This is a genomic window from Paenibacillus sp. XP01 (assembly GCF_057364885.1).
Genome location: NZ_CP139481.1, coordinates 740172 through 855514 on the forward strand (window position 1 = coordinate 740172; position 115343 = coordinate 855514).

At 52.6% G+C, this 115343-nt stretch carries 98 protein-coding genes, 3 rRNA genes and 3 riboswitches (2 of these 104 cut by a window edge); of the genes, 76 read left to right on the plus strand and 25 right to left on the minus strand.

The annotated features are described in order from the left end of the window. The 5 genes from SNR34_RS03480 to SNR34_RS03500 all read left to right on the plus strand — a co-directional run. Window positions 1-473, plus strand: the 3' portion of a protein-coding gene (locus SNR34_RS03480; RefSeq protein WP_486181153.1) for an ABC transporter ATP-binding protein. 256 nt of this gene lie to the left of the window's left edge; 473 of the gene's 729 nt are visible here — the last part of the coding sequence; its start codon lies beyond the left edge, outside the window; the stop codon is at window positions 471-473. Between the two features lie 18 nt (window positions 474-491). Beyond that, window positions 492-1739, plus strand: coding sequence for an ABC transporter permease (locus SNR34_RS03485; RefSeq protein ID WP_339275978.1), 1248 nt, complete (start codon window positions 492-494; stop codon window positions 1737-1739). Between the two features lie 101 nt (window positions 1740-1840). Continuing rightward, window positions 1841-2041, plus strand: a complete 201-nt coding sequence (locus SNR34_RS03490) for a ribbon-helix-helix domain-containing protein (protein WP_339275980.1) — start codon at window positions 1841-1843, stop codon at window positions 2039-2041. A 17-nt stretch (window positions 2042-2058) separates the two neighbouring features. Further along, window positions 2059-2859 (plus strand): alpha/beta fold hydrolase, encoded by an 801-nt coding sequence (locus SNR34_RS03495; RefSeq protein ID WP_486181154.1) that lies wholly within the window; start codon window positions 2059-2061, stop codon window positions 2857-2859. Between the two features lie 39 nt (window positions 2860-2898). Continuing rightward, a complete protein-coding gene (locus SNR34_RS03500; protein WP_339275983.1) occupies window positions 2899-3285 on the plus strand; it encodes a hypothetical protein in 387 nt (128 codons plus the stop codon). A 120-nt stretch (window positions 3286-3405) separates the two neighbouring features. Here SNR34_RS03500 and SNR34_RS03505 read toward each other — a convergent pair whose 3' ends face one another. After that, a complete protein-coding gene (locus tag SNR34_RS03505) occupies window positions 3406-4677 on the minus strand; it encodes a BaiN/RdsA family NAD(P)/FAD-dependent oxidoreductase (protein WP_343262415.1) in 1272 nt (423 codons plus the stop codon). A gap of 250 nt (window positions 4678-4927) precedes the next feature. On the opposite strand from SNR34_RS03505, the gene SNR34_RS03510 reads away from it, so the two are divergent. The 5 genes from SNR34_RS03510 to mutY all read left to right on the plus strand — a co-directional run bounded on the left by SNR34_RS03510 (window position 4928) and on the right by mutY (window position 10293). After that, complete coding sequence (locus SNR34_RS03510; RefSeq protein ID WP_486181155.1) at window positions 4928-6649, plus strand: two-component system sensor histidine kinase NtrB; 1722 nt, start codon at window positions 4928-4930, stop codon at window positions 6647-6649. A 181-nt stretch (window positions 6650-6830) separates the two neighbouring features. Continuing rightward, window positions 6831-7265: a BrxA/BrxB family bacilliredoxin gene (locus SNR34_RS03515; protein ID WP_236420776.1), complete on the plus strand. Its 435-nt coding sequence runs from the start codon at window positions 6831-6833 to the stop codon at window positions 7263-7265. A 135-nt stretch (window positions 7266-7400) separates the two neighbouring features. Continuing rightward, window positions 7401-8210 (plus strand): ammonia-dependent NAD(+) synthetase, encoded by an 810-nt coding sequence (nadE, locus tag SNR34_RS03520; RefSeq protein WP_236420777.1) that lies wholly within the window; start codon window positions 7401-7403, stop codon window positions 8208-8210. 347 nt (window positions 8211-8557) lie between these two features. After that, a complete protein-coding gene (gene acpS / locus SNR34_RS03525) occupies window positions 8558-8980 on the plus strand; it encodes a holo-ACP synthase (protein WP_486181156.1) in 423 nt (140 codons plus the stop codon). Window positions 8981-9033: 53 nt separating this feature from the next. Next, window positions 9034-10293, plus strand: coding sequence for an A/G-specific adenine glycosylase (mutY, locus tag SNR34_RS03530; protein ID WP_486181157.1), 1260 nt, complete (start codon window positions 9034-9036; stop codon window positions 10291-10293). A 100-nt stretch (window positions 10294-10393) separates the two neighbouring features. Here mutY and SNR34_RS03535 read toward each other — a convergent pair whose 3' ends face one another. Beyond that, window positions 10394-11005, minus strand: a complete 612-nt coding sequence (locus tag SNR34_RS03535) for a superoxide dismutase (RefSeq protein WP_236420780.1) — start codon at window positions 11003-11005, stop codon at window positions 10394-10396. Window positions 11006-11417: 412 nt separating this feature from the next. On the opposite strand from SNR34_RS03535, the gene SNR34_RS03540 reads away from it, so the two are divergent. From SNR34_RS03540 to SNR34_RS03575, 8 genes are all read left to right on the plus strand, one after another. Further along, window positions 11418-11843, plus strand: coding sequence for a GNAT family N-acetyltransferase (locus SNR34_RS03540; protein ID WP_236420781.1), 426 nt, complete (start codon window positions 11418-11420; stop codon window positions 11841-11843). Between the two features lie 884 nt (window positions 11844-12727). Beyond that, a complete protein-coding gene (lepB, locus tag SNR34_RS03545) occupies window positions 12728-13321 on the plus strand; it encodes a signal peptidase I (RefSeq protein ID WP_236420782.1) in 594 nt (197 codons plus the stop codon). A 166-nt stretch (window positions 13322-13487) separates the two neighbouring features. Beyond that, the gene (gene queG / locus SNR34_RS03550) at window positions 13488-15332 is read left to right on the plus strand and encodes a tRNA epoxyqueuosine(34) reductase QueG (RefSeq protein WP_486181158.1); all 1845 of its coding nucleotides are present in this window, start codon (window positions 13488-13490) and stop codon (window positions 15330-15332) included. A gap of 15 nt (window positions 15333-15347) precedes the next feature. Continuing rightward, window positions 15348-16379, plus strand: coding sequence for an HD-GYP domain-containing protein (locus SNR34_RS03555; RefSeq protein WP_343262411.1), 1032 nt, complete (start codon window positions 15348-15350; stop codon window positions 16377-16379). 189 nt (window positions 16380-16568) lie between these two features. Further along, complete coding sequence (locus SNR34_RS03560) at window positions 16569-16832, plus strand: YneF family protein (RefSeq protein ID WP_236420785.1); 264 nt, start codon at window positions 16569-16571, stop codon at window positions 16830-16832. A gap of 53 nt (window positions 16833-16885) precedes the next feature. Continuing rightward, window positions 16886-17479: a GTP cyclohydrolase I FolE gene (gene folE / locus SNR34_RS03565; protein ID WP_236420786.1), complete on the plus strand. Its 594-nt coding sequence runs from the start codon at window positions 16886-16888 to the stop codon at window positions 17477-17479. Window positions 17480-17824: 345 nt separating this feature from the next. Then, entirely contained in the window at window positions 17825-18673 is an 849-nt protein-coding gene (locus SNR34_RS03570) for a lipoate--protein ligase family protein (protein WP_236420787.1), read from the plus strand. A gap of 69 nt (window positions 18674-18742) precedes the next feature. Beyond that, window positions 18743-18967 carry a hypothetical protein gene (locus tag SNR34_RS03575; protein WP_236420788.1) on the plus strand — a complete coding sequence of 75 codons (225 nt, stop codon included), beginning with the start codon at window positions 18743-18745 and terminating at the stop codon, window positions 18965-18967. 111 nt (window positions 18968-19078) lie between these two features. Here the strand turns inward: SNR34_RS03575 and SNR34_RS03580 are convergent, their stop codons facing one another. From SNR34_RS03580 to SNR34_RS03590, 3 genes are all read right to left on the minus strand, one after another. Next, complete coding sequence (locus SNR34_RS03580; RefSeq protein ID WP_486181159.1) at window positions 19079-19699, minus strand: hypothetical protein; 621 nt, start codon at window positions 19697-19699, stop codon at window positions 19079-19081. 126 nt (window positions 19700-19825) lie between these two features. Beyond that, window positions 19826-21127 carry a Fe-Mn family superoxide dismutase gene (locus tag SNR34_RS03585; RefSeq protein WP_486181160.1) on the minus strand — a complete coding sequence of 434 codons (1302 nt, stop codon included), beginning with the start codon at window positions 21125-21127 and terminating at the stop codon, window positions 19826-19828. Between the two features lie 165 nt (window positions 21128-21292). Then, window positions 21293-22318 (minus strand): alpha/beta hydrolase, encoded by a 1026-nt coding sequence (locus tag SNR34_RS03590; protein ID WP_236420791.1) that lies wholly within the window; start codon window positions 22316-22318, stop codon window positions 21293-21295. A 532-nt stretch (window positions 22319-22850) separates the two neighbouring features. Between SNR34_RS03590 and SNR34_RS03595 the strand changes: the two genes are divergently transcribed. Together SNR34_RS03595 and thiC are read left to right on the plus strand one after the other, a co-directional pair. Next, on the plus strand, window positions 22851-23594 hold the full coding sequence (locus SNR34_RS03595) for an IclR family transcriptional regulator (RefSeq protein WP_486181161.1): 744 nt from the start codon (window positions 22851-22853) through the stop codon (window positions 23592-23594). 127 nt (window positions 23595-23721) lie between these two features. Continuing rightward, a riboswitch (TPP riboswitch) is annotated at window positions 23722-23835 on the plus strand. Window positions 23836-24218: 383 nt separating this feature from the next. After that, window positions 24219-25955: a phosphomethylpyrimidine synthase ThiC gene (thiC, locus tag SNR34_RS03600; protein ID WP_486182391.1), complete on the plus strand. Its 1737-nt coding sequence runs from the start codon at window positions 24219-24221 to the stop codon at window positions 25953-25955. A gap of 149 nt (window positions 25956-26104) precedes the next feature. Here thiC and SNR34_RS03605 read toward each other — a convergent pair whose 3' ends face one another. The 4 genes from SNR34_RS03605 to SNR34_RS03620 form a co-directional block, all read right to left on the minus strand. Further along, a complete protein-coding gene (locus tag SNR34_RS03605; protein ID WP_486181162.1) occupies window positions 26105-26797 on the minus strand; it encodes a hypothetical protein in 693 nt (230 codons plus the stop codon). Between the two features lie 94 nt (window positions 26798-26891). Then, window positions 26892-27059: a hypothetical protein gene (locus tag SNR34_RS03610; RefSeq protein ID WP_236420795.1), complete on the minus strand. Its 168-nt coding sequence runs from the start codon at window positions 27057-27059 to the stop codon at window positions 26892-26894. A 524-nt stretch (window positions 27060-27583) separates the two neighbouring features. Beyond that, window positions 27584-28372, minus strand: a complete 789-nt coding sequence (locus SNR34_RS03615; RefSeq protein ID WP_486181163.1) for a zinc ribbon domain-containing protein — start codon at window positions 28370-28372, stop codon at window positions 27584-27586. Window positions 28373-28447: 75 nt separating this feature from the next. Continuing rightward, the gene (locus SNR34_RS03620) at window positions 28448-29398 is read right to left on the minus strand and encodes a helix-turn-helix transcriptional regulator (RefSeq protein ID WP_236420797.1); all 951 of its coding nucleotides are present in this window, start codon (window positions 29396-29398) and stop codon (window positions 28448-28450) included. An 83-nt stretch (window positions 29399-29481) separates the two neighbouring features. On the opposite strand from SNR34_RS03620, the gene SNR34_RS03625 reads away from it, so the two are divergent. The 6 genes from SNR34_RS03625 to SNR34_RS03650 all read left to right on the plus strand — a co-directional run bounded on the left by SNR34_RS03625 (window position 29482) and on the right by SNR34_RS03650 (window position 34268). Next, complete coding sequence (locus SNR34_RS03625; protein WP_236420798.1) at window positions 29482-30177, plus strand: response regulator transcription factor; 696 nt, start codon at window positions 29482-29484, stop codon at window positions 30175-30177. After that, window positions 30170-31267 (plus strand): sensor histidine kinase, encoded by a 1098-nt coding sequence (locus SNR34_RS03630; protein WP_236420799.1) that lies wholly within the window; start codon window positions 30170-30172, stop codon window positions 31265-31267. Before SNR34_RS03625 ends, SNR34_RS03630 begins: the two co-directional genes overlap by 8 nt. A 94-nt stretch (window positions 31268-31361) precedes the next feature. Continuing rightward, complete coding sequence (locus tag SNR34_RS03635; RefSeq protein ID WP_486181164.1) at window positions 31362-32243, plus strand: M15 family metallopeptidase; 882 nt, start codon at window positions 31362-31364, stop codon at window positions 32241-32243. 35 nt (window positions 32244-32278) lie between these two features. Then, on the plus strand, window positions 32279-32824 hold the full coding sequence (locus tag SNR34_RS03640; protein WP_236420801.1) for a VanZ family protein: 546 nt from the start codon (window positions 32279-32281) through the stop codon (window positions 32822-32824). 678 nt (window positions 32825-33502) lie between these two features. Then, window positions 33503-33922: a hypothetical protein gene (locus tag SNR34_RS03645; RefSeq protein WP_343262401.1), complete on the plus strand. Its 420-nt coding sequence runs from the start codon at window positions 33503-33505 to the stop codon at window positions 33920-33922. A gap of 31 nt (window positions 33923-33953) precedes the next feature. Beyond that, a complete protein-coding gene (locus SNR34_RS03650) occupies window positions 33954-34268 on the plus strand; it encodes a hypothetical protein (protein WP_343262400.1) in 315 nt (104 codons plus the stop codon). A 96-nt stretch (window positions 34269-34364) separates the two neighbouring features. Here SNR34_RS03650 and acnA read toward each other — a convergent pair whose 3' ends face one another. Then, window positions 34365-37079, minus strand: a complete 2715-nt coding sequence (gene acnA / locus SNR34_RS03655; protein WP_236420804.1) for an aconitate hydratase AcnA — start codon at window positions 37077-37079, stop codon at window positions 34365-34367. Window positions 37080-37441: 362 nt separating this feature from the next. Between acnA and SNR34_RS03660 the strand changes: the two genes are divergently transcribed. The 14 genes from SNR34_RS03660 to SNR34_RS03725 all read left to right on the plus strand — a co-directional run bounded on the left by SNR34_RS03660 (window position 37442) and on the right by SNR34_RS03725 (window position 52604). Then, window positions 37442-38443: an amidase domain-containing protein gene (locus SNR34_RS03660; RefSeq protein ID WP_486181165.1), complete on the plus strand. Its 1002-nt coding sequence runs from the start codon at window positions 37442-37444 to the stop codon at window positions 38441-38443. Window positions 38444-38569: 126 nt separating this feature from the next. Further along, entirely contained in the window at window positions 38570-39670 is a 1101-nt protein-coding gene (locus SNR34_RS03665) for a D-alanine--D-alanine ligase (RefSeq protein WP_236420806.1), read from the plus strand. Window positions 39671-39696: 26 nt separating this feature from the next. Continuing rightward, a complete protein-coding gene (locus SNR34_RS03670) occupies window positions 39697-40020 on the plus strand; it encodes a hypothetical protein (RefSeq protein ID WP_236420807.1) in 324 nt (107 codons plus the stop codon). 148 nt (window positions 40021-40168) lie between these two features. Then, entirely contained in the window at window positions 40169-41170 is a 1002-nt protein-coding gene (gene uvsE / locus SNR34_RS03675) for a UV DNA damage repair endonuclease UvsE (RefSeq protein WP_486181166.1), read from the plus strand. 107 nt (window positions 41171-41277) lie between these two features. Then, window positions 41278-42141, plus strand: a complete 864-nt coding sequence (locus SNR34_RS03680) for an inositol monophosphatase family protein (protein ID WP_438286895.1) — start codon at window positions 41278-41280, stop codon at window positions 42139-42141. Between the two features lie 32 nt (window positions 42142-42173). After that, the gene (locus SNR34_RS03685; protein WP_343262399.1) at window positions 42174-42458 is read left to right on the plus strand and encodes a hypothetical protein; all 285 of its coding nucleotides are present in this window, start codon (window positions 42174-42176) and stop codon (window positions 42456-42458) included. A gap of 182 nt (window positions 42459-42640) precedes the next feature. Next, window positions 42641-43954 carry an SGNH/GDSL hydrolase family protein gene (locus tag SNR34_RS03690; protein WP_486181167.1) on the plus strand — a complete coding sequence of 438 codons (1314 nt, stop codon included), beginning with the start codon at window positions 42641-42643 and terminating at the stop codon, window positions 43952-43954. Between the two features lie 233 nt (window positions 43955-44187). Then, window positions 44188-45972, plus strand: coding sequence for a sensor histidine kinase (locus SNR34_RS03695; protein ID WP_486181168.1), 1785 nt, complete (start codon window positions 44188-44190; stop codon window positions 45970-45972). Further along, window positions 45947-47500: a response regulator gene (locus SNR34_RS03700; protein WP_486181169.1), complete on the plus strand. Its 1554-nt coding sequence runs from the start codon at window positions 45947-45949 to the stop codon at window positions 47498-47500. Before SNR34_RS03695 ends, SNR34_RS03700 begins: the two co-directional genes overlap by 26 nt. Before the next feature lie 222 nt (window positions 47501-47722). Next, entirely contained in the window at window positions 47723-49015 is a 1293-nt protein-coding gene (locus SNR34_RS03705) for an ABC transporter substrate-binding protein (protein WP_236420814.1), read from the plus strand. Window positions 49016-49161: 146 nt separating this feature from the next. After that, a complete protein-coding gene (locus SNR34_RS03710; protein WP_236420815.1) occupies window positions 49162-50067 on the plus strand; it encodes a carbohydrate ABC transporter permease in 906 nt (301 codons plus the stop codon). Between the two features lie 2 nt (window positions 50068-50069). After that, a complete protein-coding gene (locus tag SNR34_RS03715; RefSeq protein ID WP_236420816.1) occupies window positions 50070-50909 on the plus strand; it encodes a carbohydrate ABC transporter permease in 840 nt (279 codons plus the stop codon). Between the two features lie 75 nt (window positions 50910-50984). Next, window positions 50985-52166, plus strand: coding sequence for a rhamnogalacturonan acetylesterase (locus tag SNR34_RS03720; protein ID WP_343262441.1), 1182 nt, complete (start codon window positions 50985-50987; stop codon window positions 52164-52166). A 42-nt stretch (window positions 52167-52208) separates the two neighbouring features. Further along, entirely contained in the window at window positions 52209-52604 is a 396-nt protein-coding gene (locus tag SNR34_RS03725) for a sensory rhodopsin transducer (RefSeq protein ID WP_343262396.1), read from the plus strand. A 68-nt stretch (window positions 52605-52672) separates the two neighbouring features. On the opposite strand, the gene SNR34_RS03730 is transcribed toward SNR34_RS03725, so the two are convergent. From SNR34_RS03730 to SNR34_RS03745, 4 genes are all read right to left on the minus strand, one after another. Further along, complete coding sequence (locus tag SNR34_RS03730) at window positions 52673-53875, minus strand: Ger(x)C family spore germination protein (protein WP_236420818.1); 1203 nt, start codon at window positions 53873-53875, stop codon at window positions 52673-52675. Continuing rightward, window positions 53872-55353, minus strand: a complete 1482-nt coding sequence (locus SNR34_RS03735) for a spore germination protein (RefSeq protein WP_236420819.1) — start codon at window positions 55351-55353, stop codon at window positions 53872-53874. Before SNR34_RS03735 ends, SNR34_RS03730 begins: the two co-directional genes overlap by 4 nt. Beyond that, window positions 55322-56440, minus strand: coding sequence for a GerAB/ArcD/ProY family transporter (locus SNR34_RS03740; RefSeq protein ID WP_236420820.1), 1119 nt, complete (start codon window positions 56438-56440; stop codon window positions 55322-55324). The genes SNR34_RS03735 and SNR34_RS03740 overlap by 32 nt, the downstream gene beginning before the upstream one ends. A 378-nt stretch (window positions 56441-56818) precedes the next feature. Further along, window positions 56819-57790 (minus strand): DMT family transporter, encoded by a 972-nt coding sequence (locus SNR34_RS03745; RefSeq protein WP_236420821.1) that lies wholly within the window; start codon window positions 57788-57790, stop codon window positions 56819-56821. A 175-nt stretch (window positions 57791-57965) separates the two neighbouring features. On the opposite strand from SNR34_RS03745, the gene SNR34_RS03750 reads away from it, so the two are divergent. Then, window positions 57966-59360, plus strand: coding sequence for an aminotransferase-like domain-containing protein (locus SNR34_RS03750; protein WP_486181170.1), 1395 nt, complete (start codon window positions 57966-57968; stop codon window positions 59358-59360). A 117-nt stretch (window positions 59361-59477) separates the two neighbouring features. Here SNR34_RS03750 and SNR34_RS03755 read toward each other — a convergent pair whose 3' ends face one another. Beyond that, a complete protein-coding gene (locus SNR34_RS03755) occupies window positions 59478-60797 on the minus strand; it encodes a glutamate-1-semialdehyde 2,1-aminomutase (protein ID WP_486181171.1) in 1320 nt (439 codons plus the stop codon). A gap of 300 nt (window positions 60798-61097) precedes the next feature. Then, window positions 61098-62141, minus strand: a complete 1044-nt coding sequence (locus SNR34_RS03760) for an LCP family protein (RefSeq protein ID WP_236420824.1) — start codon at window positions 62139-62141, stop codon at window positions 61098-61100. A gap of 210 nt (window positions 62142-62351) precedes the next feature. On the opposite strand from SNR34_RS03760, the gene SNR34_RS03765 reads away from it, so the two are divergent. From SNR34_RS03765 to bcp, 4 genes are read left to right on the plus strand one after another with little or no spacing between them, the layout of a single operon-like run. After that, window positions 62352-63398, plus strand: coding sequence for an ABC transporter ATP-binding protein (locus tag SNR34_RS03765; protein ID WP_343262388.1), 1047 nt, complete (start codon window positions 62352-62354; stop codon window positions 63396-63398). A gap of 1 nt (window position 63399) precedes the next feature. Beyond that, complete coding sequence (locus SNR34_RS03770; RefSeq protein WP_236420826.1) at window positions 63400-64194, plus strand: ABC transporter permease; 795 nt, start codon at window positions 63400-63402, stop codon at window positions 64192-64194. Between the two features lie 4 nt (window positions 64195-64198). Continuing rightward, window positions 64199-64984, plus strand: coding sequence for an ABC transporter permease (locus SNR34_RS03775; protein ID WP_486181172.1), 786 nt, complete (start codon window positions 64199-64201; stop codon window positions 64982-64984). Between the two features lie 42 nt (window positions 64985-65026). Further along, a complete protein-coding gene (gene bcp, locus SNR34_RS03780; protein ID WP_486181173.1) occupies window positions 65027-65491 on the plus strand; it encodes a thioredoxin-dependent thiol peroxidase in 465 nt (154 codons plus the stop codon). A 106-nt stretch (window positions 65492-65597) separates the two neighbouring features. Here the strand turns inward: bcp and SNR34_RS03785 are convergent, their stop codons facing one another. From SNR34_RS03785 to SNR34_RS03805, 5 genes are read right to left on the minus strand one after another with little or no spacing between them, the layout of a single operon-like run. Continuing rightward, complete coding sequence (locus tag SNR34_RS03785; RefSeq protein ID WP_486181174.1) at window positions 65598-66725, minus strand: GerAB/ArcD/ProY family transporter; 1128 nt, start codon at window positions 66723-66725, stop codon at window positions 65598-65600. A 43-nt stretch (window positions 66726-66768) separates the two neighbouring features. Further along, the gene (locus tag SNR34_RS03790) at window positions 66769-67863 is read right to left on the minus strand and encodes a GerAB/ArcD/ProY family transporter (RefSeq protein ID WP_339276027.1); all 1095 of its coding nucleotides are present in this window, start codon (window positions 67861-67863) and stop codon (window positions 66769-66771) included. A gap of 17 nt (window positions 67864-67880) precedes the next feature. Then, on the minus strand, window positions 67881-68117 hold the full coding sequence (locus tag SNR34_RS03795) for a hypothetical protein (RefSeq protein WP_236420831.1): 237 nt from the start codon (window positions 68115-68117) through the stop codon (window positions 67881-67883). Between the two features lie 5 nt (window positions 68118-68122). After that, window positions 68123-69328 carry a Ger(x)C family spore germination protein gene (locus tag SNR34_RS03800; protein WP_486181175.1) on the minus strand — a complete coding sequence of 402 codons (1206 nt, stop codon included), beginning with the start codon at window positions 69326-69328 and terminating at the stop codon, window positions 68123-68125. Between the two features lie 20 nt (window positions 69329-69348). Continuing rightward, a complete protein-coding gene (locus SNR34_RS03805; protein ID WP_486181176.1) occupies window positions 69349-70866 on the minus strand; it encodes a spore germination protein in 1518 nt (505 codons plus the stop codon). Between the two features lie 218 nt (window positions 70867-71084). Between SNR34_RS03805 and SNR34_RS03810 the strand changes: the two genes are divergently transcribed. Next, entirely contained in the window at window positions 71085-72290 is a 1206-nt protein-coding gene (locus SNR34_RS03810; protein WP_486182392.1) for an MFS transporter, read from the plus strand. A gap of 64 nt (window positions 72291-72354) precedes the next feature. On the opposite strand, the gene SNR34_RS03815 is transcribed toward SNR34_RS03810, so the two are convergent. Next, window positions 72355-73011 (minus strand): DedA family protein, encoded by a 657-nt coding sequence (locus tag SNR34_RS03815; RefSeq protein ID WP_236420835.1) that lies wholly within the window; start codon window positions 73009-73011, stop codon window positions 72355-72357. Window positions 73012-73365: 354 nt separating this feature from the next. Here SNR34_RS03815 and SNR34_RS03820 point away from each other — a divergent pair, with 354 nt between their 5' ends. From SNR34_RS03820 to SNR34_RS03845, 6 genes are all read left to right on the plus strand, one after another. After that, window positions 73366-74556 carry a polysaccharide deacetylase family protein gene (locus SNR34_RS03820; RefSeq protein ID WP_486181177.1) on the plus strand — a complete coding sequence of 397 codons (1191 nt, stop codon included), beginning with the start codon at window positions 73366-73368 and terminating at the stop codon, window positions 74554-74556. A 93-nt stretch (window positions 74557-74649) separates the two neighbouring features. Next, complete coding sequence (locus SNR34_RS03825) at window positions 74650-75642, plus strand: AAA family ATPase (RefSeq protein ID WP_339276034.1); 993 nt, start codon at window positions 74650-74652, stop codon at window positions 75640-75642. Next, window positions 75639-76955: a DUF58 domain-containing protein gene (locus SNR34_RS03830; RefSeq protein WP_343262381.1), complete on the plus strand. Its 1317-nt coding sequence runs from the start codon at window positions 75639-75641 to the stop codon at window positions 76953-76955. Before SNR34_RS03825 ends, SNR34_RS03830 begins: the two co-directional genes overlap by 4 nt. Beyond that, window positions 76948-79269, plus strand: a complete 2322-nt coding sequence (locus SNR34_RS03835; protein ID WP_486181178.1) for a DUF4129 domain-containing transglutaminase family protein — start codon at window positions 76948-76950, stop codon at window positions 79267-79269. The genes SNR34_RS03830 and SNR34_RS03835 overlap by 8 nt, the downstream gene beginning before the upstream one ends. 433 nt (window positions 79270-79702) lie before the next feature. Beyond that, complete coding sequence (guaA, locus tag SNR34_RS03840; RefSeq protein ID WP_236420840.1) at window positions 79703-81241, plus strand: glutamine-hydrolyzing GMP synthase; 1539 nt, start codon at window positions 79703-79705, stop codon at window positions 81239-81241. A 243-nt stretch (window positions 81242-81484) separates the two neighbouring features. Then, window positions 81485-82153, plus strand: coding sequence for a hypothetical protein (locus SNR34_RS03845; RefSeq protein WP_486181179.1), 669 nt, complete (start codon window positions 81485-81487; stop codon window positions 82151-82153). A 186-nt stretch (window positions 82154-82339) separates the two neighbouring features. Here SNR34_RS03845 and SNR34_RS03850 read toward each other — a convergent pair whose 3' ends face one another. Then, the gene (locus SNR34_RS03850; RefSeq protein ID WP_236420842.1) at window positions 82340-83263 is read right to left on the minus strand and encodes an ArsR/SmtB family transcription factor; all 924 of its coding nucleotides are present in this window, start codon (window positions 83261-83263) and stop codon (window positions 82340-82342) included. Between the two features lie 327 nt (window positions 83264-83590). Between SNR34_RS03850 and SNR34_RS03855 the strand changes: the two genes are divergently transcribed. The 10 genes from SNR34_RS03855 (at window position 83591) to SNR34_RS03900 (ending at window position 97329) form a co-directional block, all read left to right on the plus strand. Then, window positions 83591-84574 (plus strand): glycoside hydrolase family 43 protein, encoded by a 984-nt coding sequence (locus SNR34_RS03855; RefSeq protein ID WP_486181180.1) that lies wholly within the window; start codon window positions 83591-83593, stop codon window positions 84572-84574. Window positions 84575-84891: 317 nt separating this feature from the next. Beyond that, window positions 84892-86106: an extracellular solute-binding protein gene (locus tag SNR34_RS03860; protein ID WP_438286899.1), complete on the plus strand. Its 1215-nt coding sequence runs from the start codon at window positions 84892-84894 to the stop codon at window positions 86104-86106. Between the two features lie 112 nt (window positions 86107-86218). After that, window positions 86219-87094, plus strand: coding sequence for a carbohydrate ABC transporter permease (locus tag SNR34_RS03865; RefSeq protein WP_236420845.1), 876 nt, complete (start codon window positions 86219-86221; stop codon window positions 87092-87094). Between the two features lie 45 nt (window positions 87095-87139). Further along, window positions 87140-87985 (plus strand): carbohydrate ABC transporter permease, encoded by an 846-nt coding sequence (locus SNR34_RS03870; protein ID WP_236420846.1) that lies wholly within the window; start codon window positions 87140-87142, stop codon window positions 87983-87985. 167 nt (window positions 87986-88152) lie between these two features. After that, a riboswitch (purine riboswitch) is annotated at window positions 88153-88252 on the plus strand. A 177-nt stretch (window positions 88253-88429) separates the two neighbouring features. Next, the gene (locus SNR34_RS03875; RefSeq protein WP_236420847.1) at window positions 88430-89806 is read left to right on the plus strand and encodes an NCS2 family permease; all 1377 of its coding nucleotides are present in this window, start codon (window positions 88430-88432) and stop codon (window positions 89804-89806) included. A gap of 192 nt (window positions 89807-89998) precedes the next feature. Continuing rightward, the gene (locus SNR34_RS03880) at window positions 89999-90355 is read left to right on the plus strand and encodes a hypothetical protein (RefSeq protein ID WP_486181181.1); all 357 of its coding nucleotides are present in this window, start codon (window positions 89999-90001) and stop codon (window positions 90353-90355) included. Between the two features lie 565 nt (window positions 90356-90920). Next, window positions 90921-92472, plus strand: a 16S ribosomal RNA gene (locus SNR34_RS03885). A 320-nt stretch (window positions 92473-92792) separates the two neighbouring features. Further along, window positions 92793-95718: ribosomal RNA gene (locus SNR34_RS03890) — 23S ribosomal RNA — on the plus strand. Window positions 95719-95859: 141 nt separating this feature from the next. After that, window positions 95860-95976, plus strand: a 5S ribosomal RNA gene (gene rrf / locus SNR34_RS03895). Together the 16S, 23S and 5S rRNA genes form the textbook arrangement of a ribosomal RNA operon. A 348-nt stretch (window positions 95977-96324) precedes the next feature. Continuing rightward, window positions 96325-97329, plus strand: coding sequence for a beta-ketoacyl-ACP synthase 3 (locus SNR34_RS03900; RefSeq protein WP_486181182.1), 1005 nt, complete (start codon window positions 96325-96327; stop codon window positions 97327-97329). A gap of 134 nt (window positions 97330-97463) precedes the next feature. Here the strand turns inward: SNR34_RS03900 and SNR34_RS03905 are convergent, their stop codons facing one another. Beyond that, window positions 97464-99401, minus strand: a complete 1938-nt coding sequence (locus SNR34_RS03905; protein WP_486181183.1) for an amidase family protein — start codon at window positions 99399-99401, stop codon at window positions 97464-97466. A 368-nt stretch (window positions 99402-99769) separates the two neighbouring features. Between SNR34_RS03905 and SNR34_RS03910 the strand changes: the two genes are divergently transcribed. Continuing rightward, window positions 99770-101899, plus strand: coding sequence for a DNA topoisomerase III (locus SNR34_RS03910; protein WP_486182393.1), 2130 nt, complete (start codon window positions 99770-99772; stop codon window positions 101897-101899). A 70-nt stretch (window positions 101900-101969) separates the two neighbouring features. On the opposite strand, the gene SNR34_RS03915 is transcribed toward SNR34_RS03910, so the two are convergent. Beyond that, window positions 101970-103154: an AraC family transcriptional regulator gene (locus SNR34_RS03915; RefSeq protein WP_236420595.1), complete on the minus strand. Its 1185-nt coding sequence runs from the start codon at window positions 103152-103154 to the stop codon at window positions 101970-101972. A gap of 228 nt (window positions 103155-103382) precedes the next feature. Here SNR34_RS03915 and SNR34_RS03920 point away from each other — a divergent pair, with 228 nt between their 5' ends. The 13 genes from SNR34_RS03920 to SNR34_RS03980 all read left to right on the plus strand — a co-directional run. Continuing rightward, window positions 103383-104300: an ROK family protein gene (locus SNR34_RS03920; RefSeq protein ID WP_486181184.1), complete on the plus strand. Its 918-nt coding sequence runs from the start codon at window positions 103383-103385 to the stop codon at window positions 104298-104300. A 113-nt stretch (window positions 104301-104413) separates the two neighbouring features. Then, window positions 104414-104551, plus strand: a complete 138-nt coding sequence (locus SNR34_RS03925) for a hypothetical protein (RefSeq protein ID WP_236420597.1) — start codon at window positions 104414-104416, stop codon at window positions 104549-104551. A 125-nt stretch (window positions 104552-104676) separates the two neighbouring features. After that, window positions 104677-104940, plus strand: a complete 264-nt coding sequence (locus SNR34_RS03930; RefSeq protein ID WP_236420716.1) for a DUF1294 domain-containing protein — start codon at window positions 104677-104679, stop codon at window positions 104938-104940. Between the two features lie 100 nt (window positions 104941-105040). Then, on the plus strand, window positions 105041-105475 hold the full coding sequence (locus SNR34_RS03935) for a universal stress protein (RefSeq protein ID WP_236420717.1): 435 nt from the start codon (window positions 105041-105043) through the stop codon (window positions 105473-105475). A 260-nt stretch (window positions 105476-105735) separates the two neighbouring features. Next, a riboswitch (purine riboswitch) is annotated at window positions 105736-105837 on the plus strand. Between the two features lie 163 nt (window positions 105838-106000). Further along, the gene (gene purE / locus SNR34_RS03940) at window positions 106001-106486 is read left to right on the plus strand and encodes a 5-(carboxyamino)imidazole ribonucleotide mutase (protein WP_339276050.1); all 486 of its coding nucleotides are present in this window, start codon (window positions 106001-106003) and stop codon (window positions 106484-106486) included. Next, window positions 106483-107679, plus strand: a complete 1197-nt coding sequence (gene purK / locus SNR34_RS03945) for a 5-(carboxyamino)imidazole ribonucleotide synthase (RefSeq protein WP_486181185.1) — start codon at window positions 106483-106485, stop codon at window positions 107677-107679. Before purE ends, purK begins: the two co-directional genes overlap by 4 nt. Further along, a complete protein-coding gene (purB, locus tag SNR34_RS03950) occupies window positions 107676-108974 on the plus strand; it encodes an adenylosuccinate lyase (protein WP_339276052.1) in 1299 nt (432 codons plus the stop codon). The genes purK and purB overlap by 4 nt, the downstream gene beginning before the upstream one ends. Before the next feature lie 224 nt (window positions 108975-109198). Next, window positions 109199-110074, plus strand: a complete 876-nt coding sequence (locus tag SNR34_RS03955) for a phosphoribosylaminoimidazolesuccinocarboxamide synthase (RefSeq protein ID WP_236420601.1) — start codon at window positions 109199-109201, stop codon at window positions 110072-110074. Window positions 110075-110509: 435 nt separating this feature from the next. Then, window positions 110510-110755, plus strand: coding sequence for a phosphoribosylformylglycinamidine synthase subunit PurS (purS, locus tag SNR34_RS03960; protein WP_236420602.1), 246 nt, complete (start codon window positions 110510-110512; stop codon window positions 110753-110755). A 4-nt stretch (window positions 110756-110759) separates the two neighbouring features. Further along, window positions 110760-111449 carry a phosphoribosylformylglycinamidine synthase subunit PurQ gene (gene purQ / locus SNR34_RS03965; RefSeq protein ID WP_339276056.1) on the plus strand — a complete coding sequence of 230 codons (690 nt, stop codon included), beginning with the start codon at window positions 110760-110762 and terminating at the stop codon, window positions 111447-111449. Beyond that, on the plus strand, window positions 111427-113670 hold the full coding sequence (gene purL / locus SNR34_RS03970) for a phosphoribosylformylglycinamidine synthase subunit PurL (protein WP_236420604.1): 2244 nt from the start codon (window positions 111427-111429) through the stop codon (window positions 113668-113670). The genes purQ and purL overlap by 23 nt, the downstream gene beginning before the upstream one ends. Next, a complete protein-coding gene (gene purF / locus SNR34_RS03975; RefSeq protein WP_236420605.1) occupies window positions 113655-115133 on the plus strand; it encodes an amidophosphoribosyltransferase in 1479 nt (492 codons plus the stop codon). Before purL ends, purF begins: the two co-directional genes overlap by 16 nt. Then, on the plus strand, window positions 115121-115343 hold the 5' end (the start) of the coding sequence (locus tag SNR34_RS03980) for an immunity 26/phosphotriesterase HocA family protein (protein WP_486181186.1). 227 nt of this gene lie beyond the right edge of the window; 223 of the gene's 450 nt are visible here — the first part of the coding sequence; it begins with the start codon at window positions 115121-115123; the stop codon falls past the right edge of the window. Before purF ends, SNR34_RS03980 begins: the two co-directional genes overlap by 13 nt.

A 115343-nucleotide genomic window follows, 5' to 3' on the forward strand; every position in this document is an offset into this window, starting at 1 on the left:
CCGTTTTTTATGAATACATGACGTTATGGGAACACCTCGATTTGGCTGCCGCAGCTTACGAGATGGAGGAGGAAGTGTTTACCGCCCGGGCGCAGGATTTGCTTGTTCGGTTTGGCATGGAAAAGGTCAGGGATGATCTTCCCGGCAGCTTCTCCAAGGGCATGCGCCAAAAAATGATGCTGATGCTCGGTTTTCTTGCTTCGCCGGATGTCTATATTGTGGACGAGCCATTCATCGGATTGGACCCTCGGGCAACGAAGGATTTCCTGAAACTGCTGGATGACGAACGAAACCGCGGAGCGGGCGTGTTGATGTCCACTCACGTGCTCGATACGGCCGAACGCATCTGTGACCGAATCGTGCTCATTCATGACGGAAAATGCGCGGCGCAGGGCACATTGAGCGAGATACGGGCTGCGGCCGGATTGCCAGATGCCTCGTTATTGGATTGCTTCGATGTGCTGACGTCTTGACCGGAGAGGAGAAGGTTTATGGAAGGTATCGATAGATATACGCCCCTTCGTTTGTATAAACGCCGGCGCTCGGAGCATGTCAAGGAACAATGGAACAACTTGAAGCTGGTCGTGGATTGGACGGTGTGGCTGTACCTGCTGGTGCCAGGCTTGCTCTATTTCGGCGGCTGGTATTGGAGCATGTGGACGAAGCCGCTTCCCTCGTGGGCCGAATCGCTGCCATTACCTTTAATGGCGATGGGGCTGGAAGTGGTCATGCTGACGGGCGGCGTGCTGCTTTTTATGGAGGAAGCCGACATGCTGTTCCTGAAATCCCGGAGAACGTGGATGAAAACGTTAATTCGTCGAGGGTTATGCCGTTCGGGTGTGCTTCACATGATCAAAATAGCTGTGCTATTTCTTATGACGGCGCCTCTATGGTCGCGAGCCTATGTGATGCCCATGGGCCATATCATACTGCTTGCCTTGTGGACCGGCATTGCGGCCTTCGTTCAGGCGCTTTCCTTACATCTGATCCTGGTAAAATACGAGTCTTGGCGTCGATGGATTAGAGTACTGCCCTTAGGTGCGGCGATGGGATTCGTCTATGTGACGGCCACGCTGCGGATGCATGATCGGATGTGGGCGATCCTCCTGGGAATCCTTGGCGCAATGGCCGTACTCACGATGTTATGCCGAATCAGGCTTGAGCTGAAAAACACGTTTGAAGGAGATGTACGCGAGGACCTGAGGCGGCGGATGAAGCTGGCGGGAGTGCTGCTTAGCCAGGCTGTGACTGCGCCGAAGGCAACGCGAACCAAAACGTTCATTTTTCGCAAACCCCGCAAACTGCTGCGCAGCCGCAGCCTGTCCAGCAGAACCGCGGAAACGGCGTTTAAGGCGTATTTTCGAAACACGGCAAACACGAGGCTGTACGTGCAGCTCGCGAGTTTATCCGTCGCTGCGGTGGCCATTCCGCCTTTTCCCGCCAACGTCATCGTTTGCGGACTGTTGATCATGATGCTGACGGTGCTGTTCCACCGATCCTGGAATATGTTTGAAACATCGGACTATATTCAGTTGTTATCCTATGACCCCTACGTGTTGAACAGAGCGGGGGACATCATGGTACGCATGTTGTTTATTCCGGTAGGCTTACTGGTCGGATATGCTTTGGGGGCCGCCTGGCTGGGATGGTGGCAAGGTTTGCTGACGGCTGCTGCTGCCATCGGGTTCGGTTTTCTTACCCTGGAGGTGGGAGGATGGGTGCGCCGTACGAGAAGTTGATTCAGGCAGCACGTTATTTGAAAAAGGTAGCAATAATTGAACCGCAATCGTGTTCATGAAATAATTCGGAATATACCGTTTCTGATGGGAGGAGGTCCGATATGGATGCAGAGAAGGCGAGGGGAGGAGCAAGAGCAGGGGCAGGGCGAAAACGAATCGGTGAAACGCGAAAAATCTCGTTAACCTTGCCTGAGGAATGCTGGGATGAGATTGATCGTTGTTGCGGACGCGGAGACTATACCATATCCGAGGTTTTACGGTCCATCATTGAAGACCATCTCCAGCAGGCGGATTTACTTTGAGGGGAGAGGCAGGCCCTATGCGTGAAGAGCGATTCATTCAAGTGAATGATGGGCGTTTGTTTTCCAGCATGTCGGGTAAAGGCGAACCTCTAATTTTTCTCCATGGCAATTTCAATACACATGATATTTGGAGCGGCCAAGCCGAATTTTTCTCGGCAAAATATCGGGTGATTCGCTATGACCTCAGGGGTTATGGCCGCTCAAGCACCCCTGCTTCAAGGTTCTCCAATGTGGACGATCTGGACACGGTGATGAACTCTATGAACGTAACCCGGGCGGTTCTGATCGGATCGTCGTCCGGAGGAGGCATTGCCCTGGATTTTGCCTTGAAACATCCGGAACGTGTAAAGGCCCTTGTCTTGTCGGCACCCTTTATCAGTGGTCAACGAATGCCTGTCGGGATGATGTGGCATGGAATGAAAAACTACTTTGCCGTTCGTTTAAAAGGGAGGCATGCAGCCATTGAATCATTCATCAAGAGCGATTTTTGGCAGTACTTTATCCCGTCAGAGTCCAACAAAGCTGCCAGAGAGGCCGTATTATTTCAGCTGAGGAACTCTGATGTCTTTTGTCGCTTCGAACCCCGGTTGGCGATGCCCGTCCATCCGCCTGCAATAAGAAGATTACATTCGATCCAAGCGCCGACCTGTATGATTATCGGGGATCAAGACCATCCTTATAATATAAAATCAACTGATAGGTTTCACGCCGTATTGGACAACTCTTCGAAAGTGAGGATGGAGGGCTGCGGACACCTTCCCTTCATCGAACAACCGGAACTCTTCAATGAGAAGGTTTCCGAATTTCTGGAGGGCTGACGATGGGCGTGGGACCATCAGGCCAGGAGGATATCAGGAATGGTTGATCGCGAGCTTCAAGCGCATTTTGCGGATCGTTCTTCCATGGAACAGGCACATGCCATATTAAAGGAGTTGGGTTACGAACCGTACCAGTCGAAGACGGGACCGTTTCAGTTATGCGTCCCGACGGACCGGCAGGATGAACAGTCTGCCGTAGAGATCGTACAAGCCTATGGAGGCAGCGCGGCTTTTGCCGACACGACGGAAGGGCCGAGCATGTTTCAGGAAATTTCGATTCCCGCCCATCTCGTGAATGAGGACTGGGAAGAGGCATATGCTACAGGCCAGAATAATCACTACACTGGAGATGCACTGCAGAACAGGGACGAAGATCCGCCGTTCGATGATGCGGTCGACGGTTTCTCGGGGAGCGTCAAAGCGTAGTGGAGCGGCTTATGGTGGAATAAAGGGCATTCATTCGGCCCACATACGAAAAAAACCTCGAAGTTCACGAGCGTGAACATTCGAGGTTTTTTTGGCGTGTCCGGTTTGCCGAAGTCAATGTCAGTGAGTGCCGGCATGACGATAAGCGGCGGCATTCATACCTGCCGTATAACCGGTCGAGAAGGCAGCCGTGATGTTGTAGCCGCCTGTATAACCGTGAATATCCAAAATTTCGCCGCAAAAAAACAAGCCAGGCAGCAGTTTGGATTCCATCGTTTTCGGCTGGATTTCCTTGAGATTGACACCCCCGCCGGTAACGAAGGCTTCCTTGAGGGAGCGCGTCCCGTCCACACGAAACGTGAAGTTTTTCATGAGCCCGCATAATGCGGACAACATGCCTTTTGGAAAATGATGAACCGTGAGTTCGTCATCGATATTGGCTCGTTTCATCATGAGCGGAATCATGCGTTCGGGAATCCATGTCTTCAAAATATTTTTCACGGATTTACGCGCCTCCTGCTCCAACACCTGCTGCACCTGCGCCTCCAAGGCTCCAGCAGACAAGTCGGGGAAGAAGTCGATGCTCATCTCGACTTGTGGCTTGCCCGATTTCAGCTGCACCTTGCGGATGAACTGGCTGCAGCGCAGCGCGATCGGTCCGGATACGCCGAAATGGGTAAAAATCATGTCCCCCCGATGGGAGATGACCGTTTTGCCTTTGGCGTCCAGAACGGACAGCGCGACATCCCGCAACGATAAGCCTTGCAGCTCTTTGGATTGGATCCAGCTCTCCCCGGAAACGATAGGAACCTCCGTGGGGTAGAGCTCGGTGATCGTATGTCCTGCAGCCTCAGCCCAAGGATAACCGTCTCCGGTGGAGCCGGTTTGAGGGACGGATTTGCCGCCGGTAGCCACAATGACCGTGCGCGACGATATCTTTTTGCCGGATGCCAGCTTTACGCCCGACAATCTCCCGCCATCCAAAATCAGTTCCTTTACCGGTTCCCGGGTCCGGATTTCGACGCCGAGAGAGACGATTTTTCCGACCAGGGCATCCACGACCGTTTTGGCTTTATCGGATACAGGGAACATCCGGCCATTGTCTTCTTCTTTCAGGGCGATGCCCAGGCCTTCGAAGAAACGCATGATCCCCTGGTTGTCCAGGTTCTGGAAGGAACTATACAAAAATCGGCCGTTGCCGGGAATATGCCGAATCAATTCGTCGGTTTCCTTGGCGTTGGTTACATTGCAGCGTCCTCCGCCGGAAATGCCGAGTTTGCGGCCAAGCTGGTCGCCTTTGTCCAGCAGAAGCACCGAGGCTCCATGCTCGGCAGCAGACACGCAGGCCATAAGTCCGGCCGAACCGCCGCCGATCACAATGACATCATACATGTTCGATTCTCCTCTTTTTCGAAAAATAATGGTTTTAGTAAGAAAGGACGCGGGATTGCTCGCTTCCAACATAACGTAAACGAGATATCCGGAAGGAAATCCACGTTGATCTGATCATTCGCATGCATATTGCAAAATGCTGTCCTCTCCTGGCTTTTTATGCAACAATATTATTGTTTCTGCAGTTCTAACAAGCTAATAGAAGGGATATATTGTAATATACTGTCGCCTATGCTTTAATCAGAAATACATGGGGGAACGTGCAGGCGAGGAGGGAGATGGCATTGTGTTTGTATTGAAGGACATTCTTTTACAGGTGCTGCTGGCCGGGGCGGCCGTATTCCTGATTCCCTTATTCCATCTTGTGCTCGCCAGGCAAGCCGGTGCGAAGATGGGACGGACAAGTGCGAGTCTTGCCGCTGCGACGGCCGTTAGCATGCTGCTCTGCATGCTGTTTGCCCATGACGCAAGCCAGGCAGCCATTCCGATTTCGCTCGGCGTAGTTCCTTTCACGCTCGCCATGCTGTATGGCGGGCCAAGAACGGGTCTGATCTTGTCCTTTCTCCATATGCTCTTCTATTTCCTATTCGCTTATCCCTATCATTTGAACGAGTTTCTCCTTCAAACGGGTATTCTTTTCTATCCTATTGTATGGTTGTCCGCCAAACGATTCAAGAATTATGCGTTTTTCCGCAAATTGCTGCTGGTGCTGACACTCGCCGCGGCGGAGATTGCGCTCGCCAGCATGCTAAGTATCCCGCTGATCGGCTCCAATGGCGATGGCATGACAGCAGAGTGGGTGTGGATCGCATTGGCTTACACGGGCGGGGCGGCAATCGCGGGCGGCCTTGGTTTACTCTGGCTTGAACATATTCAGCGCCATGATGGTCTGGAACAGCGCTTGTCCGAAGTGCATCAGAAGTACATATCGGAGACGGAAAGACTTCATCAGATGTTGAACGCTGTTCCGCTCTCCATCGCTACGGTCGACAGGAATGGAACAGTCCAGTTCGTCAACGACATGATGAAACAAACGGCGAGGGAACAGCTTCCTTGTTCAACATCGAACGATCTGATCGGCAACCCGGTCAGCCAATTCGTCGAACAGACTCATGCTGAAAAAATGGAGCATAACATCCGCGAAGCGGTTACCCATGGTGAAGCGAACGGGTTGACCGTGCGCTACGGCTCACATGTCTTTCGGTCGCAGACGGTTCCGCTCTATGGATACGCGGCCGGGGCGCCAGGCGAGACTACCGGGGCGATGTTGGTCATCCAGGACATTACCGAATTGGAAATGCTGCGCAGCGAACTTGATAATGTGGACCGTTTAAGCCTGGTAGGGCAGATGGCGGCAAGCATTACGCACGAGGTCCGGAATCCGATGGCTGTCGTGCGCGGTTTTCTCCAATTAATGCAGGAAAAGAGTCCGGAGAGCTTGCATTATTATTATCGCATCGTCATGGAAGAATTGGATCGCGCCAACAGCATTATTAATGACTTTCTGTCGCTTGCACAGAACCGGATCGCGGAAAAAGAAGAAGCACAGCTGCACGATATCATTCACGAACTCATCCCATTGCTTTGGGCAGATGCCAACTTGCGCGGACAAAGCATCGAGCTTATGCTTGCTCATAATGTACCTAATCTCTATCTGAATACCAAGGAAATCAAACAAGTTGTTCTTAACCTGGCGCGCAACGGAATGGAAGCGATGGAGGAAAAGGGTGTGCTCACCTTGGAAACGACGTACGATGAAAAGCAGGTAGAACTTTTTGTGAGGGATACGGGACCTGGCATACCTCGCAGCAGCCGGGATAAGCTGTTTGAACCTTTTTATACGACCAAGCCGAAAGGGACCGGACTGGGGTTATCCATGTGCCACAGCATCGTGGAACGCCATCACGGCACTATTACGGTCGAATCGGAAGAGGGGAAAGGCACGGTGTTTAAAGTTACCTTTAAGCGATAGATTTGGGGCATAATGCGGCAGCGAACAAGCCATATTATCGAAGAGATGCCTTTTCGCGGGCGCTGTGCAATCTTGCTTTCATTGCTTGGGGATGTATAATAAGGATAACATCATTGTATCCATTTAACGAACAATGACGATGGACAATGGAGCTTATGATGACTATTAAGGAGTGAAACCAATGTCGATGTCATTCGATCAATACATGAAAGATATGGTTCAGCCGATGCGGGATGAGCTGACTCGTTTGGGAATTCAAGAACTGCGCACCCCGGAAGAAGTGGAAGCGAGCCTTCCGGATGCCAAAGGTACTACCCTTGTCGTTATTAATTCCGTTTGCGGTTGTGCCGCAGGACAATGCCGCCCGGGCGTAGCCGAGGCATTGCAGCATGACATTACGCCGGATCATCTGTATACGGTGTTCGCCGGACAGGACAAGGAAGCCACAGCCAAGGCGCGTGAGTACTTTGCGCCGTATCCTCCATCTTCGCCCTCCATCGCTCTGATGAAGGACGGGGAGCTCGTGCACTTCATCGAGCGCCATCAGGTGGAAGATCGATCTGCAGGGGAAATCGCGGCTGAGCTCACCAGTGCGTTCGATCGTTATTGCCGTTAAAACGCTCCAGCAACGCCCCGCTCTTCGGAATACCGATGCCGGGGCGTTTCGTTTTGGGTAAATGGAGTTATTGAACCATGTGATTCTTATGAAGGAATCCGATTTGACTATTCTGGAAACGGGGTGTAGTGCACGATGAGTTTGCAACAACAGATCATCGCTGAATTGAAGGTTAAACCAAGCATTAATGTGGAGGAGGAAGTCCGCAAACGGGTGGATTTCCTGAAAACCTACGTCAAAAATTCGGGCACGAAAGGGCTGCTGATCGCCATCAGCGGCGGGATCGATAGCGCCGTGGCAGCAGGACTGTGCAAACTAGCTACCGATGAACTTACCGCGGAAAGCAACCAGGAGTACAAAACGCTGGGCGTATTTCAGCCTTACGGCGATCAACAGGATATTCAGGACAGTTATTCTGTCGCGAAGGCTTTTGATTTGAAGCATGTGGTCGAAACGAACATTGAAGATGCGGTGAACGAGATTGCGCTGGAAGTGGAGCAGGGCTTCAAGTCCATGGGCAGCCCGCGCCACATGACGCATCAAGGCAAAGGAAACGTAAAAGCAAGAACGCGCATGGTTATGCAGTATGCCCTTGCTTTTGAAGAGAACCTGTTGGTCGTCGGTACAGACCATGCGTCTGAGGCCATCACGGGCTTTTATACCAAATGGGGCGATGGCGCCGTGGATATCACGCCGCTGAGCAGCCTGAACAAACGCCAGGTTCGCCAGCTTGCGGCCCATCTGGGCGTGCCTCAGCCGATTTTGGACAAGGCCCCGTCCGCAGGATTGTGGGAAGGCCAAACGGATGAGAAGGAACTGGGCATTTCCTATGAGGCAAACAGCGACTATCTGGAAGGCAAACAGATCGATCCTGCTGCGCAGGAACGCCTGGAAGCATTCTATAAGCGCACGCACCATAAACGGAATGCCATTCCCGGCATTTAAGTTTTTTCCGTTCGACTTGGGCAAACCGGCTTGATCATCGTACTTACATGAACGACCAATGAACTCCAGACACGTTACTGCCGCTGTGGACGAAGATTTTCCGTTTCCGACAGCCAAGCAGCGTTGCTGGAGTTTGTTGTTTTTATGATCGACGGCTGAACGGATGCTGTGAATCTTGCCCGAACAGCCCCCCCAAGATGGAAGTTTTCGCCGATGGCCCCGGGTACTCGCATCTGGGCCTGCCACCTGCTACAATGGAATACGTGTTCGGATATCGAACGTAGGGACTAGCGAGAACATGTTGGTTATTGCACCACAGTATAAATGATTAAGCAGGTGAAGCACGGATGATACACGGAATCGGGAACGATGTGCTGGAGATCGGACGCATGCAAAGGCTGCTGGAAGGCACGCGGGGCGAAGCTTTCCTGAACCGCATTCTGACGCCGGCGGAGCGGAGGATGGCCGCAGAACGGGGCAAACGCCGCACGGAGTTCGTTTCCGGAAGGTTTGCGGCCAAGGAAGCGGTATCCAAAGCATTTGGCTGCGGCATCGGGCGAGTTATGGCTTTTACGGACATCGAAGTGCTGCCGGGTGCGCTAGGAAAGCCGGAAGTGACGTTATCTGCCGAAGCCTGGGAACGGCTGCAATTGCCGAAAGACCGACTTTATGCCATTCACCTGAGCATTACGCACCAGACGGAGTTGGCTGCGGCGTTTGCAGTCGTGGAGCAGCTGCACGGACAAGAGCAGAGACCGAAGGATATTTAGGTGATCATGAAGGGCATGTTTATGGACAGGCGTGCAAATGAAAGGAAGGACTTATGGGTTTAATGGAACAGAAAAGACATTTCAGCATCAATCTGCTGGATTGGTATATGGCGAACAAGCGGGATCTGCCATGGCGGCGTCACAACAATCCGTATTTTACTTGGGTATCCGAAATCATGCTGCAACAAACCCGGGTGGATACGGTCATTCCGTATTTCAATCGTTTTATTTCGAATTTTCCGACCGTGCGGGCGCTTGCCGAAGCGCCCGAAGAAGACGTGCTGAAAAACTGGGAAGGTCTAGGGTACTATTCGAGGGCGCGCAACTTGCAAAAAGCGGCGCAGCAGGTCATGGAGCTGCACGGCGGGGAGATGCCGAGCGACAAAGCTTCGGTGTTCGCGCTCAAGGGCGTAGGGCCGTATACGGCCGGCGCGATTCTCAGCATCGCCTTCAACCAGCCCCAGCCTGCGGTGGATGGCAACGTCATGCGGGTGCTGTCCCGCTATTTCCTCATTGAAGAGGACATCATGAAAACGGGTACCCGGGTGTTGATGGAAGAGCTGGCGACCGAGCTCATCCCGGAAGGGCGAGCTCGGGATTTCAACCAGGCGCTGATGGAACTGGGCGCGCTGGTGTGCACTCCCAAGGCCCCGCACTGCCTGACCTGTCCGGTCATGGAGCAGTGCTCGGGCCGCATTGCCGGCAGGGAGCTGACCCTGCCGGTCAAAACGAAGGCGAAGCCGCCGCGCCCCGAGCAGCGGCTCGTCGCCTTGGTGGAAGGCCGCGGTGCCCATCGCGGCAAAGTGCTCGTGCGGCAGCGCCCGGATACGGGCCTTCTGGCCCGCATGTGGGAGCTGCCGCATGTGCTGGCGGCGCCCGCCGCTGCCGGCAAGGCGGCCAAGCCGCTCGCCGATGAGCCGGCCATGGCATTGCTGGCCGGCAGCCTGTGGGCGGAGGGCATTGCCGCCCGCCCCGAAGGCTTGGCTACACACGCGGAGCATGTGTTCAGCCATATCGTTTGGAGCCTGCAGGTGTACAAATGTACGCAGCAGGACCCGGGCAGCGAGCTTCCGCTGATTGCCGCGGAAGCCGTGGCCGCCTATGGCGAGCAGGCAGCGGCTGCTCAGGCGGCAAGCGGACAAGATGCTGGCGGCCATGCCCGCGAAGAATCGCTGCTGGCGTTCGTCGGTAAAGGAGACGGCCAGACGTACCGCTGGATCGGTCCGGAAGATATGGACAAGCTGGCTTTTCCGAACGTGTTCCTCAAGCTGCTCGGTAATTATTTCGCGGGTGCCTACGCCGTGCTCGAATAGGAAAGAGGCGTGCGTGCGTAAAGTGTCCGCTCGGATGGTTATAAAAAAAGAGCCTGACCGGCCATGCGACCGGATCAGGCTCTTTGTGCAATCACAGTGCTTATTTTGCAGCTGCGTAGCGTTTGTTAACTTCATCCCAGTTGATTACGTTCCAGAACGCGGAGATGTAATCAGGGCGTTTGTTTTGGTATTTCAGGTAGTAAGCATGCTCCCATACGTCCAAGCCCAGAATCGGAGTCAGACCTTCGAAGATCGGGCTGTCTTGGTTAGGCGTGCTAGTGATGGACAGTTTGCCGTCTTTGCCGACAACCAGCCATGCCCAGCCGGAACCGAAACGCGTTGTAGCTGCTTTCGCGAAATCTTCTTTGAATTTGTCGAAACCGCCCAGCTCGCTGTCAATTGCAGCAGCGATGTCGCCAGTTGGAGCGCCGCCGCCGTTTGGTCCGATGATTTCCCAGAACAGGCTGTGGTTGTGGTGACCGCCACCGTTGTTGCGAACCGCCGTGCGGATGCTTTCAGGTACGCTGTCCAGGTTGGCGAGCAGGTCCTCGAGGGATTTTCCTTGCAGTTCAGGAGCGTTTTCCAGAGCTGCATTCAGGTTGGTTACGTAAGTGTTGTGATGGCGATCGTGGTGGATTTCCATCGTTTGTGCATCGATATGTGGTTCCAGTGCATCGTTAGCGTAAGGAAGAGCCGGTAATTGAAAAGCCATAGTGAAATACCTCCTGAGTTTTAAGTTTTAAGGTGCATATGTAACAATACCCTTGCCATTATTATTAAACCGCATCCGAGCCAATTAATCAACATTTTTGTTTATTAAGTCCCTCGGGAAGTTGATCAAATGCATAATCCGCGATAACAAACATATTTTTCCCTATATGCAGAATTTTATGTGATATTGATTAAAATGAAATAGAAATAGAAACGAATTTTGATGTAAACGGTTACAATTAAGCGCTTTCAAAAGAAAATGCGTGTTTTATGGCGAAAAGTATGCTTTAATTGACGAAGAAGCGTTTTTTTCTCGTTTTTTGTCATAATACAAACATCGGGTTTTTGGTAAAAGGGGAACCCCTTTTTGTAAAACCTCATCAATCAAGCTAACGAAAAGGGAGATTTAAGACATGCACGTTCGTTCCTTTCAGTTGAGTGATGCAAGTCGTATGACGGAGCTGCTCAAGATTGCGCTTTCGGAAGATTGTTATGAGAACACGATGGGCCCGTTTGCCCGTCAATTGTCATGGGATTCCGAACTGATTATGGTTGCCGAGGAAGAAGGGGAACTCGTTGGGGCGCTGATCGGCACAATCGATCATAACCAAGGATGTCTCTATCGGATCGCGGTTCATCCGGACTATCGTCGCCAAGGAGTTGGCAAAAAACTAGTCGCGTCCATGGAACAACGGTTCCAGCAGCGTAAAGTCAGCCAGATTTGGGTTGCGGGAGACGAGCATAACAAAGCGGCGATGCCTCTTTACGAAGCGATGGGCTATGGAGCCAATCAGATTTTGAGTGCATTCCAGAAGCTCAGCATCTTGTCCAAGGCGTAGTTTGAATGATTATTACAGATAACATAGCAGATTCACTTAAATATCGGGCATATCCTTTGGGCGCATTGGCGTAAAGGGTATGTCTTTCTATTTTTTCATCTCCTTATTGGTTCTCATCACCAATTGTCTCGTGCAAGCAAATGAAGTAGACTGAAATAGAGTATGCAATTGCAAATAAACCTATCAAATTGGATAAACTAATAGAACAATTCCTGTGCGTTTGCGTTTGTCCGTTGTTGGAACCGATGTTCCCGGATTGATGCGCATATCAACATGGATGGAATGTCTGATTTTTGAAGTCTGGCTCAATGGTGAAGTGCTCGGTGTTACCCGGTGAGCCGACGTTCTGAATTAAGGGTACTTGTATTGTAAGGATCGTGGGATGCATGGTGGGCGGACGGAGTAACCGAAAAAAATGTGGTGATCGTACGATCTCGTCATGGTTGCTCGGAGTAGAGGGTCACTTCCAAATCCAACGAACCTGACGCGTCTTATTTGCAGTGAAATTGGACTCTTCGAGTGCTAACGAACTTTAGACACTTTATTTCCCCGAGGATGGGGCAAATATCGTGTTCTTGACGCCAATAGCGTGTTTGAGGTTCGTTACATTTTCTGTGAGGGGGGAAGCCCCTCAATAAGGTGTGTGAGATTCGTTAGCGCCTGATATGCCGCCGCCAAAGTGACTCGTTGTACAAACGTAACGACAACATTTCAAATATGCGATACATTAACGTTCCTTGTAATTAAGGTTTATCATCCCAAAATACCGATGTGCCAATATAACTGCTATAAGCTGCCAGTACCTGATCCGATCACCGCCTATTTGCGAACCGACAGAGCGCTTGTTATTTCAACACAAAAATTCATGAATGAGGTGACCTTTTGTGAATTCCAACCATCCATCTCCCCCGGAGCATCCTGCCGGGGCCGCCAAGCCGGGGAAAACCTCCGTATCATGGTTGGCCGAGCTATGGGATTGGACCAAAACCATCGTTGTCTCCTTTGCGATCATGATGGTGCTGAACCTGTTCGTTTTCAACCTGTCGATGGTTCAAGGGCAGTCCATGCAGCCTACGCTGGTGGAGCGGGATCGACTGTTCGTCAACAAAATCGTCTATGATTTCGGCGCGCCTTCGCGTTTTGACGTTGTTGTATTGCGCGATCCGAGCGACGGCATCGGCAAGAAGGACTTTTTGGTCAAGCGGATCGTCGGCATCCCTGGCGACACGATCGAGGTGAAGGACCATTATTTGTACGTGAACGGAGAACGGCAGTCGGAGAGCTACACCGATACCGAGGTGCAAGATCCGGATTTTGGACCGTTGACGTTGGAGAAGGACCACTACTTTGTCATGGGCGACAACCGCCATGAAGGGAAGAGCAAAGACAGCCGCATTTTCGGCAGCATTACGTCGGATGAAATCGTAGGCAAGGCGGAGTTCATTTTCTGGCCGTTTTCGGAAATCAAAAAGCTGTAAACAATTGGAAGGGAACTATTCATCATTTTTTGCGTTAAACCATATAACCGGGTTCATCCGAGCTTTTAGGCATATCCATGAACAAGAAGCGCCTGTCTCCCATCACGAGGCGGGCGTTTACCGTTTGCGCCAATGGAGTGGATCGGGAAGAAAAGAGGGAAGGTTTATGACAAATGTACAGACCGGGATGCCGCAGACAGCCTCCTATTGGGAGCAGTTGAAACAGGAGATCAAGGCGGCCGGACCCGGGCTGGGCATTGACGATATCGGTTTTGCATCGGCGGAGCCGTTTGTGTCGCTGAAGGCGATTCTGGAGCAGCACCGGGCCAAGGGTTATGAGTCGGGGTTCGAGGAGAAGGATATTGAAAAAAGAGTACGTCCCGCGCTCGAGGGCAGCGAGCCGGCCTCGCTCATCGCGATTGCGGTCGCTTATCCGTCAAAGATGGTCAATCCGCCCAAGTCGGAACCGGGCGCATATCGCGGCATTCTGGCCCGCTCCGCATGGGGCAGGGATTACCATCACGTATTGCGCGAGGCGATGGACAAGCTGGTAAATTTCATCCGCGAGCGGGTACCGGAAGCGATCATCGAGAGTATGGTGGATACGGGCGTGCTTGTTGATCGCGCGGTATCCCAGCGGGCCGGCATCGGCTTCAGCGGCAAAAACTGCTCGATCATCTCGCCGAAATACGGCTCCTGGATCTACTTGGGCGAGCTGGTGACGAACATTCCGTTTCAGCCCGATACACCGGTTACCGAAGATTGCGGAGAATGCACGAAATGCATCGACGCCTGCCCGACAGGCGCGTTGGTCGGCCCTGGCCAACTGAATGCGCAGCGCTGCATTTCTTTTGTGACGCAGACCAAAGGTTTCGTGGATGAAGAGTTCATGCTAAAAATAGGCAACCGTCTGTACGGATGCGATACATGCCAGATCGTCTGTCCGAAGAATCGGGGAAAAAACTGGGATCACCATCCCGACCTGCAGCCCGATCCGGAGATTGTGAAACCTTTGCTGCTGCCGCTGCTGGATATGGGCAACCGCGAATTCAAAGAGCGATTCGGGCATACTTCCGCCGCCTGGCGGGGGAGAAAGCCGATTCAGCGCAATGCGGTCATTGCACTGGGGAATTTCAAGGACCAAAGCGCTGTACCCAAACTCACCGAGGTGTTGAAGCGCGATCCGCGTCCGGAGCTGCGGGGAACCGCTGCCTGGGCGCTGGGAAGAATAGGAGGAGAAGAAGCCATGAGAGCGATTGGGGAAGCTGCTGCTTACGAACAAGATGGGAACGTGCTGGACATGCTGCAGAAGGCCAAGGAACGATTGACGTCGTCCGCGTCCTTACCCGAGAAGCCACATGCCAAGCAAGTGAGCGACCATAAACAAGAGGAAGGTGTGACAGGTCCGACCGCGGATAGTAATTCTGCAAATGGAAATGTCGCGCCGAAGGCCAAAACTGAAGCAGCAGCGTGGAAGCCTTCCGCAGTAACCGGTTTGCACGGCAAACCTATTTATTACGACGAGGTCGTTACCCCGATAGGCACGTTGACGTTGTGTGCTACCGAGAAGGGGCTGTGCCATGTCGATTTTGGAGCCTTTCATGTGAGAGAGGCGCATCTTCAACAATGGGCGCGCACCTGGATCGGTGAGTACCGTTACGAGAAGAACGATGACAAGCTGCGGGAGGCTGTAAGGCAGGTTGGCGAATATTTTGCGGGCGAACGACAAACGTTCGATCTGCCGCTCGATTTGCTCGGAACCCCGTTCCAGCTACAAGTATGGCAAGTCCTGTCCGATATATCTTATAGAGAAGCCTTATCACACGAACAGGTTGCTGAAGCGATCGGCAGGCCGAAGGCTGTTCGCGCCGTACTGGACGCGATCAGCAAAAATCCGGTGCCGATCATCATTCCATGTCACCGCATTAGCGGCAAGGACGGCACCCTGCTCGGTTATGTAGGCGGTCTGCAAACCAAGGAGCAATTGCTCGCATTGGAGACGCAATCGTAAGAGCGGGGGACATGCATGAAATATGTAAACGTGGAGAGCGTGGAAGCGGGCGAGATTTTGGGCAAAACGGTGTATTCGGGCAACGGCATGGTGCTGTTGTCGGCCGGTGTCCAGCTCACCGTATTCATGGTCAGTACGCTCAAGCGTATCGGCGTGACCATGCTGTACATCCAGGATGAAGCATACCAAGATGTGGATACGGAAGACATACTGGATGAAGCCACGAAACGGGCCATCATTCAAGAGATGAGCGTAACGCTTGAAGCGGTGCGTTCGGGAAAGGAATGGAGCCCGAAAAAGATCGCCGTCAGCATCGACAAGCTGCTGAACGACGTGTTGAGCGGCCGCGAGCTGTTGGTACAGCTGACCGACATTCGCTCCAAGGACAATGCACAGTACATTCATGCAATGAACGTGTGTTTGCTGTCCTCGGTCATTGGGCTGAATATGGGGCTCAACTATAACCAGCTCAAGGACCTTGCCGTGGGCGCGTTGCTGCACGACATCGGCAAGGTAGCCGACGACCCGGGCGGCAGGCCTGCCGCCAACTCCTCTTTGCATCATACATGGCGGGGATTCGAATTGATCAAAGCCAAGCGTGAGTTCAGCCTTCACACAGCCCATGTGGCATTGCAGCATCATGAGTGCGTTGACGGTTCGGGAATGCCCAGGGGCATCAAGGGCAAGGACATCCACACTTTCGCGAAAATCGTCGCGGTGGCGGACGTGTACGACAACGCCATCAACGGTTCGTCCGGACGGATGCTGCTGCCGCACGAGGCTTGCGAAGAAATGATGGCCATGTCGGGGCGCAGCTTGGACCGGGACGTGCTGATCGAGTTTAACCGGAATGTGTCCATCTATCCGAACGGAACGGCGGTGCGCCTGTCCACCAAGGAAACAGGCGTGATCGTCAAGCAGCATCGCGGGCTGCCGGGCAGGCCGGTCGTCCGCATTGCGCGCGGAAGCTCGCGATACGATCTGGATGTGGTCGAGGTGGACCTCGCCGTGCACACGACCGTGTTCATCGAAGCGGTGCTGGCCTAAGGCGGACGCGAATTCGCACACTGAAATGCAGCTGGAAAATCCGTTTGCTCCATGCGTGCGGAAATGCTATGATACTTTCAGGAAAATCCGGACCGTGCATGCAGCAGGAATGGCTTGAAATGGCTTGAAACATCATGGTGCCGCACGGATCACGGGGCTTTCAGATTGCACATACAGAGGTGTCTAAGGATGGAAATTGTTATACCGATTATTACTCTGATTGTCGGTCTGGTCGGCGGATTTTTCATCGGGGTGTTTTATTTGCGCAAACAGCTCGAGAAAATGCAAAGCGATCCGGACATGCTTCAGAAGATGGCCAAGCAGATGGGCTACAATCTGAACGGCAAACAGATGCAGCGTGCCCAGCAAATGATGAAAAACCAAAAGCCTGGCATGAAACAGCCGCAGGCTCCGCAGCATCCTGCGCGTAAAACGTCAGGTCGCCGCAAATAATAGCAAGAAAAAGGGCTGCCCACCCGATGTCGTTTGAAAGGAGGCGTTTGGCAGTGGCTGGCGTTAAAGATTATGTGAATTCCAAAGTTATCGATAACCGGGAGAAGATCGAGTATCATATACAGCAGATTCTGAGCTTGATCGGTGAGGATACAACGCGTGAAGGGCTGCTTGAAACGCCTGCGCGCGTAACCCGGATGTATGAAGAAATTTTTGCGGGCTATGACGTTGATCCGCGCGAAGTGCTGGGCGTAACGTTTGACGAGAATCACGAGGAACTCGTCATCGTGAAGGATATCGTTTATTACAGCCAGTGCGAGCATCATATGGCTCCATTCTTCGGTAAGGTCCATATCGGATATGTGCCGAGCGGCAAAATCGTTGGCTTGAGCAAGCTCGCCCGCCTTGTGGAGGCGGTTACGCGCCGCCTGCAGGTTCAAGAGCGCATCACGTCCCAGATTGCCGACATCCTGAACGAAGTCGTGGAACCGCACGGCGTGATGGTCGTCGTGGAAGGCGAGCATCTGTGCATGTGTTCCCGCGGTGTCAAGAAACCTGGCAGCAAGACGGTGACATCGGCGGTACGGGGTTCGTTCCGCAGCAATCAGGCCCAGCGTGCCGAGTTTCTTTCTTTGGTGAAAGAATAAGCCGTGCCGGACAAGCTGTCCTTGTACAGAGGGTATATCGTGCACAAGACCGCATTCCTTTCATGGAATGCGGTCTTGTTTTTGCATACAGGACCCGTTCTGTTCTTTTCGCCTCCCGATTGCCGGGTCCGGTAGACAACGATGGGCTGACCGCTCATCCCTGCTGGATTAATCACAGAAAGTGAAATACAATAAACAGGTCGTCAGGAATCGTTTGATCGGACGTGTTTACATGAAATATCCGGAAAGTCGCTGCACGGGCTCCGTTACAAATGAATCCAATATGGCATCGATATCCTTGGTTGAGGGAGGTCCTCCTTCATCCACCGTTGGGGGAATGTAGATATGGAAATTTCGCAGCTTTCGAATCTTGCGACCAAGCCGGACGTTCAGTCCAAGCGGGATTACGCTTCTCGTTTGCGCATTTGGGAAACGCCGCTGCTGCGTGCCGGGAGCGACGTGCTCGAAGCGTTTGCCTGGGAGGAGCTGATGTGCCGACGCGTGGGTGAAGGACACGCTCCACTTGCCCATATATGGCGTCATCCCGATGCGTTCGTAGCAGGCTTGCGCGACCGCCGGCTGCCGCTGGCCGTGGAAGCGATGGAGCGCATCAGGAGCGGGGGAACCTCGGTGTGCGTTCGGCCATCCGGAGGAGCTGCGGTTCCATTGAATCCGGGGGTTGTGAATATTTCGCTTATGCTGCCCAATCCGGGGCGCGATATTAACATTCACGACGACTTCCGGGAGATGGCCTCCATCATTGCCGAGTCGCTGCATCCGTGGACACGAAATGCCCGTACGGGTGAGATTGAAGGGGCATTTTGTCCTGGTGAATACGACGTGAGCGTAGAAGGCATGAAGTTCTGCGGCATTGCCCAGCGCAGGCAGGCCAAGGCTTACATTATTACGGCTTTCATTATCGTCGAAGGGCAGGGTGATGCTTTGGTGCAACAAGTAAGCCGGTTTTACCGGGAGGCCTCGGGAGGTGCCAAGGAGGGTTACCCTGAGGTTCGGCCAGGTACGATGGCGAGCCTGCAGGAACTGGCCGGAGTCCCTTCGGCCGCCATGTACACGGCTGCATTGGTAAGGACGTTGCGGAGCCGTTATGCCGCAGCGGAATCCTTTCCTGTTCCAAGCGTGGATCGCATGGACGTGAAGCGGATGGCAGAGCAGATGAAAAAGCGTTACGATTAGTATCCTTCGTTTGCCTTGGAATCGAGGCTAGGAGATGATATGATGTGTTTTCGAGAGGAGAGTGCCAATATGGAAACATTGAGATATACGTACGAATACGAAGTCGTGTCGACCGGTGAGAAATCCGAGTTCAGTCAGATGGCGACCAGCAAGGAAGAAGCGGCATCGTTGATCGTGGCGCGCATTGCCGATTTGGAATTCACGAGCGAAGACGATATCAAGCTGGGCGACCTGATTGCGATCAGCAAACAAGTCGGCGATAACTATGTGGCGTGCGAGGGCTGTGCTTCCTAAGAAAGCAAGGCCATCCATCGATGATCTAAAGGCAAGCGTTTCGTCAGGAAACGGCTTGCCTTTTTTGCATATCGACCAAATCATGAGCTTCCTTCGTTAAGGGAGCATGCATTAATCGATATTAGCGATTTTCCATTGATCTTCTTTGTTTTTCACAAAGAAATAGGTTAATCCGCTGTTCTCCACATTCCCCTCTGAGTCTTGGAGGGCAAACCGGACGCCAACCTGAATTTGTACTCTGCCGTCCATAGTGACTTTCTTGATGGTATCCAAATCATAAAACATATATTGAACGTTTTGTTTATCAAAGAATACCGAATGACGGCTGTAGCTTTCATGCAAGTGTTCAGCGAACTTCTCTTGATCTTGCGCGACAACCGCTTCAAGATTACTTTTCAGCTTGGAAATGATATCGTCATTGAAAAAGCTCTTTTTGAACGAATCAAAATCGATAAGTACCCCGGCCTCGAAGTCAGCCTCAGTCACATCATTGATCGTTCTTGTAGCAGCGTCGATCAACGTCTCGGTAGCTTCTGCAGGATGGTCCGCTTCTTTGGCTTGGCCCGTAAAAGTCTTGTTCGCAGAAGCTGCCTGGCTTGTTGGGTTGGCAGCTTCTTCTGCATTGGAGAGGGCCTCGGTATTTTCATCATTTGCACATGCGGATACAAGCAAGGCACCTGCGATCAATGCAAACGACATGCTTCGCGAAAGAAATTTCAACAAATCGATCATCCTCCCTTAGGGATATAAACGTGAAGAACGAAATGAAAGTTACGCATATAGAACAAAAGGGAGAATGAAAAAGAGAGGTATCTCACGGGCAGGCACATGCCCGAGATACCTCTCTTTGCCTTTGGCTTAATATGGTGGCCATAACAGCTTGCGTGCTGCCTCATAACGTTCGGCAGCGGCAGGCCAATACACGACGTTCCACCAGTCTTCGATATATTTTTTGCGCTCGTTCTGATGTTTCAAGTAATAAGCGTGTTCCCATACGTCGAGAGGGAGCAGCGGAACGATATCCATCTGCGAAAGGTTCTGGTGTTTCTCGGCTTGCAGTATTTCGAGTCTGTGGGCCCTCGGGCTCCAGACAAGCATAGCCCATCCGCCGCCTTCAACTTTGTTTGCGGCTTCCGTAAACTGGTTCTTGAATGCATCGTAGCTGCCGAAATCGCGTTTGATCTGCTCTGCGAGCATGCCGGACGGTTTGCCGCCGCCATGAGGATTCATAATCGTCCAGAAGATGGTGTGCAGGTAATGTCCGGCTCCGTTAAACGCCAGCTCGCGCTCCCAGTGCTTGATTAATTCGAAATTGTTCTTTTTCCGCGATTCGGCCAGCTTTTTCTCGGCGGTATTCAGGCCGTCCACATAGGATTGGTGATGTTTGTCATGATGGATGCGCATCGTCGTTTCGTCGATGTATGGCTCGAGCGCATTATACGCATAAGGAAGCGGCGGCAAGGTATGGCCTCCAATGGGGACCGGTCTGGCTTGCACGGGCGTATGCGCAGTAACGTCGGATGCGGAGCCCGGGGAAGTCGAATCCGCGTCCATGCCGGGCGGGATGGATGGCGTAGAGCCTGCCGGCTGACCGGGCGGGGGAGAGGAGCTGCCTTTGGCCCCGGCAATGCCCGAATTTTCACTGCTGCGTAATTTCCCCGCTGCGCCTCCTGCATTTTCGATTTCCGCCTGGATCAGCGAGGAAAGCGACTCTCCTTCGGCATCGCGCATGATGCCGGACTTGCCGAGCGTATCCAGAACGCCGAGAAAGTATTCCGATTCGCGAATAAAGTGCAGAATGGCGGTTTTGGCAGGCGGAGCGGCCAGTATAGCGGCGCTTTGCTCGAGCAGGGCATACAGTTGCCGAATAAACTCCCGGGATTGCGTGCTGGCCGTGTTTACCAAATCCTCGACGGCTCGCAGGATATAAGGATCTGGCGGGTGCGTCCCCGGCAACAGCTGTTTCAAAAGCCGGTTGGCGGCAGCCCCCGTGCTGGCAAAAGCGGCCTGCCATTCCCCAAGCAGCTTGACATAGGCGGGCTCAAGATCGGGAACAAGCGCCAGAATGATGATTGTATGCTCCTTCTCTTGTTCTTTCCAGAAACGAATTTCCTCCAGGATCCGCAGTGGAAGCAGCTTTCCATATTCATACCAGTTCATAACGGATTAAACCTCCTAATCACCGAATTTCGTCCCAAAAATATATTCGGATAACAGGCTGTCTTATGTATACGAAAAAAAAGAGCCCTCAAGAGGAACCCAAGAGGACTCGAATTTTCATGCAATTCCATGTTTCTGATGCATAGGCTTCAGTTGCGCTGATCGTCAATGGCTGCCGCCGGTATTCTGCACATCATCGTCGTCGGTGTTTGTGACATGGCTGAGGAATGTGGAGACGCGTCGCAAATATTCTTTTGGATGCTCGCGGAAAATCAGCTCATGGTGCGCTCCGTCAACGATCCATTCCTCCGAATTGGCATTCGACTGGTTGGCGGCGAGCAGCTCCGCGATCGGGTAAGGCGCCTTCTCGTCTTCCGTTCCATGAACGAAGAAGATCGGGAAGGGATAATCCTTCTTTTTGACTTCTTGGTACGGAATTTGCTGCAAGCCTGTGCCATTCAGGACAGGGAACAGCAGGTTCAAAATTTCCAGCGTCGGCTGGCGCGGCAGGTCAATTTGATTATGGATATTATGGTATAGCGTATCCGGTTCCAGCAGAAACGTGCTGTCCAATATCATGGCGTCGACGTCCTGGGTCAACAGCCCTGCCTGCAATGCCGTACCCGCTCCCATCGAAAATCCCCATACGACGATTTCCTGGGCGCCGCGCTGTTTGGCGAATTGGATCGCTCCGAGCAATTGCTTGGATTCCGCCTTGCCGCCCGTAGCGACGGCTTTGTTGACCTGGGAGGCAAAACCATAATCGAACATCACCACGTTGAACCCAAGCTGATGGGCATAATGCGCCAAATCGTACATGGGCACCCAGGTTTCCTCCCGGTTGGCTCCGTATCCATGGCTGAAGATGATCGTTTTGTTCACGTCGGCGTCGGCAGGAATGTACCAGCCTTGCATGATGCGGCTTCCGTCGACGGCCGGGAACGTGATGTCTTCGTATTTCATGTTTTTGGCCTGCATCGGATTGGAAAAGACGGGGGCTACCGTAGGGTTGGACAGCACCCAAGCGATGTAGCCGTGAAGCGCGATGAAGCAAAATAACAGAAAAAATACAACGGAGAGCAGCAACGCCACGATAATATGTTTAAGCCGGATCAGCCTCGGAGACAGCGAAGAGGGCAGATCGGAAACTTTCGTTTGCAGCGGGGCCTCGCTCTGGGATGTCGGAAACATACATGCCCCTCCTTTGTTGAATCGGCTAATTCTCACTGACGATCATTTTCTCCAAACCTGCCCGCCGCCGGATTACTGGGGCGCAGAGGAGGAAAGAGTCAGATTATGTCGACATGACAAGTTCGGTTCCGTGAAAAAAACAGAGTTGGACGGTTATACTTATACCATTCAGGCATAAGCGAAAATATGAATTCGCTTTCGGAAAGTTATTCCAATAGGAACGAGAAAATGTGGAAACGCTCGTTCTTTTCCTCTTTGTGATGGCGAATAGACTTTTTATTATCGTATGTTCCACCATAGCCAATGTCAATTCTTCAGGCGTATTTGTTACCTAATTGTTATATAGTTCTTTAGATGCATGGTTATTATTTCCTTTGAGTGCAAAATACAGGGGATGAAGTCTGATAACCTAGACCCCACGATACTTCTTCCGGTTCGAATTTAACGGGCATCGGTTTACAGATGGAATCGTTTCTCATATAATTTATGTAACCGAGTTTCATGTGATGAAACATGAGGAGGGCATTCTGCCATGGAGGACCGAAAGTTAACCGTCCGGGCTGTAGAACGGGCGCTGGATATATTATTGTGTTTTACGACCCGCAGCGATCTGGGATTGACCGAAATCGCCAGCCAGATCGGATTGCATAAGAGCACCGTGCATCGCCTCATGGCTACCCTGGAAGACCGGGGATTTGTGATCCGCGATGCGGCGACCGAGAAATACAGACTCGGCATTCGCATTTGGGAACTATCGGCGCATATGTCCCGGAGCGACGATCCCGCCATTTTGCTGCTGCCGGCGATGGAACGGCTGAGAGATCGGCTCGGGGAGACGGTAAGCTTGTATCTGCGCGACGGTGCCGAACGGATTCGGATACAGGCCGTACAGAGCGATCAGGCGATCCGCCGGGTGGCTCCCGTTGGCGCAAGACTGCCGTTGTCCGTAGGGGCTTCCAGCAAGGTGCTGATGGCTTTTGCAAGCGAGGAAGACCGGGAAGAACTGATGAACGGCCCGGAATGGCCCGTATTCATCGATCCGCAGGCGTATTTGGCGCAGATGGCGGATATTCGGACCGCCGGCTACGCCACAAGTTACGAAGAGCGCGAACCGGGGGCCGCGGCGGTGTCCGTGCCCATTATGGGCCGGGATGGCCGGATCGCAGCCGCGTTGTCCGTATCGGGGCCTGTCAGCCGCCTTTCCCAGGAGACGCTCCATGAGTATGCTCCGGTCCTGAAAGAAGCCGCCGCGCAGATGGGACTTATGCTGGCCTGATCCGAAACGGCATTTTGGAAAATAAGGTTGTTTTTCCGCCATGTTTAGGCTAATCTGTAATGGACAGCCCAAGACATGGGCTGACTGAACTGAATAGGACGCAGCGGCAAAGTTGCCGCTAGCCGTCAAACGTTACTGGGGGAGTCCGAATTGTCCGGACTGAGACGGAATCGCATGAGATTCCGGACCCTTAGCACCTGATCTGGATCATGCCAGCGTAGGGAAGTAATCGGCGAAACAACGACGAGCATCGTCAATATGCCTTGAGTGAAGCTCCCCTGTGGGTAGACTTGCCGTGGCACGTTTGGCGATGAAGGATAAAGCCGGTTCCCTGGGGGAACCGGCTTTTTTAATGCAGTATCCGAGAAATCATCGCATCTCCGTGGCGTTCCGACAAGGTGGAGATGTGTGATGCGGCGGCCATGGTTGCCATGTTCCCGCCCGCCCTGGAGCTGTATCCGTGCTTTTGAATTCGCCCGTGCTGTACTTCCTTCATGCTTGGCCTGATGAACAGGTGCGCAGAATGAGCAATGCCGGACCATACCATGAGGAGGAGAATGAGCGATGAGCACAGGACACGAAACAGCGGGACAGGAAAACCATCGGGATACGGAAAAAGAAAGCATGGGGCGGCTGCGGCCTTTTCCGGGCAGCCGCAAGGTATACATTCAGGGCTCGCGACCGGACCTGTTGGTCCCCGAACGCGAAATTGCCCTTCATGACACAAGCACTCCCCAAGGGGTGGAGCATAACGAACCGCTCCGCGTGTACGATACGAGCGGTCCGATGACCGATCCGGATTATGAGGTGGACATCCGGACGGGCCTGCCCGCGCTGCGCAGACAGTGGATTACGGAGCGCGAGGACGTAGAATCGTACGAAGGCCGGACGATTAAGCCGGAGGACAACGGCTTGAAGCCGGGCAGCACAAGAGCTGGAGCCGAGACGTATCCCGGCGTCACCGGGAAACCGCTGCGGGCACGGGAAGGGCGATGCGTGACGCAGATGCACTATGCACGGAGAGGCATCATTACGCCCGAGATGGAATTCGCGGCCATCCGCGAAGGCGTGGAGCCTGAATTCGTACGGCAGGAGCTGGCCAGCGGCCGAGCCATTTTGCCTTCCAATATCAATCATCCGGAGAGCGAACCGATGATGATCGGACGCCATTTCCACGTCAAAATCAATGCCAATATCGGCAATTCGGCCGTATCGTCTTCCATTGAGGAAGAGGTCGAGAAGATGACCTGGGCCGTCCGTTGGGGAGCGGATACGGTGATGGATCTGTCCACGGGCAAAGACATTCACACCACCCGCGAATGGATCATTCGCAATTCGCCGGTACCGATCGGCACGGTGCCGCTCTATCAGGCATTGGAAAAGGTCGGAGGGGAGGCGGAGGCGCTGACGTGGGAGCTGTACCGCGACACGCTGATCGAGCAGGCCGAGCAGGGCGTGGACTACTTTACGATTCATGCGGGCGTGCTGCTCCGCTATATTCCGATGACTGCCAAACGGATGACGGGCATCGTGTCACGGGGCGGATCGATCATGGCGGCCTGGTGTCTGGCGCATCATCAGGAAAATTTCCTGTACACCCATTTCGAAGAAATCTGCGAGATCATGAAGCGGTATGACGTCGCCTTTTCGCTGGGAGACGGCCTTCGCCCGGGCAGCATTTATGATGCCAATGACGAAGCGCAGATGGCGGAACTCGCGACGCTGGGGGAATTGACCCAGATCGCCTGGAAGCATGACGTGCAGGTGATGATTGAGGGTCCCGGACACGTGCCGATGCACAAAATCAAGGAAAACGTGGACTTGCAAATGGAGATTTGCCAGGAAGCGCCGTTCTACACGCTCGGCCCGCTGACCACGGACATTGCGCCGGGGTACGACCATATTACGTCGGCCATCGGGGCGGCCATGATCGGCTGGTTCGGCACATCCATGCTCTGTTACGTTACGCCGAAGGAACATCTCGGCTTGCCGAACAAGGACGATGTGCGCGAAGGCGTCATCGCCTACAAAATCGCGGCCCATGCCGCCGATCTGGCCAAAGGCCATCCGCGTGCGCAGCGCCGGGACGACGCGCTGTCCAAAGCCCGCTTCGAATTCCGCTGGCGCGACCAGTTCAACCTGTCGCTCGACCCTGAACGGGCCATGTCCTACCACGACGAAACACTGCCTGCCGAAGGAGCGAAGCAGGCGCATTTCTGTTCGATGTGCGGACCGAAGTTCTGCAGCATGCGCATTACGCAGGATATCCGTGCATTTGCCGCGGAGAAGGGATTGTCGGAACAAGAGGCGGTTGCCGCAGGCATGCAGGAAAAAGCCGAAGAATACCGGATGCGCTCATAATGCCGGCCTTCTTGGGCGGTTGTCCGCGAATCCGTTAAATTGGCGTTATTGTCTGTCCGCAACAAAACGGACAGGAGGAGAAGCCAAACAGCAAAAAGCAGTTCATCTCCCTATCTTGGGGAATGAACTGCTTTTTTGCATGTCATGCATCACAAGCCGGACTTTAGCTGCATATTCAATTCCCGTTGCAAATACGGTGCCAGAACGGAAAGGGGACTGTGCACGGTTATGCCGCTAGCCATCGTTACCCGTGCTGCCGCCGGAGCCATGGACAACTGGGCGGCAATCGGCGTCCAACCCGAATATCGTTCGGCATGCCGCATCAATCCCGCCTGAACGGCTGCCGCATAACCTTCGCGGTCACCGCGCATAATCAGCTCGAACGTGCCTGGCAGCAATACGCTCTTGGCTTGAAGGGCATGATTTGACGCGTGATGTTCCTCCTCCGGCTGTAAATGGCGCAAAAAGCGGTCCATCGTTCCTTGGACGGTGGCTGGGTTGGTGAAGGCGAGCAAATAGGGCTTCGGCTGGCGCTGCATCATCGATAACAAGGGATCGTCGATGCCGATCACGGGAATGGAAGCGGGCAGGGGCTCCTGTTCCAGAACGGCCGTGAAGAGCGTGCAGGTGACGAGAATGGCATCGGCATGGCATCGGGCGATCCATTCCATCGTGCTGGCTACTTTGTCGCGGACGGTGTTTTCGGTGAAGTCTGCGTCGCTTTTGATCCGGTCTAGTCCCGGATCGACGTAGTGCACCAGTTCGACGTCATAGGCAGCCAGTGCCTCTTCGATGAGTGCAATGTTGGAATAATGGGCATGAAAGCAAGCGATGGTCATCATGAGGCATTCCCCTTTAGGATTGTTGCGGGAACCGTGTGAAGGAGCCGCGAACGTTTTAGCCCATTATAGAAACAGGGAGGGGGAATGTACAGCATTATCGCATGGATGGGGAGGCATTCTTTTTGGCCATTTTTTGCTGCAAAATGTCGTGGAAGGTCAACTCTTGGGTATCCCGGTTTTCTTTTTTCGGAGCGTTGACCGCTGCATTTCGCGGATACTGGTGATGGTATGGGATCATTTGCTGAATAGGCATGCGGATCATTCGGGTTCCTCCTTTTTGAGAACAGGTTATATGTAATATAAATATGATGATTTCAGAGCATGTTGATTGTTGTTTGCAAAATAGGCATATATGACTTGTTAGATGAAACAAGGGTGTGTAATGAACCTTTCCAAATCGGAATGTAGTGATTTTAACCCGATTTTCGAAATTGTAAACATTTTTAGCGATATTCAGGAGTAAAGGACCGTATATTAGGGGCGGTATATGGGAGCATGGGGCGGGGGGGTGTGCGGATAGTCCCGATCAAGCAAGACCAAAATGGGTCGAAAATAAGTCGTTTTGTCTGGTTGCATAGAAGGGGATAAGCGAACGAAATTGGTTCAATGGTCTGTAGGTACGGATAACAGAAGAACGGAAGAAGTGGGCGGCAGGGAATAGGGGAAATGAAAACCGAATCGCATCATCGATGTGCAGGAAGGCGCACGCAAGGTGGGCGGGCAAACATAAAAAAAGCTGCCGGGACCCTTCCCGACAGCAAGCATGTTCACTATATTGCAGCCAAGTTATAAGCGTGGCCGGACGGCGATGTACAGTTCCGCCTGCATGTTCAGGGGATCGAGACTGCGTTCATCGTACAGCTCGAAGTCCCCGGTAAACGTGCGTTCGTCCCGGTTGTTCCAAGCCCATACAGCCCCCCAGGCTTCGCTGACCACTTCGGCCATGGGGCCTGTTCTGGTTGCAAATACAGCGTATGTCGCGGGCGGGATTTCAATGACTTCCAGATGGGGCGGCAGTGCATCGCCCGGTGCCAGTTCATGTCCAACCAGAATCGTGTATTCTCCGAGAACTCCATCCGCATAATCCGTGTAGCAGCCATAACGAGGCGTCGTGGCAGCAGGAAGGTCAGGCAAGCTCCAGTAACGCTCCCACAGCGCTTGTATGCTGCCTTTGCCGCTCATCTCCGCGCCATTGCTGGTTCTGGCGGTGACGCCGGCTAACCGTTTCGCTGGCAGGGTGACATACGTGACAGGCTGTGCCGAGGGAGATGCGTTATGCTCCTGCTTCAATTCGGCAGACGTCATCCCGGCTTGCGCGGATGCACTCCATCGTTTCAGGAAGGGAAGCTGATGGCGAAGCATCGATCGCGCGGACGGCTCGTCCATGCCTTCCTGAACGAGAATTGCGGTGCACATCTCAATCATGCCGTCCAGCGATATGTCCGGCTGCTCGAAACGCCCCTCCTTATAACAATAGATGCAATACTCGCTGGTGCTTTTCCCATCCATTTCGGTGCCCCACTGGGCAGCATTGCCGAGCGGCATTCCGCAGCTTTGACATACAGTCATGTTCATTGTAGTTCCTCCTTGTTTTTCTTCTATCGATCAGTCATAACCGAAGTATAAACGGAGGAACTGGACAGCTATCTGTCAAGTTTGCGGGGGGTTGGCATAATTTTGGGCGATCTGCACGGCGATCCGGCGTATGTGCTCGCGAATGTGAGGCGGCTCCAACACTTCGACGTCAGCTCCGAAGCTCAGGATGAAGCCATATAACCAGTTGTCTTCCGGGAACGCGACCTGGCTGATATAGTATCCTTGGCCATCCGGAACGACGTTTTCGATGCCGAACCATTCTTCGGCGGTATGCCGTGCCCGTGCATGGAAGCGGAGCGTGAGCCCCGTCTGGTTATCCGGAGCGGTCCATTCCTGCTGCCAGGGTTTGTCCTGCGGCTGAACGGGCCTGCGTTCGAAGCGGCCTTCAGCCAGCGCGACATCCCGCATGCGGACCAGCTTAAACATGCGAAAATCGTCGCGTTCATGGCAGAAGGCATACAGGTACCAGGAATGCCTTTTGAGCACCAGCGTGTGGGGATCGACCGTCCTGTGCGAATGGACGCCCTCTGCGCTGCAATATGTAAACGTGATGGAACGCAGCTGGTCGATGCCTTGCTCGATATGCCGCAATTTCTGCTGCAGTGCCTCAGAGTAAGTCCATGTGGAATAATCCACGATGAACCGGCTCGTATTGGCCTGAAAATCCCCGTTTCGGGATGCCGGCACGATGCTGCTCAGCTTCTCCATCAACAGATCGCGTGCCGTACTGGCATGGGCCGTCGAGACGCTCCGCAGCGCGGTTACGATCGAAGCCAGATCCTGATCGGTGAGCACGTTCCGGTCCAAACGATAACCTTCGGCCAGCCCGATGCCCCCGCTCGCTCCCTGATAGGTTACTACCGGAATGCCTGCCTGGCCCAGCGTATCAATGTCTCGGTAAATCGTACGAACGGACACCTCGAACGTGTCGGCCAAGTCTTTGGCCTGCACCCGGCCCCGATTGATTAACAATACTACGATGGCTAACAGTCGATCCAGTTTCATACATCTTTTCCTTTCCGAAGATTCAATGATCCAGCCAGTTGTGTTATATTGTTGAGCATCACATACATGGAGTGGAGTAAGCAATGAAGCGGATTACGATATTGGTTGCCGACGACGAAGTGGAGATTGCGGACCTGGTGTCCCTGCACCTCCAAAAAGAAGGATACCACACGATCAAGGCGTTCGACGGAAAAAGTGCCATTCAAGCGATTCAGACGCAAACGGTCGATTTGGCCATTTTGGATATCATGATGCCCGGCATGGACGGTTATGAGGTAACTCGCAAAATCCGCGAGCAGCATCATTTGCCGATCATTTTTTTAAGCGCCAAAACATCGGATATGGATAAAATTACGGGACTTGTCATGGGCGGGGATGACTATATGACCAAACCTTTCAATCCAATGGAATTGGTTGCGCGCGTGAACTCACAGCTGCGCCGTTTCCTGCAATTCAGCCAGGCTGCACCCGTCAACCGTTCGGTATTGGAGATGGGCGGGCTGGTCATCATGCCTGATCAGCATCGCGTCACGCTGTATGGCAAAGAGGTTGATTTGACGCCGAAGGAATTCGACATCCTGTATCTGCTCGCCAGCCATCCGAAACAGGTGTTCAGCGCGGAAAGCATCTTTGAGCAAGTTTGGGGCGAAGCCTATTACGAGAGCGGCAACACGGTGATGGTGCATATACGGACATTGCGCAAAAAACTCGGCGAAGAGATGGACAAAAACAAGTTTATCAAAACGATCTGGGGCGTGGGGTACACCTTTAATGAATAATCAAAAAAAACAAAGAAGCTTTCGCACCACGATGATCATGCTGCTCGGCCGGAGCATGCTTGTTTCGGGCGCGATTACCTACGGGGTGTACAAGCTGCTTCAGTGGTATTATTCCGGCGTCCGTGCAGAGGATACGTTGGCCGATTACCGGCGTTTCATGAAAAGCGTGGGGGATATTTATTTTTTCATGATTTTGTTTATCCCGCTGGCGATTCTGTTTTTCTTCTGGTTCACAAGGTCTTACGTCTCCCATTTCAAGGAGATTTCGGAGGGAATACGTCATCTGGCCAATGGCGATTTTCAGCATCGCGTTCGGATTTCGTCCAAGGACGAGCTCGGGGCAATCGCGGAGGACGTGAACTTGGCCAGCCAAAAGCTGCGCGATGCCGTGGAACGCGGCGATTTTGCCGAAAGCAGCAAAGACCAGCTCGTGGTCAATCTGGCGCATGACCTGCGGACTCCGCTGACTTCCATTCTCGGTTATCTGGATCTGTTGATGAAGGATGATCAATTGACGGAGGAGCAGGCCAAACATTATACCTCCATTGCTTTCACCAAATCGCGGCGCTTGGAAAAGCTCATCGACGGGCTGTTCGAGATCACCCGAATGAATTACGGCATGCTGCCGATCAACAAGCAGAGACTGGATCTGAGCGAGCTGCTGCGTCAAATGAACGAAGAGATGTATCCCGTTTTCGAGAAAAATCACTTGACCTCCAGGCTGGACATCGAACCCGATCTGATCGTGCATGGGGACGGAGAAGTGCTGGCCCGCGTATTCGAAAATTTGCTCATGAATGCTGCCCGCCACGGCAGGGACGGATTATACGTAGATATTCGCGGCCGTACGGAAGGCGAGCAGGTGGTCATTCAGGTCGTTAACTATGGGGACAGCATCCACCCCGAAGATTTGCCTCACATTTTCGATATGTATTACAGGGGGGATCGGGCGAGAACGCTGCAGGAGGGCAGTACGGGGCTGGGGCTGTTTATCGCCAGAAATATCGTGGAACAGCATGACGGAGTCATCTCCGTGCATAGCGATGTGATTCACACGGCATTCGAAATTCGCTTGCCTGTTTTAAAGTAAGATCGGCGATTTAAGAAAAACTTTATTTTTGCCGCACTTTTTCTTAAATTGTTTCCACTATTCTTGGTATTACGAGAGAAGGGGGAACAACGTAATGAAAAAGTGGGGCTTTTTGATCGTCCTGATTGCGCTGGGGTATATTTTTCTTCGCTCTTCCGTGGCGATGCCCGACCCGGATCAAACGGGAGTGCCCGTCATGGAGCTGGGAGAAGCCGTGGACGGCTGGAGTGCTCCTGGACGGGAGATAACCCTGGATTTGCGGAACGACGTTTATCAAGGGGACTTGCTGCTCGTGAACAAGGAATATCCGGTACATGCCGAAGGCGTGCGTAAGGATATTGTCCGTTTGGCGGACGAGCGTGACTTGGATCGAGGATACGGGATTCTTGATCGGGACATTCAGCTGTCGCGCAAGGTGGCGGAGGCGTTCCGGCAGATGGTTGAAGCAGCGGGAGAAGAGGGTGTGAGGTATTTCCTGATCAGCAGCGGCTACCGGGGGTTCGATAAACAACAACAACTCTATGAGGAAAAGGGTTCCGATTACGCGCTTCCCGCCGGTCACAGCGAGCATAACCTGGGCCTTTCGCTGGATATCGGCTCGTCGCTGGGTGCGATGAGTGAAGCGCCAGAGGGTGCATGGCTGCAGGAAAACGCGTGGAAATACGGCTTCATTCTGCGGTACCCCAAGGATAAGGTGAACATCACGGGCATTCAATATGAACCATGGCACTTTCGATATGTAGGGCTCCCGCATAGCGCGATCATGCACCACAAAGACCTTGTGCTGGAGCAGTATCTGGAGCTGCTTCGGGAAGAGAAACGGATTGGGGTCGAATTGGATGGCAAACGTTATAGCGTAAGTTATTATCCGGCCACGTCGAATGCCAAAGTGTTCATTCCCGAGAAGGGCGAATATGAGATATCGGGGGATAACATGGATGGCGTCATTGTGACGACCAGCAACGAAGAGCAGTAGAGCCGACATGAACGCAAGGTAAGGAGGTTGCAGAGATGAACGCAAAAGGATGGCACATCAAGATCATATGGGGAGCGGCTCTGTTTCTGTACCTGGTCGTATTGCTGAAACTGATCTTGTTCAAAGGAGGGGCGATCGATTTGAAGCATGTTGCGGTTCAGGTTATGGAGACGGTCAGGCGGCCGGATTTGCTGCACACCCGGTCCATGAATCTGGTACCGTTTCGGCAAATCGCGCAGGAATGGCACCAACTGTCATTGCATCATCCGGCTTCCGCCCTGAATCTGATCGGCAATGTCCTGGCTTTTGTGCCGCTGGGGATTTTCCTTTCTTTTATGCCGGGCGCGAAAAGGCTGTTCACGGCACTGCTCGCTTGCACGTTGCCGCTGCTGCTGAGTTTGGCGTTCGAGGTAACGCAGTTGCTGACAGGCATGGGTGTTTTCGACGTAGACGACCTGATCCTGAACAGCTTCGGCGGGGCGGCAGGTTATATGATTGCCGGAACGCTTGCGGCAATGGGGTCTGTTGTGCTTTCGTTAAGCAAGGTTGATGCCGGTGCGAAGAAATACAAGGAAACATAGGGCGCGATTGGACTTGTCGATACAGCCAAGTCAGACACATAAAAACATTGGGTGCAGGAGTTCGAACCTGTTTTCGGACAAATGGACTCTTGCACATGTTTGAACGATATTTAAATACCAAAAAGAAGCCCATGCTTGCGTTGCGTGAGCTTCTTTTTGGTGCAGGGGACGGATTTCCTGCTACTGCATCGTCATACTACATTGGAGCTGATATGGTTGGCCTTCTGCATAGGTCCGTAAGGTCGGGCTGCGCGAGGGGATGGGTTGTTTTTTCCAGGAGAGAGCAGCTTATATGGCGAAATGGTAGATGCACCGCATGGACGCCACATACTAACGTCAGGTATGAACGCCGATTACGTAACGAACCTGAAGATTGCTTATTGGGGTGAATTGGCAAGCAAATCAGACCTAACGAATCGTAGACACGTTATTTCCTTGAAGTGGTTTGCAGAATGCTGCTTTGACGTGAAATAGGGTGTCTGAGGTTCATTAGACGTGGATGGAAGCAAAATTCGTGTATATAAGGTGTCTGGGTTTCGTTAGAATACGTGGCGGCTGTTAGCGGAACTTTTGCATGAAAGACGGGTATGATCAGAGGTGCGTTTCAACATGATACATATTTATTTTTATCTGCCACCATTAGTAGGATCGTGGACAGAAGGGGAGTGATTGTTAGGAATGGCATCCAAAGGAGAAGCATTGTATTTGGTGGCACAACGTTGCGCCACGAAGATGAGAAATATCATCAGCATTGAACATGAAATTGCGGCAGCTGCGGGAGGTACGCCGGATAAAGAGACGGTGGATCGATTGGAAAATGAAAAAGATCAACTATTGCAATCCTCAACACTTGAAGAGTTAGTGGCCATGAGAACAGTAATGATTGTTGGGGAGTCCGAGAGAGGAAGACGTTTGTTCCCGGGAACGGACAACATCGAAATTATCCATCTGCCGATCGAATTATCAGAACATGAGCTTATGGAAAAATATTCACGCTATCTCGCATTCAAAACGAGGGAAGAGTTGTTTTACGTGCTTTCGCGGCGTACGGATATATCCATTTGTTTCCGAGAGGGCATGGACATATTGAAATTGTGATTACGCCAGATCAGCAGGGGAGGCCGACAAAGTGATCCTGAAAATTATCGTATATGGCATGCATTCGTACTACTATCATGTACCAGAACAATATGCGGAATATATCCCGGATTGGATATCTGAATTTCACAGTTTTCTAAATACCTTGGAATACAAGCATCAGTTCTCTGAGTATACGGAGATGGTTGAAGAGGATGGTAGCATTTCTTTTGCAGGCTTCGTCCGAGTATATGGTGCCGAAGATTTTGTGGACTGGGCAAACGTTGAGAAGATCAATCAAAGAGGTTTATATTCCATAGAAGCTCCACCAAATGATGAGCATGTCGATTGGACCTTTCATTTTTGACTCGTCAAAGAAACATAAATAAGCTCCCCACTTCGTATGGTTGTACGAAATGGGGAGCTTTGTAATATTCATTACAAGCATGAATGTTTTACAGCATTAACCTTTTTTCATCATTTGACGCAGCACCGTTTGCAGGATGCCGCCGTTATGGTAGTAATCCACGTCAACCATGCTGTCGAGACGGGCAATTACGGTGAAGTGGAACTGGGTTCCGTCTTCGCGGGTAACGTTAACCGTCAGTTCTTCTCCTGGTTTCACGTCATTGCTCAGACCTGTGATGTCATATGTCTCACGTCCGTTCAGACCGAGGCTGGACCAGCTTTGGCCTTCCTGGAATTGCAGCGGCATTACGCCCATGCCCACCAGGTTGCTGCGGTGGATACGCTCAAAGCTCTCAGCGATGACGGCTTTGACGCCGAGCAAGAAGGTGCCTTTCGCCGCCCAGTCGCGTGAACTTCCCGTACCGTACTCTTTACCTGCGATAACGATCAGGTTCTGTCCTTCGTCCTGATACTTCATGGAAGCATCGTAGATGGACATTTCCTCATCCGTAGGCAAGTATTTCGTAATACCGCCTTCTGTTCCAGGAGCAACCTGGTTGCGGATTCGGATGTTGGCGAACGTACCACGCATCATGACTTCATGGTTACCACGGCGGGAGCCGTAGGAGTTGAAGTCTTTGCGTTCCACGCCATGGTCTTTCAGATACAGTCCGGCCGGGCTGGATGGAGCGATATTCCCCGCAGGGGAGATGTGGTCCGTCGTTACGGAGTCACCGAGCAATGCCATAACGCGTGCGGAACGGATATCCGAAATGTCGGTCAGCGTATCGCCAAGATTTTGGAAGAACGGCGGGTTCTGGATGTACGTGGAGTTCGGGTCCCACTCGTACAATTCGCCTTCCGGTACGGAGATCCGGTTCCAGCGCTCGTTTGCCGTAAATACGTTCTCGTATTTGCTGCGGAACATATCGGCGTTCAGAGAGCTTGCGATCGCATCCTTGATTTCCTGGGAGCTAGGCCACAGGTCTTTCAGGAAGACCGGCTCGTTGTTTGTGTCATAACCGATCGGATCGGTTTCGAAGTCGATGTTCACCGTTCCGGCCAATGCGTAAGCTACAACAAGCGGCGGCGAAGCCAGATAGTTGGCTTTGACTTGAGCGTGAACGCGTCCTTCGAAGTTACGGTTACCGGACAATACCGCCGCTACCGTCATGTCGTTCTCGGCGATCGCTTCGCTGACTTCGTCCGGAAGCGGACCGGAGTTCCCGATGCAAGTTGCGCAGCCGTATCCGGCAACGTTGAATCCGAGCTTATCGAGGTATTCGATCAGGCCCGCTTTTTCCAGGTACTCCGTTACGACGAGGGAACCTGGCGTCAAGCTGCTTTTTACGTAACCTGGTTTGGTCAGGCCGCGTTCAACCGCTTTTTTCGCCAGCAATCCTGCACCGAGCATAACGCTAGGGTTGGATGTGTTCGTGCAGCTTGTGATCGCCGCGATAACCACCGCACCTGTAGTCAGCTCGCTGGAAGAACCGTCCGGATGTTTCACAGGTACCTTTTGCGCGATCTTCTCTTCGGTCAGGCCATATCCGCCTTTGTCGATCGGCGTGCGGATGATGCTGTTGAAGCCTTCCTTCATTTGAGTCAGCTCAATGCGGTCTTGCGGACGCTTAGGTCCGGCAAGGCTCGGCACGACGGAGGCAAGGTCGAGCTCGATGACATCGGTAAACACAGGATCAGCCGTGCTGTCCGTGCGGAACATGCCTTGAGCTTTGTAGTATGCTTCCACGAGTTCAACCTGTTCGTCGGAACGGCCCGTGCTGCGCAGGTAGTTCAGCGTTTCGCTGTCAACCGGGAAGAAACCGATCGTTGCGCCGTATTCCGGTGCCATGTTGGCTACCGTTGCACGGTCTGCAAGACTGATGTTGGCAAGACCAGGTCCGTAGAACTCGACGAATTTGCCGACAACGCCTTTTTTACGCAGCATTTGCGTTACGGTCAGTGCCAGATCCGTTGCCGTTGCGCCTTCGCTCAGGCTGCCTGTCAGTTTGAACCCGATAACGTCAGGTGTTACAAAGTAGAGCGGTTGGCCCAGCATGCCTGCCTCGGCCTCGATTCCGCCGACACCCCAACCAACAACGCCAAGCCCGTTGATCATGGTGGTGTGGGAATCCGTACCTACGAGGGAGTCAGGGAATACAAGCGTTTCGCCGTCAACCGTTTTCGTTGCAGCTACGGATGCGAGATACTCCAGGTTGACCTGGTGAACGATCCCTGTGGATGGTGGAACGGCACGGAAGTTGTTGAAAGCCGTTTGCGCCCAACGCAGGAAACGGTAACGCTCTTCGTTGCGCTCGAACTCGACTTTAATGTTGTAGTCCAGCGCGTCGTTCGTACCGAAAGCGTCAACCATGACGGAGTGGTCGATGACGAGGTCAACCGGAACGAGCGGGTTGATTTGTTTAGGGTCTCCGCCTGCTTTTTTCACGGTGTCGCGCATGGCTGCAAGATCCACGACCACCGGCACGCCGGTGAAGTCCTGCAGGACGATCCGTGCAGGGATGAAAGGGATTTCCTTATTATTGTCACGGCCTTCTGCCCAGCCGGTCAATTGTTTGACATGGTCTTCGGTAATGGCACGTCCATCGAATTGGCGAACGGCTGCTTCGAGCAGCACTTTAATGGAGAAAGGCAGCTTGGAAAGATCGCCGTGGCCATTTTCCTGAAGAGCATCGAGACTGTAGTAGCGGTAAGATTTGCCTCCGACCTCAAGACTGCGGGCGGCGGAGAAATGATTCTTGGCTGACATACATGTACCTCCTTCAAATGTGCGATGCGATGAAGTTGAACGTTCATTCAGCGGAAACAGGCCTTCATCCATCCATGCTTCCGGTTGGTAGTTTCATTAGATGAAACACAATTTCAAAATCGTAACTTTAGTTCTAAGTATACCGTTTTCACCTCTCCACGTAAAGGGCTTTTTGCCCGCAGCATCAGGTCCGCAAAAAGAATGTATGCGTTTTCCGCATGGAGGCTGGGAGCTTTGCCCATCGATGAATTCGCATTGATCCAAACATACAACGACACGTCCTTTCATATAGATGGAAGAAAGTATGTGTGCAAGCCGGGCGGTGCATATCCCGGAGCAGAACAGCCAAAGGGGGGCTAGGCTTGGAACGCGAATGGAAGAGTGCTTTATATGCTTACGTGAACGAATACAACCGATGCGAGATCGATCACCGTGCCTTGAAAGGCGAGCAGGTCGTGATTGACGCGATATTTAGGGCGGAACGCGAAGAACGCATGGCCAGGCTGGAGGATTGGTATCGGACGCGCCGTGCCGTTCCTCTTCGCGGCGAAACCAGCGCCAAACTGGTGCGCACGGTGTCCGAGAGCCCGGAGGAGTCCGTGGTGGATGTGCAGCTGTACGTCAGGCTGTTTTATGCCAAAGAAGGCATTACCCATCGGGATGAACGGATCGAAAGGGAGAGGCTGACCTTTCAGCGGCATAACGGCAAGTGGGTAATTGCCCGCGTCGAACGGGAAGTTTCGGAACGCCATCCTGTCGGGGACAAGGTACCCTACCATCATGCCGATTTGCAGTCGCTCAATCTCCCCTTATTGAATCGGGAGGTGCTGGGACAAGGCAGAGGGGGCGTAACCAAACAGCGGGAGTATCGGAGGGATCTGGCCGTAGCCTATGCCGACCAATGGTGGAATTCAATCAATCCGGCTTATGAAGAGTTCGAGGTGGACTGCACCAATTATGTGTCCCAATGTCTCTTTGCAGGGGGAGCACCCATCAACTATACTGGTAAAAGGGAATCGGGCTGGTGGTATAAGGGCTATGTCAACGGCTCGGAAATGTGGAGCTACAGTTGGACGGTATCGAACGCTTTGGAACGATATTTGACCCATAGCACGCGGGGGTTGACCGCAACGGTGGTCGAACGTCCCGAACAGCTGCAGCTCGGGGACGTCGTCCTTTATGATTGGGACGGCGACGGCCGTTACCAGCACAGCACCATCGTCACCGCATTTGACGCGGGCGGCATGCCGCTGGTCAATGCGCATACGGTTGCCAGCCGCCACCGTTTCTGGGATTACCGGGATTCCTACGCCTGGACCGAACGCACGACGTATCGGCTTTTCCATATTGACAGCGTATTTTAAGCAGGGAAAAGATGCTGCGGATGCGGTGACGGAAACATCCAGGTCCGTTTAAAATATCTATTAGAATAACAACGATGCAGGGAATGCAAACTTAACGCATCGCGCACAGACAATCGGAGGTTACGCATGAGCATGGATAAATTGACAGTTGGCGTCGTTTACGGCGGAAAATCGGGAGAGCACGAGGTTTCGCTGCAGACGGCGTTTGCTGTAACGAACGCGTTTGATTATGAAAAATACGAGTTGGTTCCTTTCTATATTTCGAAGCAGGGATCATGGAAAAAAGGACCGGTGATGCACGCGCCTTTCAAACAAATCGAGGATCTGAAGCTGGAGGAGGCTGCGGGAGGAACGAAAGAAGCGCTGAACGCGCTGTTCGGACGCCTTTACGGAGGAGATGAGACTATAGACGTCATGTTCCCGCTGCTTCACGGAACGTATGGCGAAGACGGCACGATCCAGGGCATGTTCGAAATGGCAGATATGCCTTATGTGGGGGCTGGCGTGCTCGCTTCGGCGGGCGGCATGGACAAAGTGGTCATGAAAAAGCTGTTTGCGCAAGCCGGCATTGACCAATGTGCCTTTACCTATTTTAATGCAACGCAATGGAAACAGTCCGAGCATGAGATGATGCTGCAGGTCGAAGACCAGCTGGGTTATCCGTGCTTCGTCAAACCGGCGAACCTGGGTTCCAGCGTGGGCATCTCCAAAGCGCGCAGCCGCGATGAGCTGAAACAGGCGGTCGAACTTGCGCTGCGTTATGATACCAAAGTGGTGATCGAAGAGTTCGTCGATGCGCGCGAGGTAGAAGTCAGCGTGCTCGGAAATGACGAACCGATGGCATCCGTGCCAGGGGAAATCGTCTCTTCCGGCGAATATTATGACTATGCCGCCAAATACATCGACGGACAATCGCAGATGCTGATCCCGGCTCCGCTGGATCCGGAAGCTGCCGATCGTGTCCGCGAAGCGGCACTGCAGGCGTTCCGCGCCATCGAAGGCAGCGGCATCACCCGCGCGGACTTTTTCATCCGCCGATCGGACGGGGCGCTGCTGATCAATGAAGTCAACACCATGCCCGGATTCACGCCGTATAGCATGTATCCACTGTTATGGCGGGAGACCGGCGTTTCCTATGCCGAGCTGCTGGACCGCATGATCGAGCTTGCCCTTGAACGTTACAAGAACAGACAGGCGCTCCAATTCGAGAGCGGCGTGAACGCATAACCTCAACCGAAAAGGAGAAATGTGGGATGGGCTTCCAGACAGAATTCAATTCCGTATGCAAATTCAAAAGCGAGCAGGAGCTGTTCGAGCTGCTGGAATACGGCCGCGGCAAAATGGTGAAGCAGGGCTTCCGGGTATTTCCCACCGGACAGAAGGTCATCGCCTATACCCCCGATAACGTGGCCGTAGCCATCGTCAAAATTTTGGCTTCCATTGCCGAAATCAACTTTCAGGGCCAGGAAGTGACGGAAGTCGAAATGCAGCTGATCCGCAAACTGACCGAAGAGGAATCGCGTATCCAGACGGCCCTTGCCGACGAGATGTTTTTCGGGGAGCACGCTCAGGACTAGCCGCAGATGAACTCCGTTTTTTCATCACCGGAAAAGGGAGAGATTAGCGTCCTCGTTTTAGGGTAAAACTTGGAGGTATACAGAGGAGGCATTGACGGCCTTCCATACCATTGAGTTATTTACCCCTGAACGAGAGGAAGGACGCTGCATGCTTGTACGTTTTGGATATGTGGCCATGTCCGTCATCGTCGAGAATGCGTCCCCTTCCCGCACGATGACGATGGCCAGCTTCAACAAAATCGGGGACCGGGAAGCAGCGATACGCAAACTGGAGCGCATTGCGGCCGAGAACCTTCACAATACGCTGCGTTTGCTCAGACACAACAAGGCAAGCCGTATTCATGTTTACCGTTTCTCCTCCAAGCTGATCCCGCTGGCCACCCATGAGGATTTGAGCGACTGGGACCCGTTTCCGGCGCTGACGCATGAGTTCTCTGCCATTGGAGAGTTTGTGAAGGAGAACGGCATGCGCGTATCCTTTCATCCGGATCATTTTACGGTGCTGAGCACGCCGCGCAAGGAAGTGCTTCGCAACTCCGTTCGCGATCTGCGCCATCATGTTCGGATGTTTGAGGCCATGGGATTGGATGCAACCGCCAAAAACAACATCCATATCGGCGGCGCTTATGGGGACAAACTTGCGTCGGCCGAGCGCTTTAAGCAGCATTTCATGGAGTTGGACCCGGACATCCGGCAGAGGATCACGCTTGAGAACGACGATAAAACGTTCAATGCTCCCGAGACGCTTGCCGTTTGCCAAACGCTGGGCGTACCTATGGTGCTCGACATTCATCATCAATGGGTGAACAACCAGGGCGAGAAGCCTTGGGAGCTGTGGCCAGGCGTGTTGGAGACATGGCAGACGCCGCTGGCCCAAGCAGATGCCCCGGCGGACCGGCCTTTGCCTCCCAAAATCCACGTCTCGAGTCCCAAGAGCGAGAAGGACCCTCGCGGCCATGCCGATGGCGTGGAGTTGGATCCTTTGCTGACGTTTTTGCGCCATATTGCCGCACATACCCCTGCCCTTGACGTCATGATTGAAGCCAAACGCAAGGATGAAGCGCTGCTTCAACTGATGCAGAAGCTGGCAGCCCTTCAGGAAGAGGGGATCGAGTGGGTGGACGAGTCTACCGTCATCATACGTCCATAACGCGAAAAGAGGCCTGGGCGGCAAGAAACTTTGCGAACTGCGGGGCGTATACTTTTAACAAGACTATTATAGGTTTGCAGATTGATATAGAAAGTAGAGTGAACGCTTTGAATGAGAAGGAAAAAACGCCTTATGTCGTGACAAGCAAGAGCTATACTGCCGTGGCGATCAACGCCGCATCCAAGGCCGGAGAATGGATCAAGAGCCGTCTTGGCACGGTTGCCGAGCCTGGCACCAAATATTCACCGCAGGACTTGGTGACAGAGGTGGATAAAGGCGCAGAGCAGATGATTCGCCGGCTGATCCTGACGCACTTTCCCGATCATGCCATCTTGGGCGAGGAAGGTGTTGAACCGGGACCGGAGGCTTCGGCCAAAGCATTGAAAGAAGCGCAGGAGGAAGAATACCTGTGGATCGTCGACCCGGTGGACGGCACGACCAATTTCGTGCATGGTTTCCCGTTCTATTCGGTATCCATCGCCTTGGCCCATCGCGGAGAAGTGATCGTGGGAGTGATCTATGATCCCTCCCGTGACGAAATGTTCGTGGCGGAAAAAGGAAAAGGAGCCTACGTTCACGGTAACCGCATGAAAGTGTCGAATGAGCAGAACCTGGCCCAAAGTCTGATTGCCGTCGGCTTCCCAGCAGATCCTACATTTGCGCTGCCGCTGAACATGGCGGCAGTGCAGGCTCTTGCGCCTCAGGTACGCAACCTGCGCGCCGGCGGATCGGCCGCCCTGCATTTGGCATACGTTGCTGCAGGTCGTCTCAGCGCGTACACCGAAGTGGGGCTGAAACCGTGGGACATCGCGGCGGGGGCACTGCTCGTGGAAGAGTCCGGCGGCCGTGTGAGCGACACGATCGGAACGCCGTACCAGTTGTCCGTGAGTCATGTCGTGGCCAGCAATGGCGCCATTCACGATGCATTGACCGACGTGCTGAAGAAAGCACGCGCCACCGGTTTGGAATAATTAGACCGAATAAGAGAAAGGAGCGAAGAGCCATGGATGAATCCAAGGAGCTGGAGCAGCGATTGCGCGAGATGTTAACCGAAGGGGAGATGGAGGATTCCGACGATACGCGTGAGCGCGAGCGTCAGGTGCTTCCTCCCAAATATGAGGTTCGCATTCAGTTGGAACATGATCCGATCGTGGAAGAAACGTTGAAATATCGGAGCATTGCACGCGAAGTGGATGACCGCTACGATCGTTACCTGGAACGTGCGGATGGCAGCAAACGAAATTCCGCTCATAAAACCACATCGGGGGAGCCCAAGAAGGGTTCTTGAGCCTGGTTCAAATGAAGCAACATGAAGGACAGACTTTCTCTTATGGGAAAGTCTGTTCTTTGGCGTGTTAAGCTTTTGGCGACAGGACTATTAAATAATGATAGAATCGATATATTGGAAAATGGGGCCATGATGGCCTCAACCTGGCACGTCTTTATTCTGAAAAGGAGTGGGATCCGAGAATGAAACATACACGTACATGGAGATACACGGCCGCCGGTATTACAGCGAGCATGCTGGCAGGGGTGCTGCTCTTCTCCTCTTCTTCCGCACCGGCATACGCTGCCGCTGCCAATGGGAACGGGAATGCATCCGGGCAGGCAGTAAGCGCAAAAAGCAGCACCGCTGCGGTCGCAGAACCTTTCCGCATCGTCACATTAGGGGATTCCATTACGGTAGGGTACGAACCTAATTTGAAAGACCTTCCATACGGTTACGTGGAACGTCTGCAAGAGCAAGGGTTGCTTCACGGACGTACGCAGACCGACAATTTTGGCATTGCCGGACTGAAGAGCACTGGACTGAAAAACTTCGTCTCCGCGATTCGCACTGGCCAAGCGATCTCTTCGGAGGCGATTCAACCGAGCTTGGCTGATCCGCGCGCAGGACAGATCGGAGCCAACGTTTCTGCCATTCGCGAGAGTCTGGCACAAGCGGATCTCGTGGCCATTACGATTGGCGGCAACGACGTTTCCGAGCTGCTCGGAACGGCGGATAAGCTGGACAACGAGGAATTGGAAGCCAGAGTGAAGGAACTGCTTGCCGCGTATACCAGCAATGTGAATGCGGTAATTCAGGATATCCATACGCTTAACCCGGATGTTCGCATCGTAATCGCGGATCAGTATCAGCCGATGCCCGAAATCGGGGGCAAAGCGTTGTATGCCAAACTGATGGAGGCGGCTGCCGGTTTTACGACGACCATTGATGGGATTGCGGCCCAATCCGTCAGCGATGGCATCGATGTCAAGGTGGCTCACGTCGCGAAGGAATTCGTCGGCGGTGAAGGCACGATGACACATATGATCAAAGATCGCGATTTCCATCCGAACCAGTTTGGCTATGAAGCCATTGCCAAGGTGTTCGCCGAAACGATCTGGGGCGATTACACCAAGCTGACCGCCCCGACGTCGGGTCAACCGATGAACATTATCGTGAGCGGCAAACTGCTGGATACCCCGTACAAACCGATCAATCGCGACGGCAAAAACTATGTGGCGATCCAGGATATTGTGAATGCCGTGGGAGCCGCTACCGTGTGGGACAACAAAACGTCAACCGCAACGATTACATATGGCGAACGTAAGGTGGCCGTAAAAATCGGCGCGAGCACCGTTCAGGTTAACGGAGCGGCCGTTGCGGTGGATACGCCTGCATTCCTGAACAAGGTAGGCAAGGAGTCCAAAACGTACGTGCCGCTGGCGATGGTTGCCGAAGGTCTTGGTTTTGACGTGCAATACGTAGCGAAGTTGAAAACGGTATTTGTGAACCCATAATCGGCCTCAGAGCAGGAAAATCCATGTTGATCTTAGAATCGACATGGATTTTTTGCTGTTGGTCTATTTTTCGACCACACAGAGAATAACGCGTTTTTGTACGCCAGACTCAAAAAGTTGATTATTTATGTCTTGTCATTCGCTCATGGATGTGTAAATATGAAAATAAATTACAGTAAAGCGGAAAACATGCCAGATCACTGCACCCTTCTCCAATCAAAGGAGCGCTTTGAATGAGACAAATGAAGAACGCTTTCACGGCACTGCCCATTCACCACAAAACGATTCTTCTCATCGGATGTTTGATGCTGGTCAGCTTCACCTTCTATGTATCCGTCCTGAGTTACGTATTCAACATTTATGACCGCCAGATCTACGAGAAATCGTCCCAGGTCCTGAACATGTCTTCGGTGGGGATCGAAAACCAGCTGCGCGAAATCGCAAATCTGTCCTTCAAAGTGATGTCGGATGAACAACTGCAGCAGTACCTTCTGCAACTGGACAAGGCGGATACCGTGTATGCCCGAAATACGCTGCGCAAAAAAATTACGAACCGGCTCGTCGCGTATGCGGGTTCGGAGAAATACGTCTATTCCATGCTGTTTATCGATAACGACAACAATATCATGGCGGCAGGAAACCGGGAGGGCATCTCCAAAGATATGCAAACGGAGCTTGTCAGCCTTGGGGACAAACACGCCGGCTCCAATGCCTGGTACACGGGGGGAGATCGCCAGGCGAGACTGCTGTCCGTACGACAGGTGAAGTCATTCACCGGCGGGTTTACGCTGGAGAAGCTGGGCACCCTGATCATTCGCGTGCGGTTGGACCGGATCGTGCAGGACCAGATGCAGCACCCGGCCGAAGACTCGCAGCTCATGATCACGGATGGCAAAGAGGCCATATATCCGACGGAATCCACGGTGAGCGAGGAAGAAATCGCCGCCGAGCTTAACCGCACGCAGCCCTACGGCATTGCGACGTTCGAGCAGGGAAGGCATTTTGTGGCCCGCGCGAACTCTTCCTATACGAACTGGGTGTATTTGTACATGACCCCGTACGATCAGATGTTCAAGCAGATCCAATTTATTAAACAGCTGGTTACCGTCATTTTTATCGTGATTATGCTGACCGCATTGTTGGTCGGCGCAAAATTTTCCCGAAGCATTACCCAACCGATCGCCCAGCTGATCAAAAAAATGCGGAACATCGAAAAAGGCGATCTGGATAAACTGGAGGAAGCCGCTCTGGGAAACGTCCCCTTGTCGCCTCAGAACGAGGTCGGGCTTCTGCACCGAACGTTCAAAATGATGCTGCAGCGCATCCGGGAACTGATCGAGGAGAATTATGCGAAGCAGCTGGTCATTCGCGAAACGGAATTGAAAGCGCTTCAGGCGCAGATCAATCCCCATTTTTTGTACAACACGCTGGAGTCCATCAACTGGATGGCAAAGGTGCAGAAACAGACGCAAATTTCCGAAATGGTCGAAGCGCTCGGCTTTTTGCTGCGCAGCTCGGTCAACATGTCGGAGAAGTGGATTGCCCTGGAGAAGGAGCTGGACATCGTTCGCAGCTACGTGACGATCCAGCAAACACGATTTGAGGAAAGACTCGATTTCGACATGGATATTGCACCGGAGGTGACCACGGCCCGGATCCCGAAGCTGACGCTGCAGCCACTGGTGGAAAACGCGATCCATTATGCGCTTGAGCCGAGCATTGATCCATGCCAAATCCGGATCAGGGCCAAGGCTGAAGGGGATAAGGTCGTGATCGAGGTGCAGGATGACGGACCAGGCATGACGCCGGAATTCATGGAACGGCTGCAGGAAGGACGAATCAAAACGAGAGGGCAGGGCATCGGATTATCCAACATTCAGGAACGGATCAGGCTGACCTTCGGGGACGAAGGCGAGATGATCGTGAGCAGCAGACCCGGCTCGGGAACCGTAGTATCGATCAGAATACCTTGGATCAGGGAGGACGATGACGATGTACAAAGTGATGCTCGTAGATGATGAACGCGTAATTCTGGAAGGCATTTCCCAGGTCGTGGACTGGGCTGCGGCCGGTACGGAGCTGGTGGGTACCGCCAGGAACGGAGTGGAGGCATTGGACAAAATCGGTCGATCCCAACCGGATATCGTCATTACGGACATTTCGATGCCGGGACTGGACGGTCTTGGACTGATTGAGAAGGCAGCAGAGGAGTATCCAGGGGTCAGATTCATTATGCTGTCAGGATACAAAGAATTTGAATATGCGCGCAAAGCGATGCAGTTCGGGGTGAAGCACTACCTGCTAAAGCCCTGCAACGAAAATCAAATCCATGATGCATTGACAGAGCTTCTCCAGGAGCATCAAGACGCCCGGGCCAAGGAGCATGTGGCCGGCCAGATGGAGCAGCGTCTGCAGCGCGTGCTGCCGCATGTGAAAGAGCAGTTTCTGCTGGAATTCATGACCAACCGCACTTATGGCCCGGTGGATCTGGAATATTATCAGGAGCTGTTCAATCTGAAGCTGGAAGACCAGCAAGTAAGGCTGCTGCTGTTCCGGATTGTGGATGAGCATGATTATAGCCATCTGTTCGCGATTAAAAACATCGCCAGCGACCTGCTGCCTCACGCACAGCTCAGCACAACGATTGAAGGCAAGCTGCTTCTGCTCCTGAAAGACTCCGAGGGACTGGAGGCATTGAAGGACAGCATCGAAGAAGTGCGTGCCGCCTTCAAAAGGTTATACAAATTGGAAGTGACAGCTGCGCTCAGCGGGGCCGATCGCATGATCGAGTCCCGCCGCCTGTTCCGCGAAGCGCTGCAATGCCTGAATCATCGCTTTTTTCTGGGGGAAGGCAAGCTGATTACGACGGATGATCTGCATTTGGCCGGTGAAGGCGATGGTCTGCACGTCGAACAGGATGCGGATCGATTGTGCCAACTGATCAAGTCGGGCCATACCGAGGAAGTCCAGGCCGAGGTGGAGCGTCTGTTTGAACTGCTGGCCGGTCGCCAGCTCGAAATCGGCGTCACCCGATCTTACGTGCTGCAGCTGTATTCGGCCATGATCCATGTGTGCCCGCCGGAGGAAGCTGCAGAGTTTACCCAGCGCATGGCATCCTTGCCCGAAGTGGATACATTGCCCGGCCTGAAAGGGTTTGTAGCCGAAAGCGCGGCCAGGCTGACGAACGGTTATTATAAAAACCATATCTGCCGCCAATCCTCTGCCGTGGAAAAAATGATGGATATCGTAGACCGCCACTTCGGCGAAGCTGATCTGTCCCTGAACGGGGTGGCGCATCAGATGCTCTACATGAACCCGGATTATTTGGGCAAAATTTTCAAAAAAGTGACCGGAGAGAATTTCTCCAACTATGTGAACCGTTTGCGGATTGAACGGGCATGCGACCATATCCGCCGGGGCGGAGATGTGAAAGTATTCGAGCTGGCCGAACTGTTCGGCTTTGGCGGCAACTCGCAATATTTCAGTCAAGTGTTCAAAAAATGGACCGGCATGACTCCGACGGAATTTCGGAGAACTTGCATCTAACACGAGGCCAGCAAACGAATGTAGGCCATTTGTGGGAGGACGGACAGCTCCGGAGGGAGCCGGACGTCCTCCTCTGTTTTTTGAACCAACAAGACGGTTTTGTGTATTCAACTCTGTTCGTACTTTTGGGAAAATGACTTTATCAAGTTGGTGAAAGCGTTATCAGATTGAGCGGGGTAACCGATTCACCTCATACAATTCAACACAAAAGGGGAGATTGGCATGGTGAAAAAGGCAATATTCCTGATGATGGCTGCGCTGCTTGTATTTACGGCTGCATGCAGCTCCGAAGGGGGAAGCTCATCGGGCGGCGCGTCTTCGGACGGCTCGGTGAACCTTCGAATCGCTTGGTGGGGCTCGGATGCGCGTCACGAATATACGCAGAAGGTCATTGACCTGTACAAAGAAAAAAATCCGAACGTCAAAATCGACGTGGAATACGCCTCGTTCGACGACTATTGGAAAAAGCTCGCTCCACAGGCTGCCGCAAATCAGCTGCCTGACATCGTACAGATGGACATTTCCTACATCAGCCAGTACGCGCAGAACGGACAGCTCGAAGATCTGGCCCCATACCTGGGCAACCAGATCAAAGTCGATGACGTTTCCGAAAACGTAATCAGTACGGGAGTTATCAACGGCAAGCAATATGGCGTGCCAGCGGGCGTGAACGTATTGGGCTTCCAATACGACCCGGCCTTGTTGAAAAAAGCGGGCGTAGATGCCCTGCCTGAAAACATGACGTGGCAGTCGTATGAAGAGCTTGGTAAACAAGTTGCGGCCAAAGGCATGTATCTGGACGGCGGCGTGGCGCCGGACATTTTCTTCCACTACTTCCTGCGTACCAAAGGGCTGTCCCTCTATAACGCCGAAGGAACCGGCCTTGGTTACGATGACGACAAACTGTTCGTGGAATTTTTCGGATTGATGCGCCGCATGATCGAGCAAAAGGCTGCGCCTTCGCCGGACATCGCGAACCAAACGAAAGGCATTATCGAGGAATCCGACCTGGTTAAAGGTACGGGCATCGGTATTTGGCAATGGTCCAACCAGTTCGTGGCGGTGCAGCAGGTCGCGAACCGTCCGCTGGAATTCGCGCCTATGCCGGGGCCAGACATGGAGAAAGGGCTTTACATGCAGCCAAGTATGTACTGGGCAGTAACGTCCAACTCCAAAGTGAAGGAAGAAGCAGCCAAATTCATTGATTTCTGGGTGAACGACGTTGAGGCCAACAAGCTGATCAAAGGGGAACGTGGTGTGCCGATTTCCGGCAACATCAAGGAAGCGATCGCTTCCGAGCTGAGCGAGCCGACGAAACAAGTATTCGACTTCGTGGCCGCGATGGAACCGAAGGCTTCTCCGATGAGTCCCCCGCCGCCGGTCGGATCGCCTGAAGTGATTGCTTCCCTTGCTGACGTTGTCGAGGAACTGAACTTCGGCAGAATTACGCCGGAGCAGGCAGCGCAGACGTTCCGCAGCAACGCAGAGTCCATTTTGGCCAACAACAAGAAGTAGTTGAACGATGTTTTGCCCGCACCCATCGCGGGGAGGATGGAATCGAAGGCTGCCCGCGAACCGCGGGGGCCTTTGCCCGTCCCGTCCCAGTCGAGATTGAGATGCAGATGGGGACGGCAGGCAATCCATAAAGGAGGTTTGTTACGTTGAAGCGGTATACGTCGTTGCGCAATAACTTGACCGGATACGCGTTCATTAGCCCGTTCATTATCGGCTTTTTGGGCTTTACGCTGATTCCGATGTTCGTATCCCTGTACATGTCGTTTACGAGTTACAACCTGTTTACCTCTCCGCGCTGGATCGGCATGGACAATTTCACTAAGATGTTTTTCGATGACCCGAAATACTGGAACTCAGTGAAGGTCACCTTCCTGTACGTGTTCATCGGCGTGCCGCTGAGGTTGATATTTGCCCTCTTCGTGGCGATGATCCTGAATACGGGTTCCCGCATGGTCGGCACATACCGAACGTTGTATTATCTTCCTTCCATTATCGGGGGAAGCGTGGCCGTGTCCATCATGTGGCGCAACATTTACAGCAACGAGGGTGTCATTAACAGCGCATTGACGGCAATCGGGATCGGACCGATCAGTTGGTTTGGCGATCCGAATGCGGCGCTTGTGATGCTGATCTCCCTGTCCGTTTGGCAGTTTGGTTCCTCGATGCTGATCTTCCTGGCTGGATTGAAAAATATCTCGCCGGAGATGTACGAAGCAGCAAGCGTGGATGGGGCTAACCCCGTCAGAAAGTTTTTCCGGATTACGCTTCCGCTTCTGAGTCCCATCATCCTGTTCAACATGATCATGCAAACGATCAGCGCGTTTATGACGTTTGTGCCTGCATATATCATTTCCAAAGGCGAAGGCGGCCCGATGGACGGCACGATGCTGTACTCGCTGTATCTGTTCCGCCAGGCGTTCATGTTCAACAATATGGGATACGCTTCGGCCATGGCCTGGATGATGCTGCTCATGATCGGTGTACTGACGGCAATCCTGTTCATCACATCCAAGTATTGGGTCTTCTATGAGACCGAGGGAGGGAAGAAGTAACGATGGTATGGAGAAAAGTAAAGTGGCCGGTATATCACGTATTCGTTGCTGCCCTCGCCCTGTTGATGCTGTACCCGGTGCTGTGGATGCTGTTCAGTTCCTTCAAGGAAAGCCGCACGATCTTCGTGACCGCCGAATCATTGTTCCCGACCGAATGGATCTGGAGCAACTACGCGGACGGCTGGAAGGGAACGGCAGGCAGACCATTCATGCACTATATCACGAACTCGCTCGTTATCGTGGTGATCTCCACGATCGGTGCGGTGTTGTCGTCATCACTTATCGCTTTCGGATTCGCAAGGCTGAACTTCAGAGGCCGGGGCTTCTGGTTCGGAATCATGATGTTAACCTTGATGCTGCCGCATGACGTCGTGCTCGTGCCGCAATACATCATTTTCACGAAACTCGGTTGGCTGAACACGATTTTGCCGATCGTTGTCCCTACCTTTTTCGGGATGCCGTTCTTCATCTTCCTCATGGTACAGTTCATCCGCACCATTCCGAAGGAATTGGACGAAGCAGCCACGATTGACGGTTGCGGCAAGTTCAGGCTGTATTTGCAGATCATCATGCCATTGATCAAATCCTCGCTGGCAACCGCGGCGATCTTCTCCTTCTACTGGAGATGGGAAGACCTGCTCGGACCGGTGCTGTACCTGAATTCGCCGGATAAATACACGGTGTCGATGGCGCTCAAAATGTTCCTGGACAGCGAATCCGCCTCTAACTGGGGAGCGATGTTCGCCATGTCGATCGTCAGTCTGGTTCCGGTCGTTGCCGTATTTTTCATTTTCCAGAAACAGATTGTGCAGGGAATGAGCACCAGCGGGTTGAAAGGATAATGGTGAAAACGCAACCAATTTGATCAGAGGAGGTTGTTGCCATTGAATCAAACCGGAAGTGGCCAGAACGCTGCTGTGGCGACAGCGGCAGAAGGCGACAGCGGAAGGTCTGCCAGCTGGAAGTTCAACTTCGGCCCGGGTGCCGGTGTTAACGGGTATGTCAACGTTCGCGGCGATGCCCTGTATTCGGAAAAGGTAGGGTATGGCTTCGAACCGGGTTCGCTCGTTTACGAGAAGCGGCGAGTGCTGGAGAACGGGATAGGGACCGGTGGAGGACAAGGCACGGCAGGCCAACAGGCCGAGCTTCGTTCAGGCTTCTGCATCCCGCTCAAAGCCTCGTTTCTGGTGGATGTGCCGGATGGTACTTATCAGGTGCTATTGTTAACCGGGGATGCTGCCACGGAGACGATGACGAGGGTGAAAGCAGGAGAAGGCCGATTGATGCTGCCGACTGTTCGCACATTGTCCGGACAGTGCCAGGAGCTGCGCTTCTCCGTCGTTGTACGCGGCGGGCAGCTAAGGCTTTCATTTTCAGGTCCGGCTCCGCGTCTCAATGCATTGGAAATTACGCGGGCCGATCAGACGATGACGGTATTTCTGGCGGGGGATTCCACCGTCACGGACCAGCAGGAGAGCGGGTATCCGTATTGCGGATGGGGCCAATTGCTGCCCGCGCAGTTCAAGCATGACGTAGCCGTCGACAACCATGCCCATTCGGGGCGCAGCTCGCGCAGCTTTATCGACGAAGGGCGTTTGGACGCCATCCTTGAAAAGATCAAACCCAGCGATTTTCTGTTCATCCAATTCGGACATAACGATGAAAAGCCGGACCCCGCGCGGGGAACCGAACCTTTCACGACGTATAAGCAGTATTTGAAAAAGTACATCGATGCCGCACATGCGGCTCATGCCATCCCCGTACTCATTACGCCTGTTCATCGGCGCTACTTCGGGGAAGACGGGAAGCTTACCGATACGCATGGCGATTATATCGTAGCCGTACGGGAACTGGCGGCGGAGGAAAACGTGCCACTGATCGATCTCGCTGAGCGAAGCCGGATATTGTTCGAGCAGGCGGGCGTGGAGGGCAGCAAAGATGACTTTATGTGGGTGCTGCCCGGCGAGTATTTGAATTTCCCTGGAGGCGTAGAGGATAACACGCATTTTCAGGAACGCGGGGCGCAACGTCTTGCGCAGCAGGTGGCGGAAGCCATTCGCGAGCTCCGTTTGCAGCCGCTGCAGATGTATTTGCGGTAAACAAACGTTAGCTTAACCAGCCCAAAGGAGGCAGACCAAATCATGACAGATCATGCAGGGACGGCAGTTCATGACGCGAAGGGGCATGTGTTTTGGGTCATTCCCGATGGTTATATTCCGCCGGAGAGCAGCGGCTCGCTCGAAAGCCACGAGAGCATTTGCGTGCTGAATACGGGAAGCAAGGATGCAGAGCTGGAGATCACCATTTTTTTTGAAGATCGCGAGCCTCTGGAACACATCAAAGCCGTCGTCCCGGGACGACGAACCAAACATATTCGCACGGCTTCCCTTCAAGCGAACGACCAAACCATTCCGGCAGGCGTGCCCTATGCCATTACGGTATCCAGCACCGTGCCGATTATCGTGCAGTACAGCCGGTTGGATACAACGCAATCCGAATTGGCATTGATGAGCGTTGTTGCCTTTCCGATTGCATAAGCAGATTATCCCTGATGTACGAAGAAGGTTCCCATTCCGGATTTCCGGACAGGAACCTTCTTTTGCTTTCAGGAGGAGTTGTACTTGTACGTGCTCGCATTCATAATGTTTACCTGCACTTCAACCTTTCCCAATTTAAAATCGGTAACGGGATTTGCCCGGTTTCGGGCATGCTTCTTCCACAATTCCGGATTGTGGCGGTATAGATGCTCGGCTAGGCCGTAAGCGTCTACGTGGCGGGATTGGGCGATCTTGAATGTATGGCGGATATCCTTTTGAATTTGCTGCGCAGCGAGCCGTTCCATTTCCCGAACGGAGCTTGGCTTCCCGTGATCTTCGATGATCGATCCGTTCACTAAAGTGGTAAGGTCAAAACGAATACCGTTCCCTTCCGGTACTGCTTTGACGATCGTGCGCGGATCGCGAAGCGAAAGCGAGAGGAGCGGTACTTTTTTGTCCTCGGCATATACGTATAAAGGGTACTGGTAGACTTTCCCGTATTTGACGTATCGGGCACCGAAAGCGTGCTGTTCCTCGATCCTTCCCTGATTATGTCCGCCTGAAACGACATAGAATCCATCCGTCTGAATCAGCGGAGGTTTTCGTTCTCCTTGGACCCATGTCGTATTCACGGAGGTGATCGAGGGAACGAGAATCGTTGAGGCAGGCTCGCGGAATCCGTCCAAAAGCTGGTGCAATCGTATAGGCTCAAAGGAAGAGTACTGCTTGTACAGCTTCATCGGCTCAAACAATTCGATGGTCTGCATGGACTGGTTCAAGAGAGCAGAGGGCGATAACACTTTGTTTATCTCTTCCTTTGTTCCATAAATCCATGGTGTATACCGTAACTGGCCCGAATGCAGCAGCGTGTCGAAAATATCGGTCAGTTTGCTGTTCAGTGCGTTCTCGCTCAGCACGATTGCTTTGACATGCGTCCATAATGTTTGCTGCTGCGAACTCCGATAGAGATCGTTGATAGCCATATTCAGCGTTGTTCCTTTGCCTTGCCCGATCCAGATTTCGCTATCCTCCCGCTGGCTTGGTCCCTCCTGCTTGGCTATGCTCGAAAAATCTATGACTTGTGCATATGCGATATAGTGATCCTCTGTATAATCGATACCGAGGGCCGTAATGAAATTGATGCTCTGCACTTCCTTGGAATCCCAGCATCCGGATAATGGAAGGACTGCTGCACATAGAAGTACCAGAACAAGCACTTTAGATTTCAAAGGTTCGAAGCGGTTTATGAAACGGAGCTGCGGCTGCATCATGAAGAATCCTCTCCTGTACGCGTCGAGTCCTGCGTACGCAGGGCAGCCGGGCGGTTTACCCGGTCTTTGGAAGGCAGCATCGACACCGATTGCGTGAAATCTCCCGGGATGTAAGGAGAGACCGGGGATAGATAGGCAACGCCGTAACATTCCAACGAAGCGAGATGGACAAGCAGCACAAATAATCCGATCATGAAACCGTACAGGCCAAGAGTGGTGGAAAAGAGGAGCAAAAAAATGCGAACTTGGGACGTTACCCCGCTCAGCACCGTATTCACCAGAATGTAACTGGAGATGACCGATATCGCCACCGTGACGATAATGGTGGGGGAAGTAATTCCGGCGCGGATCGCGGCATCCCCGATAATCAGCCCCCCGACGACGCTGACCGTTTGCCCAAGGGCTCTGGGGAGCCTTCGGCCGGCTTCATTGAACAGTTCGAACATAAATATCATCAAAAATGCCTCCAGCGTGACAGGCAAGGGCAGGCCCATCCGCGTACCCGCGATGGTTGCCAGCAGCGGCAGGGGAACCTGCTCCAGATTAAAGCTGGTCAGCCCGATATAAAACGACGGAAAAAAACAGGCAATCAGCAGTCCGGCGATCCGCAAAATCCGCTCAAACGTCACGATAAAAAAAGGAGTGCTCTCATCCTCAGGGGATTTAAGCTGGTTAAAGAGAGTGGTCGGTGCGATGGTGGCGACCGGGGAGCCATCGAACATTACAGCAAACCGGCCGTTGAGCAGCGAGCTGACCACGTAATCGGGCCGCTCCGTGCTGTCCGTCAGCGGAAAGATGGTTTTCACGCCTCCCATCACCCCCCTCTCGATGACAGACGTGCCCATGAGGCCGTCAATCTTGATATGGTTTACGTTTCGCCGGGCCTCTTCCAAAATATCCGGATTGATGACGTCCTTAATGTACAGCAGGGCCACAGAGGTTTGGGTACGCTCCCCTTGAACGAATTTTTCGTAACACATGGAGTCGCTTTTTAACCGTTTGCGGATGAGCGCGATATTTGTGCTGAGTTCCTCCGTAAAACCGTCCCGGGGACCTTTCACAGAGGTTTCAATCGCTGATTCTTCCGGCGAACGCCCCGGCACGGAGGCGATATCGAGACTGTATGCCGGTTGGCCGGAACCAAAGATCAGCAGTAACTGTCCGCTGAAGATGAGCCGGTTCATGTCCGGAATATTCCCGATATGGGCAATAGGGGTTAGAGCAAGTCCCAATTCAGTGGGCAGCGCCTTGCCGCTTTCCTGTGAAACATGCTCGATTCGTGGAACCACATACTGATTGATCTGTTTGAGGTCCGTCAGCCCTTCGCAATACACGAGGATTACGGGCCAAGCGGGATGGAGTTCTCCCGAAGGATACCCTTGAACCACGACGTCCGCGCAGGCACGGAACGTTTCTTTCAGGGAACTGAGCAGGGATTCATGCGATTCAGCTTTTATCGTTTTCTGTTTCTGCTCCATGATGTTTCCTCCTTTGGGAACGTGAGCTGAACCAGGCAGTGATTGTGGCAAGAATGGCGAGGGTTCCGAGATACAGCATATTGGCAGGGAAAATATAATGAACGAGCCAGGACTCAAACGTGATGTCATTAAAGGGAATCAGCATGCTCATAAACATCAGGATCGTTATCGTGCTGATCAAGGCTACCCTTTTCCGAACGCTATTAATATGCCATATCTCCACCACGATATACATGGCGAGGGAGATTCGGGTAAAAGCTCCTGCGAGCCATTGGTAGATGGAGAAAAAATCGGTTTGGGCAATGTACTTTCCTAATGACGCGATTCTCCATTCTTCAAATGCCGGGTACCGCATCCGCGCAGCCTCAAAGGGGTCGAATTCGACGATAGCCCCGATCAGGGGGCCCAGCGTCAAACCTACCATGATGCAGGCCAGCAAGAGGTATTGCCACACTCGAATCCGCGATTTCAGATGCGGCTGGATGTACCAAATGAAGAGCAGTTCGAACAGACCCGCCAGACTATAGAGGGATCCTTTCAAAATAGGGGGCCATCCGTTCTCCAACAAGGGGAGCAGACGAGAATAGTCTTTGTATTGCATATTGACGATGGACACATAAAAACCGAGCAATACAACAAGCGGCAGCAGAAGGCCTGCCGTAAAGGCCATCGCGCGCATGCCTTTATAAGCGGTATACCCGCATGCTGCCATCAAGGCGATGCTTGTGGCGATTACGGGAGTGTCCTGCAAATAGTTGGTTTTGGCCCAGGTCGTTGTGTCATGAAGCGTGAAATAGATCACCGAGAGGAAAAACAGGCTATTGGTGATCTTCAATAGCAGGCCGACCGGTCTCCCGAGCCGGTCCGTAAACCATTCATGCAGCGTCTGATGCTGAAGATGGCGGGAGACGTAGGCCAACATAAGGACGAATAGCAAAAAAGGGCCTGCAGACACAAGCACCGATATCCATGCATCCCGCTTGGCTGCCGCCAGCAGGGCAGGGATGATCAGAACGTGGCTGATCAGGCCGACACTTAACATGATGAGCATCATGGCTTGCAAAAACGAAGGCTTCATCGGTTTCATGGGAGAGCACTCTTTTCCTGGATGAATGATATGCCGCTCTCAGCATTGTTAACGCGATGAAGCCATCTCATACCGCCAAACCGAATAAGAGAGGCGATTGCCTTCGGACCCCTGTTGCATTTCTTGCTATATAAACCACACTAAACAATCACACAGGGCACTCCGAGTGCAGTACCATCTTTCGATCGCTGTTATCCCCAGATTTATTCAAATGCCCTTTTGCTAAGGGGAAATCCGGTGAACAGCCTATGCTTCCGAAGCAGCTTTCTGTCAGAAAGCTTTTAGACCGCTTCGCTTCTCCAGATTGGTTCTGCCCTCCGTTAACGTGTGTATCTTTTTTGCGGTTTATATAGCATCCGGCTTGACGCTCAAGTCTATTCAGCTCTGTCCGCTTCGTTCGGCATGGAGCGGAGATTGATGATTTGACGTGTTTGGCCGCCCTTGTTTTTTGCCGCTTAAATTGGTGCCGAGCACGCCCGCAATGATGAGCAAGGCTCCGATGACATGGTACCCGCTGACCGGTTCATGCAAGATCCATGCTCCTCCCGCAATGGACACCAATGTGGACAGATTGCTGAATACGCTCATTTTGGACGCTTCCAGATGGGTGAGCGCGAAGCTGGACAGCAGCGTCGAGAACATGGTAGACAGTATTGCCAAATAGGCCAGCGCCATGAGGTATGTTCCATTTCCCAAAGGCTGGACATACTCGGCCATCGTACCTAAGTAGGCATGACGGACAAGGGAAACCGCGTTAAAGGCAAGGCAGCCGATCATCAAGGTGACCCAAGTGAGCTCCAGCGGTTTGTATTTTCGGGTCAAAGGCCGGGCCAACACGCCATACCCGGCGAAGGAGACGGCAGAGAGCAGGAGCAGCAGGATTCCTTTCACATTGCCGATGGACATTGATGCCCCCTTCATAGCAAACAAAAAGACGACACCGGATACGGACAGCAGCAGAAACAGTTTTTGCGCCAGTGTTGTTCGTTCTTTCAGAAAGAGTGAAGCGAGAACAAGCGTAAACACCGGGACCAGTGCTTGGATAATGCCCGCTTCAGAGGAATTGGACGTGACGAGCCCGAACGTCTGGAAAGCAAAAAACAGGACGGGAGACAGCAGACCTAGCGGAATGATTCGCCATAAATCCTTGGCAGACAAGCGGATGCGCACCATGCCGAGCGCGATCGGCATGCTGACAACGATCAGGGAAAGAGCAAAGCGATGGGCTAACACGTCGAGCGGATGAGCGACGGCCACCGTCATTTTGGCAAACATAAAGGATAAACCGATAATCATGGCATATAAAACGGCTGCAACGTAAGCATAAGCCCGGGCAGACGTGTGTTTCATGTGATTTCCTCCAATCGTGAGTGGTTGCAGCTCGGACAGCGAAGTGCAATGCCAAACAAACTTCCGTCATCTGCAAGAGCATCTGTTGTATGATCGTTTTCAATATACGCCCTGACAAGGCGTGGTACAATGATGAAAAACATCGATTGTACCGGTACAGTTTAGGAGGATTTATGTGAAAAAATATGAAACCATTGCGCGATCGCTCGAACGATGGATGCAAGAGCAAACAGCACGGCAGGGACTGGGGAGTTGGAACGAGAGGGGCATCAAGCTGCCTCCCGTTCGATCGCTGGCCAAGCAGTATCAATGCAGCATCAGCACCGTACTGCGTGCCTACGAATGGCTGGAGCGGCGCCATCTAGTGTATGCGGTCCCCCAATCGGGATATTATGCGGTGCCTAATGGTGGAGGGCCGGAAGAAGGGAAATGGGAAGGGCCGCTCGATTTTGCTTCGGCCGCGCCGGATTCGCGCGTATTTCCGTATGCCGATTTTCGCCATTGCGTGGACCAGGCGATGGAGAAGAAACAAGCTGAGCTGTTTCGTTACGGCACCGACCGCGGTTTGCCCTCATTGATTGAATTGTTGGCCAAACAGTTCGCCGATTATCAGGTGTTCGCGCAAGCCGGGCAGATGTTTATCACGTCAGGGGTACAACAAGCATTGGCGGTGCTGGCGCTCATGGATTTTCCGAACGGGAAGAGGCGGGTGCTGATCGAGCTTCCGGGCTATCACAACATGCCTCCCTTGCTGAAGGGGCTTAACGTACCCTTTGCCGGGGTCAAGAGAACGGTGGACGGCCTGGATTGGGAAGACCTGGAGCGGAGTTTCAAGGAAGACGATATCAAGTTTTTCTATGTGATGCCTCGCTTTCATAATCCGCTGGGGACATCCTTGAACGCCAATGAAAAAAAGAGGCTGATCCGCCTTGCGCAAAAGCATGACGTATATTTGGTGGAGGACGATTTTCTCGCCGATCTGGAGAGCGATTCGAAGCAAGACCCGTTGTGGTCTGCCGATACGGAAGGGCGGGTCATTTATTTAAAGAGTTATTCCAAAATTCTGTTTCCCGGGCTGCGCCTTGGCGTCGCCGTGCTGCCGCATGAACTTGTTCCGCTGTTCGGGGCCCATAAGAGAATGCTGGACATCGATACTTCGCTGCTGTCGCAGGCGGCGCTCGAAATCTATATTCGAAGCGGCATGTTCGCCCATCATGGCAAAGTGATTCGTGGCAGGTATGCCGCGCGCATGCGCAAGGTGCATGAGCAGCTGGATCGCTTCCCCCATTTTGCTCCGTTTGCGGAGGCGCCGCGTACCGGAGGAGAACATACGGTGCTGCCTTTGCCTGAGCGCATGCCTTTGGCTGTGCTGGTATCGCGCTTGGAGAAACGCGGCGTATTGGTGGATACAACGGAACGGTATTATCCGGACGCTTTGCGGCAGCAGGATAAAATGCTGCGGCTCAACATTTCCAACGTGCCTGGCCAACGGGTTGCCGAGGGCATGGACATCATTCGCGAGGAGATCATGAAGCTGGACGCTGCTGGACAAAGAACGTCGAAAGGTTAAGGTGGCAGCGGACAGCGGCTCCAACATGTGCTTCGCTCGCAAAAACAAAGGCGTATGAGCAAACTGGACAAGCCAGTGTTCATACGCCTTGTTTGCGTTCAATGGGTCCGTCGTTCTTTATGCCTGGGCCATCGCTTTAAACGAAGCTTCGGCGGCTTCGATCGTTTGCTGTACATCCTCATCCGCATGCGCGGTCGTCAGGAACCAAGCCTCGTACTTGGATGGGGCGAGGTTGATCCCGCGATCCAGCATGTTGCGGAAGAACGCGGCAAATTGCTCGCCGTCCGTGTCTTGGGCTTCATCGTAGTTCGTTACCGGATGGCTGCAGAAATGGGTGGAGAACGCACCGCGAATGCGGTTGATCGTCAGGGCAATGCCGTGGCGGTCCGCAGAAGCTTGCAGGCCGGCCGTCAGATCGGTCGCCAGACGTTCCATCTCGTCATACACGCCCTCGCCCTGAAGAACCTCCAGGCAGGCGATGCCTGCGGAGATGGAAGCCGGATTGCCAGCCATCGTTCCTGCCTGATACGCAGGTCCGAGCGGCGCAACTTGCTCCATCACGTGTTTTTTGCCGCCATAGGCTCCGATCGGCAGGCCGCCGCCGATGATTTTGCCCAGGGCCGTCAGATCCGGTTCAATCTGTGCATGGTTTTCCAATCCGGCATACGTCTGGGTGGAGCCGTAGTGGAAACGGAATGCCGTGATAACCTCATCGTAAATGACGAGCGAGCCATTGGCTCTGGCCATGGCGCAAAGGCCTTCGAGGAAGCCCGGTTTCGGCATGACCATGCCGAAGTTGCCGACGATCGGCTCAACCATAACGGCGGCTACATCATCGCCCCAGCGTTCCAACGCTTCTTTCAGTCCGTCCAGGTCATTGTAAGGCACCGTAATGACCTCGTGCGCAATGCTCGTCGGAATGCCGGCACTGTCCGGAATGCCCAGCGTCGATGGGCCAGAGCCTGCAGCAACGAGCACCAGGTCGGAGTGGCCGTGGTAACATCCGGCAAACTTCACGATTTTGTTGCGTTTGGTGTAAGCGCGAGCGACGCGGATCGTGGTCATGACCGCTTCCGTGCCCGAGTTGACGAAGCGGACCTTGTCCATCGAAGGAATGGCTTCCTTCAGCATTTTGGCCAGCTTGATCTCCAATTCGGTCGGTGTGCCGTACAGCACGCCGTTGGCGGCCGCTTCCGCAATCGCTTGGGTAATATGCGGATGCGCATGCCCGGTGATAATCGGTCCGTAGGCTGCCAGGTAATCAATGTAGCGGTTGTCGTCCACATCCCAGAAGTGGGCGCCCTGAGCCTTTTTCATAAACACAGGCGAACCGCCGCCCACGGCTTTGAATGAGCGGGAAGGGCTGTTGACGCCTCCGACGATATGTTGAAGCGCTTCGTTGTATAAAACCTCGGAGCGGGAACGTGATGGATTCATGGAATAACTTCCTTTCGTGATATAGAAATATCGGTTTGCTTTTGATAAAAGTCATATATAACAATACCAGTTTGGCATGCAAGATCAAATGAAGATTTGCACAAAAATCAGGCGAAACCGGACAAAAACGTTTGTTGAAGCAGCCTCTGCGAAGGCAGAACGCTCCTAAGAAGTCGTTTCCACCTCCTTAGAATTCACCGATCCCGCGACAAACATGCTGAAACCAGGCGGAATACAGCGCAGCAAAAAAGGCAGCCGGATGGCTGCCTTTGGCAAAGCGTGATCATGCATGGTGAACTTTTATTGTGCAGGCTGCCCGGTATCCTGATCATCACCGCTGGCCGTCTTGTCATTGGCCGCATCCTGGCTGTCGTTCTGCTCCACAGGCGGATGGATGATATCCTGCACATGCTGCTTCAATTTCTCTTCGCTCGTTACGGTCAGAACCTGGGCGCCGCCTGGCGTGCGCTCTTCTTTCAGCAAGTCCATGGGCGGAACTTGCTCGCTGCCGTTCATGCTGCTCTGGTACCCGAGTCCGCCGAGCTTCCACATGTCGGAAAGAGTCAGGTTCGTATCGACGTAAGGGCTGACCTCCTCCAAAATGCTAGGCAGCTTGGCAATCGTTGTGGTCGATTGCATTTTCGCCGCAACGGCTTTCAGAAATTCGCGTTGGCGCTCCGAACGCGCAAAGTCGGACATGGCGTCATGACGGAAACGCACATACATCAGGGCCGTTTCGCCGTCCAGGTGCTGATAGCCCTTCTTCAGGTCGATATCATATTCGTTGTTGTCGGCTTTACTCGTATAGTGCATGTCCTTCTCGACATCGAAATCGACGCCTCCAACCGCATCCACCAGTTTGATGAATCCTTGGAAATCCGTATACACATAATATTGGACAGGGATGCCCAGTAGGTCGCTGACCGCGTTCATGGCCACGTTCGGACCATGGGTGATGGCGGTATTGATTCGCTCTTTGCCGTACCCCTCAATATTTACATAGGTGTCCCGCAAAATGGAAAAGAGATTGATCTTTTTCGTAAGCGGGTCAAGCGATACAACCATCATGCTGTCGGAACGGGGGACTTCGCCTTTCTTTAGTCCGCGCGCATCAACGCCCATCACGAGAATATTTACGGTATCCGTACCCTCCCATTTTGGCGGATCCGGCGTATTTACTTTTTCGACATTTTCAATGCCGGCAAACGGAGATTCGTCGCCTTCCTTTTGCAAGCCATTCAATTGATTCAGAATAGAACCGAAATAAAATGCCGCCGCTCCGCCAACAAGCAGGATGAAGGCGGCAAGAGAAATCCATATGGTTCTCTTCGTCTTTCTGGTCATGCTAGCTCTCCTTTGTATTCAAAATGAAAGAACAAAATAAGTCCAAACGCTGAATCAGACCGAGGTCTTCCGTTCAGTTCCCCTTCACGACAAATGCGAAAAGAGTGAAAACCTCGCAGATGATTAAAGCTTGCTGAATTTTGACTGATACCATTATAATTTCTTTTTGGGCTACAAGCAATTTCAACAAAATCCAAGTGAGGTATAAACATGCTGGCGATTGATGTCAAAGATTTGCGCAAGTCATTCAGCGTGCAGAAGAGCCGCGGCGGGCTCAAGGGCGCGTTTCAGGATCTGTTTGCACGTCAATACCAGGAAGTGTTGGCTGTAAACGATATCTCGTTTCAAATTCCGCAGGGCGAAATCTGCGGTTATATCGGAGAGAACGGTGCCGGGAAATCAACGACGATCAAAATGTTGACCGGCATTTTGGTGCCTACTTCGGGACACATCTCGGTGGGCGGATACGTTCCCTATCAGGAACGCGAAAAATTCGTGCAGAACATCGGCGTTGTGTTCGGACAGCGAAGCCAGTTGTGGTGGGATATCGGGGTCATCGAGTCGTTCCATCTGCTGCGGAAGGTGTATAAAGTCGGAGAAGCCGATTTCCGCAAACGGTTGGACGAATTGGTTGAGCGATTGCAGCTGCAGGAACTGCTGAACCGTCCGGTTCGCAAATTGAGCCTCGGCCAACGGATGCGCTGCGAGCTGGTGGCTGCCCTGCTGCACAACCCGGAGATCGTCTTTTTGGACGAACCGACCATCGGCCTCGATATCGTCGTCAAGTCGGAAATCCGCGAGTTTTTGAAAGACATGAACAGAGAACATGGCACAACGATTCTGCTGACGACACATGACTTGCAGGATATTGAAGCATTGTGCTCCAGAGTGATCATGCTGGATGCGGGCAATATCATTTATGATGGCGGGCTTGATCATCTGAAGTCTCAGTGGGGGACGGAGCGCGAAATTCGCTTCAAATTCGGAAAGGCCTATCCGCTAAGCCGCATGCAGGAATGGACTGCCGAACTGCCTGTGCGCTGGACGGCGGAGAATGAATTGTCGGCTTCGGTTTGGATTCCGCTGGAGCTCAACGTGTCCGACGTGCTGGCCCGGGTAGTGGGACAAGCGGACATTACGGATATTCAAATCATCGAAACCAATACGGATGAGATTGTGCGCAGCATCTACCAATCCGGTTCTGCGGATCGCCCTGAAATCGCAGGCGCCGAGAACGAAGCGGCAGGTGTATCCTGAAATGAACGGCGCTTATCTTGATTTTATACGCATTCGTTTTCTGACCATGCTGGCCTACCGGGTCAATTATTATTCCGGTATTCTGATATATACGCTTAACATCGGCGTGTATTACTTCACCTGGCAAGCTATCTATGGAAGCAGCGGCGAGCTTGGCGGTTTCACGGCAGCTCAGATGACGACCTATGTGGCCGTATCCTGGATGGCCCGGGCGTTTTACTTCAACAATTTGGACCGCGAGATCGCTGCGGACATCCGGGACGGCACGATTGCGATCCAATTCATACGACCGATCAACTATGTCATGGTCAAAATGATGCAGGGGCTCGGCGAAGGCGTATTCCGTTTTCTGCTGTTCATGATCCCAGGGATGCTGATTGCGATCCTGCTGTTCCCGGTTGAACTTCCGACCGCACCGTCGGCATGGATCGGATTTCTGGTCATGCTGTTCTTCAGCTTCCTGATCAACTCCCAGATCAACGTCATTACGGGGCTTGCCGCGTTTTTCGTCGAAAACAACGAAGGCATGATGCGCATGAAACGCGTAGTCGTCGATTTGTTTTCCGGCCTGATCGTGCCAATCAGCCTGTATCCGGGCTGGCTGGCTGCCGTGATGAAGGTGCTGCCCTTCCAGGCTATTACCTATTTGCCAGGCTCCGTGTTTACCGGACGGGTGGAAGGCACGGGAATCTGGAACGTACTGGGCCTGCAAGTATTATGGTTCGTCGTGCTGTTGATTCCGATGGTGCTGATCTGGCGCCAGGCGCGCAAGCGTCTGTTCGTGCAAGGAGGATGACGGAATGTACTATTTGGGACTTGTATGGGAATATTTGAAAAATTACATGAAAACAAGGCTGACTTATCGGGCCGACTTCTGGGTTGAAATCATATCCGATCTGCTCTTTCAGGCCACGAACCTGATTTTTATCTTTGTGGTGTTCCGACACACCGATAATCTTGGCGGCTGGAGCGAAAGCGAGGTCCTGTTCGTCTACGGTTATTTCATGGTGCCTTACGGCATTTTCAGCTGTTTCATCAACATGTGGGGGTTCAGCGAGCGTTATATCGTCAAGGGCGAGATGGACCGCATTTTGACCAGGCCGGCTCACAATTTGTTTCAAATCCTGCTGGAGAACGTGGACCCGCCCGCACTGGTGGGATCGTTCATCGGACTTGTCATCATGGTTCTCAGCGGAGCCGAAATGGGACTGGTGCTGGAGTGGTGGCATATTCCGGCGCTTGCCATCCTCGCGATCAGCTCGGTGCTGATCTATGCCGGGATTTATACGTCTCTGACGTCGCTGTCCTTTTATTCGGATGCGCCTACGGGCATTTTGCCATTGATGTACAACATTCAGGGATACGGGCGTTATCCCGTAACCATCTACAATCGCGCCATTCAGGTGCTGCTCACCTGGATCATTCCATTTGCGTTCGTGGGCATTTATCCGGCGGCCTTGTTCCTGGACCGGGCCGAAATGCATCGGATGGCCTTGCTTACGCCTGTCATGGGAATCGTTTTTGGGGCCATCGGACTGACATTATGGAATTTTGGCGTGAAACGATATCGCGGCGCAGGTTCGTAACATGACACTGTCCGCATAAACGGATTGAAGGAGGAATGCAGAATGACAATAACGGAAGGCATGCAGGTTCCCGATTTCGAGCTGCCGTCCAGCTCGGGCGAACGTGTGAAGTTATCCGATTATCGCGGACAACGCGTGCTGCTCTATTTTTATCCCAAGGACTTAACCTCTGCCTGCTCGCAGCAGGCCTGCGATTTTCGCGATCGACATGAGGAATTCCAGGGGCTGAACACGGTGATTCTGGGCATCAGCACAGATCCGATGAAACAGCATGACAAATTCATCGCCAAATATGGGCTTCCATTTGTCCTGTTGTCGGATGAGGAGCACAGCGTGGCCGAACAATTCGGAGTGTGGCAGCTTAAAAAGATGTACGGCCGGGAGTACATGGGCATCGTCCGTTCTACTTTTCTGATTGACGAAGAGGGGAAGCTGTTGAAGCAATGGTCCAAGGTGCGCGTTAAAGGGCATATCGAAGAGGCGCTCGAGGCGGTAAAGTCGCTGTAGTCACATATCTTAAGTGAATCCAAAGGTCGTGGTTGCGGATCATTCCGTAAATGCGGCCTTTTTGGCATGCAATCTTTCCAAGTGTTTTAGGAGCCGCAGATGGTATTTATCTGTCATAGCTTCCTTCAGAGCGCGGTGGTTTGCCAGAAATCTTTTTTCTGAACCGATGAATGAGCAGCAGGAATAGAGGAATGACCGTGCTTACGGTAATGTCCAATTCGAACCAGGCAGGCATGATCGTGAGCGTGTAAAATATGATGTTTGGCGCAATCAGCACGCCCATAGCAAAGAAAAGCAGCATGGACGGAAGAATCAGCGGCTTGTGATCTTGCATTTTAAAGAGCTGCGCGGTTCCCACGATGAATGCGAAGATATGCAGCATGCTTTTGAAATACGTGGAGATCAGCCAAGCGATTGCCATCAATGCTTCGATCCGTTGGAAAAAACGGCCTATGTCAATCTTTTGGGCGAGGATGTAGGAAACGTAGATGTTATGCTGCGTTAGCATGGGGCCAAGCACCAGCAGGGACACCAGCAGCAGCATGCTTAGAAGAATGCCGCCGAACAATGCGGAGGTTAACATGTCCCTTTGAAGGTGAGGCCCTTTCGAGATATAGGGAAACAGCATGGATAGTACGATCAATTCGCCATAGGAAGTAAAGGCCCCCCGAATAATTCCATCTACGAAAGAGAGCCAGGGAATGCCGAAATAGGGCTTTAAATGGGAAGCATCGGCTTGAGGGAGCAAGGCCAGGATTAAAATCAGCATGCCCATAACGACAAACGGCGCCAACAGTTCCGCGCTTTTGCCGATCGGTCCAAGCCCCTTGAGCATCCCCCAGGTCAGCGAAGCGATGAGCAGGATGATAATGGCCCGAATCGGGGTCTTGAGATAAATCTGGGTGGTCAAGAAATCGCCGACTTCCCGGATGCATATGGCTGCTCCGACGAGAAAGTAAAACAGGTAACAGACAGCCAAAGCGAACCCGAACCAGCGACCGAGTGCGATGTAACAAATTTCGATCAGCGTCTTCCCGGGATAAGCCTTGTACAATTTGAACATCAGCCATAGAATGCAACAACCGACGGGCTGGGCCAGCAGCGAGCAGATCCAGCCGTCTTGCTGTCCTGGATACGTAACCAAGGTCGGATAGATCAGGATCATGTCTCCGATCATGACCATAAAGGTAAGCACGGCAAACTGCCGAATGGTCAGCTTCTCTTTCATTTGCATGGGCCGTACAATCCTTTCGTTAAGCAAGGGTCAATGATAGGGTCTATGAATTTTTTCGCGATTTGCCCAGGTGAACCAGCAGAAGAAGGCCCGGCAAAAGGATGCCGATGGTTGTATCCCAGTCTACCCAGTAGGGAACGATGCTGATAACAATATACGTAATGCCGGGGGCGATCAGATTCGCCAAGCCGAAGATCAGCAGGGAGGATGGAAGGATGAGAAACCGGTACTGCTTCATTTTGAATATTTCCGCAATGCCTACCGTAAAGGCATAAAGGTAGACCATCGTTTTGAAATAGGTCGATACTAACCAAGATGAAGCCATAAGTGCCTCTATTCTTTGAAAAAAGTCGCCGATGTTTATTTTTTGCGACAAAACAAAGGAAGTATAAATGTTATGCTGCGTAAGGAATGCACCCAGCACAAGCATGGCGATGGTAACCAATAGAGCAAGTACGATATTGCCCATGCCTGCCGCCACAATCAGATCCCTCGTCCGGTTCGGTGCTGCGGCTGAGTACGGCAACAACATCAACACCGGGATCGTTTCGCCAACCGGATAAATGATGCTTACCAAGATCCCTTGGGCAAAAGATACGGCATTCGTATCCTGAAACGCTTTTAAATTGCTGGTATCGGATTTCGGCAGCAAGCAGAAGGTGAGCACCAATATAAAAACGATGACGATGGGAATCAGCAGCTCGCTGGTGCGCCCCATCGTCTCCAATCCGTTATACACTCCCCAGCCGATGGCGACGACAAACATAAGAATGACGACACGAATCGGCGTGTATTGAAAAATCTGGGTGGTCATGAAGTCGCCGACCTCCCGGGTGTAGGTGGAAGCGCCGAGGATAAAAAAGAACATGTAAAAACAGGAAATGAGCGTTCCCGGCCAGAATCCCAGCACACTGCGGCATATGCCAACCAAGTTCTGGTCAGGATAGGCCCTGCCGAGTTTGAGGAACATAGCCATCAGAGCCATGCTGACAGGGACGCCAATCAAGGCACAGATCCAGGCATCTTGTTTAGCATAAGAGGTCATGACCGAAGGGTAGATCATCATCATGTCGCCCACAACCATCATGAACACAAGGGTTGCCAATTGTCTTGTTCCAAGCCGTCCCCGTTCAAGCATTTTTCTCCCCCTCTTAGCTAGGTCCCGGTTAAGCGGGCCAACAACTGATTCACAGGCTCGTAGATCCAAATAACGATATTTAGCGGGCTGGGAAACTCCCACAAGTTGACGGCAATGACGGTGAATACGGTCGCCAGCAGCAGCATAACGCTGTAGACCGCTGTTTCCTTCCATTGTTTTTGTTTGATCAGCTTGGGAAGGTCAATCCATCCTATGATGCCTGCGGCAAGGATGGCAGATAATGAAAGGAGCATGTTTCTCAGTCCTTTATTTCGTTTTTGAACGAGTTATCCAAAGCACCTACGCGTTTGATTTGTACATTCGATTCGAATTTCACCTCAAGATTTTCGAAGTATTTGTCCCAATCCTTTTCGATTTTTTGAAAATATTTGGGATTGGCATGGTAAACTTCCTGGCCGAATCCAAAAATGTCCACATGGTATTTTCGACGAACCGAATTGACCGAGGTTTGCATAAGCTCCACGAGGCTCTCCTGGGATTGCTTCTCCAATTCCCGAATGGCCGCCATGGCACCGATCGACATGCCGCAATCGACCGAAGCGATGGACGAAATCGTTTTGACCTTGATATGGATAACCGGTTCACCCCCGACAATTTTAGCTTTGCGTTTGGTCTTGGAGCGCAGCGTTTTCAACGTTACGACGCCCTGGCTCGACGGGCAATCGACATGGCCGACCGTTGCCACAACGTTGTCGCGGATGTAATTGTACCCTTTGGATTCTTCTTCCGTTAACCACCCAATCAGCTTATCCCTTTTGAAAATGCCTAGTCCTGTTGAACTTAGCCGCGCGGGTGATCGAATGAATGAAATATTATCCTTACTGCCGCTATTTTCGCTATTGCCTATAACCTCAATCCCCGTAATAACGGGTTGTATGCCCGGGGAAATCATGGAGTCCATGAGTTTATCCCCTGTTACCGTCGTGGTAGGAGCCCAGGTTTTGGCGGACACGTCCAGCGAGCTGAATATTTTTTCAGCCGGGATATTATCCAAAGGGGTCAGCAGATCGAGAACTTTGGTTGCGGTCGTGTTTCTTGCGATCAAAACGTAGTAATCCGGTCGCACGGACGGTTCCCGCATCAAAGCCTCTGTGACATCGTAGATCCCCTGTTTTCGAGCGTACTCTTCTCCAAATACGAGTACACGTATGTGAGACATGAAAGTTTGCCTTGGACTTATCTCCGTAAGCTTCTGTATCGCTTCGAACAACGTTTTCGCAGTGGCTTGATATTGAGTCACAGGGGTACCTTTGGCACCGCCGGATTTGTTGGAAATTTCGTTCGGTACGACAACCTGAGCGCTGACCTTGATGAGCTCGCCTTCCATGTCGACGCCCAGCCCCAGCATAATGCCGAGTTCGTTGAGCTCCTGCCGATCCCAGCAGCCCGTGAGGAGAGGGAGCAGGACCACAAAGGAAAGAATCATACGCAAGCATTTGTTCATACGCCGATCTCCTGACTGAGTTATCGCTTCGTTGGTTTAGAAGATTCTCGTGTCACGTTTGACGTGCCTGTAGAAATAGGCCGGGTTTTCATACGGGACCAGGGAACACGAAAAATGGTATCCTTCAGGTCTTTCTGGACAAACGGCGCAAACGGGGACATGTACGGAACGCCAAATGAACGCAGGCTGCACAGATGGGTAACCGTAATAAGCAGCACGATCAGGATGCCGTAGAATCCGAAAGCTGCCGCGAACATCATCAGAACGAAGCGCAAAATGCGAACCGAGATCGATAACCCGTTCTCGGGAATAACGTAACTTGAAATCGCCGTGATGGACACGATGATGACCATGGCTGCCGAAACTACCCCTGCGTCTACGGCAGCCTGTCCGATTACGAGCGTACCTACGATGGACACGGCTTGCCCGACCGTCTTGGGGATGCGAATGCCGGCCTCGCGCAAAATTTCGTAGGTCAGCTCCATCAAAAGAGCCTCGATGAAAGCAGGGAAGGGAACCCCCTCACGTTGGGCAGCCAGGCTGATCAACAGATTGGTAGGCAGCATTTCCTGGTGGAAGGTCGAGATGGCAATGTAAAACGACGGTGCAAGCAAGGCGATAAAAAAAGCCAGATAACGAATCATGCGAATGAGCGTACTGATGTCCGCTCGCTGGTAATAATCTTCTGCCGATTGAAAGAAGTGCACAAACAAAGCAGGGACAAGCAGAACGAAGGGGGTCCCGTCGACAATGATGGCAACCCGGCCCTCGAGAAGAGCAGCCGATACGGTATCTGGACGCTCACTGTTATATAAGGTGGGAAATAGCGTCCTCGTTTTATCCTGAACCAATTCTTCGATATAACCGCCTTCCAGAATGCCGTCAATATCGATTTGATCGAGCCTGCTGCGCAGTTCTTTCACGACTTCCTGATCGACGGTATGCTCCAGGTAGAGGACGGCCACACGTGTTCTGGTCACCCGGCCAATCTCGCGTTCCTCGATCCATAATTGCGGATCGCGGATTCGTTTGCGGATCAAGGCCGTGTTGGTACGCAGATTTTCCGTAAATCCCTCCATCGGTCCACGTACGACGGACTGGGAAATGGGTTCGCCGACAGAACGGTCTTCCCAGCCTGCGGCAGCGATTCTCAATCCGCGTGTGGACCCTTCCAACAGCAGGATGGCACTGCCTGCCAGCAGTGCTTTCAGAACGTCATCCATGCTATCGATGAACAAGACGGTGCTTGCGGTTAGCACGTCGTTCTGAAGATAAGTCAAATGTTCGTCATCCTTGGAAAATGAGGGCAGATCCCGCATTTGAAGCAATGATTCCAGGATGGCGAGGTTAAGCACCTGCACATCCACAAGTCCATCGATGTATAGCAAGACGGAAGGCCATTTGTGCAAACTCTGCAATGGTCGGATCATTAAGTCGTTGCTGTGTCCCATGATGGTTTTGCAGTACTCCATATTTTCGCTCAAATTCCTGGAAATCGGGTGTGGTTCTTTTTCAGGGTTTTGCTTTGTGGCCCCCATTCCGTCCCTCCTCCCATACATCCTATATTTGCAAGTAGTATGACCGGGAATATTTCGAATTATGACAAAAAAAAGGATGAACGGCGTTGGTGGAGGAGAGGATTGCCTTTATTATTAATTTAGAATAATATCTAATTAGATAATTATCTATTTAATTTATTGAGGTGAAAAACATGTTGTTCCGCATTTCTGCAATTCGTCTGTTGCGGGATGAACCGATGTATCGGCGCCTGTTCTTGGCCGGATTGTTGACGGGAATAGGCGACCGGTTCTGTCAAGTGGCCATGCTTGCCATAATTATTCGGATCACAGGTTCAGGAGTTATGCTCGGGGGAGCATTGGCACTGCGCGTACTGCCATTTTTATTGCTTGCTCCGGTCGGTGGTTGGCTGACGAAGTATTTTTCCCGCAGAAATATCATGCTGACCATCAATTGCATAAGGGTTCCCCTTGCTCTAGGGTACCTGCTGGTGCGTCAAGCAGAGGATTTGTGGATCCTCTATGTCGCAACGGCGCTGTTGGCTTGTGCAGAAGCCGTATATGCACCCGTACGCAAATCTGGAATTCCGCTGTTTGTTAGGTCGGAAAATTTACTAAGGGTTAATGCTTTGGAGCAGGTATTAAATGGTGTGGTATTGATCGTGGGCGCTCTTCTGGGCGGTATTGTCTCGACTGTTTTTGGCCCACAATCCGCCTTTGTGGCAAATGCAGCAGCATTCATGCTTGCATCAGGTTTGGTTCGCCGGCTGGATGATTCATCCGGATCAAAGCCAAATGAAGGCAGGGTATTGGAGGATACGAATGTTCAAAAAAGAAATGGCTCGACTTCCGCGATCTGGTCGTTGCTCCGTATGTCGATTCCGCTGCAGGTCATTATTGGGTTTGACTTGCTGGTTCCCGTAATTAATGGCATAGACAACGTCCTTATCTCGGTTTATGCAATCCAAGTGTTTGGGCTTGGGGATTGGGGAGTGGGGATATTCTATTCTTCACTTGGCTTGGGGCTTGTACTAAGCAGTTTGTGTTCTCGATATGTCAGAGGAAGGTTGCTTGCAGGGGTTGTCATATGTTTGCTCATTGAAGGAAGCCTGCTCATGGTGCTGAGCGGGGCCCCGGGTCCAATAAGCGCCGTCATCATCTATCTATCGCTCGCTTTCATGTCAGGAATTGGGAATATATGCCTGGACACATTGCTTATGATCAAAGTTCCGGAGAAACATAGGGGAGTGATCTACGGTGTGGTGACGGCATGGAGCGGCAGCGTGCTTGGGCTCTCCATGTTCGGTGCAGGTGTTTTGCTGGAAAGGATGGACCCGCGCCAATTGGGTTTTGCGGGGGGACTCGGGTTTGCCGTGCTCGCGCTATTTTTGAGTGCGTATGCATGGATCCGGGATCGCCGGGTTTTTGGCAGGAATGAAGCGTAACGAAAAGGAGCCCGCACAGCATCTGGCGACTCCTTTTCGTTACGGAACGGGCACACAGCGATGCCTATTCCGCGTTTTGTTTTTGTCTTTGGCGGACGGGAACGGATTTCCGCGCGAAGCGTTGCCCCAAAGCTTTGCGGTAACGGTAAAGCACGGCAGCGATCAGGACAAGACCGATGGCTGCAACAATATAAGCGGTGTACTGATGCGCCAGCTTGAATACGGCACTCCATCCAGGTCCGAACAATTTGCCGATGCCGAGGAAAAGGACGACCCAGAATAATGCACCAGTATATGCATAGAGAGCGAACTTACGGAAAGAGATGGCCGCTATGCCGGAGAAATAACCGGTAAAGTGGCGGACTCCCGGGATGAAATATCCGATAAAGATCAATCCGTTGCCGTATTTGGAAAACCATTTTTGCGTTTTATCCAACTTGTCGGGTTTAAGGAAAAACCATTTTCCGTATTTCATTATAAAAGGCAATCCGGCCTTTGCCCCGATAAAATACGTGATTGTCATACCGATGGTCGTGCCGAGAAACGCAAGGATGGCGAGTATGCCGAAATCAAGCTGCCCTTTGTAAGACAAATAACCGGCATAGGCCATCGTTGTTTCTCCCGGGAAGGGAAGGGCGACGAACTCGAGCAACAGACCGAAAAACAAGACGCTGTATCCGTAGGATCCAAATAATTGCTGGATCTTATCAAGCAATTCCAATAGAGTTCACTCTCCTGAGATTCATATGAATCATGCTGCGGGGCGATAAGGCAACGATGGTTAGCAATAACTATATTTCATGCTACCGAATCTGCCGGCGAGAATCAAATACAGCTGCCAGGCTGCTGAAAATAAGTTTCATTTTTACGTCTTTTTTAGAAGCAGCCTCCATATAATTCTAACAAATCTGCTGAAGTCTAGCAGTAAAATTTCAATAGAATGCTGGAGGTTGATTCGATAATGGCGCATAGATCAAAAGGGGCAAAGATTCAAGAAGCGCGATTTCTCTATAATGCAGTAATTCTACATAAATCGGAAAGGTCCGGGTGGCGCCGAATGTTCTTTCGGTTAGTCATGACAATATGCATGGTTGCCTTAGGCGGAACGATGGGCGCATCATTCGTTTCTGCGGCTAAAGACAGCGATAGGGATAAAGTCGTCTATCTGAGTTTTGACGATGGCCCAGGCAAACATACTCCCGAAGTGCTGGATATTTTACGAAAGGAGAACGTGCCTGCCACGTTTTTTGTATTGGGGGAACAAGCGGAGCTCCATCCGAAACAGATTCGCAGAATATTGAAAGAAGGACATGCCTTGGGCAATCATACGTATAATCATCGATATAACGAACTGTACCGCGATTTTCAAACGTTCTGGGCACAGATCAAGCGGACGGAGGAAGTGATTCATGACATCACGGGAATCCGTCCTGATCTGGTTCGGGCACCAGGCGGTACTTACGGGCATTTTGACCAGAACTATTTCGATTTGTTGAAAAGAGGCGGGTATACCGTTATGGACTGGAATGTCGATAGCGGGGATTCCAAACGCAAAAACGTACCTGCCAAGGAAATTTTGCGCAATGCCACCCATGTCACAGCCGGGACAAACTCGGTTGTTGTGCTGATGCATGACGGTGGGGCGCATGCCGAGACCGTAAAGGCGCTGCCAGGCATCATCCAATTTTATAGGGATCACGGCTATCGTTTTGACGTCATGAGTTCTTCCGATCAGGAACCTGTGCAATTTCGCGTGCATCCTAGCGAGAAATACAAGTCTCGCAAAGCTCCGAGCAAAACCTGGATTGCGCAGCATGTTGATCCGAATCGCCAATTGTGGACGACAGCGAAGAAGGAATTGAAGGTAGAAATCGGATTACTGACCGCTGAGCTCGGCCAGGACGAATTCCGCATGAGCGATCGGCAGATTATGGTTCCTCTGCGGCACTTTTTGAAAACGATCGGAGGCACCGCGAGTTGGGATGCGAAGTCCAGAACGGCAACGGTGTTATGGAAGAATCGAATGGTTCAAGTGGACCCCTCGGGCGGATGGATGACGACAAAACGATGGCATGATTCGGAGGGGCGCGCCGTCCAGGCTAAAGTCGAAATCCATGGAGGCACGATCTGGGTGCCGCTACGCGAACTGCTGGAGCAGATGGGAGCCTCGATCCATTCCACGCAATCAACGGCTTCGGAGTGGGTGATCAAGGCGAGCCCGCCGCTCACTTCCATAGCATATTGGCGGTTCTACGACGTGATCTGAAGAATCCGGTTTATCCTTTCTACTTCCGGGCAACAATGAATCATAGATTACTATGGTTCAGAAATGCCAGTGGCAAGAAAGGTGGGAGAGGGCATGTCAACGATCCGGATGGAACATGATCATGCGGTGGAACTGCTGAATAGGGTGATGAAACGGATTGAGCAAGTCATTATTGGGAAAAGGAAGGAAATCGGGTACATTCTGACCGCCATGCTTAGCGATGGCCATGTTCTTCTGGAGGATGTGCCCGGCACGGGGAAAACGATGCTTGTGCGTGCCGTAGCATCTTCGTTGGGCTGTTCCATGGGACGCATACAGTTCACCGCGGATGTCATGCCTGCCGACGTTACGGGAGTTTCCATCTATCATTCTGCGACCGGGGAGTTCCGCTTTCGTCCCGGCCCGGTGATGTCACACATCGTTTTGGCCGACGAAATTAACCGCGCGGCACCGCGAACGCAGTCCGCCCTGCTGGAGGCGATGGAGGAGCGCTGCGTTACCGTCGATGGTACAACTCATGCGCTTCCCCGACCTTTTTTGCTGCTCGCGACACAGAATCCGCTTCAGTTCGAAGGAACATATCGATTACCTGAAGCACAGCTGGACCGTTTCATGATGAGGATCGGTCTTGGTTATCCGGAGCCGGAGCAGGAAGTGGAACTTTTGTCCAGGGAGCGGAGCAGGGAACGGGTGGAGGGAATGAAGCCCGTCCTGCTGGCCGAAGAGGTGGTTGCGATGCAGCGCGAGGTAAGGCATGTACACGTGGATGCCGTCATTAAGCAATATCTTGTTGCCGTGGCCGTAGCTACCCGAAGCCATGCCGCCGTCAGGCTTGGAATCAGTCCGCGAGGAACGCTGGCGTGGATGACCGCGGTACAGGCACATGCTTATTTGCACGGAAGAAGTTATGTCGTTCCGGACGACGTGAAGGCAATGGCCGTGCCGGTCCTCTCGCATCGCATCCAACTGAAATCGCAGAACAGGACCGACGGAAGCAACGCCCAAGAGCAGGTCATTCGCGATGTGCTTTCAACGGTTCCCGTTCCCGTTCAGATGGCGGCGCAAGGAAGGGGACGGCGGTCATGACCGGGATTGGAGGGCGGCTGGTTCATGCGATGCTGGCAACTGCGTTGGTTGCCTTATATGTATGGCATGGCGGGAGATCGACTCTTTTTCTGGCTGCGATGGCGGTCATCATGTGGGTATATGGACTGCTGCTTCACATGCTTGGGCCACGTCGCATCCGTATTCGCAGGCATCTCCATTCCGACCGGATTGCCGTGGGGGACGTTGTCAGGGTGCGGGTTGAATTGGCATTCGATTGTCCCATCCCCCTGTTATGGATCGTTGTTTCTGACAATACGCCTGCCGGCATGCATCGAAAATGGTTCTTCCCTGGCATGAAAAGACATTTTTCATACGAGTATGAACTAAACGGGCTTCGCAGAGGGGTTCACTCATGGTCCCCCGGACGGCTTTACTGGGGCGATGCGTTCGGCTGGAACACGGCTTCTTCTGTAACGAAAGGAAGCGAACCGATCGTGGTTACGCCTGCGGTTGGAGACGGGACGGAGATTGAAGCAGGCAGCGGCTGGGCCGGTTCGGAAGATGGAACGGCGCACGATCCCCATACTACGGATAGCAGCGGTTTCGAGCTCCGCGAGTATCGGGAAGGCGATCCCCTCAGCCGGATTCATTGGAAAAGCTCGGCCAGAACAGGCAAACTGCATACATTCCTGCCGGAAACTTCGCCATGCGCTTCACTAGCTGTGCTTTTATATGAAGGAAGGACGGGATATCAGGCCCAAAACCGTGATCAGCACGATCATCCAGGGTTCGAACGGGCGGTGCAAATGGCTGCGCGCCGAATCCACGATGCCGACATGGGCCATATCCCGTTAAGGCTGTGGCTGGAGGGGAAGGAGCCCGGCATAGACGATGGTGATCGGCCATTCCCAAGGCACGCGGAGAGCGCTGAAGACAGTCTGGAACGCGCTTTGTACAGATTGGCCCATGCTCGCCTGGGTCGTTCGCCTGCCGGCCCTGACAGGCTGGAAACAAGGATGCTGGAAGACTTACCTCAAGGTTCGGACATTGTTGTGTTTGCCGGCAAACCGGACCAAGCTCTTGTCGAATGGATTCATAGGGCGGCCGATGACGGATTTCGCGTGGAGCTGCATCTGACCGAGCACATGGCGGGAAACGTTTCTATTGGGCCGAATGAAGGTATCCGGGAAGTGAAACCTGGCCATGCAGACCCGTTAAAAGAAAATGCGAAATCCACCGAAACCTGGCTGGAACAGCTTAGGCTGTGCGGCGTTCGTATCGTTGCCGGGCCTGCCGTCAGCGGCAGCTTGTCTTTACCGGGAAAGGCGGTGGTCGTCGATGTGGGTGCGTGAACGAAAAAGCTCTGTTCTGCCATCATTCCCGGTTGGGGAGGTCGCTTGGCAAACGACCGGGGCCCGTCCGGAGCTTCCGATGGTCGCCTCGATCCCCTGGGCGTTCAGGCTGCCGATATCCGCTCTGGTGCTGATCCTTTCCATGGAGTGGATTCATCCGGTCACGTCCTCCGGACAGGAGGGGAGCGAGCGTTTTTTGAGCGTCATGTTCGGCATGTCGGCCGTGCTTCTCATGATGGGTTTGCTGCGTACGAGCTTGATGACGGGCATCGTGCTGCGAATCCCGGTTGTGCTGGTCTCGTTATCCCTGATGTATGGAGGGAATCACCCTGCAGAATGGGCATGGTCATATCCGGCAACGCTGAATGCGGATTTGGGCGCATGGATGGGAAGCGGCCGATTTAGCGCGATGAGCACGGAAACGAAAGGTTTGCTCATGCTCTGTGGATGGAGCATGCTGCTGGCTTCCGTGCAGTATCTCGTTTTGATGCGACGCAGCGTCATGCTGTTTGGCATGGGCACGATGCTGTATTTGCTATTGCTCGAAGCATTGGTGGGGTTCGATGCCTTTGGTTCCATCGTGCGGTCCGTCTTATGGTTGTTGAGCATTCAAGGTTTGCTGCAATTTTTGCGCATTACCGGCGGAGGGGGGACATACCGCCGGCGGGCCAGAACATACGGTGCATGGTGCGGCATAGCGATGGGGTCCGCAGCGTTTCTTATCCTGGTATCAACGCTTCCCATCCAGTTGGGAACGGTGGCTCCGGCCGAACGGATCTCCTTGAGCCGAATGGCCGAAAGCCTGGCCAAATGGGCAGGATATGCTCCATCGGGAAGCATTCCTGCCTCCTTGTCCGTCACCGGATATGGTACGGTGGATGCACCGATGGGCGCGCCGTTAACCCAAGGAGAAGAGATTGTGTTCACGGCTCGCAGCCCTAAGGCAACCTATTGGCGGGGGGAGACCCGTTCCTTTTATAACGGAAATTCCTGGAGCGATGCGGAGCAGCGCTTCAAGCATGCCGATTCCTCAGGTCTGCTGCGGGTTGATGGCTGGGAAAATCAGGCTTACTGGACCCGTATCCGGCAAACGATCACCATGCAGCGGGAGTGGCGGGGTCCGAGCCCGCTTTTTACGGGAGGTGTTCCGGTTCGTTTTACCTTTCTGGATCGCAACAGCGGGCACGAACCGAGTGGCCGGGAATTGCTCTCTAATGAAGATACAGGAACGTTATGGCTGGCAGGGGCTGCCGGAAGTGCGGGCGGAGTGCAGGCATATACGGTGGATGTCATGATACCATCCGCTGCACCGGAACAGCTTCGGTCGCTTGCCGCCATGCCTGGGAGCGGCGATCCTGCGCCAGTTCGCAGAACGTATCTTCAACTGCCGGACACGCTTCCGCAGCGCGTGCGTGACCTTGCATCAGACATCGTTCGGGAAAGCGAGACCCGGTATGATGCCGTTCAGGCGGTGAAAACGTATCTCGGTCAGCATGCGTCATACACGCTGGATACCCGCATGCCTCCGCGTGGAACGGATTTCGTAGACGATTTCCTGTTCGTGACTCATGCCGGGTATTGCAACCATTTCTCTACGGCGATGGTTGTGCTGCTGCGTGCGGAAGGCATTCCCGCGCGGTGGGTGAAAGGTTTTGCCCCCGGAGAACCGGATCCGCAGGTTCCGGATCGTTATGTTATCACCCAGGGGGATGCCCATTCCTGGGTGGAGGTGTATTTTCCCGGCGCGGGCTGGATTCCGTTTGAAGCAACGCCGGGATTCGGGCCGGCGCCAGGCGCTGATGCGGGCGCTGCGGCGGCCGCCGGGCAGCAGCCCGGCGAAGTTGCCCCGCCGCCGCAGGAGCGTGGCGGCGGCATGGGCAGCGCAGGCGCGTGGCTGCACGCGCGCGCCCGGGGGCTTGCCGCGGACCCGTGGCCCGCGGCAGCCCTTGCGGCAGCGGCGCTGCTGCTCGCCGCCGGCGCGTTCCGCATGCGGCGGCTTCGCCCCGCGCTGCGGCTGTGGCTGCTGCTGGCGTGGCCGCGCAGCAGCTTTCCGGACCGCGAGCGGCTGCTGCGCGCCGCCGCTCCGGTCTGGGCCGCGCTCGCGCGCCGGTACGGCCCGCGGCCGGAGGGCATGACGCTGCGGGAGTATGCAGCGTCTGCCCCCGTGGCCGCGGGCGCGGACAGCGCGGACGTCGCGCGGTTCGCAGCCGACTGGGAGCGGCTGCTGTACGGGCCTGAGCGTCCGCTGCGCGCGGACAGCCTCGATTTCCTGCGCCGGGCGCTGCGCCTGGCCCGGCACCACCGGGCCTCCTGACGGGCAGGCGGCGCCAACCCGCCCCGGCCGCTCACATAGACCAAGCCGATCTCAGGCACACGTGGGTCGGATGCGTAACACCTTAGGGGCGAAAGAGAGTTCGTGGTGTTTGTCACAGTCGTGAGCGTATATATGGTAAAACCGCAGCCTTAAGCGGTATTTGCGCTTTGCTGCCGAGTTCAGTTGAAGATTAGGTTTCTGGACGCCTTGTGTCGCGTTTTGGCGCGAATGGGGCGTTTTTCCACGCAAGGATGAACAGAGGAAGGACAAGCGTGTCCATCGCAAAAATGTCCTTATCCAGTGGAGGTTTGTCCGTCCTGACGTTGCACGGCATACATACGCAAAAATGTCGAATAAAGGAGCTTCTCCTTTCCTTGACGGTATGTTTTGTCGTTGCGTATAATTAGTTTCATTAATTGAGGGAGGCACGGTAATGAACAAGCAAAATGAAATAGTGGTTGTCCTTGACTTCGGGGGCCAGTACAACCAATTGATCGCCAGAAGAATCCGGGATCTGGGCGTGTACAGCGAGCTTTTGCCGTACAACACACCGGCTGAGAAAATTGCGGAATTGTCGCCGAAAGGGATCGTATTCTCCGGAGGTCCATCCAGCGTGTACGCAGAGAATGCGCCGCACGTCGATCCGGCCGTTTACGATCTGGGACTTCCGATCTTCGGGATCTGCTACGGCATGCAGCTTATGGCGCAGCAGCTCGAAGGTAAAGTGGAGCGCGCCGAGAAACGCGAGTATGGTAAAGCAGACCTGGCATTCGCTCCGGGCGCTGCCCTGGCCAAAGGCATCGAAGGCGAGCACACGGTATGGATGAGCCATGGAGACCACGTCGTTACGCTTCCTCCAGGATTCAAACTGGATGCAGGTACGGAAAGTGCGCCAATCGCGGCGATGAGCAATGACGAGCGCAAATTGTATGCAGTCCAGTTCCACCCGGAAGTACAGCACTCCGTGCGCGGTAATGAAATGATTCGCAACTTCCTGTACGAAATTTGCGGTTGCGAAGGCAACTGGAGCATGGAAACGTTCATCGAGGATACCGTTAACGATATTCGCGAAAAAGTGGGCGACGGCAAAGTGCTCTGCGCGCTCAGCGGCGGCGTGGATTCTTCCGTTGTAGCTGCGTTGATCCACAGAGCGATCGGCGACCAACTGACATGTATGTTCATCGATCACGGTTTGCTGCGCAAAGGCGAAGCCGAAAGCGTTATGGAGACCTTTGTTGGCAAGTTTGACATGAAAGTGGTCAAAATCGACGCACAGGAACGTTTCCTGTCCAAATTGGCGGGCGTTGACGATCCGGAACAAAAACGTAAAATCATCGGTAACGAATTCATCTACGTCTTTGACGAAGAGTCCAAAAAATTCGATGATTTCGAATTCCTGGCTCAAGGTACGCTGTACACGGATATCGTAGAGAGCGGCACGGCTACGGCTCAAACGATCAAGTCTCACCATAACGTGGGCGGTTTGCCTGAAGACATGAACTTCAAATTGATTGAGCCATTGAGCGCTCTGTTCAAGGACGAAGTTCGCAAAGTGGGAACAGAATGCGGTCTGCCGGACGAAATCGTATGGCGTCAGCCGTTCCCGGGCCCGGGTCTTGCGATCCGCGTGCTTGGCGAAGTTACGGAAGAAAAGCTGAAAATCGTACGGGATTCCGATTACATCCTGCGTGAAGAAATCATTAAGGCCGGACTGGGCCGCGAAATCTGGCAGTACTTTACGGCGCTGCCTAACATGAAGAGCGTTGGCGTTATGGGTGACGCGCGTACGTATTCCTACACCGTAGGTATTCGTGCGGTGACTTCCATCGACGGCATGACGGCGGACTGGGCACGTATCCCTTGGGACGTGCTGGAGAAAATCTCCGTGCGCATCGTCAACGAAGTGGACAACGTCAACCGGATCGTGTATGACGTAACGTCCAAACCACCTGCAACAATAGAGTGGGAATAGGTCATTAACTATTCATGTTGTTAAGTTCGGGACAAGCCCTGGTGCTCCAGGGCTTGTTTCGTGGACTAACATCGTTATTTCAGCCATAACGGCAACAATAAAGCGAAAAAGACTCTCTTTTATCTGCGTAATTTCAGCAGGATCGAAGGGAGTTTTTTTTATTTTACTTTCAGATCTATTTAAGGTGGGGCTTGTACACTAAGTACATCAACAACGAAAGTTGCTGAAAGGGGAACGACTCATATGAAGAACAAAAACAAAATGAACAAATGGACGATGGGTTTAAGCAGCGCAATGTTAGTGGTTATGTTGGCAGGCTGCGGAACGGCGGCACAAAATACAGAAACGGCATCAACGGACATATCGGCGACTGCGGCAGGGGCGTCTGCGGCGGACAGTTCCAACGGAGCAGAGCAGACCTCGGAAGCGAGCGAGGGACAAACCGGACAAGAGGCGGCAACGGAGGTTCCAGGAACCATGCTGATGGGTAAAATCAAGTCCATCGATGGTCAAGCCATCACGTTGTACAAGTCTTCCCAGCAGCCCGGCGAAGGCGGCCCGATGAATGAGGGAAAACAATCGCCTCAAGATGCACAGTCAGGAAACGCTCCGGCAGAAGGCGAAGAACCGCCAGCGGCGCCGGAAGGTGGGGAGGGACAAGGACTACCCCCGGGTGAGATGAACACAGAGGGTATGTTCACCGATGAGACGGTTGAAGTTGCCTTGACCGATTCGACAAAGCTTGTTTCGATGGTACAGGGAGAAGAGGGCGGAACCGAAAGTGAGATCAGCCCCGCCGATCTGAAGGAAGGGGACATCGTGAATGTCACCTTGGATGGAGACACCTGGAATGCTTTGGAGGTTCGAGTCGGCGGCGGATTCAGCGGGGGAATGCAGCCACCGGGTGCCTGATGGAAGATATTGCTCTGCAAGAAGAAGGAAGTCCAAACTTAAGGAACATGATTTTTCCTAGGTATGTTATGTTTACCTAACTGAGTCTAATCAACCAGCAAAGGCCCTGACCACCGTTCTTGACGGAGGCAGGGCCTTGTGTGATTAATTAATGCGGTTTCTATATCATCTATTTCCCAAGAAGTATTACTCCGGTTTTTCCTCTTGCTGCGTGTAATACAGGCGGAAAATGATGTCCTGATTATGATTGCCGAAGCCTTGTCCGAAGAGGGTGACGCCGCCGATATGCTCGGCATCTTCCTTAACGGCGATGCGCAAGGACCAATAGCTGTTGCGTATACCGATATCGTCGATGCTCACGTCGGATAATTTGACGCCATCCATAAAGGTGCCTTCTTTTTTGATGATCAAATGTTTCAGCAGCCCGTACTGGTTGACGCTTTCGAACCACCATGGCGGGTTCAGCTTGCCTTTGCCTCCGAAATCCCCAGGGCTGGTCCACATGCCCACTTCGACCCCGTTCACGATAAACGTAATGTCCGAAGGCCAGTTATTGTTGGTCAGCGGGGCCTCCGAGGAAATTTCCATCGAAATTTCAAGCTCCTCCGGATTTTCATCCCCCATCAAATAATTCGGGATCTTGTATTCGATATAACCTTGGCCGAACCACAGGATTTTGGCTTTGAGCCGATCCGGGTCCAGGAAGTAGCGCGGATCGTCAAAGATGCCGATGATGGAATCCCGCGTGCATATGCCGCAAGTGGGTTTGATCTGCAAATCGGTGAAGTGGCCGACCGAAATTTCGGTTTTGCGGATCTCCCGCGGAATGACGTCTTTGGTCGGGAATGCGATTTCAAGAGTATCCATGTTAAGGGAGCAAACCTTTTGCGCGGCTCCTCCTTTGCCGGGGGCCATCGCTGACTCGACGACGCCGGCCTTTTCGAGTTTCTTGATATGCATGGTCATGATGGCGCTGCTAAGGCCGAGAGCTTCGGCCAGTTCTTTTATATTCATCGATTTTTTGGACAGCAGGTGCACGATTTGGATGCGCACGTTGCTGGAGAGTGCTTCAAAAATATGCAGGTTTTTTTCGTTCAGGTCGATTTTCAATGTTATTCCTCCGAACAGAAATGAACTATTAACATTATTGTGAATGTTAAACGTAGAATTTAATAATATCGGATTTCGAAAGCAATCACAAGAAAAGTTGAACGGTCTCTTTAAAGAAATATACCAAATATGTTGAAAAAAAACAAAAATTAATCAGAATGATTCGGAAAAATGTAAACAAATTCAAATCATTGGAGAGATTTTACCGTTAAGGCAATTGACACATCTTAGGATTGTATTTTAGTATTTAAGTGAATTAATCAATGTAAATGTGAATTAATAAACAAAAATGTGAATGGGTCTATTCACAGGACAGGGGATGACACGATGAGTACCGTACCGACAGAAACATCGTTTATTAATCCGATTATACCGCAGAGAGCCGATCCATGGGTATACAAACATACCGACGGATATTATTATTTTACCGGCTCCGTGCCGGAATACGACCGGATTGAAGTGAGGAGAGCCCGCACGATTCAGGAATTGGGCGAGGCCGAGCCTGTTGTGGCGTGGCGCAAGTATGACAAAGGGCCGATGAGTGCCAACATTTGGGCGCCGGAAATCCATTTCGTGCAAGGCAAATGGTATATCTATTTTGCTGCAGCCCGCACCACGGAAACGGTTGAAGGCCTCTTCGACCATCGCATGTTCGTGTTGGAAAACGAATCGGCCAATCCGCTTGAAGGCGAATGGGTCGAGAAGGGACAGATCAAAACCAAATGGGAAAGCTTTGCCCTTGATGCCACTTCATTTGAGCATAAAGGCGTGCAATATCTTGTATGGGCACAGAAGGACCCTGACATTGTCGGGAATTCCAATCTGTACATCGCTTCCATGGAAAACCCGTGGACCCTTGGTTCGGAACAAGTGATGATTGCCGAGCCGACGCATGATTGGGAAAAGATTGGCTTTCTGGTGAATGAGGGAGCAGCGGTATTGAAGCGCAACGGAAAGATATTCATTGCGTTCTCTGCGAGCGCGACCGATCACAATTATTGCATGGGACTTCTTTATGCCGATGAGAACAGCGATCTTCTGGCGGCGGAAAGCTGGGTCAAGCTTCCGGAGCCCGTGTTCCAAACGAACGAGGAAGTGGGGCAATACGGACCGGGGCACAACAGTTTTACCGTATCCCCGGATGGAAGCCAAGATATTATCGTTTATCACGCACGCAACTACAAAGAGATCGAGGGCGATCCGCTGTATGATCCGAATCGGCATGCCCGCGCTCAAGTATTCGGGTGGGACGATGCGGGTTTCCCTGTATTCGGCATTCCTGTGCCGGACGGCCGTTCTTTTGAAGTGTAACGACAAACACAGCAAGATTTATTCCAGCAAAGTGGAACAAAGTGGTTGACAATGAAAGCGCTATGAATTACGATAAATTCATAAAAACGTTAATCATTAATTTAAAGATTAATGTTTGGGTGGTCGGAGGGAGCACTCCTAGGCAAGCTTCCTCCATCCAGTTTCCAACGATAATGCAGGGTTATGTTTCAAGGGTTTCCGATTGGATACACGCCCTGCCATATTCGTATGATATTTGAATGCGTTTACAGTTAAACATTTGGGATTGATCATTCTAGGGGGGTTCTTGTGTGAAACGTAAAAAAGGTTTAGTATCCATGGCATTTGTCTTGTTAATGGCTGTTGTGCTCGCAGGCTGCGGCTCGAACGACAAAAATACGATTACGTTCTGGACGCCATTGACGGGTGAAGATGGAGCGTACATGGATCAACTGGTCAAAGAATATAATGCCACCGAACCGGAAATCAAAGTAAAACATGTAGTCACTTCTGACATGTACACGAAACTGTCCACTGTAATCAACTCCGGCAAAGGTATTCCGGATCTGACAATTATCCACGCTGACCGCGTGCCTGGATACGTTAAGCAAAACGTACTGGAACCGATGACGAACGTGCTTGCCGGACAGCCGGAGATCAAGGAAGAAAATTACTTGCCGCAAGCTTGGTCCACGGGTAACATCGATGGCACGCAATATACCGTTCCTCTCGATATTCATAGCAACGTCATGTATTACAACAAAGACTTGTTGAAGAAATACGGCGTCGAATCTTTCCTGGACGACAACGTTGTGACCATCGACGAAATGCTTTCCCTGCAAGGGAAGCTGGATGAGGGCGACTATGTCGTCAATGATGCCCTGTTTGGTTGGGTTGTTCTGGGCCAATTGCAGAACGTCGGCGGAGACGTACAGAAAGACGGTAAACCTTCGATCAATACACCGGAAATGAAACAGGTTTACGAAAGCATCAAGAAAGTTGCCGATGCCGGCCTGATGACCCCATTCGGCGAAGATGGGTACTTGATGTTCCAATCCGGCAACGTACTGTTCTCTACGGACGGCACATGGAGCTCCACGGCGCATGCGGCCGTTGAAGGTTTGAACTTTGGCGTAACGAATGTGTACTCAACGACTGCCGATAAGTTTACGAACCGTTCTTCTTCCCACTTGTTCGCCATGATGAAGAATGAAGCAAGAACCGATGAGAAGGAGCAAGGCATCGGCAAGTTCCTGGAGTTCATCCGTCAGAATTCGATGGAGTGGGCGAAAGCCGGACAGACCGTAGCAAGTAAACAGGTCATTGAGAATCCCGAATACAAAAACTACATGCAATCGTTCTTCACATCTAACGATAAAGAAATCGAATCCCTTTACATTTACACGTATGAGTATTATCCATATATTGCAGAAGTCGTGGATAAATATTCCGTAGACATCGTTCGAGGCAATGTCGACCTCGATGAAACGCTGCAGACGATGCAAAAGGAAGTTGAAGACAAGATCGCGCAAGGCAGCAGCGGAGCCCAATGATGCCGGAACGACACAAATGGATGTGTGATGCGCACCCCGCCATTTAATTGCATTAAAAGCAATGTGCCACCTGGTTGGCGCATTGCTTTTCCCAAAGGAGAAATGAAAGGATATGAATAAACGATCTTTTGCACCGTTTCTGTTCGTTGGCCCTCACTTGATCCTGTTCCTGATGTTCATTTTGCTGCCGACGATTTACGGTATTTATGCTTCTTTCACGAAATGGAACCTGATCAACGATCCGGTATGGGTTGGATTGGATAACTATAAAACCATTTTATTCGATACCGAGTCCTCTTTCCACTTCCAGTTTTATAACGGTTTGAAGAACACATTGATCTTTGTGGTGTTAAGTGTGCCGCCTCTCATTATCATTCCGCTTCTGGTTGCGGTTGCCCTTGAGCATAAGAAGGTCAAGTTCAAAGGTTTCATGCAGGCCATTATCTACATTCCGGGTCTGATCTCCATTTCGGCGGCGGCCCTGATCTGGTCCCTTATTTTCAACAAGCAGTTGGGTATTACCGGGAATGTGTTCGGATCGGAAATATCCTGGGCGGCGAATCAGCCCTATGCATGGATTATTATTATCGTGATTTCAGTCTGGGGTGCCGTTGGTGGAAACATGATTATTTATCGTGCCTCAATCAATGGCGTTCCGGGTGATTTGTACGAGGCCGCCGAGATGGACGGTGCAGGGCCTGTGCGCAGATTTTTCAGCATTACGCTCCCTTCCATTCGTTTTCCGCTGATTTTCACGTTTGTCATGACGACAGCAGGGGCGTTTAACGTCTTCGGACAGCCTTTGATGATGACTAAAGGTGGACCGCAGCAGAGCACTCACGTGCTGATGATGTACATTCGGCAGCTGGCCTTTGGCTCCGGCGAATCGGTAGCCGGGATGGCTTCCGCGATGGCCGTGTTGCTTGGTTTGGTCATTCTGGTGATCTCCGCGCTGCAGTATTACGTGATGAACCGGAATGCCAATTAGATTGGCGGAATCGAACGTGGATAGGGAAGGAGCAGGTACAATACAATGGCGAAAAAAATAAGCATATCCAAATATATATCGTATCTCTTTTTGATCAGTATTTGCATCGTATGGGCTGTGCCCGTCATTTTCGGCATCACAACATCATTTCGTTCGCAGTCAGAGGTCGTATCGGCAGGTTTTAGTCTGCTTCCTAAAGAGTGGGACTTCGGCAACTATCTTGCCGTCTTGCAGAACACTTCAACCGCACCGATATTAAGATGGCTGGTGAACTCGCTTGTCATTGCCATTTCGCATACGGCGCTGGTCGTTTTGATCATTTCCCTTACGGGTTACGGTTATACGCGTCTCAAGTTTAAGGGAAGAGATGCCCTCTTCTTCACGCTGCTCGGCATTTCGTTTTTCCCTGGTGTCGTCAATCTGATTCCTTCATATAAAGTGATCGAAGCGCTGGGCTGGGTTAATACCGCCTGGGCGATGATCATCCCGGGGCTTGCGGGTATGGGGAATATCTTCCTCGTTCGTCAGTTCATGAAAGGCATTCCGCATGAATTGGACGAATCCGCCAAAGTGGATGGAGCAGGTGAGTTCAGAATTTACTATTCCATTATTTTGCCGCTCGTGAAACCGGTACTGATCGTCTGTGGTCTGTTCTCGTTTATCGGGTCTTGGAACGACTTCCTCTGGCCTGTTATCGTGTACACGGATGTCGAAAAAATGCCGATCACGGCAGGATTGCTGCTGCTGCAGGATATCTACGGAAACTACCGGATGATCGGACAATTGATGGGGTCTGCGATTTTGGCCATCATTCCGACACTGCTTCTGTTTATTTTTGCCCAAAAATATTTCCTTCAATCCATCAACCTCAATTCCGGGATTAAAGGGTAATGAAGCGATAACATTCATGCTTGGCTGTCGTGAATTACGGCAGCCTTTTTGGTGTTCTGTTCATATTTTTTGCTTGAACACGAACATTTGGTTTCGGTTTCAGTTTTAACATTCGTTTTTGTCATTGACAAATAGGGGACACCGCTTCTAAAATAGTGATGGAAAACAAACAAATCGCGCATACTGTTCGTATAATCCCGGGAATGGGCTCGGGAGTCTCTACGAGATCACCCTAATGATCCTGCTACGAAGAGGAGAAGATGCGGCACCATGAATTCTGCATGCAATGCGTTACCATGCGCACATGGGAATTCTTTTTTGTCTCTTCATTAGAAGAGGAGTGCCGGTCTGACCAATCGGAACCCTGGGTGCTTAATCATATGCTCAGGGTCATTTGTCGTTTTCGAAATGGCTTCATTTACTCTAAGGAGGAGTTAGTAAAACATGGATCGGTTCTTTAAATTAAAAGAAAACGGAACGACCGTCAGAACGGAGGTTGTTGCGGGACTTACCACATTCATGACGATGGCGTACATCCTGTTCGTCAATACGTTGTTCCTTGGACAAGCTGGTGCCGGCATGTCGGACAATGCGGTATTTTTTGCGACTGCCGTCGGGGCGGGTTTGATGACCATTATTATGGGGCTGTTCGTTAACATCCCGATCGCGCTTGCGCCGGGTATGGGGCTGAATGCGTACTTCATGACTGTGGTTCTCAGTTCAAATGGAGCGATTACCTGGCAGGCTGCACTCGGTGCCGTCTTTATCTCGGGTATCGTATTCATTATTCTCACTGTGACCCGCATTCGCCAGATGCTGCTTGTTGCCGTGCCGCAAACGTTGAAGATTGCCATCACGGTCGGTATCGGTCTTTTCATTACAATTGTTGGTTTCAAATTGGCCAACCTGGTTGCAGTGACGGTAAACGTTGCGCCGGATGCTGACCTGAGCAAGCCTATTCCGGGCAGCAGTTTCAATTTGTCGCTGGGTAACTTCATCACGCATCATGATGCGCTGCTGGCATTGATCGGTCTTTTGCTGATTGCCGTATTAATGGTTATGCGGGTCAAAGGTGCGCTGCTCATCGGTATCGTGGCTACTACGCTGATCGGTATCCCGATGGGGGTGACCAACCTTGATGGTTTGTCCACTGCCAGCTGGTTGCCTAACTTCAGTGATCTGGCAGTGGGTCAGCTTGATCTGAAAGGCGCGATTAGCCTTGGACTGTTTGAGATCATTTTCATTTTTACATTTGTAGAACTGTTTGACACGTTCGGGACGATGGTGGGTACCGCGACACGGATGGGCATCATGAAAGACAAGAAAAAAGGCGAGAAAACGATCGGTAAAGCGATGCTCGTTGATGCTGTCGGTGTCAGCGCGGGTGCTGCGCTGGGGACGAGCACGATTACGGCGTTCGTGGAAAGTGCTTCGGGCGTAGAGGCTGGTGGGCGTACAGGCCTTACCTCGGTAACGACAGGTCTGTTGTTTATCCTTTCCTTGTTCATTGCGCCTCTTGCGCTGGTCGTACCGTCCGCTGCGACGGCTCCTGCCCTGATTATCGTGGGTGTGCTGATGATGAGCCAAGTGCGCGAAATTGAGTGGAATGATTTTCTGCAGGCGTTTCCGGCATTCCTGACCATCGTACTCATGCCTTTCACGGGCGGGATTGCGAACGGGATCTCGGCGGGGATTGTATCCTATGTCGTATTGGCAGTGTTCGGTAACCTGGTTACCGAACGCAAGGTGAAGATTCACTGGTTAATGTGGATATTAGCGATCATTGTGATTTGTCGCTTTGTATTTATGGGCGGGGAATAAAGATAATGAAACGAAGAAAGCGGAAGCGTCCGGGTGACCCGGGCTTTCGCTTTTTTTTGTTGCTTTGCAGCTTAGTGCAGGATGTGCAGCGAGGAACTAAGCGCGGGGTTAGAGCCAGAGACACTTTGGGAGGTGATGACGAAATAGTATCTTCTATATAATAAGTAGACATTTTCAGTAAGGAGGCAAAGTATGAGTTGCGATTTGATGGTATTTGATACGAAAGCTGCCCCGCAGAGCAGAGAGGGATTTCTCGCATGGTATGATAAACAAACAGAGTGGAGCGAAGGTCACACATACAAAGATATCACTGTAAGTGCTGATCAACTTCAGCGTTTTTATGAAGATATGGTTCAAGTATTTCCGTCCATGGATGTGGATGACGAAACGTTTGAAGCGATGGAGGAGGAAGGGACGGACAATCGTTTAACCGAATACTCGATCGGCAGGCATATCATATATGTGGCATTTGCCTGGTCGAGGCAGAAGAGGCATATGAGACAGTGCGAGCGCTGGCAGCCAAACACCAAATCGGCTTTTTTGATGTAAGTGCTCGGAGGGGGACATTATCAGGCTGTAGTTTGGGGAATGGCATAACAGTACGTAGAAGTTGTGTTTCTTGAGCGTTTGGATAGAAGGGAACTTTTGCGTCACTTTCATTACAGAGAAGGGGCAGGACAATCGGCATTGGTTTGATAATTAGGTTTGAGCTAAGGGGACATCTGATAAAAAGTTTAAAAAACACTTGCATAATATTTATGTACATGGTATATTCTAATTCCGGCCAAGAAAACACCGAGAAATATGGTGCGGCAAGCAAAGCAAATAAGCTTCGAAAAAAGAAACTTAAAAAAATGCTTGCAAAGTTGGTTCGGATGTGATAGGATATAAGAGTTGCTAAGGACAACAACTTAGTAACGAAAACGAAGTTTGATCTTTGAAAACTGAACAACGAGTGAGTAATGCGAAGGTTTTTGGTACATGTCGTATGACTGTATAAAAACCGGAGCAATATTGAGATATTTTATCTCGTCAGATTCAAAATGAGCTAATCGCTCTTTTCAATACCTCAGATGATTTTTATCACGATTAACCTCGTGACCGAAATTCATCTTTATTGGAGAGTTTGATCCTGGCTCAGGACGAACGCTGGCGGCATGCCTAATACATGCAAGTCGAGCGGACTTGATGAGAAGCTTGCTTCTCTGATAGTTAGCGGCGGACGGGTGAGTAACACGTAGGCAACCTGCCCTCAAGCTTGGGACAACTACCGGAAACGGTAGCTAATACCGAATACTTGTTTTCTTCGCCTGAAGGAAACTGGAAAGACGGAGCAATCTGTCACTTGAGGATGGGCCTGCGGCGCATTAGCTAGTTGGTGAGGTAACGGCTCACCAAGGCGACGATGCGTAGCCGACCTGAGAGGGTGATCGGCCACACTGGGACTGAGACACGGCCCAGACTCCTACGGGAGGCAGCAGTAGGGAATCTTCCGCAATGGGCGAAAGCCTGACGGAGCAATGCCGCGTGAGTGATGAAGGTTTTCGGATCGTAAAGCTCTGTTGCCAGGGAAGAACGCTTGGGAGAGTAACTGCTCTCAAGGTGACGGTACCTGAGAAGAAAGCCCCGGCTAACTACGTGCCAGCAGCCGCGGTAATACGTAGGGGGCAAGCGTTGTCCGGAATTATTGGGCGTAAAGCGCGCGCAGGCGGTCATTTAAGTCTGGTGTTTAATCCCGGGGCTCAACCCCGGATCGCACTGGAAACTGGATGACTTGAGTGCAGAAGAGGAGAGTGGAATTCCACGTGTAGCGGTGAAATGCGTAGAGATGTGGAGGAACACCAGTGGCGAAGGCGACTCTCTGGGCTGTAACTGACGCTGAGGCGCGAAAGCGTGGGGAGCAAACAGGATTAGATACCCTGGTAGTCCACGCCGTAAACGATGAATGCTAGGTGTTAGGGGTTTCGATACCCTTGGTGCCGAAGTTAACACATTAAGCATTCCGCCTGGGGAGTACGGTCGCAAGACTGAAACTCAAAGGAATTGACGGGGACCCGCACAAGCAGTGGAGTATGTGGTTTAATTCGAAGCAACGCGAAGAACCTTACCAGGTCTTGACATCCCTCTGACCGGTACAGAGATGTACCTTTCCTTCGGGACAGAGGAGACAGGTGGTGCATGGTTGTCGTCAGCTCGTGTCGTGAGATGTTGGGTTAAGTCCCGCAACGAGCGCAACCCTTGATCTTAGTTGCCAGCACTTCGGGTGGGCACTCTAAGGTGACTGCCGGTGACAAACCGGAGGAAGGTGGGGATGACGTCAAATCATCATGCCCCTTATGACCTGGGCTACACACGTACTACAATGGCCGGTACAACGGGCTGCGAAGCCGCGAGGTGGAGCTAATCCTAAAAAGCCGGTCTCAGTTCGGATTGCAGGCTGCAACTCGCCTGCATGAAGTCGGAATTGCTAGTAATCGCGGATCAGCATGCCGCGGTGAATACGTTCCCGGGTCTTGTACACACCGCCCGTCACACCACGAGAGTTTACAACACCCGAAGTCGGTGGGGTAACCGCAAGGAGCCAGCCGCCGAAGGTGGGGTAGATGATTGGGGTGAAGTCGTAACAAGGTAGCCGTATCGGAAGGTGCGGCTGGATCACCTCCTTTCTATGGAGAATCGTCTTCTGCGATGAAGACATTCAAATAAGCAGCTCAGCTGCAAACTTACTCACTCGTTGCTCAGTTTTGAGAGTTCAAACTCTCAAACACATGCTCGTAACTTTCGACCGACACATTCCGTGAACGGCCCGAAAGCAAACGAGATTGTTCCTTGAAAACTGGATATCGAAACGAAAAATGCGAATTAGAACATTCCTTTTCGGATGAATGCTCATTCGGTTCAAGCAACCGATGAACAATCATCCTAGCTGAACTTGTGTCAACAAGTTTATATATTAGTGAAAACTGCATTGCTCATCCGAGCAATTGGTTAAGCTACTAAGAGCACACGGAGGATGCCTAGGCGCTAGGAGCCGATGAAGGACGTGGCGAACAACGATACTGCCTCGGGGAGCTGTAAGCAAGCTTTGATCCGGGGATGTCCGAATGGGGAAACCCAGCTGGCGTAATACCCAGTTACTCTTGTCTGAATACATAGGGCAGGAGAGGCATACCAGGGGAACTGAAACATCTAAGTACCCTGAGGAAGAGAAAACAATAGTGATTCCGTCAGTAGCGGCGAGCGAACGCGGAACAGCCCAAACCAGGGAGCTTGCTCTCTGGGGTTGTGGGACGTCTCACATGGAGTTACAAAGGAGCCGGTTAAACGAAGAGGTCTGGAAAGGCCCGCCATAGAAGGTAAAAGCCCTGTAATTGAAAGTTGGTTCCCTCCGAGACGGATCCCGAGTAGTGCGGGGCACGTGAAACCCCGTATGAATCCGGCAGGACCATCTGCCAAGGCTAAATACTTCCTAGCGACCGATAGTGAAGCAGTACCGTGAGGGAAAGGTGAAAAGCACCCCGGAAGGGGAGTGAAATAGAACCTGAAACCGTGTGCTTACAAGAAGTCAGAGCCCATTTTAGGGGTGATGGCGTGCCTTTTGTAGAATGAACCGGCGAGTTACGTTCCCGTGCAAGGTTAAGGTGAGAAGCCGGAGCCGCAGCGAAAGCGAGTCTGAATAGGGCGACATAGTACGTGGACGTAGACCCGAAACCGGGTGATCTACCCCTGTCCAGGGTGAAGGTGCGGTAACACGCACTGGAGGCCCGAACCCACGCACGTTGAAAAGTGCGGGGATGAGGTGGGGGTAGCGGAGAAATTCCAATCGAACTCGGAGATAGCTGGTTCTCCCCGAAATAGCTTTAGGGCTAGCCTCGGAAAACAGAGTCGTGGAGGTAGAGCACTGATTGGGTGCGGGGCCCGCAAGGGTTACCAAGCTCAGTCAAACTCCGAATGCCATAGACTTACTTCCGGGAGTCAGACAGTGAGTGCTAAGATCCATTGTCAAAAGGGAAACAGCCCAGACCATCAGCTAAGGTCCCCAAGTGTGTGTTAAGTGGGAAAGGATGTGGAGTTGCACAGACAACCAGGATGTTGGCTTAGAAGCAGCCACCATTGAAAGAGTGCGTAATAGCTCACTGGTCGAGTGACTCTGCGCCGAAAATGTAACGGGGCTAAACACACCACCGAAGCTATGGCTTGATCTTATGATCAGGGGTAGGGGAGCGTTGTATAAGGGTTGAAGGTGTACCGTAAGGAGCGCTGGACATTATACAAGTGAGAATGCCGGTATGAGTAACGAAAAGATCAGTGAGAATCTGATCCGCCGAAAGCCTAAGGGTTCCTGAGGAAGGCTCGTCCGCTCAGGGTAAGTCGGGACCTAAGGCGAGGCCGAAAGGCGTAGTCGAAGGACAACAGGTCGAAATTCCTGTACCACCGTAAATCGTTACGAGCGATGGGGGGACGCAGTAGGGTAGTGACGCAGGCTGATGGATGCCTGTCCAAGCAGTGAGGCTGGTTAGTAGGCAAATCCGCTAACCATAAGGCTGAGCTGTGATGGGGAGTGAAAATTACAGTAGCGAAGGTCATGATCTCACACTGCCAAGAAAAGCCTCTAGCCAGATGAAGGTGCCCGTACCGCAAACCGACACAGGTAGGCGAGAAGAGAATTCTAAGGCGCGCGGAAGAACTCTCGTTAAGGAACTCGGCAAAATGACCCCGTAACTTCGGGAGAAGGGGTGCCCCGGTAGTGTGAATAGCACGAGGGGGCCGCAGTGAAAAGGCCCAAGCGACTGTTTAGCAAAAACACAGGTCTGTGCGAAGCCGTAAGGCGAAGTATACGGGCTGACGCCTGCCCGGTGCTGGAAGGTTAAGGGGAGCGGTTAGGGAGCAATCCCGAAGCTGTGAACCGAAGCCCCAGTAAACGGCGGCCGTAACTATAACGGTCCTAAGGTAGCGAAATTCCTTGTCAGGTAAATTCTGACCCGCACGAATGGCGTAACGACTTGGGCGCTGTCTCAACGAGAGATCCGGTGAAATTTTAATACCTGTGAAGATGCAGGTTACCCGCGACAAGACGGAAAGACCCCATGGAGCTTTACTGCAGCTTGATATTGAATTTGGGTACGATCTGTACAGGATAGGTGGGAGCCTGAGAAGCATGAGCGCCAGCTTGTGTGGAGGCACCGTTGGGATACCACCCTGATCGTATCTAGGTTCTAACCTGGTGCCCTAATCGGGTACGGGGACAGTGTCAGGTGGGCAGTTTGACTGGGGCGGTCGCCTCCTAAAGAGTAACGGAGGCGCCCAAAGGTTCCCTCAGAATGGTTGGAAATCATTCGAAGAGTGCAAAGGCATAAGGGAGCTTGACTGCGAGACCTACAAGTCGAGCAGGGACGAAAGTCGGGCTTAGTGATCCGGTGGTACCGCATGGAAGGGCCATCGCTCAACGGATAAAAGCTACCCTGGGGATAACAGGCTTATCTCCCCCAAGAGTCCACATCGACGGGGAGGTTTGGCACCTCGATGTCGGCTCATCGCATCCTGGGGCTGAAGTAGGTCCCAAGGGTTGGGCTGTTCGCCCATTAAAGCGGTACGCGAGCTGGGTTCAGAACGTCGTGAGACAGTTCGGTCCCTATCTGTCGTGGGCGTAGGAAATTTGAGAGGAGCTGTCCTTAGTACGAGAGGACCGGGATGGACGTACCGCTGGTGTACCAGTTGTTCCGCCAGGAGCACCGCTGGGTAGCTATGTACGGACGGGATAAGCGCTGAAAGCATCTAAGCGTGAAGCCCCCCTCAAGATGAGATTTCCCAGTATGTAAGACCCCTTGAAGACGACGAGGTAGATAGGCTGGGGGTGGAAGTGCAGCAATGCATGGAGCTGACCAGTACTAATCGGTCGAGGGCTTATCCAAAAAATGCAGGTTCTAAGATCGCAAATTTCGTTTCGAATCCAGTTTTCAGAGAGCAATCTCTGGGCTTGAGAATAGGCTGTCCTTTAAGGGCTGAACTTTTCTCGCAGCGATTTCGAGAAGCGTAGGCTTCGAAAAATCATGTTTGGTGGCGATGGCGGAGGGGTTCCACACGTTCCCATCCCGAACACGACCGTTAAGCCCTCTAGCGCCGATGGTACTTGGACCGCAGGGTCCTGGGAGAGTAGGAAGCCGCCAAGCGAAGAACCACTGCCGATGTCATCGGCGGTGGTTTTTTTTGTTTAAACTAGCAGCCCAATTAAGTTATTGGGCTGCTTTTTTTATTAAGAATCTTGTGCATCATTTGTTTTTGATGGAGCAGGACTCGGTCGTTGATCCTGTTCTGCAAACGGGTAATGCATGATCAGAGGCTCTTTAAGACATTACATATAATATTTATAAAGAGAACGTAATTTATCGTTGCTTCTTGGAATAGGTAACAGTATTGTAATGCCAATATGGCATGACTAATTAATCGACGATAATTTTAGTACCAGATACTAATAGTTGGTGCTATAATAGTGAAAACACACTAACGGAGGTGCTAGCATGTTGCAGTCAAAAGCTAAAATCACCGCATTTGGAACGTATGTCCCAGAGCGCATTCTGAGTAATGCGGATTTGGAAAAAATGGTCGACACAAACGATGAATGGATCGTTCAGCGGACGGGCATGAGAGAGCGCCGCATCGCAACTGAGGATCAATTTGTTTCGGACCTTGCCGTCAAGGCGGTGGAGGATATGATTCAACGCTACGGGGCAGACGTTCAAGACGTAGATATGATTCTGGTGGCGACGAGCACGCCAGAGTATCCTTTTCCCAACACGGCTTCCAGAATTCAGACAAAACTAAATATTCCGCAGACAGGAGCGATGGATTTAAGCGCAGCATGCGCGGGTTTTGTATATGGTCTGCAGCTGGCAGACAGCCTGATTACGAGCGGGATGTATCGCAAGGTGCTAGTGGTTGGCACGGAGACGTTATCGAAAATTACGGATTATACGGATCGTTCCACGTGCATTTTGTTTGGCGATGGGGCGGGGGCATTTTTGTTGGAACGGACCGAGGGGAAAGGAAATTCCCTTGCAGCGTTGTCCGGAACGCAGGGCGAAGGCGGCATACACGTTTATAGCAGCGGGCTCTCTTCCGAAATGGACGGCGTATCTCTTCAGGGGAATGGCAGTCTCGTGCAAAACGGCAGAGAGGTCTATAAATGGGCTGTGCGTCTGATCCCGGAACAAGTGCCGAAATTGATTGCCAAAGCCGGATTGCAGGCAGAGCAAATCGACTGGTTCGTGCCCCACAGCGCTAACCTGAGAATGATCGAAGCGATGTGCGAGCGCGGCCCGATTCCCATGGAACGTACGTTGACCAGTGCAGAGTATCGGGGCAACACGTCGGCAGCTTCCATCCCGCTGGCCATCCAACTTGCCGTGGATGCAGGGAAAGTAAAACAAGGACAGCGACTTGCTTTATTTGGATTTGGAGGCGGACTAACTTATGCTGGCCTTGTGGTGGAATGGGGAGTTCCTGATTCGGCTCAGCAAAGCTAAAGATTGCATTGATTCGAGGAAAAATGAGTGTTAATGATCAAACAATGGTCAACTAAAAAAGTACACTTCACTGTGTTAAGAGTGAGGTGTACTTTTTTTATGGAATGATTTTGTAATTAGTCCGTCATAACAGTTTATGGCGTGAATTTGGGTGCTTGGCGGTGGTGCGTTCCTTGCTCGTAGCTGTACGCCAGCTTGATCAGCGTACCTTCATCAAAGGCACGGCCAAGGAATTCCATACCTACGGGCAAACCTTCGCTGGTGAATCCGGCAGGCACGGTGATCGCCGGGAAGCCGGAGAATGGACTCAACCGGTTGTTGCCGCCGGAATTTTGTCCTTCGCCGATGACGCCCGCAGCTTGCGTGGATGTAGGATAAATGATGGCATCCAGATGATGGTCGGCCATCACTTTCAACAAGGAATCGCGAGTCAGCTGCGTACGTTTCAGCACGATATCCTTGTATTCGGTCGTATCGAGCGTGGCTCGCGCATCTCTGGCTTTCATGGATTGCTCTTGGGACTTATCGAACTGACCGGAAGCGATGATTTCGGACAGGCTGTGGTAAGGAGCTTCGTCCCCCAGCGATTCCAGGTAGTCATTCAGTTGGAATTTGAACTCGTATCCGCTAAGGCTTGGATATTTGTTGATTTCGGCAAGGTTCGGGATTTGGATCGGCACAGCCGTCGCACCCAGCGACTCCAGTTCTGTCACGGCATGGTTGATGACGTCGGCCACTTCTTTTTCCTCGGCTTTGGTGCTAGGAATCAGCTCGGTGGCTACGCCGATGCGTGCACCCTTCAACCCGTTCACATCCAGATAATCCGTGTAGCTGGAAGGAATACGGCCGACGCTGTACGCTGTGGCCGAGTCTTTTTTGTCATAGCCAACCGTGGCGTCGAGCATGATCGCAGCATCGCTGACGGTGCGTGCCATCGGACCGCCCACATCCTGGGTCAGCGCAAGCGGAATGATGCCGTCGCGGCTGGACAAGCCGATCGTTGGACGAATGCCGACCAGGCTGTTGAAGCTGGATGGGATCCGAATGGAACCGCCCGTGTCGGTACCCAGTCCGGCTGCGGCAAAGTTCGCGGCAATGGCTGCGCCCGTACCGCCGCTGGAACCGCCCGGATAGTGATCCAGTGCATAAGGATTCAGCGTTTGTCCGCCAAGCGAGCTGGAGGTGGTGATGCCAAAGGCGAATTCATGCAGGTTGGTTTTGCCCAAAATGATGGCCCCGGCATCTTTCAAACGTTTGACTTGCTCCGCATCCGTCGAAGGCACGGAATCTTTCAGGCAAAGGCAGCCCGCGGTTGTCGGCATGTCGTTGGTATCGAAGTTGTCTTTGACCAGCACCGGTATGCCGTGCAGCGGTCCGCGTGCGCCCTTCGTTGCGCGCTCCTCATCCAGAGCTTCGGCGATGTTCAGCGCTTCCGGATTCAGCGTCAACACGGCTTTGAGGCTGACGCCTTGATCATCGTATTTTTCGATCCGGTCCAGATACTTCTGAACCAGCTCTTTGGAGGTGATTTTTCCCTGCGTCATGGCAGCCTGAATCTCAGTAATCGTGGCTTCTTCCAGGACAAAAGGTTTGATGTAGTCATAAATGCGGTCTTTCAAGACGGCAACGTCATTTTCCGTTAATACCGCATTGGGCAGAAACAAGGATTCGGTGTATCCTTTCATCAGGCCCGCCTGGTTCAGGGCGCTTACGGCGCCAGCATAATCGGCATCATCCGGTACGTCCTTGAACGTCTCGGTCGCAGGCTCCAGCTTTAGCCATTGTTGCAGCGCCTTTGCCGCGTCCTTGCGTTTGACGGTTGTGCCTATAGGCGTGTCCATGGAAAAAGGAACGCCTGCAAGTGTTGCGGCTTCTTCCATCGCTTTCACAAAGGCTGCTGCCGTAGCAGGAGCTTTCCCAGCCGTTGCTGCTGCTGTTTTGCCCGCAGGTAGGGTTGTGCTGGCCGCTGCCGCTGCCGATGGAGCCGGGCTTCCAAAACCGGTGGCGAGCACTGCGCCTGCAAGAAGCAAGGCTCCTGTTTTTTTCATCATGGCTGATTGTTGATAACTCATGCCTTCACGCTCCCTTTTCTGAAAAAATCTGAAGATGTGCGATGGATCGGTGATCTATTTATTGATCCATTCTAATTACATGTTAGATATTCTAACAACATTTATATTTATTCAAAAAAACGCATACATAATGTTGTTTAATCTGTCATTCTTCGAATAGCTTTGATTCTCTTTCACCTAAAATAAAGTTGGGATTCGCTGTTATTTGTAATGTTATCTAACATTATAGTGGTGGTAAAAATTTAGGAGATTGGAATAAGGAGAAGATGAGGAGGCAGACGGATGTTGTGAAATGTTATAATGGACAGGATGGGAAAAACACGCCCCGAACGGGGAATTATGTGCTTCACGGGAAAGGAAGAGATCGATTGAAAACGTTGGTGCTCGCAGAAAAGCCTTCTGTCGCACGCGAGATTGCCCGAGTAATGGGCGCGCGTGATAAACATAAAAGTTACTTCGAAGGTCCGAAATATATCGTGACCTGGGCGCTGGGCCACCTGGTCGGCCTAGCCGAGCCCGAGGATTACGACAAAAAGTATGCCACCTGGAATCTGGAGGATCTGCCGATTCTGCCGGAACGCGCCAAGCTGAAGGTGCTCAAGGAGACGAACCATCAGTACAAAGCGGTGCAGCAGCTCATGAAACGCCAGGATGTCGGCGAATTGATCGTTGCCACCGATGCCGCGCGGGAAGGGGAACTGCTGGCCCGCTGGATCATGCAGATGGCGCAGTGGAAAAAGCCGTTCAAACGGCTGTGGATTTCCTCCCAGACCGATAAGGCGATCAAGGAAGGTTTCGCTTCGCTGAAGCCGGGCAGCCAGTTCGACCGTCTCTATGAGTCTGCGCGCTGCCGGGCCGAGGCTGACTGGATGATCGGGCTCAACGTGACGCGCGCATTGACTTGCCGCTTCAATGCCCAATTGTCCGCAGGCCGGGTACAGACGCCAACGCTGGGTATGATTATGGACCGCGAAAATGAAATCAACCGATTCCGTTCCGAGGAATATGAGACGTTGACCGCGGACATGGGCGATTTCCAAGCGACGTGGAGAGCTTCGGGCGGGGACGCGCGCATTTTCGACAAACAGCAGACCCAAGCGCTCAAGAAACGGGTTGAAGGCCGAGCCGGTGTGATTGCCCAAGTCAAAAAGAGCGAAAAAGTCGAGCCGCATCCGCTGGCTTACGACCTGACCGAATTGCAAAGGGATGCCAACCGAAAATACGGTTTCTCGGCCAAGCAAACCTCCAACGTGCTTCAACGCCTGTACGAGCAGCACAAACTGGTGACATATCCGCGGACGGACAGCCGTTACTTGACTTCGGATATGGCCGGCACGCTCAAGGAGCGTTTGGAGAGCGTGGCGGTGGGGCCTTATGCCGCGCTGGCTCGTCCTCTTTTGCGCAAAAGCTTGAATCTGACCAAACGCATCGTGGACGACAGCAAAGTGACGGATCACCACGCCATTATCCCGACGGAACAGACAGTGCTGCTCAACCAGCTGAACCCGGAGGAACGCAAGCTGTACGATCTGATCGTGCGCCGTTACATCAGCCTGTTCTACCCTGCGGCTAAATACGATTCGGTGGCAGTGACGGTAAAGGTTGGCGAGGATTCCTTCCATGTGAAAGGAACGACCGTGAAGGATAGCGGTTGGCGCGAAGTCTACGGGTCCGATTATACGGACGACGACGACGAATCGGCGGACGATTCGCTGGACCAGGAGCGTGCGCTTCTGCCGGAGGTGCACCAGGGCCAGAGCGTGACGATCCAGCGCTGCCACATCAAAAGCGGGCGCACCATGCCTCCGAAACGGTACACGGAAGCCGCGCTGCTGGCGCAGATGGAAAAACACGGACTCGGCACGCCAGCTACGCGGGCGGACATTATCGAGAAGCTGGTCAGCTCCGACACCATCGATCGCCAAGGCAACAGCCTGCACCCGACAGGCAAGGGCAAACAGCTGATCGAACTTGCTGCGCCGCAACTGCGCACGCCTGAGCTGACCGCCCGTTGGGAAGCCGAATTGGAGCGCATCGCGAGGGGACAAGGCAAGCCTGAGCCTTTCCTGCAGGGCATCCGCACGATGGCACGGGAGCTTGTATCGACCGTCAAGGGGAGCCAAGCCGAGTACAAACCGCATAACGTCTCAAACAGCCACTGCCCGGACTGTAATGCAAGGTTGCTGGAGAAGAAGGGCAAGCGGGGAAGGTTTCTCGTTTGTCCGACAGAGGATTGCGGTTATCGCCGTTCGGCAGAGAAACAGCTGTCCAATCGCCGTTGTCCGCAGTGCCACAAAAAGATGGAGCTGAAGGAAGGCAAAGCGGGAATGTTCGTGCGCTGCCTGCCTTGCGGCATTACCGAGGTGCTGGGCAAGGACAAGAAACATGTGAACAAGCGCGAGCAGCAGAAGCTGGTGAAGCAGTATTCCAAACAGGAGAGCCTGGGTTCGAACCTTGGCGACCTGCTGAAAGCGGCGCTGGAGAAAAAGGGTGAATAGGTTTTAGACTAGACGTCGATCTACGCTCTTGGCCCAATAGGATGCATGATGCGGTCGGCCGCATTCGCCGTCAGGACGTTCTGGCGGCAAAGCGGTCGCGGTATTGTTTCGGCGTGACGCCTGCATGCTTTTTGAATATTTTAATGAAATAACTTTGGTCGTGGAAGTTCAACAGGGGATAAATCTCGCTGAGACGATAGTCGGTAAAAACGATTAAATGTTTCGCTTCTTCAATCCGCTGTTTTTGAATGAACGTCTTGAGAGCCTCTCCCGTCTCGTCCTTGAATTTCCTGGACAGATAGGAGGGGCTCATTTTGACATGCGCTGCCAGTGTGCCTAAATCGAGGTCCTCATACAAATGCTCAAGAACATACTCCTGGCACATCAGGATATCCCTGGAAAAATGGGCTCGCTGAACGCGTTCCACCCGTTCCGTGAATTCAAGCAGGATCTGTTCCAACACAGGCTGAATGGAATCGATGTGAGGCATGCTTTCCACGTATTGAATGAACGTGTCGCTAAGCGTCAGTGCCACTTCCGAATACAATCCCCCCTCAATCGCTGCGCGGGTGCCCATCGTAATGGCCGCGATGATGAGGTTTTTTTTGCTGCGCAAATTGTCGGTTTTGGACAAGGTCCCATAGATTCCGTCCATGTTCACATGCTGGTTCAAGTAACGGAGCATCTTGACTTTGTTCCCCAGACGGATTTGTTCGAAAATCTTTTTCTCTGCCAGATAGGACTTATGGTAAAGGCTGTTCTCCCTTTGTTCCATGAGCGATATCTCGAGCGCATCCGCTTTGTGTTCTTCGTTCGGAAGCTGATCGTCCTCCAGTCTTTCGTTGTACAGAAGATAGTGCAATAGCGATGCGGTATGGATCAGTTGTCCGGGATCGGGCGGCTGCAATATTGCAGGCTCCAGGTGCTGGTCCATCGGATGAGGGTCCAAAAACTTGCGATAATTGGGCCACAGGATGAGACGGCCCTCGCCCATTTCGTGAGTGGTTAGGGGCATGACGATCATTTGATCCGCCTGATTGTTGATATTCACCAATTGTATCGGTTTCCGGAACTGGACGGATTGGATGGAGTGCAGCAGATCGGCAGGCGCCTTCTTCAGGTTCGAACGGGAAATGCGAAACCCGCCAAAAGACCACAGCTCATCCGAGCCGGGATACATATAAAAGACGGGAACGCGAGTGGCGTTTGCAACCAATTGAGAGGCCTGTTCAAGGGAAGTGATGGAGATCGGCATAAGATTAGAGCCTCCTTGTATGCACGAAGTCGAAAAAACACCTTTTTTCGCAAATAAATACCATAAATATAAGAGAGATCATTTTATATTTCAAGGGGACGTGCCATGAAGGTTTGGATGTAAAGCCAACCTTGGATATCCGTGTGCAACAGTTTGCATGATATGACTTAAGAGATAAGTGATAAGTACCTTTTGAGCCTTGAACTTAAATGCGGGGAGTCGATAAAGATGTATTTGGTTGTGGACATTGGCGGTACATTCGTGAAATATGCGTTGATGAGTTCCGGAGGGGAAATCCTGCATAAAGATAAACGCCATGTGGGCAGAACAAACCTGCAGGAGCTGGAAGATGCGTTATATTCGGTAATTGACGCACAGGACCTGTCCGACATTAAGGGCATCGCCCTGAGCTGTCCGGGAACGGTCGATGTGGAAACGGGCGTCATCTACCACGGGGGCAGCTTTCCGTTTTTGCATGAAGTGAATTTGCGGAAAATGATTCATGATCGATACGGAATCGAAGTATCCATCGAAAACGACGGCAAATGCGCGGCCCTGGCCGAGCTGTGGCTCGGCAGCGTCCGCCATGTGAGCAATTCGATCGTGCTTGTCCTGGGCAGCGGCATCGGTGCGGGGATCATCGTGGACGGCAAACTGCATCGGGGAGCGAACCTGTCTGCCGGAGAAGTCAGTTACATCATGAGCGACGTGGCTCCGGTGACGCGGGAGGCGACGTATTTTGGCCTGGAATGCTCGGCGGTGGAAATGGTGCGTACCATCGGCATGATGAAAGGGTTGGAAGACCCGACGGATGGCGAAGCCGTGTTTGAATTCATTGTGAACAAAGACCCTGAAGCGACAAAAGTTTTTGATAACTACTGCCTGAACGTGGCTGCACAGATCATGAATTTGCAATATGTCCTTGATCCGGACCTGTTTGCCATCGGGGGCGGAATCAGTGCCCAGCCTATCCTTATCGAGCGCATTCGGTGGGGTATCGACGAAATCAAACGAATCAACCCGTTCCATATGGCAAATCCCCAAATTACGGCCTGCGCATTCAGAAACGATGCCAATCTGTATGGAGCATTATATCATTTCATCGTGCAAAGGGATCTGAAGACGCGCAGCGTTCGGACATCATAACGCGTCGTTCGGAACTGGACGGGCTCAGGATAACGCAGCGGGGAGTACTGGCCAGAACGTCTGAATAAGTTACCTCTTTTTCAGGAAACGTAACGGTGGGAGGTGACTTGCAAATGCCGTATCATAAGCCGGAAAAGATTCATAATCAGCAAAACAAAGACAGTATTAAGGAAGAAAGCATCGGTGCGCGCCCGCAAAAAGCAGGCAAGAGAGTGCCCAGCCTGAACGGGATCCCGAAACAGGAATCCTAGGATTGCATCTCGCGGCTCATCGGCTGCCCGTAAAAAGGAGAGGTCAAGCTTTGTAGTTTGGCCTTTCCGGGATTATAATGAGGGTACAGGGAGATGTCCCGGGTTAGGGGGGCCGCTTGCAACATATGCAAACCGGAATCATTGTATGGTTTATTTTCATTAACGTGGTCGGATACCTCGTCATGTCGGATGACAAAAAAAGAGCCCAGCGCCGGAAGGACCGCACCCCGGAACGAACGTTGTTCTTGCTTGCCTTTATCGGCGGAGCGTTGGGTGTATGGATCGCGATGTACCGCAAAAGGCACAAAACCAAACATCCCAGTTTCGTGATCGGAGTACCGCTGCTGTTGTTCCTGAATGCAGTCATTTATGGATACTTTCTTTGGTAGATAAGCGGGACCTACCGAGAACTAAGGGCATGTCGCCTGTGATTCAACCGCTTGCGCAAGGTTTAAAGGGTGTTACATAACAAGGAAGGGACGGATGTTTATGTTATTCTCCAAAATTCTGGTTGCCTATGACGGTTCCAAAGCTTCAAACAAGGCTCTTGATCGTGCCATCGAGCTGGCAAAGGCGTCACCGGGGGCCGTAATAGATGTCGTCCATGCCTATGATTTTCCGCGCGTATTTATCGGTGAAGGACTGGCACCGCTGCCGCCATCGCTCAATAACGACTATTACAATCTGGCGGTGCAGACGACGGATGAGGCGAAAGAGCGTATCAAAGCTGCAGGTGTGACGGCAAATGTTGACCTGATCCAAGGGGCCGCTGCCGAGGTGCTGCTGGATTATGCCAAAGAGAACGGTTCCGACGTCATCGTGATCGGCAGCCGGGGGCTCGGCGGGATTCGCGAATTCGTACTGGGCAGCGTAAGTCATAATGTCGTGCAGCATGCCCGGATCCCTGTTCTTGTCGTTAAATAATCGTTTATTTAATAGTGGAAAACGCCTTGCGGCGTGTGGGCCGGCTTTCTTCCTTCATGGAGAAGCCGGCTTTTCCGTTTTTCTCATAATATAGACCGGTTTGATGTGGCTCGTTCTGTAATTTCCGAACATTAGATTTGTCAATATGTTAAATGTTCGTCTTTAAGTTGACATTCCTTGTAGGGGATTGTTAGAATGTTAGATGTGTCGATCAGATGAAAAAATGGTCGAACTGGTGCGAAAGTTTGGATTCATAATTCAATGACGAAATGATATTTGCTCGTATAATGCCGGGGATAGGGCCCGGAAGTTTCTACCTGGGAACCGTAAATTTCCGGACTACGAGGAGATACGGCTGTGAGTCGCATGCATTCCGATGCGGACAGCAAGCCCCCTTTTGGTATGCCCAAATGCTGGCGGCGTATTTCCTGGAGTCCGGTGTCCGGAGAAAATGTGATGTTTTCGCGGGTAGCGGACTTTTTGTTGTTTTAAACCAAAACGATCAGACGGGAGTGGAGTGAATTCATGTCAGTTCAGGTTGCTGTGATCATGGGCAGTAAGTCGGATTGGGAGACGATGAAGCATGCGTGCGAGGTGCTGGACGAGCTAGGGATCGGTTACGAAAAAAAGGTGGTATCCGCGCATCGTACGCCGGATTTGATGTTTGAATACGCCGAGCAGGCGGCCGGCAGAGGCTTCAAAGTCATCATTGCCGGAGCTGGCGGAGCAGCGCATCTTCCAGGCATGGTCGCTTCAAAAACGATGCTTCCGGTCATCGGCGTGCCGGTGCAATCCAAAGCGCTAAATGGTCTGGATTCCTTGCTGTCGATCGTGCAAATGCCTGGCGGCATTCCCGTGGCCACCGTGGCCATCGGCAAAGCGGGAGCGACGAACGCGGGACTGCTGGCTGCGCAAATGATCGGGGCATTCGATCCGGAAGTGCAAAGCCGGAGCGAAGCTCGGCGGGAGCGCATCAAGCAGGAAGTGCTCGAAAGCAGTGATGAGCTATGAGCGGAACGGAAAAAAGTAAAAACGGATCGCAGCATCGGGTGATGCTGCCTGGACATACGATGATCGGCATTCTTGGCGGGGGCCAACTCGGCCGCATGCTAACGCTTGCCGGTACTGCAATGGGATATCGCTTCATTACGCTGGATCCGGCGAAGGACGCTCCGTGCGGGCAGGTAGCCCGGCAGATCGAGGCCGGTTATGCGGATGAAGGAGCGGCGCTGGAGCTGGCTCGCCAATGCGATGTCATCACCTATGAGTTCGAAAATGTGGATGCGGGCGTTGCTGCCCTGCTTGAAAGGGAATCCTACGTACCGCAGGGAAGCAGCTTGCTTTATACGACGCAGCATCGACTCCGCGAAAAGAGAGCCATTGAAGCTGCAGGGGTCCGCGTTGCCCCTTATCGCGAGATTACGAGCGCGGACACGATGCAAGCAGCGGTTGGCGAACTGGGCGTGCCTTGCGTGCTCAAAACCGTTACCGGCGGCTATGACGGCAAAGGACAGCGCGTTATCCGCGATGCGTCCCAGGCTTTGAAAGCCTATGAGGAACTTGCAGCCACGGGAGCAGAACTCGTGCTGGAGCAATTCATCAAGTTCGATTGCGAGATTTCCGTCGTGGTCGCGCGCAGCACGGCAGGAGAGATCAAAACGTTCCCGCCTGCGGAGAATATTCATGTGAACAACATTTTGCATGCTTCTATCGTTCCGGCGAGAGTCCCTGCCGACATCCAGCTGGAAGCGCAAAAATTGGCCGCCGCGGTCGCGGAATCGATGGAGGCGGTTGGGCTGCTCGCCGTCGAGATGTTTGTGGCGGCGGATGGAAGGTTGTATGTGAACGAGCTTGCACCAAGGCCGCACAACTCGGGTCACTACACGATGGAGGCTTGCGCCACGTCCCAATTCGAACAGCATATTCGCGCGATTTGTGGATTGCCGCTCGGAGATACGACGTTGCTTAGTCCGGTGGTCATGGTCAACGTACTCGGGGAACATCTGGAACCGGTCATCGAGAGAACGGGCGCGCCGGATGCCGATGCCATTGAACTGGGTGTTATCCCCAAGCTTCATATATACGGAAAAACCGAGGCGAAAACAGGACGGAAGATGGGGCATGTCAATCTGCTTTGTCACGATGTTGAAGAAGGATTACAATGGATTGAACAAACTACGATTTGGAGGAATACAAATTCATGATCGAACGTTACAGCAGACCTGAAATGAGAGCCATCTGGACGGAAGAAAACAAATTCAAAGCATGGCTGGAAGTCGAAATTTGCGCATGCGAGGCATGGGCGGAACTGGGCGTCATTCCTAAAGAAGATGCAGCGCTGCTGCGCGAGAAGGCTACTTTTGACATTGACCGGATTTACGAGATCGAGCAAGAAACGCGCCATGACGTGATCGCATTCACGCGTACCGTATCCGAAAGCCTGGGCGATGAGCGGAAATGGGTTCACTACGGCCTTACATCCACGGACGTCGTGGACACGGCACTCGGTTATCTGCTCCGTCAAGCAAACGAAATCCTGGAGCGCGACATCGTGAACTTCATCGACATTTTGCGGGAAAAGGCACTGGCATACCAACACACGCCAATGATGGGACGTACGCACGGTGTACATGCCGAGCCGACGACGTTTGGTTTGAAAATGGCCTTGTGGCACGAAGAGATGAAGCGTAACCTGGAGCGTTTCCGCCATGCGGCAGACAACGTGCAATACGGCAAAATTTCCGGCGCGGTAGGCACATACGCCAACATCGATCCGTTCGTGGAAGAGTTCGTTTGTGCAAAGCTCGGTACGAAAGCCGCACCAATCTCGACCCAAACGCTGCAGCGCGACCGTCATGCGGAATACATGGCGACGCTCGCCCTGATCGCTACATCGCTGGACAAGTTCGCTACAGAAATCCGTGCATTGCAGAAGAGCGAGTTCCGCGAAGTGGAAGAAGCTTTTGCCAAAGGTCAAAAAGGTTCTTCGGCCATGCCGCACAAACGCAATCCGATCGGCAGCGAAAACATCTCCGGCCTGTCCCGCGTCATTCGCGGACACATGGTATCGGCATACGAGAACGTTACGCTGTGGCATGAACGCGACATCTCGCATTCTTCCGTCGAGCGCGTCATCCTGCCGGATGCAACGATGCTGCTGAACTACATGCTGAACCGTTTCGGCAACATCGTAAAAAACCTGACCGTGTTCCCGGAAAACATGAAACGCAACATGGAGCGCACGTATGGCGTGCCGTTCTCCGGCCGCGTCATGACGAAGCTGATCGACAAAGGCTTCAGCCGCGAGCAGGCGTACGATACCGTTCAACCGCGTGCGATGCAGGCATGGGAAGAGCAGCGTCAGTTCAAGGACATCGTGAAGTCCACACCTGAAATTACCGAGGCGCTGAGCGAAGAGGAAATTGAAGATGCGTTCAACCCGGCGTGGCACCTGAAACACGTCGACACGATCTTCAAAAAGCTTGGCCTTACCAACTAATCAAAAATATAAGCTCATTATGAGTTCACGCAGAAACGGAGAAGGCAGAAAAACCTGGAGAAGCGAAGCGGTCGCCTTTATCCCCGGATTTTCACTTTGCAAAAGTGTGATTCAAAAAATCCGGGGATAACAGCGATCGGAGGGTGTTCTGCATTCGTAGTTGCAAGCGTGATTAAGGGAATGAGCTTATATGTTTACCATCTCCTGAAAGAAGGTGAGCCTTCATGGCGCTGTCCACTGCGGCAGATCTTGTTAAAGCTCCATTGTTGTATAAAGGCAAAGTACGCGAACTGTACGATCTGGGCGAACACTTCCTGATCGTTGTGACGGACCGGATTTCGGCTTTCGACTACGTGCTGGAGCCGGCGGTACCGGAGAAGGGCAACGTGCTGAACAAACTCAGCAGCTTCTGGTTCGAGCTGACGGGCAGCATGATGGAAAACCATGTCGTTCATACCGACGTAAGCCGATTGGGCGATATCGTGACCGAACCCGAATTGCTCAAGGACCGCATCATGGTTACCCGCAAAGCGGAACGCATCGACATCGAATGCGTGGTGCGCGGCTACATCACCGGCGGCGGCTGGAGACAATACCAGCAAACGGGCGAAGTCAACGGCATCAAGCTGCCGGAAGGCCTTCGCAAAAATGACAAGCTGGCGTCCCCGATCTTCACCCCTGCAGCCAAAAACGACGTGGGGCATGACGAGGATATCCCGATGGAGCGCATGAAGGAACTGGTAGGCGACGAGCTGGCGGTGGAGCTTCAGGAAAAAAGCCTGCGGCTGTACGAATTCGCCCGCGACTACTGCGATCAGCGCGGCATCATCCTGGCGGATTGCAAATTCGAATTCGGCATCGTGGATGGCAAGGTCATCCTGATCGACGAAATATTCACCCCTGATGCATCACGCTTCTGGGCAAAGGAAAACTACGCGCTCGACATCGAAATCGACAGCATGGACAAAGAACCGGTGCGTGCGTATCTGTCAGGCACGGATTGGGACAAGAACAGCCAGCCAGACCCGCTGCCGCAAGAGGTGGTTGAGGCAACCACCGCCAGGTACGTCGATATTTACAACCGTTTGACGGCAAACTAAAGTTAATTGTTCTCAGCAATGTTCTTTCTACCATTACCGCCTAACGTAAAGGTTTAAGCCTTTTAAAGCTCGCATGGACTAGCGGAGGGACGGAATTGTTCTTAAAGGAGCGATAGTGTTCGCCTTTATCCCCAGGTTTCGACCACTATGCAAACCGCAAAAAAACATACACACGTTAACGGAGAGGCAGAACCAATCTGGAGAAGCGAAGCGGTCGCATTTATCACCGGATTTTCCCCTTAGGAAGGGGATCAAAAAAATCTGGGGATAACAGCGATCGGAAGATGGTACTGCACTCGCAGTGGCCTTGTGTGATTGATTAGTGTTGGGGGCAACAGCGATCGAAAGCCAAACTTCTCCGGAGCAAGCGCCAACGCCACTTTTAACAGCATAAAGCATTTATCCCGTTCATTACTGAGGAGGAACTGAAGGATTATGATCAAAGCAACCGTCTATGTCACTATTAAGCAAAGCGTACTCGACCCGCAAGGCGTGGCAGTTCAAGGAGCGCTGCATTCCATGGGTTTCAATGAAGTGGAAGCCGTAAGAATCGGTAAAGTCATGGAGCTGAAACTGGATACGAACGATCGTGTCGAAGCGGAAAGCCGTCTGAAAGTGATGTGCGAGAAGCTGCTCGCCAACACCGTTGTTGAAGATTACCGCTACGAATTGGAGGGTTAATCCCATGAAATTTGCAGTTCTTGTGTTCCCCGGCTCCAACTGCGATATCGATTGCTACAAAGCCGTGGAAGAGGCGATTGGTCAAGAAGTGGATTATGTGTGGCATACGGCAACGGACTTGTCTGCCTATGATTGTATCCTTGTTCCGGGCGGTTTCTCTTACGGGGATTACCTGCGGTGCGGAGCGATCTCCCGGTTCGCCCCTGTCATGAATGAGGTAGCGAAGGCTGCGGCAGCAGGCAAATACGTGCTGGGCATTTGCAACGGGTTCCAAATTTTGACGGAAGCAGGCTTGCTGCCGGGTGCACTGATTCGCAACATGTCCCTGAAATTCCGTTGTCACGATACAGTATTGAAAGTGGCTAATGCAAATACGCCGTTTACCCGCGATTATGCGTCTGGCGAAGAGATCGTCATTCCGATCGCACACGGCGAAGGCAACTATTATTGCGATGAAGAAACGCTTGCCAGCTTGAAGGCGAACAACCAGATCGTCTTTACGTACGGCGACAACCCGAACGGTTCCCTGGCGGACATTGCGGGGATTTGCAACGAAGCAGGCAACGTGGTCGGCATGATGCCGCATCCGGAGCGCGCGGTGGATTCGCTGCTCGGCTCGGAAGACGGCAAACGTATGTTTACATCTATTTTGAAAGCATGGAGGGATCGACATGACGCAGCAGCTATCCGCTAAGGAGCCAACGGCAGAACAGGTCGCAGAACATAAACTATATGCACAAATGGGCGTATCCGACAGCGAGTACGAGCTGATCTGCGAGTTCATGGGACGCAAGCCGAACTATACCGAAATCGGCGTGTTCAGCGTGATGTGGTCCGAGCATTGCGCGTACAAAAACTCCAAGCCGCTCCTGCGTCGTTTCCCGACTAGTGGCCCACGCGTCCTGATGGGTCCGGGCGAAGGCGCCGGGATCGTGGACATCGGCGACAATCAAGCGGTTGTGTTCAAAATCGAGAGCCATAACCATCCTTCCGCGGTCGAGCCTTATCAAGGTGCGGCAACAGGCGTTGGCGGTATCATCCGTGACATTTTCTCCATGGGCGCAAGACCGGTGGCCTTGCTAAACTCCCTTCGTTTCGGCAAATTGGAGAGCGATCGCGTGAAATACCTGTTCGAGCATGTCGTTTCGGGTATTGCCGGATACGGTAACTGTATCGGGATTCCAACGGTAGCCGGGGAAGTGATGTTCGACGAAAGTTATGAAGGCAATCCACTCGTCAATGCAATGTGCGTAGGTTTGATCGATCACGACAAAATTCAGCGCGGCGTAGCCAAAGGCGTAGGCAACCCGGTGTACTATGTCGGTCCTCCAACAGGACGCGACGGAATTCACGGCGCAACGTTTGCTTCGGTGGAGCTGACGGAAGAATCCGAATCCAAGAAGACAGCGGTTCAGGTCGGCGACCCGTTCATGGAAAAACTCGTCATGGAGTCCTGCCTTGAACTGATCGACACGGGCATCGTGCTCGGTATTCAGGATATGGGTGCTGCAGGACTGACTTGCTCCAGTGCGGAAATGGCAAGCAAAGCGGGCAATGGACTTGAATTGTATCTGGATCAGGTGCCGCAGCGGGAAGAAGGCATGACGCCTTACGAAATGATGCTGTCCGAGTCCCAAGAGCGCATGCTGTTCGTCATCGAACCGAAGGATGAAGCGCAAGCGCTGGAAATCTTCGAGCGTTGGGGCGTCATCTGTGCGAAGGTCGGCAAAGTAACGGACGACGGCCGCCTCAAGCTGTTCCATCACGGCGAGGTTGTCGGCGACATGCCGGTAAAAGCGCTCGTGGACGAGTGTCCGGTGTACGACAAACCATCCACGGTACCCGCATACTACGAGCAAAGTGCTTCCATCGACACGCTTCGTTACGACGAAGTGACGGACCTTGGCGGTGCGTTGAAACAAGTGCTGGCTTCGCCGACCGTGGCGAGCAAAAAGTGGGTGTATGACCAGTACGATTACATGGTGCGTACAAGCACGGCCGTTCGTCCAGGTTCGGACGCGGCAGTCGTAACCATTCACGGCACGCGCAAAGGCCTGGCGATGACGACGGATTGCAACGGACGTTACGTGTATCTTGATCCGGAAGTAGGCGGACGCATCGCGGTCAGCGAAGCGGCGCGCAACATCGTTTGCTCCGGTGCGGAGCCGCTGGCCCTGACGGACAACCTGAACTTCGGCAGCCCGGAGAAACCGGACATTTTCTGGCAGATGGAAAAAGCGGTGGACGGCATGGCTGAGGCTTGCCGCGTGCTCGATACGCCGGTAATTGGCGGTAACGTCAGCTTGTACAACGAAAATGCCAAGGGTGCCATTTACCCGACGCCGGTGGTCGGCATGGTTGGTCTGGTGCATGACGTGGATCACATCACGACGCAAGGGTTCAAAGCTGAAGGCGACGTCATTCTCCTGCTCGGCGAGACCAAAGCCGAACTGGGCGGCAGCGAGCTGCAATACGTCGTTCACGGCACAACGGAAGGCCGTCCGCCGGAGCTGGACCTGAACAAGGAAAAAGCATTGCTCGGCACGGTGCTCGAAGCGATTCAATCCGGCCTCGTTCGCTCGGCGCACGATTTGTCCGAAGGCGGTTTGGCTGTAGCGCTGGCGGAATCTTGCATCAGCGGCAAGCTGGGAGCTCAAGTGAATGTCGAAACGTCGCTGCGCGGCGACCATGCATTGTTCAGCGAAAGCCAGTCCCGGATCTTGTTGTCGGCTGCGCCGGAGCAAGCCGGCAAGCTGGAAGCTTTTGTGCGCGAACGGGGCGTGCCGGTTGCTGTCATTGGACGTGTTGAAGGAAGCAACCTGACGATTGAAGTGAACGGAACAACAGCCGTGAATGAACCCGTAGGAGGTTTGACACAGGTCTGGGAGGATGCGATTCCATGTCTCATGAACTGACGACAGGACAATTGTGGACAGGCGATTATTACAACCAAGGGTCCGGCAAGGAAGGACTCGACAAATTGAAAGAAGAATGCGGCGTATTCGGGGTGTTCAAGCACCCTGACGCGGCTTCCCTTTCTTATTACGGACTTCATGCCCTGCAGCACCGCGGGGAAGAAAGTGCCGGAATGTGCGTCAGCGACGGCAATGAGTTTCATTACCATCGCGGCATGGGATTGGTCAAAGAAGTATTTACGAAAGACCTGATGCAGACGCTCAGCGGCGACATTTCCATCGGTCACGTCCGGTATTCCACCAGCGGCGACAGCAAGCTGACGAATGCGCAGCCCTTGGTGTTCAAGTATCGCGACGGCGATTTGGCGGTAGCCACGAACGGAAACATCGTGAACGCACCGACCATTCGGCGCGAACTGGAACAGAGCGGTTCCATTTTCCAGACGACCAGTGACACCGAGGTGATCGCGCATCTGATCGCGCGGTCGCCAAAGGGCCTTGTCGAAGCAGCAAAAGATGCGTTCCAGCGCATCGTTGGCGGATATGCGTTCCTCATCATGACCAACGACAAGCTGTTGGTCGCTTCCGATCCGCACGGTCTGCGTCCGCTGACGATGGGACGTTTGGGCGATGCCTATCTGTTTGCGTCCGAGACATGCGCGCTTGAAACGATCGGCGCAGAATTGATTCGCGATATCGAGCCCGGCGAACTGCTGATCTTGGATGCGGACGGTTTGCACGAGGACCGTTTCGATCATCACAAGCACCGCAAGGCGCTGTGCGCGATGGAATATATCTACTTTGCGCGTCCGGACAGCGACATGAACGGGGCGAACCAACACGCGGCCCGCAAACGGATGGGAAGCCGCATGGCCCTGGAAGCGTTCGTTGATGCAGACCTGGTGACCGGCGTGCCGGATTCCAGCATTTCCGCAGCCATCGGTTATGCCGAGCAAACGGGCATCCCGTATGAGATGGGCATGATCAAAAACAAGTATACGGGCCGTACGTTCATCCAGCCAAGCCAGGAATTGCGCGAGCAAGGCGTGAAAATGAAGCTCAGCGCCGTACGCCGCGTGGTGGAAGGCAAACGCGTAGTCATGATCGACGACTCCATCGTTCGCGGAACGACTTCCCGCCGGATCGTAAACATGCTTCGCGATGCGGGAGCTGCCGAGGTCCATGTGCGGATTACGTCGCCGCCGTTCAAGAATCCGTGCTTCTACGGCATCGACACGCCGGACAGCCGCGAATTGATCGCGTCTTCGCTGTCGGTGGAAGAGATTTGCCGCGAAATCAATGCGGACTCCCTGGCCTTCCTCAGTCCGGAAGGACTGATTGCATCGATTCAGGGCAACAACGAAAGTGATTACAAAGGTGGCTTATGCCTCGCTTGTTTTGATAACGACTATCCGACCCGTCTCGATTTCGGCGGCGAAGAGAAATTCGGATGCAGCTGTTAAATATGTTGAAACGGATAACGTATCACGAAGGCGATATCTTCCTTCTTCCGATGGAGGACGGCCGCACGGCGATCTGTCAGGTCGTGTGCGCGCTCAGAGGTCGGTTCAAAAAGGCGTTTTCCTTTGGCGTGATTCGCATTCAGCCTGACGAAACCGCCGAGCTGAGGGACGGTGACTTCCTGCCATATACGTTCGGCAAGCGGCGGAGCA

Excerpts from the sequence above, each read along its gene's own strand:
- SNR34_RS03485 (WP_339275978.1), top strand. The coding sequence starts at position 492 with ATGGAAGGTATCGATAGATATACGCCCCTTCGTTTGTATAAACGCCGG.
- SNR34_RS03490 (WP_339275980.1), top strand. The coding sequence starts at position 1,841 with ATGGATGCAGAGAAGGCGAGGGGAGGAGCAAGAGCAGGGGCAGGGCGA.
- SNR34_RS03495 (WP_486181154.1), top strand. The coding sequence starts at position 2,059 with ATGCGTGAAGAGCGATTCATTCAAGTGAATGATGGGCGTTTGTTTTCC.
- SNR34_RS03500 (WP_339275983.1), top strand. The coding sequence starts at position 2,899 with ATGGTTGATCGCGAGCTTCAAGCGCATTTTGCGGATCGTTCTTCCATG.
- SNR34_RS03505 (WP_343262415.1), bottom strand. The coding sequence starts at position 4,677 with ATGTATGATGTCATTGTGATCGGCGGCGGTTCGGCCGGACTTATGGCC.
- SNR34_RS03510 (WP_486181155.1), top strand. The coding sequence starts at position 4,928 with ATGGGGGAACGTGCAGGCGAGGAGGGAGATGGCATTGTGTTTGTATTG.
- SNR34_RS03515 (WP_236420776.1), top strand. The coding sequence starts at position 6,831 with ATGTCGATGTCATTCGATCAATACATGAAAGATATGGTTCAGCCGATG.
- nadE (WP_236420777.1), top strand. The coding sequence starts at position 7,401 with ATGAGTTTGCAACAACAGATCATCGCTGAATTGAAGGTTAAACCAAGC.
- acpS (WP_486181156.1), top strand. The coding sequence starts at position 8,558 with ATGATACACGGAATCGGGAACGATGTGCTGGAGATCGGACGCATGCAA.
- mutY (WP_486181157.1), top strand. The coding sequence starts at position 9,034 with ATGGGTTTAATGGAACAGAAAAGACATTTCAGCATCAATCTGCTGGAT.
- SNR34_RS03535 (WP_236420780.1), bottom strand. The coding sequence starts at position 11,005 with ATGGCTTTTCAATTACCGGCTCTTCCTTACGCTAACGATGCACTGGAA.
- SNR34_RS03540 (WP_236420781.1), top strand. The coding sequence starts at position 11,418 with ATGCACGTTCGTTCCTTTCAGTTGAGTGATGCAAGTCGTATGACGGAG.
- queG (WP_486181158.1), top strand. The coding sequence starts at position 13,488 with ATGACAAATGTACAGACCGGGATGCCGCAGACAGCCTCCTATTGGGAG.
- SNR34_RS03555 (WP_343262411.1), top strand. The coding sequence starts at position 15,348 with ATGAAATATGTAAACGTGGAGAGCGTGGAAGCGGGCGAGATTTTGGGC.
- SNR34_RS03560 (WP_236420785.1), top strand. The coding sequence starts at position 16,569 with ATGGAAATTGTTATACCGATTATTACTCTGATTGTCGGTCTGGTCGGC.
- SNR34_RS03570 (WP_236420787.1), top strand. The coding sequence starts at position 17,825 with ATGGAAATTTCGCAGCTTTCGAATCTTGCGACCAAGCCGGACGTTCAG.
- SNR34_RS03575 (WP_236420788.1), top strand. The coding sequence starts at position 18,743 with ATGGAAACATTGAGATATACGTACGAATACGAAGTCGTGTCGACCGGT.
- SNR34_RS03580 (WP_486181159.1), bottom strand. The coding sequence starts at position 19,699 with ATGATCGATTTGTTGAAATTTCTTTCGCGAAGCATGTCGTTTGCATTG.
- SNR34_RS03585 (WP_486181160.1), bottom strand. The coding sequence starts at position 21,127 with ATGAACTGGTATGAATATGGAAAGCTGCTTCCACTGCGGATCCTGGAG.
- SNR34_RS03590 (WP_236420791.1), bottom strand. The coding sequence starts at position 22,318 with ATGTTTCCGACATCCCAGAGCGAGGCCCCGCTGCAAACGAAAGTTTCC.
- SNR34_RS03595 (WP_486181161.1), top strand. The coding sequence starts at position 22,851 with ATGGAGGACCGAAAGTTAACCGTCCGGGCTGTAGAACGGGCGCTGGAT.
- thiC (WP_486182391.1), top strand. The coding sequence starts at position 24,219 with ATGGGGCGGCTGCGGCCTTTTCCGGGCAGCCGCAAGGTATACATTCAG.
- SNR34_RS03605 (WP_486181162.1), bottom strand. The coding sequence starts at position 26,797 with ATGATGACCATCGCTTGCTTTCATGCCCATTATTCCAACATTGCACTC.
- SNR34_RS03610 (WP_236420795.1), bottom strand. The coding sequence starts at position 27,059 with ATGATCCGCATGCCTATTCAGCAAATGATCCCATACCATCACCAGTAT.
- SNR34_RS03615 (WP_486181163.1), bottom strand. The coding sequence starts at position 28,372 with ATGAACATGACTGTATGTCAAAGCTGCGGAATGCCGCTCGGCAATGCT.
- SNR34_RS03620 (WP_236420797.1), bottom strand. The coding sequence starts at position 29,398 with ATGAAACTGGATCGACTGTTAGCCATCGTAGTATTGTTAATCAATCGG.
- SNR34_RS03625 (WP_236420798.1), top strand. The coding sequence starts at position 29,482 with ATGAAGCGGATTACGATATTGGTTGCCGACGACGAAGTGGAGATTGCG.
- SNR34_RS03630 (WP_236420799.1), top strand. The coding sequence starts at position 30,170 with ATGAATAATCAAAAAAAACAAAGAAGCTTTCGCACCACGATGATCATG.
- SNR34_RS03635 (WP_486181164.1), top strand. The coding sequence starts at position 31,362 with ATGAAAAAGTGGGGCTTTTTGATCGTCCTGATTGCGCTGGGGTATATT.
- SNR34_RS03640 (WP_236420801.1), top strand. The coding sequence starts at position 32,279 with ATGAACGCAAAAGGATGGCACATCAAGATCATATGGGGAGCGGCTCTG.
- SNR34_RS03645 (WP_343262401.1), top strand. The coding sequence starts at position 33,503 with ATGGCATCCAAAGGAGAAGCATTGTATTTGGTGGCACAACGTTGCGCC.
- acnA (WP_236420804.1), bottom strand. The coding sequence starts at position 37,079 with ATGTCAGCCAAGAATCATTTCTCCGCCGCCCGCAGTCTTGAGGTCGGA.
- SNR34_RS03665 (WP_236420806.1), top strand. The coding sequence starts at position 38,570 with ATGAGCATGGATAAATTGACAGTTGGCGTCGTTTACGGCGGAAAATCG.
- SNR34_RS03670 (WP_236420807.1), top strand. The coding sequence starts at position 39,697 with ATGGGCTTCCAGACAGAATTCAATTCCGTATGCAAATTCAAAAGCGAG.
- uvsE (WP_486181166.1), top strand. The coding sequence starts at position 40,169 with ATGCTTGTACGTTTTGGATATGTGGCCATGTCCGTCATCGTCGAGAAT.
- SNR34_RS03685 (WP_343262399.1), top strand. The coding sequence starts at position 42,174 with ATGGATGAATCCAAGGAGCTGGAGCAGCGATTGCGCGAGATGTTAACC.
- SNR34_RS03690 (WP_486181167.1), top strand. The coding sequence starts at position 42,641 with ATGAAACATACACGTACATGGAGATACACGGCCGCCGGTATTACAGCG.
- SNR34_RS03695 (WP_486181168.1), top strand. The coding sequence starts at position 44,188 with ATGAGACAAATGAAGAACGCTTTCACGGCACTGCCCATTCACCACAAA.
- SNR34_RS03700 (WP_486181169.1), top strand. The coding sequence starts at position 45,947 with ATGTACAAAGTGATGCTCGTAGATGATGAACGCGTAATTCTGGAAGGC.
- SNR34_RS03705 (WP_236420814.1), top strand. The coding sequence starts at position 47,723 with ATGGTGAAAAAGGCAATATTCCTGATGATGGCTGCGCTGCTTGTATTT.
- SNR34_RS03715 (WP_236420816.1), top strand. The coding sequence starts at position 50,070 with ATGGTATGGAGAAAAGTAAAGTGGCCGGTATATCACGTATTCGTTGCT.
- SNR34_RS03725 (WP_343262396.1), top strand. The coding sequence starts at position 52,209 with ATGACAGATCATGCAGGGACGGCAGTTCATGACGCGAAGGGGCATGTG.
- SNR34_RS03730 (WP_236420818.1), bottom strand. The coding sequence starts at position 53,875 with ATGATGCAGCCGCAGCTCCGTTTCATAAACCGCTTCGAACCTTTGAAA.
- SNR34_RS03735 (WP_236420819.1), bottom strand. The coding sequence starts at position 55,353 with ATGGAGCAGAAACAGAAAACGATAAAAGCTGAATCGCATGAATCCCTG.
- SNR34_RS03740 (WP_236420820.1), bottom strand. The coding sequence starts at position 56,440 with ATGAAACCGATGAAGCCTTCGTTTTTGCAAGCCATGATGCTCATCATG.
- SNR34_RS03745 (WP_236420821.1), bottom strand. The coding sequence starts at position 57,790 with ATGAAACACACGTCTGCCCGGGCTTATGCTTACGTTGCAGCCGTTTTA.
- SNR34_RS03755 (WP_486181171.1), bottom strand. The coding sequence starts at position 60,797 with ATGAATCCATCACGTTCCCGCTCCGAGGTTTTATACAACGAAGCGCTT.
- SNR34_RS03760 (WP_236420824.1), bottom strand. The coding sequence starts at position 62,141 with ATGACCAGAAAGACGAAGAGAACCATATGGATTTCTCTTGCCGCCTTC.
- SNR34_RS03765 (WP_343262388.1), top strand. The coding sequence starts at position 62,352 with ATGCTGGCGATTGATGTCAAAGATTTGCGCAAGTCATTCAGCGTGCAG.
- SNR34_RS03770 (WP_236420826.1), top strand. The coding sequence starts at position 63,400 with ATGAACGGCGCTTATCTTGATTTTATACGCATTCGTTTTCTGACCATG.
- SNR34_RS03775 (WP_486181172.1), top strand. The coding sequence starts at position 64,199 with ATGTACTATTTGGGACTTGTATGGGAATATTTGAAAAATTACATGAAA.
- bcp (WP_486181173.1), top strand. The coding sequence starts at position 65,027 with ATGACAATAACGGAAGGCATGCAGGTTCCCGATTTCGAGCTGCCGTCC.
- SNR34_RS03785 (WP_486181174.1), bottom strand. The coding sequence starts at position 66,725 with ATGCAAATGAAAGAGAAGCTGACCATTCGGCAGTTTGCCGTGCTTACC.
- SNR34_RS03790 (WP_339276027.1), bottom strand. The coding sequence starts at position 67,863 with ATGCTTGAACGGGGACGGCTTGGAACAAGACAATTGGCAACCCTTGTG.
- SNR34_RS03795 (WP_236420831.1), bottom strand. The coding sequence starts at position 68,117 with ATGCTCCTTTCATTATCTGCCATCCTTGCCGCAGGCATCATAGGATGG.
- SNR34_RS03800 (WP_486181175.1), bottom strand. The coding sequence starts at position 69,328 with ATGAACAAATGCTTGCGTATGATTCTTTCCTTTGTGGTCCTGCTCCCT.
- SNR34_RS03805 (WP_486181176.1), bottom strand. The coding sequence starts at position 70,866 with ATGGGGGCCACAAAGCAAAACCCTGAAAAAGAACCACACCCGATTTCC.
- SNR34_RS03810 (WP_486182392.1), top strand. The coding sequence starts at position 71,085 with ATGTATCGGCGCCTGTTCTTGGCCGGATTGTTGACGGGAATAGGCGAC.
- SNR34_RS03820 (WP_486181177.1), top strand. The coding sequence starts at position 73,366 with ATGACAATATGCATGGTTGCCTTAGGCGGAACGATGGGCGCATCATTC.
- SNR34_RS03825 (WP_339276034.1), top strand. The coding sequence starts at position 74,650 with ATGTCAACGATCCGGATGGAACATGATCATGCGGTGGAACTGCTGAAT.
- SNR34_RS03830 (WP_343262381.1), top strand. The coding sequence starts at position 75,639 with ATGACCGGGATTGGAGGGCGGCTGGTTCATGCGATGCTGGCAACTGCG.
- guaA (WP_236420840.1), top strand. The coding sequence starts at position 79,703 with ATGAACAAGCAAAATGAAATAGTGGTTGTCCTTGACTTCGGGGGCCAG.
- SNR34_RS03845 (WP_486181179.1), top strand. The coding sequence starts at position 81,485 with ATGAAGAACAAAAACAAAATGAACAAATGGACGATGGGTTTAAGCAGC.
- SNR34_RS03855 (WP_486181180.1), top strand. The coding sequence starts at position 83,591 with ATGAGTACCGTACCGACAGAAACATCGTTTATTAATCCGATTATACCG.
- SNR34_RS03860 (WP_438286899.1), top strand. The coding sequence starts at position 84,892 with ATGGCATTTGTCTTGTTAATGGCTGTTGTGCTCGCAGGCTGCGGCTCG.
- SNR34_RS03865 (WP_236420845.1), top strand. The coding sequence starts at position 86,219 with ATGAATAAACGATCTTTTGCACCGTTTCTGTTCGTTGGCCCTCACTTG.
- SNR34_RS03870 (WP_236420846.1), top strand. The coding sequence starts at position 87,140 with ATGGCGAAAAAAATAAGCATATCCAAATATATATCGTATCTCTTTTTG.
- SNR34_RS03875 (WP_236420847.1), top strand. The coding sequence starts at position 88,430 with ATGGATCGGTTCTTTAAATTAAAAGAAAACGGAACGACCGTCAGAACG.
- SNR34_RS03880 (WP_486181181.1), top strand. The coding sequence starts at position 89,999 with ATGAGTTGCGATTTGATGGTATTTGATACGAAAGCTGCCCCGCAGAGC.
- SNR34_RS03900 (WP_486181182.1), top strand. The coding sequence starts at position 96,325 with ATGTTGCAGTCAAAAGCTAAAATCACCGCATTTGGAACGTATGTCCCA.
- SNR34_RS03905 (WP_486181183.1), bottom strand. The coding sequence starts at position 99,401 with ATGAGTTATCAACAATCAGCCATGATGAAAAAAACAGGAGCCTTGCTT.
- SNR34_RS03915 (WP_236420595.1), bottom strand. The coding sequence starts at position 103,154 with ATGCCGATCTCCATCACTTCCCTTGAACAGGCCTCTCAATTGGTTGCA.
- SNR34_RS03920 (WP_486181184.1), top strand. The coding sequence starts at position 103,383 with ATGTATTTGGTTGTGGACATTGGCGGTACATTCGTGAAATATGCGTTG.
- SNR34_RS03925 (WP_236420597.1), top strand. The coding sequence starts at position 104,414 with ATGCCGTATCATAAGCCGGAAAAGATTCATAATCAGCAAAACAAAGAC.
- SNR34_RS03930 (WP_236420716.1), top strand. The coding sequence starts at position 104,677 with ATGCAAACCGGAATCATTGTATGGTTTATTTTCATTAACGTGGTCGGA.
- SNR34_RS03935 (WP_236420717.1), top strand. The coding sequence starts at position 105,041 with ATGTTATTCTCCAAAATTCTGGTTGCCTATGACGGTTCCAAAGCTTCA.
- purE (WP_339276050.1), top strand. The coding sequence starts at position 106,001 with ATGTCAGTTCAGGTTGCTGTGATCATGGGCAGTAAGTCGGATTGGGAG.
- purK (WP_486181185.1), top strand. The coding sequence starts at position 106,483 with ATGAGCGGAACGGAAAAAAGTAAAAACGGATCGCAGCATCGGGTGATG.
- purB (WP_339276052.1), top strand. The coding sequence starts at position 107,676 with ATGATCGAACGTTACAGCAGACCTGAAATGAGAGCCATCTGGACGGAA.
- SNR34_RS03955 (WP_236420601.1), top strand. The coding sequence starts at position 109,199 with ATGGCGCTGTCCACTGCGGCAGATCTTGTTAAAGCTCCATTGTTGTAT.
- purS (WP_236420602.1), top strand. The coding sequence starts at position 110,510 with ATGATCAAAGCAACCGTCTATGTCACTATTAAGCAAAGCGTACTCGAC.
- purQ (WP_339276056.1), top strand. The coding sequence starts at position 110,760 with ATGAAATTTGCAGTTCTTGTGTTCCCCGGCTCCAACTGCGATATCGAT.
- purL (WP_236420604.1), top strand. The coding sequence starts at position 111,427 with ATGACGCAGCAGCTATCCGCTAAGGAGCCAACGGCAGAACAGGTCGCA.
- purF (WP_236420605.1), top strand. The coding sequence starts at position 113,655 with ATGTCTCATGAACTGACGACAGGACAATTGTGGACAGGCGATTATTAC.